This window comes from Amycolatopsis sp. NPDC102522 (assembly GCF_055584485.1).
In genome coordinates, this window is record NZ_JBVJLY010000001.1 from 814,074 (window position 1) to 929,416 (window position 115,343).

Genomic DNA, 115,343 nt, shown 5'->3' on the forward strand with positions numbered 1-115,343 from the left:
CCCCGACTGCGGGCACCCGTCGTCAGGTATGCGCCTTTGCCAGACCTGCCGCAACGAACACGGCAGCGTGCAGGCGATTCTTCGCACGATGGGCGTACTCGGCGACAAGCACATCCCGGTGGACTACCTGCGTGCGTCCGTCGAACAACGCCGCGCGTTGCTGGCCGGGCTGCTCGACACGGACGGCACCGTCAACCATTCCGGCGCGGTCCAGTTCGCCGTGACGAGCAAGGTGCTCGCCGAACAGACCCGGGAACTGATCATCAGCCTCGGCTACCGCTGCGCTCTCACGACCAAGAAGGTCAAGGGGCACAGCGAGGAGACCTCGACGGCGTACATCCTCGGCTTCACCACCCAGGATCGGGTGTTCTGGCTGCAGCGCAAGCACTTGCTGCAGAAGGAACGGCTCACCAACGTCCGTGTCCGCCCCCACCTTCGCTACATCGTGGACGTCCGCCCCGTGCCGTCCGTTCCGGTGCGCTGCGTGGAAGTCGACGCGTCGGACCATCTGTATCTGGCCGGACGGTCGATGGTCCCGACCCACAATTCGACGCTCGGGCTGGACTTCGCCCGTTCGGCGTCCATCAAACACGGTCTGACCAGCGTAATCTTCTCGCTGGAAATGAGCAGGACCGAGATCGTCATGCGCATGCTCTCGGCCGAGGCTCGGATCCGGCTGGCGGACATGCGCGGTGGCAAGATGTCCGACGACGACTGGACGCGGCTCGCGCGGCGGATGAGCGAGGTCTCCGAAGCGCCGCTGTTCGTCGACGACTCGCCGAACATGACGATGATGGAGATCCGCGCGAAGGCCCGGCGGCTCAAGCAGCGCAACGACCTCAAGCTCGTCGTCCTCGACTATCTGCAGCTGATGAGCTCGGGCAAGCGTGTCGAGTCGCGGCAGCAGGAAGTCTCGGAGTTCTCGCGGCAGATGAAGCTGCTGGCGAAGGAGATCGAGGTCCCGGTGATCGCGATCAGCCAGCTGAACCGTGGTCCCGAACAACGGACCGACAAGCGCCCGATGCTGTCCGACCTCCGTGAGTCCGGCTCGCTGGAGCAGGACGCCGACCTCGTCATCCTGGTCAACCGACCCGACGCCTGGGAGCGGGACGACCCGCGGGCGGGCGAGGCGGACCTGATCATCGCGAAGCACCGTGCCGGGCCGACGGCGACGATCACCGTCGCGCACCAGCTGCACTACAGCCGCTTCGTCGACCTGACGCACGACTAGGGCGTGTTCAAGCGCCGCGGCCACGGCGCTGCTCATGCACTTGGTGCTGAGGCTCCGGGGAATGGTCTGCGGATCGCGAATGCGGTCGCGGCCAGCGCCATCGCCATGCACAGCCAGGCGAACCAGTCGCCCAGCCGGCTGTAGGACGTGGGGCTGACGCCGCTGGGCACGTCCGCGATCGCTACGGCGAACGGCCTGCTGCCGGTGCGGTCCTCGGCGAGCACTCTGCCCCACGCGTCGGCGACGATGGTTCTGCCGTCGGTGGCGGCCCAGGCGACGGCCACGCCGTTCTCCACGCCGCGCAACACCGCGGTCCTGCTGTGCTGCCAGCCGTCGACGTCTTCGTCGTCGGCGGGGACGGCCACCAAGGACGTGCCGGCCAGCGCGTAATCCCGGCTTGGCGCGGGGAAGTTGACGTCCATGCAGTTCAGCAGGCCTACGCCGGTGGGTAGCTGCGCCAGCTTGTCGCCCGGTAGCGTGTTGGGAGAGCCGCCCACGTGCCACTTGCGGAATACCGCGGGAGGCCCGCCGCCAGCCGGAATGCCCAACACGGTGTTGTACTTGCCACCCTGCGCCGACCTCACGATCGCGCCGACCACGACATCAGCGCCCTTAGCCTCGGCGGCCTGCCGGAACGGCGCCAGCACAGCGTCCATAGCTGCCTCGTCAACCGCGAACACCGCCTCCGGCAACACCACCAGCCGGACACCGGCGGGCAGCGCCGCGATCTGATCCACATAGGACTGGATGACTTCCTTTCCGGCAGGGCCAATGATGTCGGTCGCCCATTTGTTGGCTGTTTGGGCTATGGCGGCGACACGCCACCTGGACACCGTCGAGTCCGGCTGCCGCGCCGCTCCGAACCCCAAGGCGGCCACCAGCAACAGCGCCACCACGACGCCGGTGCGCAGCCGCGCCGCAGTGGCGATCCCGGGTGCGAGCACCGCCGCGGCCGCGGAGGGCACAAGCAGTACCAGGAATTCCACCCCCCACCACCCTGTCACGGCGGCGGCCTGGATCACGATCGGCAGATCAGCCTGTGTCGTGGCAAGCGTTCCCACGACACCTACCGGGCTGGTCAACGACAACAGATACAGCCCACCTACCCAAACAGCCGGCGCGGCGCACGCCGCCGTCAGCGGACGGCCGCGCACCACCAACGCCCGGAACAGCGCAACGGCAAGCATCAGCAGCAAGGAGAAGCCAAAGACGATCACGGGCACCATCGGCAGCGGGATCGAGTCCGACCTGAGGAAATACGACCAACTGTTGGCGGTGCCCAGCACGGCGGCGGTGAACGCGACGACCAGCGCCACCCGGCCGCTGACCCGCGACGCCAGCAACAGCACCGGCAGCGGCGCCAACCACGTCAACGCGGGAATCGGCGCCGGCCCGGTACCCAGATAGAGCATTACCGCCGAGCACACCAACGCGCCCACAGCCACCACCGCGCCGTGCCGCCGCCCGCCGTCCACCGCCATGCCAGTCTCCCGGACTCGAGTTCTCCTTACCCAGGACGAGCCTGACGACCCGCCAGCGACAACACACTGGCGCCGGCCACCGGACCCACCCTGGGGCAGGCCCTACCGAAGGAACGACACGACAATGAGACTGATCTTGGGTGCCACCTCATGAGACAGATCTGAAACCCGCAGGTCAAAAAGATCGACATGTCATCGGCGGCGAGACCCTACAGTTTCACAAGTCTGTTCGATGGGCTTCGTGATCCAGGTGGTTCCTGACGGTGCGGGCGGATCGGCCTCGTACCGGGTCGTACTCGGCCGCGTCCGCCCGTGCCGTCAGGGACCACCTGGGCGCGAAGACCGCGAACATGACTTGTGAAACACGCCCTAGCCCAGGAAGTTTGCAGGGGCGTCGGCGTTGCCTGTCGTCGGGCTGACAGCGTGGCAGGGCCTCGTCGACCTCGGCGGCGTGACCGAGGGCGACCGCGTCCTGGTCCACGGTGGTGGTGGCGGGGTCGGCCACGTCGCGATCCAGATCGCGAAATCGCTCGGCGCGCATGTGGTCGCGACCGCCGGCGGGAGCAAGCGGGAGTTCGTCGAGGGAACTCGGCGCCGACGAGGTGATCGACTACACGACGGTCGACTTCACGGAATCGGTCCGCGACATCGACGTGGTGCTCGACACGCTCGGCGGCGACACCGCCGAGCGTTCACTCGACGTGCTCCGCCCCGGAGGTCATCTGGTGACAGCGGTCGCCGAGGAGGATCGGGGGCTCGCCGCCAAGTTCGAGGCGGCCGGCCTGCGCTTGAGCGGCATCGCGGTAGATCCCGATCCGATCGCCCTGAGCCGTCTCGTCGAACTCGTCGAGCAGGGCAGGCTGCGGGTCCACGTGCAGGAGACGTTCCCGTTCGAACGGGTCGCCGACGCGCACCGGCTGCTCGACGGCGGTCACCTCCAGGGCAAACTCGTCCTCACCATGTGATCCCGGTGTGTTCGGGCCCGCACTGGTCCGACCGACGCGGCTATGCGGAACGTCAGTCCGGCTGGAAGAACGCGAGCATCTTCCGGGCGGCGTCCGGCGACATCAGCATTTCCTGCACGCGCGCGGACATGCGGGCGGCGGCGCCGGTGCGCTCGAACATCTCGCGTTCGTACTCCTTGACGGCGGTGGGGAAGTCGTCCGGGTGCGCGGCCAGCGCCAGAGCGAGCCGGGCGCCGTCGAGCAGGGCCATGTTGGCCCCCTCGCCCACCGGCGGCATCAGGTGCGCGGCGTCACCGAGCAGCGTGACGTCCGGCGCCGGATCCCAGGTCAGGCCGAGCGGCAGGGTGAAGAGAGACCGCGGCACGACCGTGTCGTCGCAGGCCTCGATCAGCGCGATGAACTTCGAGTCCCAGCCCGAGAGCAGTTCGATCAGCCGCGCCTTGGCGGCGGCCGGGTCGTCGAACGGGATCCCGCTGGTCGCGAGCCAGTCCTCACCGGTGTTGTAGAAGCCGATGCCGATGCGGACGCGGCCGTCGCCGTTGCGCTGCGCCCCCATGGACAGCCCGTCGCCGAACACCCAGTAGTTGCCGCGGCCGACCATCGCCGCGAGGCCGGGGTGCGTGCGGTCGATGTCGGGGATGCCGATCTCGACGACGTTCTGGCCGAGATGCGCCGGACGGACGTCGGTGAGCAGCGCCCGGACCCGGGAGTTCGCGCCGTCGGCGCCGACCAGCAGGTCGTACGTCGCACTGCTGCCGTCGCCGAAGCGCACCACGCCGTTTTCCGCGGATTCGTACGCGTGCCCCCAGCGCACCGTGCCCTCGGGGAGGGCGTCCAGCAGCAGGTCACGCAGGTCGGCGCGGTCGACTTCGGGCCGGGCCAGTGGAGCGTCGTCGGGCGTGTCCTCCTGTAGCAGCAAGGTGCCGTCCGATTCGAGAAGCTTCATGTCCTGGCCCTCGCCGCGAGCGATCGCGAAGAACTGGTCGATCAGGCCTGCCTCGCGCAGGGCCGGCTGGCCGGAGTGGATGTCGAGCATGCCGCCCTGGCCGCGTGCTTCGCGCGACGCTTCACGTTCGTAGACGACGGACTCGATGCCGTTGACGTGCAGAACCCTGGCGAGAGCCAGGCCGCCGAGGCCCGCTCCGATGATGGCGATGGTCATGGTTACCACTCTCTCGATACACCGTATTGATCAATACACTGTATCGCGCGATGCGTTGTATTGTCATCGGCATGTTGGTGTGGGAAAGGCCGGAGCCGCCGAGTCGACCGGCGCTGGCCCCGCTGAGCCGGGAGCTGATCGTGGGGACGGCGATCCGGCTGGCCGACGCGGACGGCCTGGACGCGGTGTCGCTGCGCAAGATCGCGACCGCGCTGGACGTCGGCCCGATGCGGCTCTACGGCTACATCGACAGCAAGGACGAGCTCCTCGACCTGATGGTCGACGCCGCCCACGCCGGGATCCGGCCCACCGGGGAAGGCTGGCGGGAGACGCTGCGGTCCTTCGCCGAAGCCATGCGGCACGCCGTTCAGGAGCACGAATGGCTCGCCGACCTCCTGGGCGGCCGTCCGCGGCTCGGACCTCAGACCATGGCCGGTTCGGAGGCCGTGATGGCCGAGCTGAACGACCTCGGCGTCGACGCGATCATGCCGGTGGTCGCCGCTGTCAACGCTTACACGATCGGCGCGGTGCGGCGGGAGATCGCCGAACGGCGGGCCGAGCGGGCCACCGGGATGGACGAGAAGCGCTGGCAGGCCGAATTCGGGCCCTATCTGACGCGGGCCTTCGCCTCCGGCGAGTTTCCGACGCTGGCCACGGTGGTGCGCGACGCCGTCCACCTCGACACGGACGAGACCTTCCGGATCGGGCTCGACTGCCTGCTCGACGGCATCGAAGCCCGCCTCTCACGCTGACGCGCGCCCGAGCGCGGCCCGGCCCGCCGGTTCCCAGGTCGGCTTGCCCCCGGGGAGCCCGAGCCTGCCGTTGCGCCCGATGGCGATCAGGTTCAGCGCGCGCAGGACGGCCCAGCCACGGGCCCGCGCGATCGTCGCGTCGTCCGCGACCTCGTAGGCGTCGAAGAACCGGCTCGCCGCGCCCTCGGGCAGCAGGATCCAGGCCGCGGACAGGTCTGTCGCGGGGTCGCCCGAGCACATGTCGCCGAAATCGATCACCCCGACGAGCGTCCCTTGCCGCACGATCACGTTCGCGGGGTGCAGGTCGCCGTGCAGCCAGAGCGGCGCCCCGTCCCACGCGGGCGCGGCGACGGCCTTCTCCCAGATCTCCCTGGCGCGATCGGCGCCCGCCTCGCCGGCGATGACCTCCAGCGAACCGGTGAACCCGTCCAGCAGCGAAGCCAGGGGAAGGCCGCGTGTCGCGCTGACCGGCGCGTCCGCGGGCGCCTGCCGGTGCAGTGCCCTGAGGAAACCCGCGAGCGTCTCGGCCGCGTCGGCGTGGGTGATCGGCGCGCGGTCCGCCGGATCGCCGTCGACCCAGCGCGTGATCGTCCAGGTGTGCTCGAACAGGGCCGAAGGTTCGCCGACGCGCACCGGGACCGGCGTCGGCAACGGCAGGCGGCGAGCCAGCACGGGCAGCCATTTCTGCTCGCTGCGCAGCAGACCCGGAGCGCGCTCGGAACGCGGCAGGCGGACGGCCAGCTCCGATCCGAGCCGCCACTGCCGGCTGTCCCAGCCGCCTTCGACGTCGCGGAGCTCCAGCTCCGCCAGATCCGGATGCTGTTCCCGCAGCAACGCGCGTACCAAACCCTGCTCGAACCTGACCTCGTCCATGATCGAGGCTCCCATGTCAGCGCCATGGCCGTCCCGTGTCAGCGCGACCCGCGAACGTAGTCGCCATGACCAAGTCACTGAAGACCTTCCGCCGGACCGGCGTCACCGTGCTGGCGGCCGCACTGCTGACAGGCGTGGCCGTCCCGGCGGCCTCCGCCGGACAGGACCGCCCGGAACTGCGGCAGGCCGTCCAGGAGTTCGTCGACAACGGGTACGCCGGGATGCAGCTGCGCGTCCGCGACGAGCGGGGCGAATGGACCGGCAGTGCCGGGGTGCGCGAGCTGGGCGGGACCGCGAAGCCGTCGACCGACGGGCACTTCCGGGTCGGCAGCACCTCGAAGAACTTCACCGCGACCCTGGTGCTGCAGCTGGTGGCCGAGGGCAGGATCGGCCTCGACACCCCGGTGGCGGGTGTCCTGCCCCGTTTCGGCTTCGACCGGCGGATCACCGTGCGCATGCTGCTGCAGCACACGAGCGGGCTGTTCAACCACACCGGCGAGCTCTTCCCGGACGGGTCGATCAAGCCGGGGATCCCCTGGAGCGGCCAGGAATGGGTGGACAAGCGCTTCCACACCTACCAGCCGGAGGAGCTGGTCCGGCTGTCGCTGTCCAAGCCGCCGCGGTTCGAGCCGGGCGCGAGCTGGAACTACTCCAACACCAACTACGTCGTGGCCAGGCTGCTGGTCGAAGCGCTCACCGGCCACTCCTTCGCCGACGAACTGGACCGGCGGATCCTGCGGCCGCTGAGGCTGCGGGACACCTTGTCGCCGGGCAGCTGGTCGGGCATGCCCAAGCCGTACGCCCACGCCTACTACACCTATGACGACGCCGGTCAGCAGAAGACGCTCGACGTCACCCACCAGAACCCGTCGTGGATCTCCAGCGCCGGGGACATGATCTCGACGACCAAGGATCTCCAGACGTACTTCTCGGCGCTGCAGAGCGGCAAGCTCCTCCCCGCCTGGCTGATGGCCGAGATGCGCAAAACGCACCCGAAGAGCGAAAGCCTCTTCGGCCGCTACGGTCTCGGACAGTTCGTGCAGGACCTGGGGCCGGGCTGCGTGGGCACCGTCATCAGCCACAACGGCAGCAACAACGGCTACGCCGCACTGATGTACAGCACGCCCGACGGCAGCAAGACGATGACCGCCTCGGTCACCTCGGGGGCCACCGCCGCCGACGCGAAATTCCCGGAGGCGCTGAACAAGCTCCTCAAGACGGTGTTCTGCGGCAAGTGACCGTGACGGCCGGCGGTCATCCGCCGGCCGTTTCGTCGTCGAGGTGCGCCAGCCGTGAGGTGAGGTCGTCGACGAAGCGATCGAGGAGGCGGCCGAAGGTCTTGCGGTCTTCCGGCGGCCAGTCGGTCATCGCGTCGCCGAACCAGCCGAGGATCGTCCGCAAGTACTTGTCGGGGATCGCTTTCCCCTCCGGCGTCAGCTCGATCAGGCGCGCGCGCTGGTCATCCGGGTCCGCGACCCGGATGACCAGCCCTTGCCGTTCAAGGGCGTTGAGATGCCGGGTGACATGCGGCCCGACGACCTTCATGCGGTCGGCGATCTCCCCGACCCGCAGCGGCCGGTCGGCCATGTGCAGCGTGACCAGCACTGTCATCGCGGGCCGGTCGAGGGTGATCTCGGCCCGTTCCATCGCCCGTTCGACCAGCTGACTGCGGTTGAGCACGGTGCCGAGCTGCGTGAGCCGGGGGAGTACCGCCATCAGGTCGAGCTCCGGGGATCCTGTGTCGTCCATCACACCTCATAAAGATACCTAAGTTAGGTATATAGTTGCTCTGAGCCCATAAGGATACCTAAGTTACCTATCCAAGGAGAACTCATGAGCACCGTCCTGATCTCCGGCGCCAGCATCGCGGGCCCGGCACTCGCCTACTGGCTGCACCGCTACGGCTTCGACGTCACCGTCGTCGAGAAGTCGGACGCGGTACGCGGGGGCGGCTATCCCATCGACATCCGCGGCACCGCCGTGGACGCCGTCCGAGGGATGGGCGTCCTTCCCCAGCTCCAGGCCGCCCACATCAACACGCGAGAACTCACCTTCCTCGACGCCGACGGCGAGCGGATCACCTCGCTCCGGCCCGACGCGATCAACGGCGGAGTCGTGGGCCACGACCTGGAGGTACCCCGCGGCGACCTCACCTCCGTCCTCTACGACGCGATCCGCGACGACGTCGAATTCCTCTTCAACGACTCCATCACGAGCCTCGACCAGCACGCCGACCACGTGGACGTGCGCTTCCGCAGCGGGACCGAGCGCACCTTCGACCTCGTCGTGGGCGCCGACGGCCTGCACTCGAACACCCGCGCGCTGGCCTTCGGCCCGGAGGAACAGTTCCACCACTACATCGGCTACTGCTTCGCGGGCTTCACCATGCGAAACGACTTCGGGCTCTCACACGAGGGCGTCCTCTGGAACACCCCCGGCCGGGCGGCGGCTCTTTACGCCGTCGGGGACGGCGACACGGTGCACGGCTTCCTGAACTTCGCCCGCCCCGAAGCACCCATCGACGCCTTCCGGGACCCGGCCGCGCAGCGTGACCTGGTCGCCTCGGTCTTCGCCGGGGACGGCTGGCACCTCCCGCTCATGGTCGAAACCATGCGCACCGCGGACGACCTCTTCTTCGACGTCGTCAGCCAGATCCGGATGCCGCGGTGGTCCAGCGGCCGGGTCGTCCTGGTCGGCGACGCGGCGCACGCGCCGTCGTTCCTCACCGGGCAGGGGTCGAGCCTCGCCCTGGTCGGCGCCTACCTGCTGGCCCGCGAGCTGGCCATGACGACCGACCACACAGAGGCGTTCGCCGCCTACGAACAGAGCCTCCGGGGGTTCGTCGAGCTGAACCAGGCGCTGGTCACGGCGGGGAACTCGACCATGTTCCCGAGCACGCCCGAAGCGCTGGAGCAGCGCAACACCGCGTTGCGCAGGCTGTCGGCCCTGCCCGAAGACGCGAAGGAGCCGGCGCATTCGGCGCTCACCCTTCCCGAGCCCGCTCCGTCAGCCGCGCTGCCAGTGCGCTGACCAGGTCGCGGAGCTCGCCGGGCCGCTCGATCACGAACGGCCGGTCGAGCGCGGCGAGCAGTGGCGGGATCCAGTCCAGCCGCTGGGCCCGGATCCGGGCACGCACCCGATCGCCGTCCACTTCCAAGACGGCAACGGACGGTGGGAAGACGGCGCGGACCTGCTCGGGCGTCGCCTGGATCCGCACGGAGACGTCGTGCCGGTGCGGCGTCTCGGCCAGGGCTGTCAGCACTCGCTCGGCCGGGTCGAACCCGTCGGGCGCCTCGAAGGTCCCGGACCGCGCCTCGGCCGAGGAAATCCTGTCGACGCGGAAGGTGCGCACCTCACCGCCGGCCTCGTCGAAACCGGTCAGGTACCACCGTCCGGAGTGCGCCACGACGCCATACGGATGGACGACGCGTTCGCTGGCACCGCCGTGCCCGGCGAGGTACGCGATCTCGACCGGGTGCCGGTCCCGCGCCGCTTCCGCGACGGTGAGCAGGACCTCGGCCTCGGCCGAAAGGGTCTGCCGGGCGGGCGCGGTGAAGTCGGCGGTCTCCAGCAACGCGTCCAGACGACGGCCGAGCGCTTCGGGCAGCACCCGGCGGACTTTCGCCACCGCGCTCTCGGCGGCCACGACCGACGTGGTGATCAGCCCGGCCCGCCGTCCCGCGACCAGGCCGAGCAGGACGGCGAGCGCTTCTTCGTCGGTAAACATCAGCGGCGGCATCCGGTAGCCGGGGGCCAGGCGGTAGCCGCCGTAGCGGCCGCGCACCGAACGGACCGGGATGTCCAGGTCGAGGAGGTGCTCGACGTAGCGGCGGATGGTGCGTTCGTCGACGTCGAGCTGTCTCGCCAGCTCGGCGACGGTGCGGGTGCCGCCGCTCTGGAGGATTTCCAGCAACGCGAGCACCCGGGCGATGGGCCTGGTCACAGCACCGAGAATACCGGGCGGATCCTGCCCGGTATTGCTCCTAGCGTGGCCGGTGTCCCGCTTTCCGGTACCGAAAGGACCCGCCATGCAGTTCGTTTCCGTCCGCGTGATCACCCACGACGTCGCCCGTCTCGCCGGGTTCTACGAGAAGGCGACCGGCCTCGCCGCGCAGTGGCGCGCCGAGCAGTTCGCCGAACTCGTCGGCCCGTCGTGCACCTTGGCGATCGGCAGCGCCGAGACGATGACCCTGTTCGGCGGCGCCGCCGCGGTGCCCGAGTCGAACCGGACCGCGATCCTCGAGTTCCGGGTCGACGACGTCGACAAGGAGTACGCGCGGCTGGCGGACCTGGCCGAGATCGTCCAGGAGCCGACCACGATGCCGTGGGGGAACCGGTCCCTGCTGTTCCGCGACCCCGACGGCAACCTGGTCAACTACTTCGCGCCGAGCGCGCCGTAGTTCCGGACGAAGGCGGTCAGCAGCCGGGCGAACTCGCGGCGGTCTTCGTCCGGCCAGTCCGCCATCGCCTCGGCGAACACCGAACGACGGAACTCGTGCATCCGCGTCACTTCGGCGTGCCCGGTTTCGGTGAGCACGAGGACGGCGCGACGGCCGTCGCGCTGGTCGGCCTCGCGCCGGAGGAAACCGCCCTCGACGGCCCGCGCGACCAGACGGCTCGCGCGCGGCTGGTCGATGGTCAGCGCCGCCGCGAGGCTGGTCACCGTGCCCGGTTCGCCGCTTTCCCCGGCCGCTTCGACGGCGTCGAGGAGCCCCTGAACCGCCTGGTCCGGCATCGATTCGGCGCGGTCGCGGGCGAGTTTCGACAGCGATCGCCTCGCCTGGCTCCGCCGGATGGCGATCATCGCGCGTTCCACGTCGGCCACGGCGTCCGTCATTGCCCATCCTCACCAAGTGCATGTACTTTTACATGTAGTTGCCGTCTACATGAGGAGTATCCATGAAGCCCATCGGATTCTGGTTCGCCCACCTTCACCAGGCCCTCGAATCTTCCTTGGAGAAGGTTCTCGCCGACGAGGCGCTGACCCGTCGCCACTGGCAGGTGCTGAACACGATCGACAACGAAGGCGCGCTCGACGAGGCGTTGTCGCCGTTCGGGGAGCTGACGGAGGTCGTCGCGGACCTGCGGACTCGCGGCTGGGTCGACACCGAAAGCCACCTGACCCCGTCGGGCCGGGAGATGCATCTTCGCCTGAAGACCAAGGTCGGCGAGTTCCGCATACGCGCGACCGAGGGCATCAGCGACGACGACTACCGGACGACGGTCGGCGTACTGGAGCGGATGGCGGCGAACCTCGCCCGGGAATAAGGCGGAGCCCGACGGCGTCGTCTATCCTAGTAGTTGAAAGTTCAAACACTTGGAGCTGACATGACGCCGGTGCTCTACCTCAGCCACGGCGCGCCGCCGCTCGCCGACGACGCCACCTGGACCCGCCAGCTCGCCGGCTGGTCGGCGGACCTCGAAAAGCCGAAGGCGATCCTCGTCGTCTCCGCGCACTGGGAAGAGGCGCCGCTGACCCTCGGCGCCACCACCACGGTGCCGCTGGTCTACGACTTCTGGGGCTTCCCCGAGCACTACTACCAGGTGGAATACGCCGCGCCCGGCGCTCCCGAGCTGGCGGGCAAGGTGCGGAAACTGCTCCGCTCGAACCAGACGCCGGTGCACGACGCGCCCGATCGCGGCCTCGACCACGGCGCGTACGTCCCGCTCGTGGAGATGTACCCGGACGCCGACATCCCGGTGCTCCAGGTGTCCATGCCGTCGCTGGACCCGCGGGAGCTGTTCGACCTGGGCCGGAAGCTCGCGCCGCTGCGCGACGAAGGCGTGCTGATCATCGGCAGCGGCTTCTTCACCCACAACCTGAGCGCGCTCGGCCAGACCGACGGCACCGACGGGGCCCCGCCCGCGTGGTCGAGCGAATTCGACCACTGGGGTGCGGAAACCCTGCGCCAAGGCGATCTCGACGCGCTGCTGGACTTCCAGCACAAGGCGCCTGCCGCGGCCCTCGCGCACCCCAGGATCGAACACTTCGCACCACTGTTCGTCTCGCTCGGCGCGAGCTCTTCGGAAGGAAAAGGCGAGACCGTCATCGACGGCTACTGGCACGGCCTCGCCAAGCGCTCCCTCCAGTTCGGCTAGCGAGACCGGAGCACACCTGCGCCCGCCACGAGGCCGAGCGCCAGCAGCGTGACCAGCCCGAAGGACACCGTCAACGACGTCAGGTCGGCGATCCCGCCGATCAGCGACGGCGCGACGAGCCCGGAGGAGTAGGTGATGGTCGCGACGCCCGCGATCGACTGGCTCGGTGTCGGCCCGCTGCGTCCGGCCGCCGCGAAGGCGAGCGGCACGACGACGGAGACGCCGAGCCCGATCAAGGCGAACCCGGCCATCGCCATCACCGGATGCGCGGCCAGTACGACCATCAGGCCGCCGGCCGTCGCGAGAACGCCGCCCGCGCGGACCGTGTTGACCGAGCCGAATCGTCGCACCAGCGCGTCGCCGGAGAGGCGGGCCACCGCCATCGTGCAGGTGAACGCGGTGGTCGACGCCGCCGCGATGCCGGGCGAAGTACCGAGGACGTCGCGCAGGTAGACGGCGGACCAGTCGAGGCTCGCCCCCTCGGCGAAGACGGCGCAGAACGCCACGGCACCGATGATGACGGCCGACTTCGGCGGCAGCGCGAACCTCGGCGGCGGATGCTCGTCAGGCGCGCTGCGGACGTCGAAAACGCCCTGGGAGATGAGCAAACCGGCGACGGTGAGCACGGCGGACGCGATCGCCAGGTGCACCCGGGCGTCCAGCGCGGCATGCGCGGCGAGCGCTCCGGCGGCGGATCCGACGAGCGCGCCCGTGGTCCACATGCCGTGCAGCCCCGACATGACCGACTTGCCCATCCGCTCCTCGATGTCGACGCCGAGGGCGTTCATCAGCACGTCCGAGGTACCGGCCGCGGTACCCATGACGAACAGCGCGAGGCACAGGGTGAAGAGGTTCCCCGCCAGCGACGGGAGGATCAGCGCCAGCGTCCAGTACGCCAGCAGCAACCGAAGCCCCAGCCTGCCGCCGAGCCGGTGCCCGATCCGCGCGGCGAGCGGCATGGTCAGCGAGGCACCGATGGCGGGGAAGGCGAGCGCGAGACCGAGCTGGCCCGCGCTGATCCCCGCGTGTTCCTGGATCCACGGGATCCGGGTGGCGAAACTGCCGGTCACCGCGCCGTGCACGGCGAAGACGGCGGCGATGGCGACCCGCGCCTGCCGCACCCGCCGCGTCGGCCCGCCGACGGTTTCCACTGCATTACTCACTGGGCCCCCAAGGTCCATGAGACAACTCGACGGCGTCAGCGTAAACTATCAGGAAGGGAACCTGATAATTAATTCTGGGAGGATCTACCGGTGAGTGTCATCCGGATGCCGTCCGCCTCCCCGAGCACCGCGCGGGCCATCAACGACCGCCTGGCCCTCGACCTGCTCCAACGCGAGGGCCCGCTGACGGCCACCCAGCTCAAGACGTTGACCGGACTCTCCCGGCCGACCGTCGCCGACCTCGTCGAACGCCTGGGGGACGCCGGGCTGATCGAGGTCGTCGGCGAAGCGGGCGCGGAACGCCGCGGGCCGAACGCGAAGCTGTACGGCATCGTCGCCGAACGCGCGTACCTCGCCGGCCTCGACGTCCGCACCCACGGCATGGCCGTTTCGGTCGCGGACCTGCTGGGACGGACCCGCGCGGAGGCCTCGATCCCGTTCGCTCTGGACGTCGACACCGACGTGGCCGTCGAGCGGGCGATCGCCCTGCTGGACGCCACCACCGCCGAAGCGGGCGCGAGCGCGCTGCACACGATCGCCGTCGGCGCGCCCGGTCTCGTCGACCCGGCGACCGGTGGCCTGCGGCCCGCCGGGGGATTGCCCGCGTGGCACGGGAAACTCGTCGACGAACTCCGGCGACGGCGAGGGATCCCGGTATTGCTGGAGAACGAGGTCAACCTCGCGGCCGCCGCCGAACAGCGGCTCGGCGCCGCCCGTGACCGGGACACGTTCGTGCTGCTGTGGCTCGGTTTCGGGGTCGGCGCGGCCGTCGTCCTCGACGGTTCGCTGCGGCGGGGCGCGTCGGGCGGCGCGGGCGAGATCGGGTTCCTGCCGATGCTGGGCCCCGGACGGCTCCCGACCGCGACCGACTGCGACGGCGGCTTCCACACTTTGGCGGGCAGCGCCGCGATCTGCGAACTGGCCCGCGCGCACGGCATCCCGGCTTCGTCCGCCGACAACGCCGAAGCGGCCGAAGCGGCCGTGGGGTACGCGATCGACGCGGACGCCGAGGAGTTCCTGGAGATCGTCGCGGAACGGATCGCGATCGGCGCGGCCGCGGTCACGGCGGTGCTCGACCCCGGCTGTCTCGTGCTCGGCGGCGAGATCGGCCGCGCGGGCGGCGAAGCTCTGGCGGCCCGGGTCAGCCGTCGGCTCGCGGAGATCTCGCCACTGCGGACCGAGGTGCGGGCGGGCACCGTCGGCGGGAGCGGGGTACTGGAGGGCGCGGTGCTGACCGCGATGGGCGCGGCCCAGGACGCGCTGTTCACCCCGGGGTTCGACTGAGCGGGCGTGACCTGAAGGGGCCCTTCACGACACCGGCCCACCGACCCCGGATGTCCCCAATGTGGCGTTGGGGACACTCGACGTCTCCAATGCCACATTGGGCGTACAGGCACCGGCACCGTGCCCGGACGCGAAACAAAGCGGGCCCGGGAGTGACTCCCGGGCCCGCTTCGGTTCATTCAGTGGCGCTAGCCGACTGGCAGGTTCACATGGTGTGGAACTTCTTGCCGGTCAGGGTGCCGATGAAACGCTGGAACATGCTCAGCGGCGACGAGTCGACGTTCGCCAGAGCCGGGACCTGCGCGGTCGGCATCGCCGGGGTGTTGTTCACGACGGGCAGGGTGCCCGCGGTGGGCAGCTGCACCGGCAGCGAACCGGCGGTCGGGAGCGCACCCGCGGTCGGCAGGGTGCCGGCCGTCGGGAGGGCCACCGGCAGGGTGCCGGCCGTGGGCAGCGCCACGGGCAGCGAACCGGCGGTCGGCAGCGTCGGCAGGGCACCGGCGGTCGGCAGACCACCGGCGACCGGCAGCGCGGTCAGGGCCGGGAGCTGCGCGAGCTTCGGAGCGTCCGCACGAGCGGCGTCACCGGACAGGGCCGGGGTCTTCGGCAGGGCCGGGACACCGGGCAGCGCCGGGGTGACGGGCAGCTCGGGCAGGTCCGCCTTCGGCATCTGCGTCGGGAGAGCCGTCAGCCCCTTCAGGGCGGACAGGCCGGCCTGAAGGCCACCCAGCTGCGGGCCGTCGGAGCGGGCGCCACCGATCGCCGGGGTGGTCGGCAGGGCGCCGGCACCGTTCAGCGAAGGCACCGCGGGAGCACCGAAGGGCAGCGCGGGGATGGCGTCGATCGGCATCTCCGAGCCCACCGAGTCGGTGAACGCGCGGGTGTACTCCTCGTCGTTGATCTCGGTGGAGTCCGTCGAGTTCTCGTCCGCGATGGCCAGCACCGGGATCTCGAGCTCGTTCAGCGGGATCACGAAGGTGAGCGGGTGGTGGAAGTTGAAGCCCGAGAGGGCCTCTCCGCTGCCATCGGTGATGCTGTCGCCACCGGCCTGGCCGGTGATCATGCTGTCCGCGTTGGTCTCGGACACGCCGCCGGCGGCCGCGATGGCGTCGCCGAACACCTCGGGGTCGGCCGCGGCCGGGATGTCGAGGATGTTGCCCGAGAGCGATCCGTCGAGGCCGGAGGTCTCGACGTCTCCACCCGAAGCGGCGTCGACGGTGTCGGAGCCTTCGGCGGTGGCGATGCCCGCGGCCGCGATCGCGTCGTGCGTGACCGGAACCGTCGGCAGCGCCTGGGCGCCGATGATGTTGCCCGCGACCGCGCCGTTGTCACCGGTGGTGGTGGCGTCGCCGCCGGCCGCCGACATGACGTCGTTCAGGCTGTTGCCCTTGGCGATGCCCGCACCGGCCACGCCGAGCCCGGTCACCGGGACCGTGCCGCCGACCGGCGTCTGGACGATGTTGCCCGCCAGGGCGCCTTCGTCACCGTTGGCGGTGGCGTCGCCACCGGCCGACGAGTCGGTCAGGTTCGAGCCCTCGCCCGACGCGATTCCGCCGAGCACCGCGGCGAAGTTGTGCGCCTGGACCGGCAGGGAGACCGGGCCGTAGACCAGGTTGCCCGAGCCGGCGCCGTTGTCACCGGTCGCGTGGACGTCGCCGCCCGCGTTCGAGGTGGTGTCGCCGTCCGCGCCGCCGTGGCCCTGACCGATGAACGCGCCACCGATCCCGAAGGCCTGCACCGGCAGCGAAACCGGCACGGTGCCCAGGTTGGAGCTGAGGAAGCCGTTGTCGTCGGCGGTGTTCCCGCCGCCGCCACCGGAGACGACCTTGGTCTCGTCGGCCGAGCCGGTGCCCTGACCGATGAACGAGCCGCCCACGCCGAAGACCTCGGCCGGAACCGCGGCCGGGACCTGGACGATGTTGCCCGAGCCCGACGAGTCGTTGCCCGTGCTGCCGTCGTACCCGCCGGCGGTCACGGTCTTGGTCTCGGTCGCCTCGGCGACGGCCTGGCCGATGTGCGAGCCACCGACGCCGTAGACCTCGGGGGCCAGCGCGGCCTGGGTGTTGACGATGTTGCCCGCGAGGGTGGAGTCGTCACCCGTGGTGTGGCTGCCGTTGCCGGCGTTCGCGTCGACGGTGTTCTCGCACGAGGTGGAGGACACGTTGCCGATGTAGGTGCCCGCGATGCAGGTCACCTCGACCGGGGCCGCCACGGCCGGGTCGACGATGTTGCCGCCGCCCGCGGAGCCTTCGCCCTCGGAGCTGACGAAGCCACCGGCGTCGACGACGCTGGAGTGGCTGGTGCCGCCGTCCTTGCCGGTGTTGGCGAGGCCGATCCAGCTGGCGGCCACGCCGCCGACGTTCGCCACGTCCGCGGTCTGCGGCACGATCGCGTTACCCGCGACGGCCGAGTCCTCGCCCGAGGTCTGCACGTAGCTGGGGACGTTGCTCCAGCCGGGCGTGGTGTCGCCGGCCTGCGCGTCCGCCGAGGAGCTGCTGTTCGAGTTCGCGAGCGAACCCCACGCGGCAGCCGCGTTGTCGTTCACCTTCACGGGGAGGGCGATCGGCACCGCGCCGACGTTGCCGCCGAGGGCGGAGTCGTCACCGTCGGTCTGGACCCAGCCACCGGAGGTGGCGTCGGTCTCGGCCTCGTAGCCGGAGCTGTTGGCGTTGCCGATGATCCAGGACACGGCGTTGCCGGTGACCTGGACCGGGGTGGCGAACTGACCGGCGACCACGTTGCCGGAAAGGGCGGAGCCCTCGCCGTCGGTGGTGACGTTGCCGGTCTCGGTGGTGCTCTGGCTGGCGGAACCGCCGACCACGCGACCGGTGCCGCCGGCGAGCCCGCCGCCGTTGCCGGCGATCTGCACGGGCAGCGCCCAGTCGAGGGACACGACGTTACCGGCGAGGCTGGAGTCCGCACCGGTGGTCTCGACGTCCTGGTTGTGCGACCAGGTCTGGTCGTGGCTGCCGCCCTCGACCTCGGCGTCGCCGATCACGCCGATGGCGTTGTCGACGATCTGGATCGGGACGACGACGTCGCCGACGACCTTGTTGCCCTTGAGGATGTCGTCCGTGGTGGTGAACCCACCACCGGTCAGCCCACCGCTGACCTGACGGGCCGAGTCCTTGGCGGCCAGCGGCGCGGGGACGGCGCCCTTGTTGGAGAGGCTGGGGAGCCCTCCGCCGATGCCGTCGGTGCTGCCGCCGGGGGAGGAAGCCGAGTCCAGCGCGTCCGAGACGGGCTTGGTGACGGCCTTGGTGCTGACCTCACCCTTGTAACCGGGGACGTCGACCTGACCGAGGGGCGTGCCAACGGCGTTGTTGTCGATCTCGATGGGAACGGTGACGTTCGCGTCGAGCGGGGAGGCAGGGGTGTCAGGGTTGACCTGTTCGTCAGCCGAGGCGATGCCGGTGCCCAGCATCAACAACCCACCCGTGACCAACGCGGTCTGGAGTCCGCGCTTTGCCCAGGATTGCATGGGGTAGTTCTCCTTCATTTCGGGTTCCCTTTCGGGTTCAGAGAGGTGCCTTCGAAGCGGCACCAGAGGGGGGTGGTGGAACTGGCTGCGGGCGCACAAAAGCGCACCGCCGTTTCGCGGGGGATCAGGAGCGGACGCGAAGCCAAGCCCGGAATCGGGAGGCGTGAGGCGCGTCAGCTACCCCGCGGAGGGAGGTGTTCAGTCAGGAGTGACACCGGGCTGCGAGCCCGGGGTGAGCGGCATGTACCGCGTGCCTGCCAGCGAGTAGCCGGTCAGGGAACGCTCGACGGCGGTGACGAGCCAGGCGGGAACGCCGTGGGTCAGGCCGTCGAGGTGACCACCGGGAGCGTTGCCGCCACCGGGGACAGTCGGGATGGAAGGCGCGACGGGAAGCGGCGCCGGGGTGAGCGGACGCGGGAAGTCGCCGCGGTGTCCGTCACGGGAAGGAGAGTCCTCGTCCTGAGCGAAGGCGTCGTGCTGCTGCACGAAGGCCGGCATCGGGAGGACGGTCTCGGAAGAAGCGGGGAACTGCGTCGTCGCCAGCTGGGCGAAGTCGGTGACCTGGTCGCCGGCGCCGATGGTGTCCAGCGGGGACTTCGGGTCGACCGGAGCGCCGCCGACCGGAAGGCCCGGGACGAGGTCGCCGTGGCCGTGCGGGTCGAGGAGGTCCCAGACCTTGCGGCCGAATTCGGGCGACGGGGCGAAGGTCTCGTCCAGCACCTGGCGGGTGTCCTGCGGCTTGCGCACGATGTGCTCGACGGCACCGAGGGTCCGCTTGACCGGGGTGACCACCGAGTTGTCCGCGAAGTCGGTGACCGCGTCGCTGACCCGGGTGGAGACCTCGTGCTCGTCGGCGCGGATGTCGCCGCCGCAGTGGCGCTTCGCCGGGGACGTCTGGGTCTCGTCCGGCATCGACCACGTGGTGGCGTCCTGGTGGCTGTCGCCGCACACCGCGCCGGCGACGTCGCCGGTGAACTTCGAAGCGCCACGGGAGACGTCGGAAAGACCGGCCGTGGTGGCGTCGGTGACCGGGGTGACGCTCGTGTCGGGAGCGGAGACCACCGGGACGACGTCCGCGGAAGCGGAGGCGCCGGAAACGATCCACGCGGCGGCGGAACCGGCGACGGTGCCGCCGAGGACGAACAGCGCACGCGAAGCGAGACGGCCGAAGCGCGCTGCGCCTCGCCTCTCGTTCTTCGCCGCGTTCGTCACTCGGTCTCCTGTCGCGTCGGTGTGCCGTTCGTGGTTGACGAGACCGAGGTAAGCAAAGTGCGGAAGGCCAAAGCGAGCCAGGAGCGCCTTGATGGCACGATCGTGTGAAGAACACACGGTGTAGCCCGAAATTACGATCGGTGATCGACGCTGGCGAGGCCGGGTTACTCGGGAGTCGACCGGCTGGCGGTGTGTCAAGCGTCGCATCGGGCGAATTCGACTCGTGCGCGTTGCCCGGAATGTTCAAGAAACGTCGCCTCGGACCGATACGGTGAGCGCGTGAGCGAGCCCCAGCGCAAACAGCCGGAATTCGACCAGTCGAACCCGTTCCTTTCCGAATCCACGGAAGACGTCACCAACCTCGTGCCTCGCGGCCTGCGGATCGGCGCCGCGTTGTCGTGGCGCTTCATCGTGGTGATCGCCGCGCTCTACGTGATCGTGTTCCTGATCGGTTACCTGTCGGTGGTCGTGATCCCGCTGTCGATCGCGCTGCTGCTCGCCGCGTTGCTCGCGCCCGCGGTCTCCAAGCTGCAGACACTGAGATTCCCGCGCGGGCTGGCGGCCGGGATAGTGCTGATCGCCGGGCTCGCGGTGCTGGGCGGGCTGCTGACGTTCGTCGTCGCGCAGTTCTCCTCCGGCCTGCCGGAGCTGCAGAAGCAGCTGACGGAGAGCCTCAACCAGATCAAGACCTGGCTCATCGACGGGCCGCTGCACCTGCGCCAGGAACAGATCCAGGAGTTCATCAACCAGGCGATCGGCTTCCTGCAGAACAACCAGGCGTCGATCACCACCACCGCGCTCACCACGGCGGGCACGGTCGGCGAGATCGTCACCGGTTTCATCCTGACGCTGTTCATCCTCATCTTCTTTCTCTCCGGCGGAGACCAGATCTGGAAGTTCCTCGTCCTCGGCGTGCCCGGCGGGGTGCGCAACCGGGTCGACGTCGCCGGTCGGCGGGGATTCGCCTCGCTGGTCAGTTACGTGCGCGCGACGGCGGCGGTGGCCGTGGTCGACGCGGTCGGCATCGGCATCGGGCTGGCGATCGTCGGGGTGCCGCTGGTGATCCCGCTGGCGACGCTGGTCTTCCTCGGCGCCTTCATCCCGATCATCGGCGCCGTGATCGCGGGCGCGGTCGCGGTGCTGATCGCCCTGGTGACGAAGGGGGTCGTCGGCGCGCTGGTCGTGCTGGCCATCGTCATCGGCGTCATGCAGCTGGAAAGCCACGTGCTGCAGCCGATCCTGCTCGGCCGCGCGGTCAAGCTGCACCCGCTCGCCGTGGTGCTCGCGATCACCGCCGGTCTCGTCGCCGCCGGGATCGCCGGCGCGCTGCTGTCGGTGCCGCTGCTCGCGGTGCTCAACGCGGGCATCCGGTCGCTGCTGCACGAACACGATCCCGATCCGGCGGAGATCGACGTCCTGCGGGATCAGGCGGCGACGCCGAACGATTCCGGGAAAGAGTCCGAAGCCAAGTCATGACGGGCACCCCGCTCTGGCGGGCGGTCTCGGCGCTCGGCACACGGGACCCCGCCACTCCGCTCTGGCGCGGAGTGATCGTGCTTCGCGTGACGACGCTGCTCTTCGCGCTGGGCTCGTTCATCGTCCACTACGACGGCTACACGAATAAGTGGCTCGCGTGGACGTCGTTCGGGGCGATGACGGTGTGGACCGTGCTCAGCAGCGCGTTGTACGCGCGGCCGACGAGCCGCTGGCCGTGGCTGGTCGGTGTCGATCTCTTGCTGACCGTCGCCCTCATGTTCACCTCGGCGTGGATCCTGACCACCGCGCAGTTCGACGCCAACACCCCGCTCATCACGACGGTGTGGGCGGCGGTCCCGCCCGCGGCCGCCGGGACCCGGTTCGGCGCGCTCGGCGGGGTGCTCGCCGGGCTGGTGGTCTCGGTGGTCACCGGGCTGGTGCGCTGGCGGTTCGACGTCGACGTCGCGCGGGACGGTTTCCTGCTGACGGCGAGCGGGTTCGTGATCGGCCAAGCCGCGACCATGGCCCGCCGGTCCGCGGACGCGCTGACCAGGGCGTTGCGTATGGAGGCCGCGACGGCCGAACGCGAACGGCTCGCCCGGTCCATCCACGACAGCGTCCTCCAGGTGCTCGCACGGGTGCGCAAACGCGGCGCCGAATTCGGCGGGGAGGCCGCCGAGCTGGCGAAACTGGCCGGTGAGCAGGAGATCGCGCTGCGGGCGCTGGTCACCACCGAGCCGACGCATCCGAGCGAAAACGGGACCACCGACCTCCGGGCCGCGCTGCAGCTGCTCGCGACGCCGTCGGTGCAGGTCTCGACGCCCGCGGGCGAGGTCCAGCTGCCCGAGCACGTGACCGCGGAACTGGTGGCCGTGGCACGCGAGGCACTGCTGAACGTCGAGAAGCACGCGGGCGACGAAGCACATGCCTGGGTGCTGCTGGAGGACCTCGGCACCGAGGTCGTGGTCAGCGTCCGCGACGACGGCCCGGGAATCGGGCAGGGTGTGTTGGAACGCGCGGCGGCCGGGGGACATCTAGGTATCGCGGAGTCCATCAAGGGGCGCGTGCGGGATCTGGGCGGAAGCGTCGCCCTGGACACCGCGCCGGGCCAGGGCACCGAATGGGAAGTCAAGGTTCCAGTGGCGGCGAGGGGAAAGCGATGACCGACGCGCCCGGTGTTTCGGTGATGGTGGTCGACGACCATCCGATGTGGCGGGACGGCGTCGCCCGCGACCTGGCCGAACACGGTTTCGACGTGCGGGCCACCGCGCCGGACGCGCCCGCCGCGGTGCGGATCGCGCGCACGGTCAAACCGGACGTCGTGCTGATGGACCTCAACCTCGGTGAGACATCGGGCGTCGACGCCACCCGCGAGATCACCGCGGAGCTGCCGTCGACCAGGGTCCTGGTGCTGTCCGCGAGCGGCGAGCACAGCGACGTCCTCGAAGCGGTCAAGGCCGGGGCGTCCGGTTATCTGGTCAAATCGGCTTCGGCCAGCGAGCTGGTGGACGCGGTCAAGCGGACGGCCGCGGGGGATCCGGTGTTCACCGCCGGACTCGCCGGGCTCGTCCTCGGCGAGTACCGCCGCATGGCCGACGCCCCGGACGACGGGCCCGCGCCGCCGCGGTTGACCGAACGCGAGACCGACGTCCTGCGCCTGGTCGCGAAGGGGATGACGGCGCGGCAGATCGCCGAGAAGCTCGTGCTCTCGCACCGGACGGTGGAGAACCACGTCCAATCGACGCTGCGGAAACTCCAGCTGCACAACCGGGTCGAGCTGGCCCGCTACGCCATCGAGCACGGTCTCGACGCCGAGTAGCTCACCCCTGGGCGATGGTCACCACCGAACGGTTCCGTTCGGCGGGCAGCGGTGTCTTGACGATCGTCCAGCTCGGCCTGTCGAGCCGCCAGCCGGCGACCACGTCGGTGACGAGCACCAGGTCGTTGTCCTCGGACCATTCGAGAGCGACCCGCTCGATCGCCGTCACGATCGGCATCGAGGGCGCCCGCGTCCAGGTCAGCGAGTCGAGCGCGAGCACCCAGACGTCGGCGGTCTGTGTACTGGTCCCTTGCCAGGCGGGATCGCTGAACGCGACAGCGACCTTGTACCCGTCGCGGCTGGGGACCACCGGGCCCGGCGAACCGTTGACCACCGGTCGTTTGACCGGCGTGCGCTGCCCGTTGCGCAGGTCCAGCACGGAGAACTCGGTCAGCTCGGCGAGCAGCATCCGGTCCTTGGTGATCGCGAGGATGCGGGGGAACTGGTGCACCGCCCTGCCGGTGAGGGGATCGATCAGCACGTCCTCGGCGGTCGCCGTCCCGGCGTTCACCGTGATCAGCAGGCCTTGCGGCACCTCCTGGCGCACCGCCGTCGTGCAGCTCGCCGGCCGTCCGCGATCGCGTTCGGCGCCGAGCAGCGAGACGAACTGGAGACGGCAGAGGTCGTTGCCGTCGTCACGGACCAGCCAAACGCCGGTCTCGTCGGCAGACGGGGCGACGCTACGGGCCTTGCCCAGCTTCCACGGCTGGTTCTTGGAGTCCCCGTAGACGAGCACCTCGGACGGCTCCAGGCACGACGGCCCGCAACGGGCGGCCGACAGCACGACCGGGAACTTGCCGACCCGGACGACATCGTTGACGCGATCGCCGGGCGGGGCGCCGGGAAGCGGGGTGGTGGCGCCGGTGGCGGGATCGAGGACCGACGGCGGTGACGTCGCCATGACGAGCCGGAAACCGATGTGGTCGACCGGGGTGCCCGCGAGTTTCGACGGCGACGGCGGCGGGACGTACGGCGTCTCCGGCACACCGCCGTACCCGGTGCATCCGGTCAGCAGGAGGACAGCCGCCAGCAGGGCGGCACTGGGGAGAAATGCGGGTCTGTTCAGGGTATTTCCCCGATCTCGCGCGTGAGATCCGGTTCTACCATTCCAGGCATGGGCGAGGAAGAGCAGCCGACGACCGAAACCAAGCCGTTGACCGGGCGGGACATCCGGGTCTCCGACGCGGAGCGCGAACACGTCGTCGAAGTGCTGCAGAAGGCGATCGGTCTCGGGATGCTGAACCTCGACGAGTTCACCGAGCGGACCGACCGCGCCCTCGCCTCGAAGAACCGCGGCGAGCTGAACGCGGTGCTCACGGATCTGCCCGGCCTGGTGCATCCCGCGGCGGGAATGGTGCCGCGTCAGCAGCAGAACCCGTGGGCGCCGCCGGGGCCGCACGCCCACGCGCATCCGTCCGGGCAGGTCATGGAGCTCACGGGCAAGTACTCGGCGTTGCAGCGCAACGGGAACTGGCTGGTCCCGGAGTCGATGGTGATCCGGAACAAGTACGGGGCCACGAAACTGGACTTCTCCCAGGCCGAGATCCGGCACCCGGTGGTGCACATCGAACTGCAGGCCAAATGGGGTCCGGTGGAGATCACCATCCCCGAGAACGCCGCCGTCGACACGAACTCGATCACCGACATCAAGTTCGGCAACCTCGACGACCGGACCCAGTCGAACGGCCGCCCCGGCACGCCCCGGTTCGTCATCACCGGGCGCGTGCACGGGGGAGCGCTGATCATCAAGTACCCGCGGCGGGGCTTCTTCGGTTAAGCACCGACAGGGCGCACGTGCCGGAGGTGCCGGATCACGAAGAACGCGATCCCGGCCAGCACCAGCGCGGCCAGCCCGGACACCGCGTGCATCCCGCTGGCGAAGGCGTCGTGCGCGGGGACGGCGTCGGCGAGCCGGGCGCGGGTGACGGCGTTGCCCAGCGTCCCGACGGTCGCGATGCCCAACGCGTAGCCGAACTCGTTACCGGTCTGCGAAAGCGAGGCCGCCGACCCGGCCTTTTCCGGCGGCACGGAGCCGACGACCAGGTCCGTGCCCAGGGTGACCAGCGGCCCGCCGCACAGGCAGGTGATGGCGAAGGCGATCGACGGGACCACCGGACCGGCTCCGGCCTCGACCTGCGTCAGCAGCAGGAAACCAGCGATCGCCCCGGCCAGCCCGCCGGCGATCAGGGTGGCCGGGCGGAAGCGGCGGGCGAGGATCGGCGCGGACAGGAAGCTGACGGTCGAGGCGAGCATGCCCGGCACCAGCGCCAGCGCGGCGCCGACCGGTGAGAGCTCCAGGACGATCTGGAAGAACTGCGCGACGAAGAGCATGGTCGTGCCGCCCAGCATGGTGAACGCGCACATCCCGCCGAGCGCGGTGGAGAAGGCGCGGCTGCGGAACAGCTTCAGGTCGATCAGCGGGTCCTTGAGGACGCGCTGGCGGCGCACGAACACCGCGCCGAAGCCGAGACCGATCAGGAGCGACGCCGCCGGGACCAAGTGAACGCCTTCGCGGGCGAGTTCCTTGATGCCGTAGACCGCGGGCAGGATCGTGACCAGCGACAACGCGACGCTCGCCAGGTCGAGACGGCCGGCGTTCTCGTTGCGGTACTCGGGCAGGAGCTTCGGGCCGACGACGAGCAGCAGGACCATCGCGGGAACGCCGAGCAGGAACACCGAACCCCACCAGAAGTGCTCCAGGAGCACGCCGCCGACCATCGGGCCGACGATCGCGCCGACGGTGAAGCAGCCCGCCCAGATCCCGATCGCGAGCGAGCGCTGACGGCTGTCGGGGAACAGGTTGCTGATCAGGGCGAGCGTCGACGGCGCCAGCGTCGCACCGGCGATCCCGAGGATCGCGCGGGCGGCGATGAGCATCGGCGCACTGGTCGAGAACGCCGCCAGCACCGAGGCCGCGCCGAACGCCGTGGCGCCGATGAGCAGCAGTTTCCGGCGGCCGATGCGGTCGCCGAGGGTGCCCATGGTGACCATGAACCCGGCGATCATGAAGCCGTAGACGTCCATGATCCACAGCTGCTGGGTGCTGTCGGCGCCGAGGCTCTGGGTGAGTTTCGGCAGCGCGAGGATCAGCACGAACACGTCGAGGGAGACCAGGAAGGTGGGGAGGGCCAGTACGGCCAGCCCGACCCACTCCCGGCGTCCCGCCCGTGTCGGGGTCATGGTGGTCGTCATGGTCCGGTTCCTTTCGTCGCGTTGGCTGTCTTCACCAAGGCGTCGAAGCGGTGGACCGGATTTCGACATCAGGCGTGCAGGAGAATCAGCAAACCGATACCGCGCACACGACGAGCCCGCCGGTGCCGGTGTTGGCGAACACGGGGATGTAGACGCCGATGTTGTCGCCGTCGTTGGCGAAGGTCACCCCGGCCACGGGGAGAACGCCGGGGCCGACAGCGGGCTCGTCGTCTTCCGTGTCGCGCTCACGCCACACGCGCCGCCCCGGCGAACCCGAGGTACTGCCCGGCCACCACCCTCGCCGCGCCACCGCGGCGGCCTGGCCGATCTGCCCGAGGTTCACCACCGGGAGAGCAGGGGACCTTTGCTATCGCTGTGCGGCGGCCTGCCTCGCGGAAACCGGGTCTGACGTGGCCAAAGCCGCCTCGGCCAGCGCCTCGCATTCGGCCAGCGTCGTGGCGGCCAGGCTCGCGCCGACCGCGCGCACCGCGGGCGCGTTCATCGAGAGACTGGTCAGGCCGAGTCCTGCCAGGACCAACGCGAGCCTCGGGTCGGCGGCGGCCTCACCGCAGACGCCGGCGGGCTTGCCGGTGTCCTTCGCGGCCTGGCCGATGACCTTGAGCAGGCGCAGCAATCCGGGCTGCCACGGGTCGTTGAGCTTGGCGACCGCGCCGAGCTGGCGATCCGCGGCGAAGGTGTACTGCGCGAGGTCGTTGGTGCCGACGGAGACGAAGTCGACCGCTTCGAGGATCTCGCGGGCTGTCAGCGCGGCGGCCGGGATCTCGATCATCACCCCCGCGCGGGCGATTCCGGCGGCACGGGCGCGCTCGGCGAACCAGGCGGCCTCGGCCACGGTGGCGACCATCGGCGCCATCACCGAAACCTCGGCGCCGGAGTCCTGCGCGGCACCCGCGATGGCTTCGAGCTGGCGGTCGAGGATCTCGGGGCGGTCGAAGGCGACCCGAAGCCCGCGTACGCCGAGGGCCGGGTTGGGCTCGTCCTCGGGCTCCAGGAAGGCGAGAGGCTTGTCGGCGCCCGCGTCGAGGGTGCGGACGATGACCGGCTTGCCGCGGAACGGCGTGAGCACGGCGGTGTAGGCCTTGCGCTGCTCTTCGACGCTCGGCTCCGAGGAGGCGTCGAGGTAGCAGAACTCGGTGCGGAAGAGGCCGATCCCTTCGGCGCCGGCTTCGGCCGCGGCCTGGGCGTCCGTGGCGGAACCGACGTTGCCGAGCACCTTCACGCGGTGGCCGTCGGCGGTCGCGCCGCTGCCGTCCCACTCGATCGCGCCGGTCTTGGCGGCCGTGACGATCTCGGCACTCGGGTCCGCGACCCCGACCACGCCGGTGTCACCGTCCACCGCAAGCGCTTGCGCGTCGAGGGCGAGGATCCCGCGGACCGCGACGACGGCGGGGATGCCGAGCGCGCGGGCGAGGATCGCGGTGTGGCTGGTGGGGCCGCCCTCTTCGGTGACGAGCGCGAGCACCTTGTCCGGGTCGAGCCCGGCGGTGTCGGCGGGCGCGAGGTCACGCGCGACGAGCACACTCGGCGAGTCCAGGTCGGGAACGCCAGGAGGCGCGATGCCGAGCAGCTCGGCGACGAGCCTGTCACGGACGTCGAGGACGTCGCGGGCCCTCTCGGCCATGTAGCCGCCGGCGGCCGCGAGCGCGTCGGCGAACTTCCCCGCCGCCTGGTGCACCGCGCGGGGGGCTGGCAGGTTCTGGTTCTTGACCAGCTGCTCCGCGGAGGAGACCAGCGCCGGGTCGGCCGCCATCGCCGCGGTGGTGATGAGGATCGTCGCGGCCTCACCCGTCGCGGTCTCGGCCAGCTTCTCGAGCCGGGCCGCCACGATCTGCGCGGCCGGGTCGATCCGGGCGGCCTCGGCGGCGGGATCGGCCGGTGCCGGTGTGCTCGCGGGTTCACCGAGAGATTCGGCGACTCGGACGACAGGACCGCTCGCGCGGCCGGGACTGACGGCGACCCCGGTCAGTGACTCAGACGGCATGGTCTAGACCATATCTCATAGGGGGCGTGACCTGGCTCATAGCCAACAGCACAACACAGAAGAAGACATCATTCCAGTTCGGATGCTGTGGGATACGACGGCTGCGCGCCCTGACGGGTCACGGTGATCGCCGCCACCTTCACCGCCTTACGTGCCGCGTCGGCCAGCTCGTCGCCCTTCGCGAGCGCCGTGGCGAGCGCACCCGCGAAAGCGTCACCGGCGCCCGTGGTGTCGACGGCGTCGACCTTCGGCGACGGCACCTCCGTCACCCCGGCCGCGGTCACCACCGCTGCGCCCTTCGCGCCGAGCGTCACGACAGCGGCCTTCGGACCGAGGTCGAGCAGCTTCGGGAAGTCGGCCTCGCCGCCGAGAAGGAAAGCCGCCTCGTGCTCATTGACCAAAAGGACGTCGAGGTTCTGAAGCGTCTTCGCGGAAAGTTCGGCCGCAGGCGAAAGGTTCAACAGCGTTCGAACCCCGGCCTCGGCCGCCTTCGCCACGGCGTGCTCGACGGTTTCGAGCGGAATCTCCAGCGACAGCACCACGATCTCGGCGCCGTCGAGATCGACGTCCTCGGGCCGCAAAGCGGAATTGGCGCCGGGCGAGACGAGAATCGAATTCTCACCGTCGGGCGTGACCGTGATGTACGCGATCCCGGTCGGACGCTCACTCGTGCGCAACGGGTCTGTGTCCACCCCGGACTCGGCCAGCGAGCGCTTGAGCAGCTCACCGTACGGATCGTCACCGACCGCTCCGAGCAACGCGACGTCCGCGCCGAGCCTGGCCGCGGCGACCGCCGTGTTGGCGCCTTTGCCACCCGGCGACAAGATCGTGTCGCCACCGAGTACGGTTTCGCCACCACCGGGTCGCCGATCGACCGGGACGACGAGATCGGCATTGGCGGACCCGATGACCAGTACCTGAGAAGTCATGGAGGAGACCATGCCATGACCAGGAGTTGTCCGGTCATGACCCTTCTTCGGGCAAAGATGTGAAGAACTTTGTAACTTTCTCGGCGCGTAGTGCGACAATCAGGCGAGCAGCGGAACGCCGTCACTCTTTCGGGGGATAACCTCCCCCGGGGCGTCACTTCGGCGATCACGCCCGCTCTTGAGATGCGTTGCCGCGTCTACGCGGTGACGTTGCCCAGGTCCCCACTGAGTACGGGACCAGGGCATCGGGTCGCCGGCGTCGATCACGTAGCCCCCCGAGTGATCGGCGTCGGCGGCGCCCCGTTCAGGCCCGCCTCGCTCAAGGCTTCAACAAGGTGAGGCGATGGATTGGTTCGCCTTACCCGGCCCGTCTTCGTACCGACCGGACGAAGCGGCCGGTGCGGCCGAAAAGCTGGCAACGCGAACATCCGACGACGGCGCCGCCAAGGCGGTCGGCCGCCTGGCCGGCGCGGTGAGCAACGATCACCAGGGGACGCTGTATCCGGCCGTGGTTCCGGCGGTGGGCGTCCTGCTCGAAGTCATCCGGGATCGGCCGGGGAAACCGCGTGCCGAGGCTTTTACGTTGTTGCTGGACTGGTGGGGCTGTTTCGTGCCCGAAGCCGGTTACGCGATCTATCAGGACGAGAACGACCGGCCGGTGGACTTGCTCGAGGCGGTCGAGCATCAGATCCGCGACATGGCGGTTGTGTTGCGGACCCTCGCCGACGACTGGTCGGACGGCAGTCCCACCAGGAAGATGGCCAAGGATCTGTTGTCCCTGTTGGACGCGGGCAACTGGTCGAAGTCGATGAACTAGCTGCCGACCGCGGCCGTTTCGCGGAACTCCACTCGTTCGGATTTCCGCATGCTGCTCTCGAACTCGCGTCGCGCGTTCACCGAGAACGGTCGCGCCAACCGATACGACCCGCCTTCGAGACTTTCGGACTCGTCGTCATACGGGTCGCTCTTGGTCAACTCGGCCAGTCGAGGATGACGGACCGCGAACATGTCCGAGCTCGGCAGGAAGTCCAGGTACCTGGAGCCGTGGTCGACTCCCCAGCGAACCGCGTCGGTCTCGTGCCACTACACCCCGACGAAGGTGCCGTACGTCCGGAAGCAGAAGCCGCGAGGCCCAAGCTAAAGGACGATCATCAGAGAGGCGAACCGAAAGCCCCACATCTTGCGCTTGTCCCAGCCGTTCACATGGATCTTCACCACGTCTTCCACGACGTCGAGATCTTCCTCGCGAGCCGTGCTCACCACCGGCTCATCAGGCACAGTAGGCACTGCGGTGTTGTCATCCTCGATCGCGACGTCGACGTGCTTCACGAGAAAGGGCAGCACCAGCTCGGCATCGCGAGGCCAGAGGCCGATATCCGCTACCTGGAGATCACCGTCGGGTTCCCGGGTGAAGCCTGCGGCCTGAGCATCGAAATCCGGACCTGGACGAATGACCAACGTGAACTGATCAGAGCCGCTGTTGTATTGCGTGTACTCACGGAAGTTGAGGCTCAGGAAAACCTTTTCGATATCCGCCCACTGAGCCATCCACGCCACCTTTGTGCGGTAGTTACGGCCAAGGTGCCGAACAGAACGACCAGCATCAGATGAACGATGCCCTCCGACGTTCGCGAGATCACCAACCGCTCGTCGGTCATCTGCCGTTCCTTCCGGGTCCTGAAGCTTGATCCCCGAGGTAATGGGGGTCCTCGATCCCCGGGGTGTCGAAAGCGACTTCTGTGTTCCCTTTGAGAACCGGCCAGATCAGCTTGACGTCCTCCGACGTCAGTTCGGTTTCCGCGACCAGGATGTCGCCGTTGTTCTCGCGCTTCAGTCCCAGTGGTAGCGCCAAGCGCTCGCGCGGGTAGTACGCGTCGACGCGTTTCGACGGGCGAAGAACCACGTGGAACGCATCGGTGCCGGCGGTTCGGCGCAGCACGACTTTCTCGACGTCACTCCAGCGCACGGACCAGTTCCAGGTCCGGGACGTCAGGGTCGCCACCGTGATCCACCGTGACTTGAGCGCCACTTCCCTGATGACCTGACTCTGGTCGCGCCGCCGCGAACCGACCGCCATCCAGAACATCAACAGGCCCAGCAAACCGGCGACGATACGGACCGCCACCCCGGTTTCCGAGATGACCCCGAAGCCGAGAACCACCGCAGTGACAAGGGCGGCGAAGCCCGCGCGTCGTTGTTTGGCCGCGTCGGCGACCTTCGAGATCACCAGCCCATCTTGTGGCGCCGGGCGCGGGGTTGTGCCGTCCTTCCAGCGCAAGATGGTGCGCCGCACCGCACCGACGACACCGAAGCCGCCCCGGGTGATCTCCCGGACAGGCCGACGCACCAGGCCGGGTCGACGGGATTCGACCAAGGCCGCAAACCGTTCCGCTTCGGCTGCCGTCATGGTCGGCGTCAGCTGATGCCCGAACCTCGACTTCTTCCGGAGTTCGCGATGGAGAAGGACCTCTGCTTCCACGTCCACCAGGACGACGTGAGCGGAGAAGTGCCCACCGGCGATGTGTTCGTCCAGGACCAGTTCCTTGATTTCATCCCATGACAGGACAAGGTTTCGGTCTCCGGCGACCGGTTGCTCCAACCCGTCTTCGGTCACGGACACACGCAGCGACTTCGTGGTCTCGCGGTGGCGAAACGCGAGGGATCCCAGGAAGAAGAGTCCGATCGCGAAGACCACCGACCCGAGAACCGTCGACGAGCGATCGGTGATCCGAGCCTCATCGGCGGCGACGACCAAGCCGCCGCCGAAGATGATCCACCCGACGCCGTTGAGACCGGAGAACAAGATCCGGGTGACGAACTTGGCGGTATCGGGAATCCCGAACCCGACCGCCTCCTCGGGGAGCGGCTGTGGCGCACTGATCTCGCACCGCCGGAACGCGAACCGGCTCATCACCGCGCGCCGACCGTTCACGGCTCCCGACAAGACTCCGGCCAGGGCTGCCGCGATCCCGGCGACGACGAGAAACCGAAGGCTGTCGGCCAGCGCGTCGGCGTGCCGGATCACCGTCAGCAGGGTCAGGACGAAAACCGCGGCCACCGACCACGCGGCGATCCCTTTGACGATCGCCGCGACGCGAGATTCTCGGGTGACGATCGTCGGCTCCTCCTGCGTAGCCGTCACCGGATCGTTCAAACGCTTGCTCCAGCGCACAACTCCGTCACCGCCCCACTTCTCGAGTCCGAACCCGCCACGACGAACTCGCTGGCCCAGGCCGGAATCGCTCGATGGCTGCTTCCGCCCGTTCGGCTTCGGAAGGGGTCCATCGCGCTGGTCATCAGGAATCCATACGCGGATTCGTTGCCGAATTCCGGCAACAGCTGGCGCCGTCCTCGCTCGTCCGAGATCGCGACGTGCGCGTCCACCCGGCGACCGCCTCGGTGACGATCGAAGACGAAACCGGTAATGCTCGGCCACGCGACGGTCTTCTGTCCGTCGCCGACAGGCTGGCTCATCCCGACGGGCGTGAAGGTGATCTCGATCGGCCAGGTGCGACCGCTGTCTCGCACCCGTCTGATGGCCATCGGATGAGGGGATAGACCGCCAACCCGGCGACGAGGAACGTGCCCGACGACAGCGCGGTGAAACCGCCTCCGTCGAGCATCGCCCAGCCCGCCGCGCCGCCGGCCAACAACAGACCGAGACCGATCAGGAAGAGCTGACCAGCGACGATGTTCGCCGCCAGACGGCTGTCTTCGTCGGTCTCGGGTACGTCGAACGTGATCGCCGCCGTTTCCGCGGCGGGCTTCTCAGGCTTGATCGCGCCGAAGGTGAGAGCTTGGACGACGCTCACGAAGCCGATCTTCTTGACCCCGAGCAACGCGACGATGAACGTCACGAACAAGACCAGCCTGACGAAACCGTCGACCGGCGTGTGGCCAGGGTGTTCCGGATCTCGTTGGATCTGGACCAGGGTGTCGGCTCCGACCAGCACGAACCAGCCCGTCAGGCCTCTCGACACCGTTTTCAACGCGCTCCTCGGAGCCCTATATCGAAGGCTGCGCCGAATTCAGAAAGCACGCGCACTCTGTGGTGTACCTCGATACTCGCTCAGTTTGTCCGGCCGGATCATGCTCATCGCGGCCCGGATTTCGGCGAACGCGGCGTCACTGAACGCCTCAGGAATCCGGTATCCGTTCACGACCGGCGGAAGTGGACGGCCGTCGAGGTTCGCCCCGATCCCCCATAGCCCTTTCAGTGTTCGATGATGCTTCGCGAAATCCTCGTCAAGAGGGAAGAAGTCGATCATCCGCAAAGTGCGGCCATCGGTGACAGTGGTCAACCGAAGCTCCCGAAGCTCGTCCCAGCTCACCTCGAAGGTTGCCTTGTCACGGCGAAACCAGCGAATTCCTTCGACCGACACTGTGAACGTGGTGCACCAGGTCGCCTTTTTCCATCGCGCTGGGGTGCAGAACCAGAGCCATCCAGGTGAGAGGAGCCCGATCGCCGCGAGCGTCAGGGTCGCTTCGCGGAGCTCCGTTCCGCTCCCTGCGGTGAGACCCACGATCCCGGAGATGACGGCGAGAACGAAGATCACCCCGCAAATGCGCCAGAACTTCGCTGACGACCAGTCGTTGGGCGTGACCGTTCTCGATGCCATCAGGGGAAGGCCAGCAGGAGCCGCGACGCCCCCTAGCGGGCGAACTGACGAGAGAGAAAGCGAGGTAGCCATGGGTGCCTCGGTGACAGGTTTGCGGAAACGCTTGTTTCGTTGCCAGTGGGCGAACAGCCCCAACCCCACGAACCCACCGATGCCAGGTGCGATGCTCCACCACGGAACATCGTTCTCGAAGTCCCTGGCGTAGTACCTGCCGAACTCTTTGACTCGGACGGGCTTACCGATGTCGGCCGGTGTCAACTCGTCCGGGAACGAGCGCGCCGTCACGACTTCCTGCCTGGATCCCGACGAATAGGGGCGAACCTCGATGTCGCAGACCCAGTAGTAGCCGATCCCGGCGATGCTCAGCGGGCCTATCTCCTCGCAAGTCTTCGCCGTCGCCATGTCGACGAGATTGCTTGTCCCCTCCTCGCCGTGGGCCACCATCCCGCGGCCGAGCAGAGTCCAGCAGATCAGCGCATAGAGGAGCACGCCGACGGTGACGCCCGCCACCTTCCAAGGGGATCTGCGCGTAACTGTAGGAACTGCTTCGTATCCGGTCATCAAAAGACTGTTGCTCACTGGATCGACCCGGATATCCGTTGTGTTCCAGGTTGCTCGAAAATCGGCTCCTGCTCGGCAGGACGCCTGACGCCGACAGCTCCGTCAGCCTTTCCCGACGGCTTCGGGTCGCCAGTGGCGTTGATGGTCGTCTCTCGCCGGTCGTTCGCCTTGTCTTCCGACGCGCTCTTGACCACCTCTTTGACCGCCGTCTTTCCTGCTTCCTTCGCCACCTCCCAGAACGCCCCCATTCCGGCACCCTCGAACACATCGCCCTTCTTGAGGAGGTCGCCGACGTTCTTGTAAAAGTCCATCAACATGGACTTCGCGCGCAGGAGGACGCGCATCAGCTTCTCAGCCCACGTCATGGCCTCGGTGCTTTTTTCGATCGCGAAGGGAACGCCCTCCGCCGCCAAAGCGGCAGGATAGGCAGGAGGCGGATACCTGGCGATGATCATGACGATCTTGGCCAGGGTGTCGGTGATCAGGTCGCGGATGATCGTTCGAACCACCGAAAGCACCGTCTTGCAGATGTTGATGATGTTCCCGGCGAGTTCGGCGAGCCGTACTATCTCCCGGTACCCATTGAGTTGCTTTTGAACGTAGGCGCGATACGCGTCAGCCGCAGCGCCTGACCAATCCATGCAGTTCTTTTGGACCTCATCGGTCAGCGTCTCGGCCGTCGTCTTGACGTATTTGCCGACCTCCAGCCATTTCTGCACTTCGAGATCGAGGGCGTCTTGGTCACCGGAGACCCAGTTAAGCGGTTCCTTCAAGAAGTCAACGTGTTCGATGATCCATCCAAAACCCCAGCTCATCAGGGTTTCCAGAGGGTTCTTGATGACCTCGACGATATCCGGCACGGCTCCCGCGAGGCTGAGGAGTCCCTCCGTCCAATCACCGTTCAAGAGCTTTTCGGCACCGCCGAACACATCCTGGACGGCGCCCGCACCTTCCAGGGCGCTGTCCACCTTGTATTTCTCGGCGTCCGTTTCGCCCTTGGCACTCTTGAGGACGTCGTTCTCAGCCACGTTCCACCTGCTCTGCCCGCTTCAGGAGGTCTATCGCGTCCTGCTCGGTGACCCGACGCACCTCGGCCCACTTCCGTACCGCTGCGACGTGGTGTTCGCCTGCCGAGATCGCGGACTGCAGAGCCTCTCGCACATTCTCCGAAAGGTTGTTGCAGATCAACGGCATCCCACACATGTTGCCGATCAGTCCGAAGGCCAACATGTCCACACGATCTCTGTCCGCGTCGAGCGCGACCCGCAGATGTTCGTGCGTCTCTTCCACTTGCTTGGCGTGTTCGTCGATCTGCACCGGATCGACATTGAAACCTTGATCGCCTTGTGGTTGCCCCATGTTTCCCCTCCCTCAAGAACCCGCTCAGCGCAGGAAGTCGCCGCCGGCGAAGTAGTCGTCCTCGTGATCCGGCTGCTGCCTGCGCGCGGCACGCGGCGGCGCGGGTGGGGCCGGAGGAGCGGGCGGCTTCGGAGCGGGCGGGGGCGGCGGAGCGTCGAGTTCGTCTTCGGACACGAAGCGGTCGTCTTCGTCCGCCGCTTGGTGGCCGCCCTCGACGTAGCCCGTCGGTTCGGGTTCCGGGTACTCGTTGTGCAGCTGGTTGACCAGCTCGTTCATGGTCTCGCTGCCCGCGATCGACGGAACGCCGGTCTGCATCGCGTCCGCCAGTTTGCTCTGGGCGCTCTGGACGACGCGGAGGATCTCCTGTGCGAGGGCCGGGTTGTCCCGTACCGACGGGCCGATCTCCAAGCCCACGAGGTTCCCCGCGTGGTTGACCTTGACGGAGATCTGGCCGTCCTTGCTGCGTTCGGACACCGAGACACCTTCGATCTCGGTGCGCATCTGATTCGCCTTCCGCTGGGCGTCGGCCAGCTTGGCCTCGTAATCAGCGAAGAGCTGCTCAGGGTTCGACACGCGAACCTCCCCTGTTCACGTCGTAGCCATTCGGCGACCGAGTGTGGCATACCCGCCTGACATCGGTGAACGTTTCACGCGCATCCACACCCCGGTCGTGTGGATCACCACAGGACCGGGTTTTCCCTACCGGACACGGCGGCCTGCCCGGTGTTCGCCCAGGTCAGCAGCCCATAGCGTGCTCGATATGACGATTTCGGACTGGAAACGGGCGATCTACGCGCTTCTCGTACTTCCGGGGTACCTCGGTGGCGCGAAGGGCCAGCGCGGGCTCGCGCGGCGGTGGCTCGGCGGCGAGAGCCGCGAGGGCGGAGGACGGCCGCGGTTCGCGGCGGCCTTCGGGCCGAGCGCGGTCGCGTTCCTGCTCGCGCTTCTTCTCCTGTATCTCGTCGGGCGCATCGCGACCTACGGGCTTTTCTGGTCCGGGAGCGACCCCGAAGGCACGTGGGGCGGGCCGACGCTGGTGGGGGCATGGATCGTGCATTTCTTCGTCGCGCTCGGGATGGCCGTACCGATTTTCCTGGCGCTCCGGCCACTCACCAGGCTCCAGGCTCGCCTTCTGGGCTGTTCCCCGGTAAGGGGGCATTGACCACCTAGAATGCCCGGATGAACAACACCGGCCGCAGGGGTCGCGAGCGGGCCGCGACCGATCAGGACATCCGGCGGACGGCGCGGGCGCTTCTGGTCGAGCAGGGGCCGGAGGCCGTGACCCTGCGGGCGATCGCGCGCGAGCTCGGCATCACGGCGCCGGCGTTGTACCGCTACTACGGCTCGCGTGACGACTTGGTCGAGCACCTTCGGGCGGACGTCGTCGCGGATCTCGCGGCCGGGCTGGCCGAGGACATCGCGCAGCTGCCGGACGAGGGCGCGCTGCAGCTTTTCGCCATCTGCAAGGGATTCCGGCGCTGGGCGTTGACCCACACCAAGGAGTTCACGCTGGTCTTCGCCTCACCCGCGGGCGACGACACGTTGAGCAGGCTGGGCGAGCCGTTCGGGCGGATCTTCCTCGCGGCGGCGGGCCGGGTGCTCGCGATGCACGATCTGGTGACGCCGTCGAACGATGTGGTCCCCGCCGAGTTGCGCGACGATCTCACGTCGTTCCAAGGGGAATTGCTGGCCGTGCTGGGGGAGTCCGACGAGACCTTCCCGCTGGAGAAGCTCGACCTCGGCGTGACGTACCTGATGATCCAGTTCTGGGCCCGGCTCTACGGGCACGTCACGCTCGAGGTCTTCGGCAACTATCCGATCCCGTTCTCGAAACCGGACGTCCTCTTCGACGCGATGCTGGCCGATCTCGCGCGCGAGATCGGCCTGTCCACCGACTAGGCCGTGTCCTGCAAGTCATGTTCGCGGTCTTCGCGCCCAGGCGCTCCCTGACGGCACGGGCGGACCCGGCCGAGTACAACCCGGTACGAGGCCGATCCGCCCGCACCGCCAGGAACCACCTGGATCACGAAGCCCATCGAACAGACTCACAGGACGCGGCCTAGGCCGCGTGCCCGCCGTCGACAGAAACGGTCGTCGCGGTCACGTACTTGCTTTCCGGCCGTGCCAGGAACGACACGGTCGCGGCGACCTCCGACGGCGAGCCGTAGCGGTCGAACACCGTCATGCTCCGCTGGTCGGCGGCGTACGGGCCGTCGGCCGGGTTCAGGTCGGTGTCGGTCGGGCCGGGGTGGACGATGTTCACGGTGATGCCACGCGGCCCGAGTTCCCTGGCGAGGCCCTTGGTCAGGCCCAGCAGCGCGGTCTTGCTCACCGCGTACAGCGACATCCCGGGACCGGGCACGCGGTCCGAAACGCAGCTGCCGATGCTGATCACGCGCCCGCCTTCGCCGAGGTGCCGGGCCGCGGCCTGGGTGGCCACGTAGACACCGCGGACGTTGATCGCGAGCACGCGGTCGATGTCTTCCAGGCTCGTCTGGTCGAGCGGGCCGACGAAGCCGACGCCCGCGTTGTTGACCAGCACGTCGAGCCTGCCGAACTCGGCGACCGTCGTTTCGACGGCCGAAGAGATCGCGGCCGCGTCGGCGCTGTCGGCCTGGACAGCCAGTGCCCGGCGGCCGAGCGCCTTGATCTTGTCCACGACACCGGCCGCGAGTCCGGCGTTGTTCTGGTAGGTGAGAGCGACGTCGGCGCCGTCCTCGGCGAGCCGGATCGCCGTGGCGGCACCGATCCCGCGGCTGCCGCCGGTCACCAAAGCCACCTTGCCGTCGAGGGTCATGCGGTGTTCTCCATTCGATTTCGTTGTCCTTGAACAACTCCATCGAATCGCCTCATGACCCTCGACGCTGGCGCCTTTCGGCCACCTAGCTACAGCACGATGTTGACCAAGCGCCCCGGCACCACGATCACCTTGCGCGGGGTGCCGTCGCCGACCAGCGCGGCGACCTTCTCGTCGGCCAGCGCGGCCGCCTGCACGGCGTCCTTGTCCGCGTCGGCGGGCACGGTGATCCGCGAACGCACCTTGCCGTTGACCTGGATCGGGTACTCCACGGAGTCCTCGACCAGGTACTTCTCGTCGACGACCGGGAACGGCCCGTGCACCAGGGAATCCGCGTGGCCCAGGCGCTTCCACAGCTCCTCGGTCAGGTGCGGGGCCAGTGGCGCCAGCATCAGCACCAGCCCTTCCACCAGTTCGCGCGGGGTCGCCTCGGTGCCGCCGTAGGTCTTGGTGACGTAGTTGTTCAGCTCGATCAGCTTCGCGCCCGCCGTGTTGAACCGCAGTTCCGCGTAGTCCTCGCGGACCCCGGCGATCGCCTTGTGCAGCTGCTTGCGGTCGGCATCTGTCGCGTCCACAGTGGACACACGCAGCTCGCCGGACTCCTCGTCGACGACCAGGCGCCACAGTCGCTGCAAGAACCGCTGCGCGCCGACGACGTCCTTGGTCGCCCACGGCCGCGAGACGTCCAGCGGACCCATCGACATCTCGTAGAAGCGGAAGGTGTCGGCGCCGTAGTCGGCGGCCATCTGGTCAGGCGTCACGACATTCTTCAGGCTCTTGCCCATTTTGCCGTATTCCTGCTTGACCTCTTCTTCGCCGAAGAAGAACTTGCCGTCCCGCTCCTCGACCTGATCGGCCTGGACGTAGACACCGCGGGCGTCCGTGTAGGCGTAGGCCTGGACATAACCCTGGTTGAACAGCTTCCGGTACGGCTCCGCGGACGTGACGTGGCCCAGGTCGAACAGCACCTTGTGCCAGAACCGCGAGTACAGCAGGTGCAGCACGGCGTGCTCGACACCGCCGACGTACAGGTCCGTGCCGCCAGGGTCGTCGACGCCGTGCTCGGCGGGACGCGGACCGACCCAGTAGGCCTCGTTCTCCGGCGCCACGAACACGTCGGGGTTGGTCGGGTCCAGGTACCGCAGCTGATACCAGCAGGAACCCGCCCAGTTCGGCATCGTGTTGATGTCGCGGCGATAGGTCTTCTCGCCGTCGCCCAGATCCAGCTCGACCTCGACCCAGTCGGTGGCGCGGGCCAGCGGCGAGGACGGCGTGCTGTCCTTGTCCTCCGGGTCGAAGGTCACCGGCGAGTAGTCGGCGACCTCGGGCAGCTCGACCGGCAGCATGCTGTCCGGCAGCGGGTGGATCTGCCCGTCCTCGTCGTAGACGACCGGGAACGGTTCGCCCCAGTAACGCTGACGTGAGAACAGCCAGTCGCGCAGCTTGTACTGGACGGTGCCGCGGCCATGGCCGTGCTCTTCCAGCCAGCCGATGGTCGTCTTCTTGGCCTCGTCGACGACCATGCCATCCAAGAAGCCCGAATTGATCGCGGGCCCGTCGCCGGTGAACGCCTTGCCGTCGAAGCCTTCCGACGGCTGGACGGTGCGGATGATCTCCAGGCCGAACTTCTCGGCGAACTCCCAGTCACGAGTGTCTTGGCCGGGTACTGCCATGATCGCGCCGGTGCCGTAGCCCATCAGCACGTAGTCGGCGACGAAGATCGGGATTTCCTTGCCATTGGCCGGGTTCACCGCGTAGGAGCCGGTGAAGACGCCGGTCTTCTCCTTGTTCTCCTGACGGTCCAATTCGGACTTCCGCGCCGCGGCGGCGCGGTAGGCGGCGATGGCTTCGGCCGGGGTGGCGGCTTCGCCGGTCCACCTGGCGTCGACGCCTTCCGGCCAGGTGGCGGCGGTCAGCTCGTCGACCAGGGTGTGCTCGGGCGCGACCACCAGATAGGTGGCGCCGAACAGGGTGTCCGGACGGGTGGTGAAGACCTCGATCTTCTGCTCACCGGACACGAAAGAGACGCGCGCGCCGTGCGAACGGCCGATCCAGTGCCGCTGCATGGATTTGACCTTTTCCGGCCAGTCCAGCAGGTCCAGGTCGTCGACCAGGCGATCGGCGTAGGCGGTGATGCGCATCATCCACTGGCGCAGATTGCGCCGGAACACCGGGAAGTTGCCGCGCTCGCTGCGGCCGTCGGAGGTGACCTCCTCGTTCGACAGCACCGTGCCCAGACCCGGGCACCAGTTCACCGGCGCTTCGGACAGATAGACCAGGCGATGCGTATCGATGATCTTCAGCTGCTCGGCACGAGTCAGCTCACACCAGTCGCGGCCGTCCGGAGTGGCGCGCTTGTCCTGCGCGTACTCGGTTTCCAGCTCGACGATCGGGCGGGCCTTCCCCGCCTTCTCGTCGTACCAGGAGTTGAAGATCTGCAGGAAGATCCACTGGGTCCACTTGTAGTAGTCCGGGTCGATGGTGGAAATCCGGCGACGCTCGTCGTGCCCCAGGCCCAGGCGCCGGATCTGGCGCAGATAGGTCTGCATGTTCTCTTCGGTGGTCTTGCGCGGGTGCTGCCCGGTCTGGACCGCGTACTGCTCCGCGGGCAGGCCGAAGGCGTCGAAGCCCATCGTGTGCAGCACGTTCCGGCCGATCATGCGGTGGTACCGCGCGAAGACGTCGGTCGCGATGAAGCCCAGCGGGTGCCCGACGTGCAGGCCGGCGCCCGACGGGTACGGGAACATGTCCTGGACGAACAGCTTGTCGGACGGGACAGACGAACCACTGTCGCTCTCGTCCGCGAGCGGGCCGACCGGGTTCGGTGCGTGGTAGGTGCCGTGGTCGGACCAGTAGTCCTGCCAGTGCTGCTCGATCTGGCCCGCCAGCTCCGCGGTGTAGCGGTGCTGAGGGGCCGAGTCGGCGCCTTCGCTCGCCTGGTTCATCGCCGAAATCCTCCGTGCTCATCCACGTCAAGCCACTCCAGAAACAACTCGACCCCTCAGCCCGGAGGGCATGAGGGGTCGCCGCGCTGGTCCCGGCCGATCGGCCGAGTTCAGCGCGGCAGGCTAAGGAGCAGCCGAGCCGTGTCCATGAGTCCAGTTTAACCCGCTGGTCAAAGCCGTTCCGAGGGGACCGCCAGAGCGATGAACTGGGTCACCTGGGTCGCGGAGAAGTTGTTGTCGCTGACCAGCACCAGACTGCGCTCGCCGCCGGGCAGGCGCGGGCCCCAGGTCATCCCCTCGACGTTGTCCACAGTGGACAACTTGAAGTCCGCCAGGTCCGCGAGCAGGCGCTTCTTGACCGGTTTGACCTTCTCGGCCCCGCCGAGTGAAGGGATCTTCGCGACGTTCGTGGCGCCCTTGGTGTCGATCTCGTAGATGCGGATCTTGTTGCCGACGCCGGTGACGAACGCGCGCTCCATCACCAGGTAGCGGGTCGGATCGGCCTGGTCGACGGCCAGCAGCGACGAGACGCCGGTGGTCGCGAAACCGCCGGGCGGGTTCGGGGCCGCGAAGACCTTCTCCTGCGGGTACGCGTACTGCGCGAGGATCGGCCCGAAACGCGACTGCAGGGTGATGCGCGAGAGGCCACCGGACGTGGTGGTCGGCTCAGGGCCGTCCTGCAGCAGCGGGCCTTCGACCGAACTGGCGATCAGAGAGCCGAAACCGGCGAAGGTGATGCCTTCGAGGGCGAGATTCTGCCGCGGTCCCGCCTTCTCGGTCATCTTCTCGTTGGCGGGGATCGGCAGGTCGCGGACGTAGGAGCCGTCGCGCTTCGCCTCGCGGATCGACGGGTCGATCCGGGCCGCAGCCGATCGCTCGCCCTCCTGCGACCAGAGGTACTGGCCGGTCCAGGGGTCGACGCGCAGCTCTTCGGGGTCGATGGTCTGCATGTTCGGCGGCTGCGCCGGGTCGTTCTTCGCGAGCGGCGGGTACGGCGTGCCGTCGGGACGCAGGAGCGGCTTGGTGCCGGTGAAGGTGACCGGGCCGAGTCCCTTGGCGTCGAGGGTGAACTTCGCCGTGTAGAACCGCGCCGGGTTGATGGCGGACCGGTCGTCGCAGATCAGCGCGTACTCACCGGTGCGGTGGTCGTAGTCGATGCTGGACAGGCCGCCGACGATCGTGCCCTCGTAGGGCAGGAAGTTCGGGACGAGCTGTTCCCCGATGAGGCGAAGCGGACGGTGACCCGCTTCGGCGGCTGGTGCCGCCATCAGGGTGAGCGGAAGGGCCCCGATCAGGGCGACAGTGAGAGCGCGGCGTGACATGGCCTGTAGCACAGTCCATCAGGGTATCCGGCAGGTTGCCGGGACGTCACGCTTATCCTCGTGGAGTGTTCGTCATAGCGCTGGTCCCGATCGTGCTGGGTGTCCTCGTCGGCTGGGGTGGCTTCCTCGGTCTACGCGAGAAGCTGCCGCGTGACCGCGGTGCGGGCGTGCGCACCACCGCGACCATGCGCAGCGAGGACGCCTTCCGCCTCGGCAACAAGGTCGCGGGGCTCCCGACGCTGGCAGGCGGCGTGATCGCCGTGCTCGCGGGTGCCGCCGGACTGCTCATGCCGACGACGGCCGGGCTCGTCCTGGCCTCGGTCGTGGGCGTGGTCGGGATGATCGCGCTGGTCGCGGCCGGGGGAGTCCTCGGCAACCGCGCCGCCGCGACGGTCCCCGAGCCCGAACCGGAGCGGCCCGCCGGCTGCAGTGGCTGCGCCTGCGGCACCTGCGGCGTCTTCAAGAAGGCCGACACCGCCACCGCCTAATTGCGCTGGAGGTCTCCCGGGTGGGTGGCCAGCAGCGCCAGCGGGATGCCCTGACGGCGCAGCACCTGACCCCAGAGGTCGTGCTGCGGCGAAGCGAGGACATCGCTGGGCAGCGCCGGGACGATCAGCCAGTCGTCGCGTTCGATCTCGTTCGCCAGCTGGCCCGAGTCCCAGCCCGCGTACCCGGCGAAGACCCGCACACCGCGGACCTTCGGCACCAGGGCCTCGGGATCGGTGTCGAGGTCGACCAGCGCGACCGGACCGCGGACGGCGATCACGCCGGGCACGCTCGACGCCGTCTCGCCGGTCCGCAGCGCGGCCAGGCACAACGCCGTCTTCTTCTCCACCGGACCGCCGACGAACACCGACTGCGGTTCGGCGACGTGCCCGCCCCAGTTCGGGAGCACGTCGTACACCGGGACGTCACTCGGCCGGTTGAGCACGACGCCGAGCGTTCCCTCGTCCCGGTGATCGATGACGAACACGACGGTCCGCCGGAAGTTGGGATCGAACATCGTGGGGGCGGCGACCAGGAGCGTTCCCGGTTCGACCTCGGCGTCCGCTGGCACGTCCGCCATGATCCCACTTCGAGTGGAGACAAATCGTCCGGCCAGGGAACAACAGCATCACGAGCACCGTTGGACACATCGGGTCGGTGCGCTTTCCGTGTCCCCCGGGCTCACTGAAGAACCGCCTTTGTGGAATACCGTCCGGCTGGAGCCACACTGCGCATAGCCGCCGAGAGGCGACCCTAAAGCGCACCGACCTCCTTCTTTAGGCTTCGGCTGTGACCACCAGGGCGTTCGTCCGCGATCGTGACTTCCGCCGTCTGCTGTTCACGCGGTTCTCCGCGCACTGGGGCAACGGCATGTACCAGGCCGGACTGGCCGGAGCCGTCCTCTTCAACCCCGAACGCGCCGCCGACGCGCTCGCCATGGCGGGCGGATTCGCGGCGCTGCTGCTGCCTTATTCGGTCGTCGGGCCGTTCGCGGGCGCGCTGCTCGACCGCTGGGACCGCCGGAAAGTCCTGATCTTCGCGAGCCTCCTGCGCTCCCTCACCATCCTCGCGACGGCCGTCGCCGTGGGCACGGGAGCGGCGGGGATCGGGCTGTTCTCCCTGGCACTGGCGTCCGAAGGCATCTCCCGGTTCATCGGCTCCGGCCTGTCCGCGTCGCTGCCGCACGTCGTCGAGGAAAAGTCCGTGGTCGCCGCGAACGCCTTCGCGGCGACGTGGGGTTCGGTGCTCGCTGTCGTCGGCGGCGGCTGCGCGATCGGTCTCCGGGAACTGACCGGCGCCGACGACGCCGGTTCCGCGTGGGTCACCGCCGTCGCCGCGCTGGGCGGGATCGGCGCCGCGGCGCTCGCTTCGGGGTTCAAGCGCGGGCTGCTCGGGCCGTCGACGGTCGACGAGCCGTCGAACGCCGTCCTCGCCGTCGCCCGCGGCCTGTCCGACGGTGCGAAGGCGGCCTGGCGCACGCCCAGTGTCACGGCCGGGTTCGTCGCGCTGTTCGCCCATCGTGCGTCGTTCGGGATCTCGCTGCTGGTGACCGTGCTGCTGATGCGCAATCACTTCACCGACGCGGGGATCTTCCGCGCCGGGATGGCGGGACTGGGCCGGATGGCGGCGTTCGCCGGAGCCGGGATCCTGGTCGCCGGGCTGCTGACCGCCCGGCTGATCCGGCTGTTCGGCCGGCTCCGTGTCGTGCTGGGCGCGCTGGTGCTGGCGGCGGTCGCGCAGTCCGCGCTCGGGCTGCCGATGGTGGTCCCGACGGCGTTGCTCGCGGCGTTCCTGGTGACCGGCGCCGGACAGGTGCTGAAGCTCTGTGTCGATTCGTCTGTGCAGCTCGACGTCGCCGACGAGGTGCGAGGACGGGTCTTCTCGCTCTACGACACGCTGTTCAACATCACCCAGGTCGCCGCGGTCTCGCTGGCGGCGACGGTGATCCCGGACGACGGCCGTTCGCCGGGATTGCTGATCGCGGCCACCGTCCTCTACCTGGCGGGCGCCGCCGGTCACCTCCTCGCGGTGCGAAAACGAAGAACCGGTGATACGGCGCAGGCGTTGGCATTAGGGTGACGCCTACCGACACCGGGTGGCGTATGCCCGGGATCCAGCACTCGCGGGGGCTCAAGTGACGACGGCCGGCGACGACAGCGCACGCCTCGAAGCGCGCAATGCCGCCATGAAGGACCAGGTCGACACGCTGCTCGAACAGTTCGAGCGCCAGACGGCCCAGCTCCGCGACGCGCAGGAAGCCGCTTCGCAGACGTCCGCGACAGTGGTCTCGCAGGACGGTCTCGTCCGCGCCACCATCGACGCGACAGGCACCCTCGCGAAACTCGAGATCCAGCCGAACGCCTTCGAGCGCACCAATCCCGCGCAGCTGGCCAACACCGTGCTGACCCTGGTGCGCCAGGGATCACTGCAGGTCAAGCAGCAGGTCGCCGAGCTGATGGCCCCGATCACCGAAGGCCTGCCGGACCTTTCGGACCTCCTCGAAGGCGCTCCTTCGCTGCAGGGTCTGATGCCGGCGATCCCCGACTTCCTCGCCGAAGAGGAGGAGCCGGACGCGCCGAAGAAGTCCGACGAAGACTTCGAAGACCCGCTGCTGCGCAAGGACGACGCCCCGCCGCCTCCTCCCGCCGCTGCCCCGCCCGCGCCGAAACCGATTCCCAAACGGGTGCGTCAGACGCAGGACGACGATGAGGAAGAGCCGCCTTCGAGCTGGCTGACCAGGGGGGTCTGATGCCGAACGGTGGGGGCGGAGGCGGTTTCACCGCTGATCCGGACGCGGTCAAGACGGCCGCGGCCAAGCTGGGGCTCGCCGCGGATCAACTGGACGACGCGGGCAAGGAACTGATGGCCGCGATCAACTCGCTCGGCCAGTGCTGGGGCGGTGACGACGCCGGCAAGGAGTTCGCGAAGGACTACGAGCCGGGCGCGAAGGGTTCGTCCGAGGGGTTCGCGAACATCGTCGAGGCGCTGCGCGGCATGCAGCACAACGTCGAACGGTCCATGACCGCGTTCACGAACGCCGAGGAAGAGATCAAGACGACGCTGGACAAGAAGGTCTAGCGCCGTGGGTATGGAGATGCCCGACGCGGTCAAGTGGCTCTTGCCGATCGTCGTCGGGGAAAGCTGGCCCGAAGGCGACGAGGACAAGCTCCGCGAACTGCGCGACGCCTGGCACAACGCCTCGAAGGCCGTGCAGCCGATCGCCGACACCGCGACCAAGGGCGCCACCGAGGTCCTCGGCGGCTGGACCGGCGAGGGCGCGGAGAAGTTCGCCGAAGCCTGGAAGAAGTTCGTCGAGGGCGACGAGGCGTACTTCAAGTCGCTCGCCGATTCTTCGAAGGCGCTCGGCGACTCGTGCAACGCGACCGCGCTGGACGTCGAGTACACGAAGTACATGATCATCATCTCGCTGGTGATCCTCGCCGCGCAGATCGTCGCGATGATCGCGGCCGCCGCGGTGACGTTCGGCGGTTCGACGGCCGGGATCGCGCCGGCGCAGATCGCCACCCGCATGACCGTCCAGATGATCTTCCGGCAGCTGATGCAGAAGCTCGCGCAGGAAGGCTTCAAGAAGGTCGCGAAGGAACTCCTCGAGAAACTCCTCAAAGAGGGCCTGAAGAAGATCGGCAAGGAGGTCCTGCAGAACACGGCGATGAACCTCGCCATGGACGCGGGCATCCAGGGCCTCCAGATGGCCAAGGGCGACCGCGACAGCTGGGACCTCGGCAAGACCAAGGATTCCGCGATCAGCGGCGCCGTCGACGGGGTCGTCGGCGCGGGCAGCAGCAGTATCGGCAAGGGCGCCACCAAGGGACTTTCCGACAGCGTGGGCGGCCAGATCGTCGACAGCGCGGCACGGGGTGCCGTGCGCGGCGCGGCCGAGGGCGTCGCCAGCACTGTCGGACAGGCCGCCGTCACCGGTGACCTGGACAAGCTTTCGGCCAAGGACGTCCTGATGGGCGCTTCCGGCGGGGCCGTCGGCGGCGGGGTCGACGGGGCGAAGAGCCAGATCGGCGACATCCGCACCGCGAACACGCCGAGCGCCACGCCGGACGTCGATGGTCCCCCGACGCCGGATGGGGACTCCGGGGATTCCGGGACGCCTTCGCGCTCTTCTGGTTCTTCGGATTCTTCTTCGGACTCGGGTTCTTCTTCGAGTCCCGACTCTTCTTCCAGCCGCGATTCGTCCTCTGATGGCGATTCCTCGGCGCGGGGTTCGTCCGAGCCTTCGGCCGGGTCGCAGCCGCGCTCGGAGGGTGGGGGCCAGGCTCCTCAACAGGCTTCACAGCAGCACACGCCGAGCTCTGACGACGGCCCGCCGCAGCGGGCGGCGGACAGTGACCGGGTCAGCCAGTCTTCGGCGCAGGCTCCGGAACGTCCGGCGGACGCCCCGGCGAACACCGGCGACGGTCAGCGCGCGGCGCAGACGCCCCACAACGCTCCGGCTGCGGCCGCGGACAACGGCGCCGGTCAGCAACAGCAGGCCAATCAGCAGGCACCCGCGGCGGCCAATCAGCAGCAGGCACCCGCCGCGGCGGCACAGGCACCGGCGCAGACACCCGCGGCGAGCTCCGCCCAGGCACCTGCGGCGAGCCCTGCCCAGGCACCTGCGGCGAGCCCTGCCCAGACACCGGCGTCGAGTCCGTCGCAGGGACCCTCGTCGAGCCCGTCGCAGGGGTCGAGCCCGGCGCCTGGTCCGTCGCAGTCCAGCGGGATGCCGCCCGCCGCCTCCTCCGGCGCGCCTTCCTCGTCGGGTGGCGCGCCTGCCTCGACCGGTTCGGGCGGGTACGGCATGGCGCCGAACTCGGGTTCGGGCACGCCCGGCTCGTCGGGCGGCTATGGCATGGGGCCCGGCGGCAATCCGTCGGGCAACGGGCCCGCACCTGGCGGTTTCCCCCCGGGCGGGCACGATCCGTCTCGGCCGGGACGGCCGAATGACAGCGTCCAGGCCGCCGGTCTGTCCGGCAACGGCGGACCGCAGCAGCCGCGTTTCGACCAGCAGCCCGCCCAGATGCCGTTCCAGGGCCAGCCGATGCAGCAGGGCCCGCAGGGTGGTTTCGCGCCTCCTCCGCCGCCGCCCAGTGGCGGCGGTGGCCCGATGTCGCCCCGGGGACCGCAGGGTCCGATGGGCCCGCGTCCCACCGGACCGCAAGCGCCCCCGCCCCAGCACCCGGGCCAGGGCGGATATCCGCAGGACCGCGGGCCGCGTCAGCGTCCCCAGCAGCCGCCGCAGGGCCCGCCGCCCCAAGGTCCGCCGCCGCAGGGGCCGCACGGCCAGCCGCGGCCTCAGCAGGGACCGCCCCAGGGTTATCAGGGAAGGCCGCCGCAGGGTCCCGGTCCGAACGGTGGTGTCCCGCCGCGTCCGCAGACACCTCCGCCGCCTGGGCAGCACCCTGGCCAGCAGCGGGGCCCAGCGGGCTATCCGCAGCGTCCTCAGCATCCGGGCAACGGCCCGTTCCCCGGCAACCGCGGTCCCGTGCCGCCGCCTCCGCCCGGCCACCACCCCGGTCAGCAGGGTCAGCCTCGGCACCCGGGTCAGCAGCCCGGCCGTCCGATGCCGCCCGGTGCCGAGCCGCCGCGCTTCGGTGGCCCGCAGCCGCAACGTCCGCCGCAGGTCCCCGCGCCGCGTCCTGGCCAGGACGGGCACGCGGGCCCGCAGGACCGCACCCCTCAGGACCGGACGCAGCAGCCGCAGCGTCCGCCGCAGCAGCCTGCCCCGGTGCGGCCCGCGGAGCAGGCACCGCAGCAGACACCCCAGGACCACGGCGGCAGCCTGCCCAAGGACACCGAGCTGCCCAAGGACGTCGAGGCCCCCAAGGACACCGACGCCCCGCACGACACCGAGGCGCCCCAGGACGTCACGCCCGACGACAAGACCACCGACGACATCGATTCGAGGGTCGACGAGCCGTACCTGACGGATCCGGACTTCCACACGGACGATCCCGCGGCTTACCGCGCGCTCGCCGAAACGCAGATCGACAAGCGTGGTTTCGACGCCTCGACCGGGGAGTCCCGGAGCGAACAGGTCCGTCGCGAAGGTCTGGCCAAGCGTGACGCGCACGAAGACCAGCGCGTCAAGGACATGTCGGATCAGGGCGCGTACGCGGTGCACAGCTACACGCGGACCGACATGGCCGAGCGGATCACCCACGCCCAGCGTCACGGCGGCCCGGAGCTGGAGGCGCTCCGGCCGCATATCGAGGCGATCACCTCCGGCCTCAACGAGATCCCCGCGTACGAGGGCGTCGTCTCGCGGCGGGTGAACTTCCACGGCAACGAGAGCGCGCTCCAGGGCTTCCTCGCGGCGCACGCCGAGGGGCGGGTCATCGTCGACCCGCAGATGCTGAGCGCGTCGCGGGTCACCGCCGATCATCCGCGCAGCACCTTCGCCGGTGAAGTCGAGATGCGCATCCAGTCGAAGACCGGACGCCACATTGAAGACCTCGCTTCCCGGAAAGACGAGCGCGAAGTGCTGATGAAGTCGGCGACGCAGCTTCGCGTCACCGGCGTCGACAAGGGGCCGGGACATCCCGATCACCCCGAGTACGCGGCGCGGGTCGCGGACGGCTCGGCGAGCAGCCTGCCGAAGTGGGTCGTCGAATGCGAAGAGGTCGTCGCCGGCGACGACGGCCACCTGACCTCGGAGCAGGTCCAGGAGAAGGTCGCCGAGCGGCGCGAACACAACAACGCCGAGCGGGACAGGCTGGCCCAGGAAGAGGCCGACCGCGACGCCCAGCTGCGCCGCGACCACCCGGAACTGTTCCAGAACAAGGGCCTCGACGGCTTCGGCACCAAGATCTCCGACGGCAAGGGCGGCTGGATCGACGCCGCCGACGTCCCGGTCCGGGAAGTCGTCAAGCCAAGGGAACACACTCCCGACGGCGGCTGGTCCGAGCTGGCGAAGCCGCTCGACGAAGGCGGGCCGCCGGTCATCCACGCCGGTTCGGCCGAGACGCCGCATCAGCAGGTCCGGCTGGTCATGGACGAGCTTCCCGCGATCGGCGAGGCCAACACCCGCAACTACTACGCGCCCGAATCGTGGAAGGACGGCTTCCAGACCAACTCGGCCGAGGCCCTGGTCGCTTTCGAGAACCGGATGGACGGTGGCGACGCCGTCGCCGGGCCGTCGACCAGCGGCTCTCCGCTGCAGCACGTCAGCGACCGGCTCGGCGGGCAGTGGTCTGATCGCAACGGCTTCGGCGACATCGCCCGTGAGCTGGGCGAACGTCCGGTCGGCGCGCGGACCGCGGTGGCGTTCGAGCATCACGCCGCCGCCGAACCGAACGCGCCGACGGGCTCGCCGCGATCCATGGACCGGATCGAGACCCGGATCGTCGCCGCGGTGAACACGCCGCACGGCGTGGTGTTCGCCGACCCGATGACCGGGCGGCTCGCGACGCTGCCCGACAATCCGACGTCGATCAAGGCGATGCCGATGGGCGGCGGCGACGCACCGCACGCCCACACCCCGGAAGCGCCGGAAGCACCTCAACGGGCGCACACCGAAACCCAAACCGAGACAACACACACCGAAACGCCGCCCGAGACCCACGCCGAGGCACCGCCCCGGTCGGCGGCCGACCGACTGCGCGGCGACGATGAGCCGCCACCGGTGGACCGGCCCGACGAGCAGCAGGCGCCCAAGACCGAAGCCGACATCAGCGAGCGGCTCAAGGGCACCGAAGAGGCACCCGCGCGGCACGACGAAAGTTACGTCGACGACGAGAACTTCCGTGGTACGCCGGAGGATCACAAGAGCCTTCGTGACCGTTACGACAACGCCGATCAGGCCGAGCAGGCCCGCGACAAGGCGCAAAGGCGGCTCGAAGCCAGCCCGCTGAAGGACCGCGTCTCGCCCGAAGCCGCGGAAGCGATCTACTCGTACTCGCGCGAACACGCCTTCGCGATCAACGAGGCGAACCGCCGAGGCGAGGCGCACCCCGACTTCGAGAACGCCCAGCGCAGCACCCGGGCGATCGTCGGCGCGCTGAACGAGCTGCCGGACTTCCACGGCGAGGCCATCCGCGGCATCGACACCAAGGGCGACATGCGCGCCGCCGGGATGATGGCCGCGCACTACGAACCCGGCCAGACCGTCCCCGAACCGACGATGACCAGCTCCACCATCAAGACGTCGCCGGACACGAAGTCGAAGTTCGGCGAAGACGTCGAGATCCACATCGTCTCGAAGACGGGCAAGGACGTTTCGTCGCTCGCCGAGAACCCGGGCGAGAACGAAGCGATCAACAAGCCGAAGACCCAGCTTTACGTCCACAGCAAGGAGTTCAAGACTCCGCCGCTGGTCGACCGTCCGAAGTGGGTCATCCACGCCGAAGAGGTCACCCCCGGCGACCCGCGCTACCTCGACCCCGAGGCCGCCAAGCAGAAGATGGACGAGCGGAGGGCCCGGCACGCCGCGGAGGCGCCCGAACTCGCCCGTCTCGCCCAGGAACGGTCGATGGCGCGCCTCGGCGGCTTCGACGAGCCGCAGACCCCGCACCTCACCACGGAGAACCCGGCCGACCACGGGGTCGCGGACGCCGACAAGGGACCGGAGTACGGCGAGCAGCCCGCTCAGGACCACAGCGCCACCGACGACACGGCGGAGCTGCCGGCCCCCGAACGGGACTACTCGTCGATGGCGGTCGCGACGAACCCGCCGAGCGAACCGGCCATCCACGCCGGTTCGGCGAGCCCCGCGCAGCAGGCCGCGTACCTCGCCGACAGGCATCCGCGGCTCGGCGAGGTCAACCCGCACTTCAACGACCCCGACGCGCTGGCGAACGGCTACCGGTCCAACTGCACCCGCACCCCGGGCGCCTACATGGACCGGATGAACGGCATCGATTCGACGGCCGACCCGCTGCTCGTGCACGAGATGGACAGCCGGGGCACGCTGGAGCACGTCGAGGAGCGGTTCGGCGGCCAGTTCTCCGACCGCGCCGACTACGACGCCGTCATCCGCGAGATGCGGGACATGCCGACCGATCACCACGCGGTCGTGGCGGTGAAGTACCTCGACGAGAACGGCGTCGAACGCGGCCACGTCGCGATGGTGGCGAACACGCGGGACGGCGTCGCGTTCATCGACCCGCAGTCGGGTGCGCTGATGAACCTGCCGCATCCGCCGCTGGGGGTGAGGCTGATGCACGTCGGTGTCCCGGAGGGCCCGGCCGCGCAGCACACCGACGGGCACACGACGCAGACGGAAGCGGCCGCGACGCGGCCTGCCGACCCGAGGATCGCGTTCGCGCGGCCGGATCAGCCGGTGGACCCGCGCATCGCGTTCGCCAGGGAAGACGCGCCCGAGGTGCAGCCGTCGCGGATCGGCCCGGACGGCCGTCCGATCGTTTCGCCGCCGCGCGACGCGGGCTACGGCATGGCGCACGACGAGCCGTCTCACCACGGGGACCGGGCCGAGGCCGAACGGTTCCTGAACGATCCCGAGGTCGCGGCCGCGGTGGACGGGCTGGACCCGGACCTCAAGCGAGCCGTTCACGAGGACGAAAACGGGGTCAAGCACGACGTCGGGCCGATGCGGGACTTCATCCGCGAGCATCTGCCGGCGCATCCGGAACTCGTCCGGCTGATGGAGCACCCGGACAACGCGTACCTGCGGGCCTCGCTGCTGAACAACCCGATGACCATCGGCAGCCTGCTGCTGCATCCGGAAGCCATCCCGATCCTCGAAGACGCTCTGCGTGACGTCGAGGAACGCGGCTACCAGCTGATCGACGACGTCCACCAGGAAGGACCCGGCGACACTCCGCTGACGCAGGAGCAGCGGGACATCGCGAACGAGGCGGCGGCCATCGCCGCCGAGGTGGAACCAGGCGATCGGTACCACGCCGGATTCGATCGCGAGGACAAGGGCGATCCCGTGAAGATCCAGGAGTTCCTGGACGCCGAGCGGCAGGCGTGGCCGCGGAACCAGGGCGACCTCAACCGGATCGCCGAACGGATCGCGGCGGAGAACAACGGTGACTCGTCGGGCCGCCCGGGCCCGAAGGACGACGACCGCGCGAAGGCGAAGATCGCGGGCTACGAAGGCGACGCGTCGAAACTCACCGACCTGGCGGGGGTGAAGATCCAGTTCGACACGCTGGCCGACGTCTACAACGCGCTGAACGCGGTGATGGCCGATCCGGATCTCGAGATCGTCAGCTTCGACGACCGGTTCGCGAATCCGCAGGACAGCGGGTACCGCGATCTGCAGATGAACGTCCGGCTGCCGAACGGGCACGTCGCCGAACTGCGGCTGCACCTGAGGCACATCGACACCGTCTCGGCCTACGAACACGCTCTTTACGAGGTCCGCCGCGACTTCCCGACCTACAACCGGACACTGGACGAGAACAACAAGAAGAAGTTGTCCCCGGAACAGGCTCTGCTGGAAGCCGCCTTGATGGACCGGGTCCGGGAGAAGTTCATGGCCGGTCTCCGCAAGGGCCTGCCGCCTGAGGAGAACACGTGATCCAGACACCGTCCTTCTACACCTACTTCGGGAAGACCTACCGCATCGAGTCGACTCCCGACGGAGGCTTGACCGGCTACCTCCTCAACCCGCGCACCGGCGAGTTCGACGAGAAGCCGGAACACGTGCGCGAGGTCATGTGGGCGATGGCGAGTTCGGACATCAGCAAGGTGACCGAAGAGAAGTTCGTCCAGGAGACCGAGCGTGCCCGTGCGTACGAACTCAAAGGTGCCGGGCCGATCTTCGCGCTTTACGAGACCATCGACGGCCTGTACGCGCAGGCCAAGCGCGAAAACCGCCGCCTGCGGCCGGAGGAATCCGCCTTGATGCGGTCGCTGCGCAAGCGCACCTTCAAGATGTGGGAGGACGAGCTGGCCCGCCGCGCCGCCGGTGAGCCGCCGTCGTTCCGGGCGGAGCCGCGTTTCCCGGGATACGAACCACCGGAGGAAGGGGTCTCGGAATGAGCCCGCTCAGCCGGCCGGACCGGACGCGATGATTCACGTGGAACAACTCACTCCCGAAGAACAGCGCGGGCTGCTGGTCCAGATCGGCAGGCTCATCCTGGCGGGGATCACCGACCCCGCCCACGCCGCGGCCGCCGATTTCCGGCAGGCCGGGGAGCACTCCGAACTCGAGGGCCACAACCTCACGCCCGCTCCTGAGCTGAACGAGCTCTTCGGCAGGCTTCGCACCGGCATGTACACCGTCGGCCGGGGGACCTGGCTGCAGTCGCGGTTCACGCTCAGATCCGACGGCACCTTCGACTTCGACTTCACCCTGGACGACGAGCCGTCGTGGACCGGGGCGCCGGCGGCTTCGGCGTACCCGGACGAGCTGGCCGCGTTCCCGCGCGAGGACGAGCACATCCCTGACTGGTGGCGGCTGCGCGCGCAGCTGCCGTTGCGGGTCGAGTTCCGGCACGCCCGGATCGTCGACGCCTACACCGAGGGCAAGCCACCGGTGGTGGACAGACCGGAGCTCGACGAGTCCGAAGCGCCGCTGGTCGCGCAGTACCTGGAGCGCGAACCGGCGATCCTCTCCGGCAGCGGTCTCGGCAAGGACATCTTCTCCCCGGAGGCCGACGGAGACGTCCCGGAGAGCTACCACACCGACGGCACCTGGATCTGGCACGCGTCCGTCCCGCACTACCTGCGGAAGTACGGGATCCCGCCGGAGCCGGAGCTGGTCGAGCACATCCGCGGCCAGCGGTTCCAGCCGCCGTACGTCGAGCACCTCGTGCGGCGGACCGCGGAAGCGGATCTGCTCGGCAAGCCGCGGCCGAAGCCTGGCCGCTCCGACGTCAAGAAGACCGAAGGCGACATCGCCGCGGACCTGGAGACGTCGCCGAATCCGTCGTTGACCGACGAAGAGCTCCTGGTCGTGCTGGTCAGCAGGCTCGGCGAGCACGCCGTCTGGCCGGAGGCGTACCGCATCGGGGACCGCTCGGACGGCGCCTGGTGCCTCAACTTCACCGAGAAGGGCTGGGAGGTCGCGGCCTACTCGGGCGGTGCCCCGGCGTCACCGAAGTACTTCGACAAGCTCGAAGACGCCGCGCATCAGCTTCTCGGCGCCCTCCTACTGCATCCGGCGAGGATGACCGCCGGACACGAGACGCCGCTGGAGACCGCGAAGGAACTCGCCGACTGGCCGGTGCGGTCGGCGCCGGGTGAGCCTCCCCTCACCTTGCTCCGCAACAAGCGCGTCAGCCGGATGGTCGCCGGTACGGTCGTACTGCGGTTCGGCGAGGAAACCGGCAATCTGGTTCACCACGGAGGGGTACGGTTCGCCACGACGTCCCTGCCGCTGGAACGGGAGCGTGTCGGTGGGACCTACCGGCTGCGACGCCCGCTCCACGTGATCATCGGTGTCACCGTCCCTTGGGCGAACATGCCCGGCGGGGCGGTGGCCTACGTGCTCCCGAGGACCATCGCCGAGCACGTGTCCGACGGCAGCCTGGAGAGGATCGAGTAGGTGGAATCGGCGGAAGCGGTAGCCAAGGTCGAAGAGTGGCTGCGCGCGGTCCACGGTCCGGACGTGTCCGAACCGGGCGGCGCCGGCCTGCGCGTCGACCACGAAAAGGTCCTGCGCATCCCCGAGGGCTGGTCGGTCCCGTACAACACGATCGCCTACCTCGACGAGGGTCATGCCGAGAAGGAGATCTTCCCGCCGCCGTCGGTGATCGTCCGCGAACCGGACGGCGAACTGCGCCAGGCGCATCCGCAGCCCGGCGGGCTCAGCGTCCCTGTCGCGTTCCCCGGCCAGGAGGCGTGGCGCGAGGTCGTCGACCCCGAGTACGCGAAGGCCGGGCTCGGTGACCTCGGTGTCCCTCCGCCGGTCGTCGCGGGCTGGGTCAAGGTCAACGCGGAAGGCGTGCAGACCGGGGAAGAGCGCGAGAACCCCGAGTACCGGGCCGGTCCGGTCCGCCGTGGCTACCCGAAGCCGGAGAACAAGCTCGAAACGCTGCTGTCGTTCGCCAGCGTCGGCTGGCTGACCAGGGAACAGCTGCTCATCGGGCTGCTGCGCTGCGAGGTCCACGTCCCGCTCGACCTGGCGTCGGGCAAGACGGAGCGGTTCTACTTCAACGAGGAACGCGCCGAGCTGCGGGTGTTCAGCTCGACCAGGAACCTCCCGTCCCGCGAGCACGGGTACTGGAAGGTCGACATCGCGACCCTGGCCGGGTATGAGAGCCCGCCGAACCTCGTGATCAACGGCGGGCCCGCGACGTTCGAGGACGTCAGCGGCGCCGAACTCGCCAAGACCGCGGCGAAGTTCCCTCGCCGGGACGTCTCCGTCGACGTCAACGAACGCTGCCCCGAGGCGGATCCGGAACTGGAGACCCTCGCCGCCGACACCGCCGCGAAGATGGGCCTGTCCGATCCGGTGAAGGCGCCGCTGGCCGCCGCCGAACGGGCCCGCCGCCGCGGCTTCGAACTGACCGCCGAGGAATGCCAGAAGACCGTCCTCGGCCAGTCGTGGCTGGCCCGGCTCAAGCGGCCGGAGCCGCCGCGAAGCCGTCCGAACGACCTTCGGGCGAACGGGCTGGCTCCGGGATACGACGACGAAGGACAGATCGAGCCGCGCCTCGACACCTTCGGCAAGTACTTCGACCGGGACCGCTCCAGCTCGCGCTACGGCTGGCAGCGCGTCACGGGCGCCTTCGTGGGCTTCGCGCTCGGCGAGGCGCTCGGGGCGGCCGTCGACCGGATGCGGCTCGACGAGATCCACAACACCTACGGCCCGGACGGGGTCACCGACCTGCCGGTCGCGTTCGACCTGCCCGGCCGGATCGGGCCGCTCACCCAGCGGCTGCTGTTCTACACCGAGGCCGTGATCCGCAGCCCGCATCGCGAACAGCCGGAGAACCGCGACGCCGAAAAGGCGCTCGGCACGGTCGCCCGCAACTCGCTGATGCGCTGGCTGCACACCCAGGGCGCACCGCTGGACAACGCCGACGGCTGGCTCGTGAAGGTGCCGGAACTCCGCGTCCGCCGCACCCCCGACGACGCCGAACTGAACGCCTTCCACGCGCTGGCCACAGTCTCGCCGACGGCGATGCCGATGAGCGGGCCCGACGCGCTGGTCGCGGCGCTGCCGGCGGCGATGACCGCGGCAGGACCGGGGACAGCGATGAGCGGCGGCGTCCGCCAGGCGGTGCGCGACCTCGTCTCGGTCACCCATCCCGGGGAAATCGACGTCGAAGCGGCGACCTATCTGACCTGGCTGTTCGAACCCGCGCTGACCTCGGAGGCGTTCAGCTACCCGGTCTGGAACATCTCCCGGGAGATCTTCAGCGAGCAGAACCCGCACCAGCGCGGACCGGTCTGGGCCGATCTCAAGGCGATGGTCGCGGAATCGGTGCCGTTCTTCGGCAAGCACGGCCTGCCGGATCTGCGGGTGCCGGAGCTGATCGGCGACGGCAAGGGCACGCTTTCGGTGCTGGGCCGCGCGTTCGCGGCGCTGTCCGGCTTCGAGAACTACCCGGAGCAGGCGCTGCTGCGGGCGGTCAACCACTCGGGCCGCAGCGCGATCACCGGCGCCGTCGCCGGTGCCCTGCTCGGCGCCCGCACCGGCATCCCCGGTCTGCCGCAGAAGTGGGTCGACCAGCTGGAACTGCGCTACCTGGTGGAGAACATCGCCACCGACGCCTTCTGGCACTTCGACCGCCATTCGGCGCTGCACGAGGTCGACGGCTGGGACCGGCGGTATCCCCGCTGGTGACTGGAATGGGGACGATGAACGAAGAGGAAGCCGTCAGCCGCGTCGAGGAATGGCTGGCGGACAAGGGCGGGGAGGGGACCGGCGCGCTGCGGGTCCGCCGCGAGTACGTCGCGCGCGCGACCGACGGCTGGAACGTCACCTACAACACCGTCGGCTGGCTCGACGGGACCGATCCCGGCGCGGGCCTGTTCCCCAGCCCGGTCGCCTTCGTCCCGGACGACGGCGGTGAGATCCGGCTCGACCTGGAGCTGATGGCGGTCTCGGCGGCCGGCGGGGACAACGACGACGCGTTCACCCGGTGGACCGAGGTCGCCGATCCCGAATTCGACCCGGCCGCGGTCCCCGGACTGCCCGTGCCGAAGGCGGCGATCCTGCGCTGGGAGCAGCACACGCTCTACGGCGAGCCGACCGGTGCGGTCCGCGTGAACCCGGATCACCGGCCGGGGCCGCGGTTCTCCGGCCGCCCGGCGCCGGAAAGCGCGGTCGAGACGCTTCTGGGCTACCTCCGCGTCGAGTGGATCACGCCGGAGGAGTTCGTCCACTGGATGCTGGACCTCGACGTCCTGGCCCCGGCGAAGGACGGCCACCTGCAGGTGCGTCTCCTCGGCGACGCGGGCGCGCGGTTCGTCGTCTACACGTCCGAAGCGCAGATCCCGTCCGAGTACACGATGTGGCTGCGGATCCAGCCCCGGGTGCTCCTGCGACGGCCCGAGGACAACCGCGGCGTCGGCCTGCTGGTCAACCCCGGCCGTCCGGAGACCTTCAACGTCTACCCGGAGACGCTGCGGCAGGTCGCCGACCTCGACCTCCCCGCGGGTACCGAACGCCCCGAGTCCGTCGAGCGTCCCGCGTACCTCGACGAGGCCTACGCGGAGGCGTTCAAAGCCCTTCAGGAGGAGTACGGCCCGGATCTCGGCTCGGCCGTCGCGAACCTGTCGGATCTCGTCGGCCAGGCCAGGGACAACGGCTACCCCCTGAGCACCGACGAGCTCGTCCGCTACACCCGGAGCGCGACGCTGGCGTTCAAACGCTCCCGGGCGAAGTACAGCGGCCGTCCGCTGCCGGAAATGCCCGAAGACCTCTTCGCCACCGGCCTGGTGACGCACTTCTACGACGACGGCGAACCGCGCCCGGCCGCCTGGACCTTCGGGAAGTTCCACAACCCGACGATCCCTGTCGGCAGCTTCGCGTACCCGCGGCTTCTCGGCGCATACGTCGGCTTCGCGCTCGGAGACGCGCTCGGCTCGGGCGCGGATCCCGCCGACGGCCTGCCGATGGGCGGGCTGACCCGGCAGCTGCTGTTCCACACCGAGTCGGTGATCCGCGGGCTGGACGCGGCTCCGGACAAGCCCGAGATCCCCGCGTCGCTGCCCGCGGGCGGACGGCCGGACGGCTGGGTCGCCAAGGCCACCGCGTCCGCCGGGCCGGCACCGGCGGAGTTCTCGGCCATGCTGGCGACGGCGCTCGCCGCGACGGTGACCGGCGGGGCACAAGGGCTTGCCGACAGCACCTTCTACGCGATGAAGGTGGTCCGGGAGCTGGTCGGTTCCGCTGCGGGCCACGAGGTCGTCCACGGCGCCGAACTGCTGGTGAACCTGTTCCGCGCGCAGCTGGCGGCCCGGAACGGCGAACCGGCGGTCGCGAACTTCCTCGAAGGCTTCGCCGAGTACAGCGGCGAGGTCGGCGACCTGGTCAAGACCGTGCTCGACCTCCGGAACGACATCGACGGGAACGACGTCGAACAGTTCGACAGCATCGGGGACGGCCGGACGCCGCTTTCGGTACTGGGCAGGGCGCTGTTCGCCGCCGCCAAACGGGGCCACGACGCCGAGGCCGCGCTGGCGCTGGCCGCTCGCGGCGGCTCGGTGACGGCGGCGCTGACCGGGGCGATGGTGGGCGCCAGGCTCACCGTGCCCGGTCTGCCGGAGTCCTGGCTCGCCGCGTACCCCGGCCTCGGTGCCGTCGACGCCATGGCGGGCGACGCCTATTACTACTTCAACCGGTTCGGCCTGACCCGCGAGCCCGAGGAGCGGCGGCGCTGGGACGCGGAACGGTATCCACGAGGAGATCAGTAGAGAAATGCGCGAATGGCTTCAGGAACCGGCGACCAGGTCGCGGCTGCGCGGCAGCCTGTTCGCCGGGGCGATCGGTGACGCGCTCGGCGCGAAGACCGAGTTCGACTCGATCGCCCGCATCCGAGAGATCGCCGGACCCGACGGCATCACCGACCTCATCCCCGCGTACGGCGGGGTCGGGCGGATCACCGACGACACCCAGATGACGCTGTTCACCCTGGAAGGCCTGATCAGGGCCCATGCCACCACCCAGCGGGAGCAAGGGACCTTTGCTACCGCCGCTACCGTGCCCGTCGAGCAGTCGCTCCAGCTGGCCTACCAGCGCTGGCTGCACACCCAGGGCGTCTCGTGGGAGCGGGCACGCGGCCCGGAGAACACGAGCGTGGAGCCCGACGGCTGGCTGATCACGAACCGCGAGCTGTTCAGCCGTCGCGCGCCCGGTCTCACCTGTTTCAGCGAGCTGGAGGCGTACGGCAAGACCGGCGTACGGGCCGGCATGGACAAGCCGGTGAACAACTCGAAGGGCTGCGGCGGGGTCATGCGCGCGGCGCCGGTCGCGCTGTGGTCGGACGACCTCGCCGAGGTGTTCCGGCTCGGCGCCGAGAGCGCGGCGCTGACCCATGGTCACCCGAGCGGGTATCTCTCGTCGGGTGCTTTCGCGGTGATCGTGCGCGAACTGCTGACCGGGAAACCGCTGCTCGACGCCGTCGCGACCGCCCGTGCCGAACTGGAGAAGTACCAGGGGCACGAAGAGCAGAGCGTCGCGCTGGACCAGGCGCTCGCGCTGGCCCGCGAAGGTGCCCCGACGCCGGAGAAGCTCGAAACGCTCGGCCAGGGGAACATCGGCGAAACCGCGCTCTCCATGTCGGTTTACGTCGCCCTGACCACCACGGACGTGAACGCCGCGCTGCTCGCGTCGGTGAACCACAGCGGTGACAGCGACTCGACGGGCTCGGTCTGCGGGAACCTCGTCGGCGCGATGTACGGCGAGGAAGAGCTCAACACGGACTGGCTCGTGAAGCTGGAACTGGCCGAGGTCATCGGAGGGCTGGCGGACGACGCGCTCGCGGAGTTCGGCGGGAACGCCCCGGGTGACGACCGGTGGTACGTCCGGTATCCGGCCCACTAGATTGACCCCCGGCTTGGGGAACTTGGGGAGGGGACACAAAGTGCGTTACCGGGTTCAAGCGGCGGAGCGGCCGGATGGCCTGTACGCCGTATGGGGGGAAACCGTCTTCGCGGCCCAGCGGTCGACCGAAGACGGCACGCTGCTGCTCATCGCGCCGCCGGGGGAAGCGGCGCCCGAGGGGTTCGACCGCGACTGGAACGGGCGGCCTGCCCGCGTGGTGCTGAACGGCGAGGTCGGCGCGACCTTCAGCCTGCAGTCACACGGCCGGTTCGACGACGAGCACTTCCAGATCGCGCCGCACACCGGCGGCGGCGAACTGACCTTGCGCTGGGCGGGTGAGGACGCGGCCCGCGCGGCCGAGCTGGGTCTGACGGACTTCTCGACCACGGCCTCGCCGTCGCGGCTGACGGCGTTGTGGCAGACCAGGCACGACTTCGTCGAGACGCCGGAAGCCCGGCCGGAGATCGGCACGGGTGATCAGCCCCCGCTGCTGCGCGCCATCGGCCGGACGCTGCTGCGCGTGCTGCCGGAGGGCTGGCAGCGGGTCGGCGCGCAGTTCCGGCAGGTCGGCGACTACGCCGAGCTCGAAGTCCGCTCGGTCGGCGACGAGGGCAACGGCCCGGTGTCGGTGTCCATCGCGGCCCCGCCGGAGCTCGGGTCGCTCTTCGCGCGGCTGCGCGCGGCGATGCACCAGCCCGAGACAGGCACCTGGTTCCAGGGCACCTTCACGCTGGACGCGGAATCGCATTTCGACTTCGACTTCGACGCCGATCAGGAACCGACCTGGCGGATCGCGCCGAACGAGGGCGGCAAGCCGTCGCCGCGCGCGTACGCGACCGAACTCGCGATCTTCCCGCGCGACCAGAAGCACGTCCCTGCCTGGCTCTCGGCCAAGGCGGGCCTGCCGCTGGACGTGGCTTTCCGGCACGCGAAGGTCACCGACGCGCACAACGAGGGCGAACGACCGGTCGTCAACCGGCCGCAGGTGCCACCGGACCAGGTCCGCGGCGTGCTGGACTACCTCTTCCGCTCGCCGGTGGTGCTGTCCCGGCCGGGTCCGCAGCCCGACATCTTCACCCCGAACGGCCCGCCGGACGTGCCGAACGCCTTCCACACCGACGGCGTCTGGATCTGGCCCGCGGCCGTCCCGCACTACCTGCGGAAGTACGGGGTGCCGCCGGAGCCGGAACTGGTCGAGCACATCCGGGCCGCCGGATTCCGCCCGCCGCTGGTCGGCGAGCTGGTGCGGGCGACCGCCGAGGCGGAGATCACCGGCAAACCGCGGCCGACGCAGACCGCCGCGGACCTGCCGGACGAAAGCGCCCGCACCCGCGTCGAACGCGACGGCGAGCCGGCCCGCGACATCCGCGCCTCCGAGGTGCTGGAGGTCCTGTACCAGCGGCTGGCCGAGCACGGGGTGGCGCCGTCGGCGTACCGGATCGGCGCGAACGCGGTGCCGGAACCGGGCCTCTGGACGTTGCGCCGCGCCGAAAACGGCTGGGAAGTGTCGCGTCCGCCGACGGACGAGCCGGTGGCGTTCGCCAAACTCGAAGAGGCGGCGCGGTTCTTCCTCGGCACCCTGCTGCTGTACCCGGCACGGGCCGCGGTGGGCGCGAGCGAGGAGGCCGACAACCCGGCCGACTGGCCGATCCTGCCGCTGCGCGGCGAGCCGCCGCTGAACTTCTTCCGCCGCAAACGCATCGTCGTGCTGCCGGCGGGCACCACGGTGCAGCGGTTCGGGAACGAGACCGGCAACCTCGTGCACGCCGAACCGGCGCGGTTCGTCGAGACGTCGCTCGCCGCGGACCGCGAACGGGAACGCCGCCTGTACCGCGTCCTGCGGCCGCTGCGCGTGGTCACCGGCGTCACCACGCCGTGGAACGGGACGCCGGGCGGGGCCGTGGCCTACGTGCTGCCCCGGCCGATCGCTCAGCATCTCGAATCCGGCGCGCTCTCCCGCGTCCAGTAATCCGCGTTTCGTCCTCTGGATGCGGTCCTTGCACACGCGACTACCGCATCCAGAGGACGAAATGCCGGGCGCGGGAACTCAGGACGCCGTGATGAGCACGGCCGGAGACCACCAGTAGTCCGCCAGCGGCTCGATCCGGATGCCGGTGAAACCCGCCTCCTTCAGCTGCGAGGCCCAGTCTGTCGCGGGCTGCTCCCAGTTCGTCCGGTCCGCGCCCGGTTTGACCAGGCCCAGCAGGATCGGCAGCAGGAATCCCTGCGCCACCAGCGACGCCCCCTTGCCGTACTCCGAGATCCCGCGTTCGTAGCGCGTGACCAGGGAGAGCAGGTACTCGTCGGAGTCTTCGTCGTACTCGGGCACGTCGAATTCGGCGATCACCAGGCAGGACGTGCGGGGTCGGAGCGCCCGCAGCACCTCGGTGCGCTCGGCGGTCGGGATGGACTGGAGCGCGAAGGTCGACTGCGTCAGCTGCCACTGCCTGTCGTCTTCGCGGGCGAGGAACTCCTGCGCGGTGGCGTCCCAGGTGTGCAGGCCGTGAGTGCCGTCGAGGTGCTTACGCGTCTCCGCGAGCAGCGCGCTCGACGGCTCGACCAGGTCGATCCGGCCGGGCTGCCGGTCTGCCTGTTCGAGGGCGGGGACGACGGCGAGCCCGTCGCCGCAGCCGAGGTCGAGCAGGGAACCGACGCTGCCGTAGCGCCGGGCGAGCATGACGCTGAGCTGCCGGTAGAGCTTGACGTTCCCGCCGCCGCGGATGAACGCGGTGAACGCGGCGGGCTGGTCGTAGACATCTCCGCCACCGCCTTCGGTCAGGTATCGGTGAAGTTCGATGCCGAGCGTGGATCCGGCACGCTCGGCGAGGTCCGCTGCCTTGGCCTGGTCACCGTCGCGGTACGCGATGAGCGCTTTGGCCAGGACGTCCGTTTTCTTCATGTTCTCCTGTTTACCGTCAGAAGGGCACCCAGAGGGTGACTCTGGTGCCATTGCCCGGAGCCGACTCCACCCTGGCCGTCCCGCCGACCTCGTTCAGCCGGGCGGTGATGGACTCGCTGATCCCGAAACCGGCGGGCCGGGTGTCGAGGCTGAACCCGGCGCCGTGATCGCGGGTGATCACCGCGACGCCGCCTTCCTGCTCCTCGACGCGCACGACGACCTTGTCCGTCCCGGCGTGTTTGAGGGTGTTGCGCAGGGACTCGCGGACGGCGTCGCGGATGGCGATCTGCCGGACCTCCGAGAGGGTGTCGTCGTCGAGTTCGGCGATCACGAGCTGGGCGCGCAGGCCGTCACGGGCCATCTCGGCCGCCAGCGACGCGAGCTTCTCGCCCAGCGGCCGAGACCCGGCCTCGGACCGATCCGATGCCTCGTTCTCGATCGTCTGCCGCAGTTCCATCGATTGCGCCCGCGCCAGCCGCTGCACCTCGGCCAGCCGCGTGGCCGGGTCGCCCTTGTTGGCCAGGGCGATCGCTTCGAGGGTCTGCAGCACGGAGTCGTGCAGCATCCGGTGCTGGCGGGCGCGTTCGGCGATCCGGCCGTTGCGGATGCCGTACGCGAGGGCCAGCCGGGTGCCGAGCCCGATCAGGACGAGGGCGCCGCTCGCGGTGAAGAGGACGCCGAGGATCGAGGGGAAGGTGGCCATCGCGTCGCCGGGCGCGGCGTGGCCGGTGCCGAACAGGGACGCGAGCATCCGCACCGGGAAGCTGACGACAGCCAGCGCCGCGGCGGCGGGCATGCCCAGCGCCAGTGCCAGCAGCGCGACCTCGCCGAGCAGATGTTTGCCGGGCACCGCCATCGCCTCGGTGAACACCGAAGCGGGCACGAGCGCGCCGATGGCCAGCGGCGCGAGCAGGGTGAACGCGAGGTCGAGGGCCAGCAGCCGGACGGCGTGCTGCGGGCGGAACGGCGCCGAGCGCAGCATCCACCGGATCCCGTACAGCGAGAGCGAGACCGACCCGAGGGCCACCAGCCCGACCGGCCCGATCCCGACCATGCCGTGCGTGGAGACGTAGACGCCGAACACGCCGGGCACCGCGAAGAGCCGGTAGACCAACGGGACGAGCGCGACATAACGGGCGGCTCTGAGCAGCAGATTGTCGCGATGGGCCGTGTCGATGGGACCCGACATCTGCTGGATGCGCCGCAACGCCCGCATCGGGGTCGGGTCGCCGACCTCGTCGGACAACTCGCTCGTCGCCGTCGCCAGCGCGGGCGCGCCACGACGCAGCAACGTCACCAGAAAACTGGGCGGCCGCTTCGCCATGGATTTTCCCCCTGCCCGGAGCACCGGCAGGAGTATCTCCGGTTACGCCACATGGATCCAGAGACCAACGGTGTTTATCTCAGCTGATGACGTGAAAATCCGTGACGAAACGGGCGACTTGGCCGTTCGCCGCGTAGCCGATCCAGGTCGGATAGCTACCGTCACCCCAGCCGGAGCCGAAGGCGGCCACGTTCAGGCCGCTGACCGGATCGCGCACGAGCGCCGCCTCCGGGCCGTCGAGCGCCTTGATCAGCGGGCCCTCCAGATCCTCGCCGACGAGACGGCACAGCGCCGGGACAGCGTCCGCGTCGACGAACGCGCCGAGCCCGGCGTCGACGCCGTACCCGTAGAACTCGTTCGGCCCCAGTTTCGCGGGATCTTCGTCTTTGACCAGCGCGAGTTCCCACCGGAGCACCGGCTCCGGCCGAATCGTCAGCCGGGCCGCGGCGACCCGTCGATGCTCGGAACCCGCGAACCGGACCTTCGCCACGGAAACCGGGTACTCGCCCGGCGGCACCCGGACGAGAAAAGGCACCGGCGGCCGGGAGAGGTCGTTGATGGTGGTCGGATCGGCGGCGCGTCGCACGAGGCCTTCTCGGGCGCCGGCGCCGCGACCGGGCGACCGGAGAACACGGCGATCCCGGCGCAGATCGCGACCAAGGCCGCCACCACCAGCGCGATGGCGATTTTCGCTCTTGCCCCCATGAGCGGAACGCTAGCCGCCGATGCCGTTCTCGGCGGCCCATTTCTTCAACTCGGCCACCGCGTCGTCGTGCTCCAGCGGACCGCGGTCGAGCCGCAGTTCCTTCAGGTGCTTCCACGCCTTGCCGACGTCCGGCCCCGGCTTGAGCCCGAGGATCCGCATGATCTCTTCGCCGTTGAGGTCCGGCCGGACCCGGTCGAGGTCCTCCTGCGCCTGCAGCGCTTCGATCCGCCGCTCGAGGTCGTCGTAGGTCGCCTGCAGCGCGGCCGCCTTCTTGCGGTTGCGCGTGGTGCAGTCGGCGCGCACAAGCTTGTGCAGCCGGGGCAGCAGGTCGCCGGCGTCGGTGATGTAGCGCCGCACCGCCGAATCCGTCCACTCGCCCTTGCCGTACCCGTGGAACCGCAGGTGCAGGAACACGAGCTGGCTGACGTCCTGGATGATCTCCTTCGAGAACTTCAGGGCGCGCAAACGTTTGCGGGCCATCTTCGCGCCGACGACCTCGTGGTGGTGGAAGCTCACGCCGCCACCGGACTGGAACTCGCGCGTCGCGGGCTTGCCGACGTCGTGCAGGAGCGCCGCGAGCCGCAGGATCAGATCCGGCTCGGAGGTCGGTTCGTGCGAGGACTCCAGGTCGATCGCCTGCGCGAGCACGGTCAGCGAGTGCTGGTAGACGTCCTTGTGCTGGTGGTGCTCGTCGATCGCCAGCCGCATGCCGGGCACCTCGGGCAGCACGCGGTCGGCGAGGCGGGTGTCCACCAGCAGCTCGATACCGGGCCGGGGGTCGTCCGCCAGCAGCAGCTTCGACAGCTCGGCCTGGACGCGCTCGGCGGTGATCCGGTCGATCTCCTCGGCCATCGACGTCATCGCGTCGATCACCCGCGGCGCCGCGATGAACCCGAGCTGCGCGGAGAACCGCGCGGCCCGCAGCATGCGCAGCGGGTCGTCGGCGAAGGACTCCTGCGGGGTCGCGGGCGTGTCGAGCACCTGGTCCCGCAGCGCCTGGAGTCCGTCGTACGGGTCGACGAAGGTCTGGTTCGCCAGGTCGATCGCCATCGCGTTGACCGTGAAGTCGCGGCGGAGCAGATCGCCCTCGATGCTGTCGCCGAAGGTGACCTCGGGATTGCGGCCGACGCGGTCGTAGCTGTCGGCGCGGAACGTGGTGATCTCCAGGGTCATGCCCTGCTTCGTCACACCGACCGTGCCGAACGCGATGCCGACGTCCCACACCGCGTCGCCCCAGGCGCTGACGATCTTGAGCACCTGGTCCGGCCGCGCGTCCGTGGTGAAGTCGAGATCGCTCGACAACCTGTCGAGCATCATGTCGCGGACGCTTCCGCCGACCAGGTACAGGCTGTACCCCGCCTTCGCGAAGAGCTTCGCGAGCTCGTCCGCCAGCGGGGAGATGCGCATCAGCTCCGTCACAGCGTTCTGCATCGCAGTGCTCTTCCCCGCAATCGCCTGCCCGGCGACCACCTTGTTCACGACAATCCCACCACGATTTGGATGTACTTACCGAGACACTTACTACGACCCGGCCCAACACGGGCACGGAGAGCCAGCGTACCCGTACCGCCGTTTGCTCTAGCATCGCAGCATGTCTGGATCAGCCGGCGCCTCGAAGCCGGGCCGCCGGCGCAGGCGAAGGCGGGGAAGGCGGCTGACCACGGTCGACGAAACCTCGGCCGGTGGTCTCGTCGTCGACGTGGAACGGGCGAACGCCGCGCTGATCGGGCGGCTCGACCGGCACGGCAGACTGTTGTGGTCGCTGCCCAAGGGCCACATCGAGGACGGTGAGACGGTGGAGCAGACCGCGATGCGCGAGGTGAAAGAGGAGACCGGCATCTCCGCGCGGGTCCTCGAGCCCCTCGGCACCATCGACTACTGGTTCGTGGCCGAACGACGGCGAGTGCACAAGACGGTGCACCATTTCATCCTGGAAGCCACCGGCGGCGAACTCTCGGACGAAGATGTCGAGGTGACCGAAGTCGCCTGGGTGCCGCTCGCCGATCTTGAGACCACCCTCGCCTACTCCGACGAGCGCAAGCTGGTCCGGAAGGCCAAAGAACTCTTCGCGCAACAGCACACCGCCGAGGGAGCACCTGAGTGAAGCGGCTTGCCGCCACTGTCCTGTCGATCCTGTTCCTGGCCCTGCCCGCGTTGTTCGGCGCGGTCGCGCAAGCGCAGGAACAGCCCCGGCTGCGCGTGGACCTCGACCCGCTGAACCCCCGCGTGGTCACCACGACCTCGACTTCGCTCACCGTCACCGGCCGCGTCACCAACATCGGTGACCGGCCGATCCGCAAGCTGAGCGTCCGGCTGCAACAGGGCACCCGGCTGCAGAGCGAGCAGCAGATCGGCGACGTGCTCGCCGGCGGCAAGTTCAAGGACCAGTCGGCGACCGAGTTCGTCGACCTCGAACCGGACGCACTGGAAGCGGGCCAGAGCGCGACGCTGAACCTGGTCGTCCCGCTCGGCCAGCCCTCGAAGCTCCAGTTCTCGAAGCCCGGCGTGTACCCGCTGCTGGTCAACGTCAACGGCACCCCGGAGTCCGGCGGCCCGGAACGGCTCGCGGCGGTCAGCCTGCTGATGCCGGTGCTCGGCCTCCCCGGCAGGGCACCCGCGTCGCGTCCGACGTCGCCGCCGTCGGCGAGCCTGCTGTGGCCGATCTCGAACAGCACCGTGCACGTCGTGTCGTCGCCGCTCGGCGGCCCGCTGACACTGGCGGACGAGCGGCTGGCGGGTGAGCTGGCCGCGGGCGGGCGGCTGGACTCGCTGGTCGCGGCGGCCCGCGCGGCCGAAGCCGACACGAAGGTCTCGTCGTCGTTGTGCCTGGCCATCGACCCCGACCTGATCGCGACCGTGGACGGGATGACCCGCGGCTACCAGGTCGTCACCGGCGGCGGGCCGGTGCCCGGCACGGGTGTCGAGACCGCGAAAAGCTGGCTCGGCCAGCTGAAGGCGCTGGTCGCGGGCCGGTGCGTGGTCACCCTCCCGTTCGCCGACGCCGACCTCTCCGCGCTGACGAAGGTCCGCGCGGGCGACGCCACCGACACCGCGCTCCTGGCCGGCGCGCTCGGCGGCGCGTCGACGATCAAGAACCTGCTCGGCATCCAGCCCCAGGACGGCGTGCTCTGGCCCGGCGGCATCCTCGACTCGCAGACCCTCGAAGCGATCGGCAAGGCGGGCGTCAAGACCGTGCTGACCGATTCGGGCGGGCTCCAGTCCGAATCCCCGATTTCGGGCGGGGTCTCGCTCGAAGGGACGGGCATCCGCGCGCAGCCGGTCGACACGCTGATCTCGTCCGCGCTGAACGGCTCGGGATCCACCCAGAACGGGCTCGGCGCGATCGCCTTCCGGGCCGGGCTCGGGCAGACCGAGGGGCAGGGGCGCTCGCGGCTGCTGATCGCGCCGCCGCGGCACTGGACCGCGACAGGCCCCGAACTCACCACGTTCCTGCAGCGGATGGGCGACTTCTACGCCGCCGGTCTCGCCAAGTCGGCACCGTTGCCCGACCTGCTCGGCGAAAGCCCGTCCGGGACGGCGTCGATCGGCTACGACCCGCAGGACCTGACGGCCGCGACCAGCGGCGACGTCACCGCGAAGATGTCCCAGATCGACAACGAGACGCTGGGCCTGTCGTCGGCGATGACGATGGACTCCACCAAACGAGTGAACCCGGCCGACGTGATCGCCCCCGTCCGGCTCGCCCTCATCCGGGCCGCCTCGACCTCGTGGCGCGGCGCGGACGCCTCGATCGCCACCGGCAACGCCCGCGGCGACCTCGAAGCGATCCGCAGCCAGGTCACCGTGGAGCGGCCGAAGCAGACGATCGCGCTGGCGTCCGGCGCGTCGCCGCTGCCCGCGTACATCACCAACGGCCTGCCGGTCGGCATCAACGTCCGCACCGTGCTGAAGAACAACGTGGGCCTGCGCCCCACCGGCGCGGTCCCGGAGCGGACCGTCCCGGCCAACGGCGCCGTCAACCAGCTGCTGCCGGTAGAGGCGCTTCGAGCAGGCCGGTTCAGCGTCGACGTGTCCTTGACCACGCCCGACGGGACGAAACTCGGCACCGACGCGCGGTTCGAGCTGACCTCGACGGAGTACGGCGCGATCACCATCATCATCACCGTGACCGCGGCGGGCGCGCTGCTGCTGCTCTCCTCCCGCCGGATCTACCGGAGAATCAAGGATTCACGGGCCGATCGGGGATGCGAAACCACCCCGCGTGTGACCGAGGACGCACAGGTTTAAGTGTTTCCGGCCTTCGCCGATTACCCTGGGTCGAACGATGCCGCCGGGCATCACGTAGTCGAGCACCGAGGATTGGGCGCACGTTGGAAAGAGAGCCGGGTGTACCGCCCGAGCGTGCAGGCCGTCCCCGGCGCGAAGGTACTCCTCCACCGCCCCGTCGCACCGACGGTCCGGCGCGCCGTCCGGAGCGTTCGGGACGCCCGGAACGCCGTCAGCCGCCCCCGCAGCAGCCCCCGCCCGAACGCGGTGAGCGCCCACGGCGGGCGGTGCCGCCGCCGCCTCAGCAGCCTGCCGACGGCCGTCGGCAGCGGGCCGCGGGCCGTCCCGACGACGAGACACGGCGGCTGAGGGCACCCCAGAAACCGCCACCCGGCCAGGTGCCGCCCCGGCAGGGTCCGTCTCCGACGCCGCCTCCGCCGACCCGGCGTCAGCAGGTTCCGCCGCCGCAGGGCCAGCCGCTGCCGCAGCCGTCGCAGAATCCGCCGCCGAACGCGCCGCCACGCCGTCCGACGGCGCCGCAGGCGCCGACAGCGCTCAATCAGACGCCGCCCCCGCCGCATCGCGGGCGCCGCCAGCCGCCACCGGTCCGCCCGTGGCAGGTCGACCGGCCCGACGAAGCCGACGCGACGCGGTTCATCCCGCGCACCCCCGGCGTCCCGATGGGCTCCCGCTGGCCGGTCGCCGACCCCGACGTCCTCCGCCCGTACGACCAGCTCGCCACGCAGGTCATGCCTGCGATCAAGGACGCGCCGCTGGTCAAACCGCGGCCGGGGGAGACAGGCGAACAAGACGTCGCCGCCCCGGCGCAGGCGCCGTCCATCGCGAAGTCCAGCGGCCGGATGGCGATCGCCTCGCTGATCAGCCGCATCACCGGCTTCGCGTGGAAGCTGCTGCTGGTCGCGGCCATCGGCGCCAAGGTCGAAAACGACTCGTTCAACGTCGCCAACACGATGCCGAACATCATCTTCGAACTGCTGATGGGCGGCGTGCTGTCCAGTCTCGTAGTCCCGCTGCTCGTGCGGTCGCAGGACGACAAGGACGGCGGCGAGGCCTACACCCAGCGGCTGGTGACGGTGGCGGGCACGCTGCTCATCGCCGGAACGGCGCTCGCGGTCTTCGCCGCGCCGCTGATCACCAAGCTCTACGTCGACGACAAGGGGCAGGCGAACCCCGACCTGGTCACCGCGTTCGCGTACCTGCTGCTGCCGCAGATCTTCTTCTACGGCGTGTTCGCCCTGCTCTCGGCGATCCTGAACGCGAAGCACATCTTCGGCCCGACGGCCTGGGCGCCGGTGATCAACAACCTGGTCGTCATCTTCACGATCCTCGTCGTGTGGATCATGCCGGGGGACATCGCCACGAACCCCGTGTCGATCACCGACCCGAAGGTGCTGACGCTGGGCCTCGGCGTGACGGCGGGCATCGTGGCGCAGTCGATCCTGCTGATCCCGCCGCTGCTGCGGTCGGGGTTCAAGTTCAAATGGCGCTGGGGCATCGACAAGCGCATGAAGGAGTTCGGCGGACTCGCGCTGTGGACCGTCGGCTACGTCGCGGTCAGCCAGGTGGGCTACACGATCACGACCCGAGTCCTGACCAGCGGTTCGGAAGGCGGCGTCACCGCGTACAGCAACGCGTGGCTGCTCTTCCAGCTGCCGTACGGCGTCATCGGCGTGTCGCTGCTGACCGCGATCATGCCGAGGATGAGCCGCGCGGCCGCGGACGGCGACCACAAGAAGCTGATCGGCGACCTCTCGTACGCCTCCCGGATCTCGACGGTGACACTCCTGCCGATCTCCGCGGTGATGACCGTGGTGGGCAGTTCGGTCGGGATCGCCCTGTTCACCTTGGGCAAGGGCAAGCCCGAGGACGCGGCCCGGCTGGGCGAGGCGCTGGCCATCTCCGCGTTCGCGCTGCTGCCGTACGCGCTGGTCATGCTGCAGATGCGGGTGTTCTACGCGATGAAGGACGCGCGGACGCCGGTGCTGATCATGATCGTGATGACCGTGGTCAAGGTGCCGCTGCTGTACCTGTGCCCCGCGCTGCTGTCGCCGGACAACATCGTGCTCGGCGTGATGATGGTCAACGGCCTCACCTTCGTCGTCGGCGCGATCCTCGGTCAGGTCTGGCTGTGGGTGACCCTCGGCAACCTCCGGAGCAAGCGGATTCTCGGAGTGATCCTCTTCACGGTCGTCGCGAGCGTGCTCGGGGTCGGCGCGGCGTGGCTCGCCGGGCAGGTCGTCCCTGACTCGTTCGGGCCTACTTTCCATGCCTGGGTGAAACTTCTGCTGCAGACGATGGTCGGGATCGTGGTCTCGTTCGGCGTGCTCATGGCCCTGAAGGTCGAGGAATTGAAGCCCGCCACGACGAGGATCACCCGGTTGATCAAGCGCCGATAACGATTCACGCACGGATGGCCCGCGTTCACGCGTCGTATTCTGGGTACCCTCGGGGCGGGAGCTACGCGGGAGAGTGCGGTGGATACGAGACGGAGCGAACAGGCAGGGGAGGCGAGCCAGGTGGGCGTTCGTGCCCAAGGCGGGTCGCTGGCCCCTGGCCGGGTCGTCGGTGACGGCCGGTATCGCCTGCTCGCACAGTTCGGGGTGGACGAGCGGGCGGCGGCGCATCTTTGGCGCGCCCGCGACGGGCAGCTGAAGCGGGATGTGGCGCTGACGCTGCTGGTCGGCGACCCGGCGGACGCGGAAGCCGCGAGGCTCGCGCGCCGGACGCTGGAGCGTGCCGCGCACGCCTCGAAGTTCGGCCACGGCGGGGTCGCGCGCGTCCTCGACGTGCTGAGCCTCGGCAGCGGCGTCACCTCGAGCGAAGGTCTGCTCGGTGTGGTCGTGGCGGAATGGACCAAGGGCAGCGACCTGGTAGACCTGGTGGCGCAGCGCCCGGTGGCGCCCGCTGCGGCGGCCCGGATGGTGCAGGCGCTGGCGGAAGCCGTCGACCACGCGCACCAGAACGGCCTCGTCCTCGGCCTCGATCATCCGCAGCGTCTGCGGCTCACCCCGGACGGCGCACTGAAGCTCGCCTTCCCGGGCCCGCTTCCCGAAGCGACCCTCCGCGATGACGTCAAGGCTCTCGGCGCGGTCCTGTACCTGCTGCTGACCGGCCGCTGGGCCCTTCCCGGCGGTCCGGCCGCGATCCCGGCGGCGCCGCACGCGCCGACCGGACGCGTCATCCCGCCGCGCTCGCTGGTCCCGACCGTCCCGGTCGAACTTTCGTCGCTCGCCGTCCGCACCATCGAGGACGGCGGCCACGGCGGCATCCGCACCAGCGCGGCCATCCTGCGCGTGCTGGACCAGGCCGCCGAAGCCGAGGAACGCACCCAGCTGATCAAGGCCGTCGGCGAGGAAGAAGCGCCCGCCGAGGCGGACGGCACCGTGTGGACGACGAAGAAGCCAGTCAAGGACGTCGCGCGGCGCAAGAAGCTGGCGTTCGGCGTGACCGTGCTGGTCGTCGCGACCGTGGTCATCCTCGCCTGGGGCGGAATGATGATGATCAACCTGTTCCAGGGCGAATCGAAGTCCAGCGGGCCGAACATGAACGTCGCGGCGTCGTCGTCTTCGGTCGCTCCGCCGCCCCCGGGCGAGCAGCAGCCGCCGCCTCAGCCACCGCCGGGTCCCACCGTGGGCGCCGCGGTGAAGCCGTCGGCCGTCGCCGTGTTCAACCCGGGCAGCAAGGGCGACAGCCCCGGCCGCGCCAAGAACGCGACGGACGGCGACGCGGGCACGGCGTGGAAGACCGACGAGTACGACAAGCAGTTCCCCGTGCTCAAGGACGGTGTCGGACTGGTCGTGACCTTCAAGGACCCGATCAATCTCAGCCAGATCAAGATCGACGCGGGAAGCGCCGGCTCGAAGGTCGAGATCCGCTCCGCCGACAAGAAGAACCCGAAGCTCGACGAGACGAAGGTCGTCGGCGCCGGGGACCTCGCGGCGGGCGAATCGACCATCGCGTTGCAGCAGCCTCAGCAGGGTCAGTACTTCATCATCTGGATCACTCAGCTGGGTGAAGACGACGAAGGCAAGTTCGTCACCGAACTCAAGGAGCTGACCTTCCTGCCTGCGGGGTGACCTCGAACACCGAGTCAGTAGGCTCTCCCGGGTGACAGCTGCAGCTCCAACGGACGCGGATCTCATAGCGGCGCATGCCGCCGGTGACCCGCACGCGTTCAGTGAACTGGTCCAGCGACATCGAGACCGCATGTGGGCGGTTGCCCTGCGCACCTTGCGGGATCCGGAAGAAGCCGCGGACGCCCTGCAGGACGCCTTCATCTCCGCGTTCCGAGCAGCGGGCAACTTCAGAGCCGAATCACAGGTCACGACGTGGTTGCACCGCATCGTCGTGAACGCGTGCCTCGACCGCATCCGGCGGGGCAAGGCCCGGCCGACCGTTCCGCTGCCCGAGACAGGGCAGTTCAACGAGCCCGCCTCGCCGCGCGACTCGATGTCCGAACGCGAGACGAGCCTGGTGGTCAAGGAAGCCCTCGACCACCTTCCCGAAGACCAACGTGCCCCGATCGTGTTGGTCGACGTCGAGGGATACTCCGTCGCTGAGACGGCGAAAATGCTCGGCATCGCCGAGGGCACGGTCAAGAGCAGGTGCGCTCGAGGTCGAGGAAAGCTCGCGAAGGTTCTCGGACATCTGCGGAACCCCGATGCGATTGCGAACGTCCCAACTCACGAAAGCAAACGCGCCACCCCGGAACGGGGTGCCAGGCGTCCTCAGGGCACGCCGGGTGACGGGGAGGGAAGATGACAGACGAGAGCAGGGGGATCGGCGGGACCGTCGGTCCGCCGTGGTCTGTCGATGTGCTCGCCGACCTGCACGCAGGTGTACTGGACGAGCGGGAGGCGGCCGAACTGTGGCCGCTGGTGAACGCCGACCCCGAAGCACTGGCGATCATCGAGGCACTCGAAGCGACCACGGCCGACCTCGCGGGACTCGCGAACGCGCCTGTCGCACCGATGCCGGCGGAGTTCGCGGCACGGATCGACGCGGCGCTGGCCGCCGAGATGCGGACGTCGCCTGCCTTTCAGGGCGCACCTGAAGGGCAGCAGGCGCAGGTCGCCCCGGTGGTGGACCTCGCGGCCGCACGGCGGAAGCGGAACCAGCGGATCGGCTGGGGCGCCGGGATAGCGACCGTGGCCGCGGCGGCCATCGCCGCCGTCGCGATCGTCGTGCCCACCACGCAGCAGCCGAGCACGGGCGACGTCGCACAGCCTCCGCCCGCCCCTGTCGGACCCTCGGTCGGCGGAGACGGCCACGGCGCCGAAGCCCTCGTCGGCAAGGCGATCGGCGTCCGGGACTTCGGCACGCTGAAGACCGAAGAGCGCCTCGACGTGTGCGTCGAAGCAGCCGGACTCGACCCGGACGTGCGGCCGGAAGGCATCCGGCCGGTGAACGTCGCGGGCAAGGAGGGTGTGATGGTGATCTACACCACAGGCAAGCTCGCCCAGTTCCGCATCGTCGCCTTCGGCGCCGACTGTGGCCCGGGCAAACCGGCGATCCTCTTCGACAAGATCATCGGCCAGAAGTAGCTGTAGAGCGATAGCAAAGGTCCCTTGCTCCCCTGACCGGGAGCAAGGGACCTTTGCTATCGCCGCCGCAAGCCAGGAGAAGTAGCGCCGGTCACCCCGGGAACACCGGCCCTTACGATCGTGTTGAGCCTGGTGAACAGGTCACTACGAGCGGAGGTCACGGGTGGCTGCCGAGGAGATCAGGAACCTGATCGTTGTTGGGTCGGGTCCTGCGGGGTACACCGCCGCTGTCTACGCGGCACGAGCGCAGCTCGAACCACTGGTGTTCGAGGGCACTCAGTTCGGCGGTGCGCTGATGACGACGACGGAGGTCGAGAACTTCCCCGGCTTCCGCGAAGGCATCCAGGGTCCCGACCTCATGGAAGAGATGCGCGAGCAGGCCAAGCGTTTCGGCGCCGACCTGCGCCAGGAGGACGTCGAGTCCGTCGAGCTGACCGGTGACGTCAAGTACGTCGTCGCGAACGGCAAGCGCTACGCGGCCCGCGCGGTCGTGCTCTCGATGGGTGCCGCGGCGCGCTACCTGAACGTCCCGGGTGAGCAGGAACTGCTCGGCCGCGGTGTTTCGGCCTGCGCCACCTGCGACGGCTTCTTCTTCCGCGACCACGACATCGTGGTCGCCGGCGGCGGCGACTCCGCGATGGAGGAGGCGACCTTCCTGACGAAGTTCGCCAAGTCCGTCACGATCGTCCACCGTCGCGAGGAGTTCCGCGCCTCCCGGATCATGCTGGAGCGCGCCCGCGAGAACGAGAAGATCAAGTGGGCGCTCAACAAGCAGATCACCGGCGTCGAGGGCGAGGGCAAGGTCGAAGGCCTGAAGCTCAAGGACACGGTGACCGGCGAGGAATCGCAGCTGGACGTGACCGGGTTCTTCGTCGCGATCGGTCACGACCCGCGCAGCGAACTGGTGCGCGGTCAGGTGGACCTCGACGAGGACGGCTACGTGCTCACGCAGGGCCGCACCTCGTACACCAACCTTCCCGGTGTCTTCGCGGCGGGCGACCTGGTCGACCGCACCTACCGGCAGGCGATCACGGCCGCGGGTTCGGGCTGCGCCGCGGCGATCGACGCGGAACGATGGCTGGCGGAGCACGCCGGTGTCGAGACCGCCCACGAGACACCCGAGCTGGTCGGCGGCGGCTACGGCGCCACCACCAACTGACTTCCCAGCACCCGTTCACCACCCAGGAGGAGACACCATGGCCAACACCGTGACGGTGACCGACAAGACCTTCGTCGATGACGTCCTGACGAGCGACAAGCCCGTCCTGGTCGACTTCTGGGCGACCTGGTGCGGTCCGTGCAAGATGGTCGCCCCGGTGCTCGAAGAGATCGCGGCGGAGAACGGCGAGAAGCTGACCGTCGCGAAGCTCGACATCGACGCGAACCCGAACACTGCGCGTGACTACCAGGTGATGTCGATCCCGACGCTGATCCTGTTCCAGGGCGGCAAGCCGGTGAAGCAGATCGTCGGCGCCAAGCCGAAGGCCGCGCTGCTGTCGGACCTCGCCGACGTCCTCTGATCTCGCGTTTCACCTGCCGAAACCCGGGGCCTGCCCAGGCTCCGGGTTTCGTCGTTCTACGGAACGGGTAGATCTCACCGTTACGGGAACGCCTGAAGGAGTTCCACGAACGGGGACTTGACGCACCGACCGGGCCTCCGCGCTCACCGAGAGTTCACAGGGCACAATAGAGCACCGGGGTTCGCCCCGCAGGGTTTTCAAAGTCGTGCATCGAGCTCGATCGGTGCCCCAAAGGAAGAGCGAGGAGTGCATGCGGGTACTCCGCCGCGGTGACGCCGGACCGGACGTCGCCGAGATCAGGTCCACGCTGACGGCGATGGAGCTGCTCCCGCCGGTGACCGAATCCGGGGAGTACGAGGTCTACGACACGGCGCTGGAACATGCCGTGCGCGCGTTCCAGCAGGGTCGTGGGCTCATCACCGACGGTCTGGTGGGTCCTGCGACCTACCAGGCGCTTCGTGGCGCGGGCTTCCACCTGGGCAGCCGCCCGCTGACCTACATGTTCTCCGCGCCCATGCAGGGTGACGACGTCTTCGCGCTCCAGGAGCGGCTGACCGAGCTCGGTTTCGACGCCGGCCGTCCGGACGGGCACTTCGGCGCCCAGACCGAACGAGCACTCAAGACCTTCCAGCGCGACATGCGCCTGGTCGCCGACGGTATGTGCGGTCCGGCCACGATCCGCGAGCTGCACCGGCTCTCCTCGCCGCGTGCGCGCGGCGGCCGCCCTGTCTTCCTGCGTGAGCAGGAGCAGGTGCGCCAGGCGGGCCCGCGGCTGCGCGGCAAGCGCATCGTGATCGACCCTGGCCACGGCGGCGAAGACCTCGGTGTCGTCGCGGGTGAGCTGCGGGAAGCGGACATCGCCTGGGATCTGGCGCGTCGGCTCGAAGGCCGGATGCAGGCCACGGGCATGGAAGCGCTGATCTCGCGCGGCCCGAACCAGAGCCCGAGCGAGGGCGACCGGGCGAAGTTCGCGAACGAGGCGGGCGCCGACCTGTTCCTTTCGCTGCACAACGACAAGAACCCCTCGCCCAAGGCGCAGGGTGTCGCGAGCTTCCACTTCGGCACCGGCAACGGCACCACGTCGACCGTCGGTGAGCTGCTGGCGGGCTTCATCCAGCGTGAGCTGGCCGCCCGCACCGGCATGCTCGACTGCCGCACGCACTACAAGACCTGGGAGATCTTCACCCGCACCCGCTGCCCGGCGGTGCGGATCGAGATCGGGTACCTGACCAACCCGGAAGACAGCGGCAAACTGGCCGACCCGGCTTTCCGCGACGTCGTCGCCGAAGGCATCCTTGTCGCCGTGAAGCGCCTGTACCTCCTCGGCGAAGGGGACCAGCCGACCGGCACGTTCACCTTCGCGGACGTCCTGGCCCACGAACTCGCCAAAGCGGAGTAGCCACTCCTCCACACCCGCACGCGGGCGCACATCCCTCTGCCGAGCCCCTCGGCACAACCGGTTGTGTGCCCCCTCGCCCAAGGGCGCCACACCTAGATCCACGCGACGCGCAGCCCCCACCCTTCCCGGGGGGCGTCCCCAGGTCCAGCCTACCCATCCACAGATTTTCCACCGCTCCTATCAGCGATCTGTGGATAACTCGGCGGGTTACCCACAGCTGTCCCCAAGCCGGGGGATGGCCGCTGCGCGCACCCGGAAACTCTGCTACGACGCCTCACCCAAACGCTATGAAAGGCCCGTTCCTTGCGAAATTTGCAAGGAACGGGCCTTTCATAGCAACCGGAAGGTGGTCGTCCGGAAAAGATCAGGCGCGGCCCAGGCTCGGTTCGGCGGTCGTGATGGAGACCTGGCCGAGCAGCCGCTCGAGGGCCGCCTCCACGTCTTCCTTCCACGAGATCGCCGACCGCAGTTCCAGTCGCAACCGCGGCCACCGCGGATGCGGCCGCACGGTCTTGAACCCGACGCTCTGCAGGAACGCGGCGGGCAGCACACAGCTGTGCCCGCCGTCCGGATCGGTCTCGTCGGGCTTTGCGTCCCCGAAGGCCTCGATCGCGCGGACCCCGCGTTTGGTCAGATCCTTCGCGACGGCCTGCACCAGCATCCGGCCGAGCCCGCCGCCCTGGAATTCGGGAAGGATCTGGAAGGCGGTCAGCAGCACCGCGTCCGGGCCGGGCGGCGAAGTCGGGAAGGCCAGCGAACGCGGCACGGCGTTCGGCGGCGCGTAGAGCACGAAGCCGACGGGCAAGGTGTCGCTGTAGACGATCCGGCCACAGGAACCCCATTCCAGCAGCACGCTGGAGACCCAGGCTTCCTTTTCGACCTCTGTCGCGCCGTACTCCTCGGCCTGTGCCTTCATATGCGGCGCCAGCTCCCAGTACACGCAGCGGCGGCAGCTCTTGGGCAGATGCTCGAGGTTGTCCAGGGTTACGCCCACGACGCGACGCGACACAGACAAACCTCCCTGAACGACGACACCCGACGCAGCCTTGTCCCGAGCAGGGCTCGCTGAAGGGGTCCTGTCCGAGGATAGGCGGATGTGATGAACACCGGAAGGCCAGGGCCCCTCAAGGGAGGGTGGTTACACTCGATGGAACTACCAGTCGGTAGCGACTATGTCCACTTCGAAGCACGGGTGAAGCGCCTGATGACCGAGAATCGCCCTGTCCGGCCGGAGCCCGGCCGCCACAACCTCGACCCTCATCTCGACCGCTACGCCGCGCGTACGGCCGGAATGACTGCTTCCGAGATCAGGGCATTGTTCGCGGTGGCCAGTCGCCCCGAAGTGGTCTCGCTCGCCGGCGGGATGCCGAACCTCGCCGCACTCCCGCTGGACACGTTGTCCGCGCAGGTCGGCGAGCTCATCGCCGAAGAAGGCCTGGTCGCGCTCCAGTACGGCTCCGCGCACGGCGTCCCGGCGCTGCGCGAGCAGATCTGCGAGATCATGGCCCTCGAGGGCATCAAGGCCCACCCGGACGACGTCGTCGTGACGGTCGGCTCGCAGATGGGCCTCGACATGGTCACCCGGCTGTTCTGCGACCCGGGCGACGTCATCATCGCCGAAGGCCCGTCGTACGTCGGCGCGCTCGGCTCTTTCGCCGCGTACCAGGCGGACGTCGTGCACGTGGCGATGGACGACCACGGTCTGGTCCCCGAGGGGCTGCGCGCCGCGCTCGCCCAAACGCGGAAAGCGGGCCGCCGGGTCAAGTTCCTCTACACGATCCCCAACTTCCACAACCCCGGCGGCGTCACGATGGCCGTCGAGCGGCGCGCGGAGATCGTGGAGATCTGCCGGGAGAACGACATCCTCATCGTCGAGGACAACCCGTACGGCCTGCTCGGCTTCAGCGGGCAGACGTACCCGGCACTCCGCTCGATCGACCCCGGCAACGTCGTTTACCTGGGCTCTTTCTCGAAGACCTTCGCCTCCGGACTGCGGGTCGGCTGGGTGCTCGCGCCGCACGCCGTCCGGGAGAAACTCGTGCTCGCGGCCGAGTCCGCGACGCTGTGTCCGCCCACGCTTAACCAGTTGATCGTGTCGCGATACCTCTCGACTCACGACTGGATGGGTCAGATCAAGACCTTCCGCGAGAACTACCGGGAGCGCCGGGACGCGATCCTGTCCTCGCTCGAACAACATATGCCCGTCGGCTGCAGCTGGACCAAACCCGACGGCGGTTTCTACGTCTGGATGACAGTCCCCGAAGGCGTGGACACGAAGGCGATGCTGCCGAGGGCCGTCACGGCCCGGGTCGCGTACGCCTCCGGAACCGGTTTCTACGCCGACGGTTTCGGAAGCAGACAGCTGCGTCTTTCCTACTGCTACCCGACGCCCGAACGGATCCGCGAAGGCGTCCGGCGGCTCGCCGCGGTGCTCGAGTCCGAAATGGACTTGGCGCGTACCTTCGGTAACGTGAGCCCACGCTCGATCTCGGGGCCGCAGAACCCCTCTCCGGACACGGTCTGATCGGCCGGACGTCCCCAAAGAACAAAAGGAGTCCTCGGTGGTCGACCGCACCGTCGCCGTACTCGCAGGCGGACTTTCCCACGAACGCGATGTCTCCCTCCGCTCCGGGCGCCGGCTTTCGGTCGCGTTGCGTGCGGAAGGCCTGATCGTCGAGGAGTGGGACACCGACGCCGGTCTGCTCGAACGCCTTCGCACCCAGCGCCCCGACGCGGCCATCGTCGCCCTTCACGGTGGCGAGGGGGAGAACGGGGCGGTGCAGACGGTGCTGGAGATGCTCGACGTGCCCTACGTCGGCACCAGTTCGCAGGGCTGCCGCCGCGCGTGGGACAAGCCGACGGCCAAGGCGCTCGTCGCCGATGCGGGCTTCACGACGCCGGACTGGGTCGTGCTGCCGCACAGCACCTTCCGCGAACTCGGCGCGCAGGCCGTGCTGGACGCGATGGTCGAGACACTGGGCCTGCCCCTGATCCTCAAGCCCGACCAGGGCGGTTCGGCGCTGGGCGCGCAGGTCGTCAAGGAGGCGTCGGAGATGCCCGGCGCGATGGTCGGCTGCTTCGCTTACGGCGACACCGTTCTCGCCGAGAAGCTCGTCTCTGGCGTTGAAGTGGCCGTGACAGTCATCGAAGGCGAAGAAGGCCCCGAAGCCCTGCCCGCGGTCGAGATCGTGCCGGAGAGCGGCGTGTACGACTACAAGGCCCGCTACACCGCCGGTCTGACCGACTTCTTCACGCCCGCGCGGATCAGCGACGACGCCGCCAAGTCGGTCGGCGAGCTGGCCGTCGCCGTGCACCGGCAACTCGGGCTTCGCGACATCTCGCGCACCGACGCCGTGGTCGCCGAAGACGGCACGGTCTACTTCCTCGCGGTGAACCTGTCGCCGGGCCTCACCGAGACGTCGATCGTGCCCATGGCGATGGAAGCCGCCGGTGCCACCCTCGGCTCGGTCTTCGCCGATCTCGTCGGACGGGCGATTTCCCGAAAGAGCTGAGCCGAACCCGTCGAAGGGGACTTGCCCGTCAAGGGCGAGTCCCCTTTTTCATGCCTTGGCCACGACGACGACCTGGTACTCGTCCTCGTAGATGATCCGCCCTGGGTTCGCCGACCAGACGGTCACGCAGGGAACTTCGAGCGTCTCCAGGATCGCCAGGTAGCCGTCGACCCTGTCGATGAAGAGCCGGGCGGTCGCCTTGAACCACGCCGCTGCGTCGGGATTCACCGCGGCGTCGTAGACGCTCGGATCGGTGTGCACCGGGTTGATGAAGTTCGCGTCGTACCAGTCGTTGTTCGCCCGGCGGAAGGCCTCTTGTTCGACGGAGAGGTGCCCGGCCCGCGCGAGGTTGTTGACGAGACCGAAGACGCCGGTGAAGGTTCCTCGCTCGTTGCGAGTCGGACTCTGGAAGCGGACGAAGGTCGGCTCGCTCATCGCCGGGACCATCCGCGCACCCACGCCAGCAGCTCCTCATCGAGCAGGGAATCGAGCACGACATCGGCGGGGAAGTCCTGCTGCTTCAGCGTGGGCACCCCGATGACGGGAACCCCTGCCGCCCGCGCCGACCGGAGCCCGGTCATCGAGTCCTCGAACGCCAGCGCGTCGGCAGGCTCGACCTTCAAGAGGGCACAGGCGGTCAGGTACATCTCCGGATCCGGCTTCGGCGCGGCCACCTCGTCTGCGGCCAGTTTCACGGGAAACATCGCCGAAAGCCCGCCGCGAGCGAGCGCGGCGTCCAGGAGAGCTCGGGGCGAGTTGCTCGCGACGGCGACCGGAACGGCGGCGGCGGTCAGTTCGACCAACTCACGCGCGCCGGGCATCGCCTCCGCTTTCGCGGTGACGACCTCGGTCACCAACCTCAGCAACTCGTCCGTGATCCCGGCGCCGCCGCCGGGCTCTCCGAACGCTTCCGCCATCGCGTCGGCGGCGGCCGGAAGCGACTTGCCGATCACCAACGCCTTCTCGTCCGGGCCGAACGGCAGACCTCGCCGCGCGAACAGTTCGGTCTCGGCCACCGACCAACACGGCTCGGTGTCCATGAGCAATCCGTCGCAGTCGAAGACCACCGCGCGCGGATTTCGGCCGTCGAAGAACTCCTTCACACTTGCCCCCAGTTCAAGCACTCAGCGTTACTTCGTCCTCATCACACAGCTATCGTCACCGTGACAAAACGACCCGGTGTGATCCCTAATCGATTTCAGGTGTCTGTTTTGCCCGATTTTCGTCCATCAGTGCCACGATGCGTTCAAGATCGTCTACCGAGCCGAATTCGAGAGTGATCCGGCCCTTTCGACGGCCCAAGTCGACCTTCACGCGAGTATCGAAGCGGTCCGAAAGCCGGTTCGCCAGTTCCTGGAGACCGGGAGCCTGGATCGGCTTGCGGGGAGCGGGCTTCGGCTTGGCCGGCTTTTCGCTCTTCTTGAGCGTGACGGCTTCCTCGGTCGCGCGGACCGACATGCCCTCCGCGACGATCCGTGCGGCCAGCTCTTCCTGACTGTCGGCGTCCTCGAGAGAGAGCAGCGCCCGCGCGTGGCCCGCCGAAAGCACCCCGGCGGCGACCCGCCGCTGGACCGCGATGGGGAGTTTGAGCAAGCGGATCGTGTTCGTGATGACCGGGCGGCTGCGCCCGATCCGGCCCGCCAGCTCCTCGTGCGTGACCGCGAACTCGTCGAGCAGCTGCTGATACGCGGCCGCCTCTTCGAGCGGGTTGAGCTGAACGCGGTGGATGTTCTCGAGCAGCGCGTCGCGCAGCATCGCCTCGTCGGCGGTCTGACGGACGATCGCCGGGATCGCCTTCAGCTCCGCCAGCTGAGACGCGCGCAGCCGCCGCTCACCCATGACGAGTTCGTATTCGTCATCGCCGAGCTCCCGGACCACGATGGGCTGCATGAGCCCGAACTCGCGGATCGAGTGCTCCAGCTCGCTGAGCGCGTCCTCGTCGAAGACCTGCCGCGGCTGCTTCGGGTTCGGCTTGATCTGGTTGACCGGCACCTCGCGGTAGACCGCGCCGGCCACCGTGCCGCCCTGCGAACCGGCCGCGCCGTTGGCCGCGAACCAGCCCTTGTCGTCCGGCCCCGCCGGACCGGCCGGGGGAGCGGGGACCGCGGCCGAACCGTTCTCGACCGGTGCTGCGGAACCCGGCGGGGGGCCGGTGGGAATCAGGGCGGCGAGCCCGCGCCCGAGCCCCCCTCTGCGCTCGCTCATGCCGTACCGCTCCTTTCCTTCATCTCCGCCCCACGCTGGGCGATCTCCTTCGCCGCGTCCACGTAGCTCATCGCGCCCCGGGAACCGGGGTCGTACGCGAGGACCGTCTGCCCGTATCCAGGCGCCTCGGAGACCTTCACACTGCGCGGGATCACCGTCTTGAGGACAGTGTCCCCGAAGTGGTTCCGCACCTCGTTCGTCACCTGATCGGCCAGCTTCGTCCGGCCGTCGTACATGGTGAGGAGAATCGTGGAGACGCTGAGTTCGCGGTTCAGGTGCGCCTGGACGAGCTCGATGTTGCTCAGCAGCTGACCCAGACCTTCGAGCGCGTAGTACTCGCACTGGATCGGGATCAGCACCTCCTGCGCGGCCACCATCGCGTTGACGGTCAGCAGACCGAGCGACGGCGGGCAGTCGATGAAGACGTAGTCGACGCCGATCTCGTCGAGGATCTCGGACGAGAGCGCCTCCTTGAGCCGCATCTCGCGGGACGCCATGGACACGAGTTCGATCTCGGCGCCGGCGAGGTCGATGGTCGCGGGCACGCAGTAGAGGTTCTCCGACTGCTCGCTCCGCGCCGCCGCCTCGGCGAGCGTGACCTCGCCGAGGAGCACTTCGTAGATCGACGGTGTGCCGGAGCGGTGGTCGATGTCGAGTGCGGTACTCGCGTTGCCCTGGGGGTCGAGGTCGATCACGAGCGTCTTGAGCCCGTGGACGGCCAGGGCCGCGGCGAGGTTCACCGTGCTCGTGGTCTTGCCGACGCCACCCTTCTGGTTGGCGACCGTCAGCACGCGCCGACGGCTCGGCCGGGGGAGCGCCCCCTTCTTGGGGTGCAGGACGCTGGCGGCGCGGACGGCCTCTTCAGCGATCGGCGTCCAGCCGAGTTCGTGGCCGGTGCTCGCAGGGTCGGACGGTGGGGGAGTCACCGGTCTCGAGCCTCCTCTGTATTAGACGTGGGAGTCGTTCTGCGTTGTTTCACGTGGAACTGGCCTGGCTGCGCCTGCCACGCGGCGTCGGGCGCAACCGACTGATCACGACGACCGTGCTGGGGACTTCAAGTACCTTCGTGCCGCACTCGAAGACTTCCGGCTCGCCGCCACCGGCCTTCCGGACGGCGACGCGATCGCGTTCGATTTCTTCTCCGGCGCTCGCTCCTTTGAGGGCGACCAGAGTGCCTTGCGGACGCACGAGCGGGAGGCACCAGTTCGCGAGCCGGGCCAAGGGAGCGACCGCCCGGGCGGTGACGACATCCGCGCCACCGAGATCCTCGCGTACCTGCCGCTCTTCCGCGCGCCCGCGGACAACGGTGATGGGGAGTTCCAGCTTCTCGGCAACCTCGGCCAGCCAGTCGACCCGGCGGGCCATCGGTTCGAGCAGAACGATATCGAGGTCCGGTCGGCTGATCGCGAGCGGCACACCCGGAAGCCCCGCGCCCGACCCGACGTCGACCACGCGGGCGCCGTCGGGGATCCGCTCGCCGATCACGGCGGAGTTCAGGACGTGCCGCTCCCAGAGGCGGTCGACCTCACGAGGACCGATCAGCCCGCGCTCCACGCCGTGGCGCTCCAGGAGTTCGACGTAGCCGGCGGCTTGCTCGACGCGGTCTCCGAATACTTCCGACGCCGCACTCCGTACCGATGCGGCGACCCCGTCCAAGCCCACTCTCGCTCCTCAACCTCGACGCCGTTTCACGTGAAACGCGCTCCACTGATTGTCCATGACGCCGACCGCAATGCGGGGAGACAGACCGAAGTTGTGGACAACTCCACTCGCCTCGCGCGTTTCACGTGAAACGCCACGCGTGTAATTCGTGCCGGGAGCCGTCCGCGGGCGACCCCTATATATAAGGAAGCGGCCCGCCGGATGACCGGCGGGCCGCTTCACTCGAGAAATCCGTCAGGCGGGGAAGATGACGACCCGACGCTTCGGGTCCTCTCCTTCACTCTCGCTCTTGACGCCGTCGACGGCGGCGACCGCGTCGTGCACGACCTTCCGCTCGAACGGGCTCATCGGCTGCAGCCGGACACGCTCGCCGGAGGAGACCACGGTCTCGGCGGTCGAGCGGCCGAGCTCGCGAAGCTCCTCGCGACGGTCCGCGCGCCAGCCCGCGATGTCCAGCATCAGCCGGCTCCGCGAACCGGTCTCCTGCTGGACCGCCAACCGGGTCAGCTCCTGCAGCGCCTCGAGGATGGTGCCGCGCGGGCCGACGAGCTTCTCCAGGTCCTCGCCACCGTCGATGCTGACGATCGCGCGGCCCGCTTCGACATCGAGGTCGATGTCGCCGTCGTAGTCCAAAAGATCGAGCAGCCGCTCGAGGTAGTCGCCGGCGATGTCGCCCTCCTTCACGAGGACGTCGTCGTCGACACCTCCCTTGCGACCGGTCTCTTCAGCGGCGCCTTCGACCTCGGCCGCGCTGTTCTCCTCGGCGTCGATCGTGTCGATCGTCTCCGCCATTGTTGGTCTCCTCTCCAGCCCGGATCGGCGTCAGCGACGCTTCCGGCCCGATTTCTTAGTCGAGTCCGAGATGAGACCGGGCGTGTCCGCGCCGTTCTCCTTCGAGCCGTTCGTCGACGGCTCGGCTGCTGCGTTCGTGGTGTCCGTCGTCTCCGCGGCGTCGGAAGCGGCCTGGGCGGAACCGGTCTGGGCGAAGCCGTGGGGCGAGCCCGCCTTCTTGACCTGACCACCGGAGGACGACTTGTTCTTCTTCTGCTGGACCGGCTTCTGGCCGGGGCGCGGCGCGGTCGGCTTCTGACCCGGCTTCGGGCCGAGGTTCGCGCGCTTCTCCTTCTCGGCTTCCTTGCGGGCTTCTTCTTCCTTGTCGATCTTCGTGTAGACGAGGCGCTGCTGCATCAGGGTCCAGCCGTTGTTCGCCAACCAGTAGAAGAGGAGGCCGAGCGGGAACAGCGCACCGAAGACGAGGACACCGAGCGGGAAGATGTACATCGTCAGCTTGTTCATCATCGCGGTCTGCGGGGTGGCCGACTCGGGGTTCTGGCGCTGGACCGAGTGACGCGCGGTGAGGTGCGTGGCGATGCTGGCGACGATCATCAGCGGGATCGCGACCGGTGCCACGTGCCAGTGGAAGCCCGCCGGGGCGTTGCCACCGCTGACCACGTTGACGCCGGTGTAGATGGCGTCACCGAGGTTGGTTCCGAAGAGCTTCGCGTTGACGTAGGAGTCGACGCCGGCCTTGTCGAAGAAGTAGTTCTCGGTCTTCGCCTCGAACGGTCCGTACGGGTTGATGGTGAACATCCGCAGGACGTGGTTCAGACCGATGAAGACCGGGATCTGCAGCAGCATCGGCAGGCAGCTGCCGAGCGGGTTGACGCCGTGCTCCTTCTGGAGCTTCTGCATCTCCATCGCCTGGCGCTGCCGGTCGTTGGCGTACTTCTTCTGGACCTTCTTCATCTCCGGCGCGAAGTCCTGCATCTTCTTCATCGACCGGACCTGGTTCACGAACGGCTTGAACATGATGCCGCGGACCGTGAACGTCAAAAAGATGATCGCGAGGATCCACGAGACCGCGTTCGCCTCACCGAACACGAGCCCGAAGACCTTGTGCCAACACCACAAGATGAAGGACACGGGGTAGTAGATGAAGTCGAGCACTGAGCTACTCCTCGATCGGTGTTTCAGGTCGGCGGCGGCGCCACGAGAACGTCTCGGGTACCGGATCGCGGCCGGGCATGGTCCACGGGCCGCAGCGCAGCAGTCGCCGAACCGCGAGATAGGTGCCGCGGCCGGCGCCGTGCCGGGTCAGTGCCTCTACGGCGTACGCGCTACAGCTCGGGTAGAACCGGCACGCCGGAGGAAGAAAGGGAGAGATCGCCTTGCGATACAGCTTGATGGGCAGGAGCAGCACCCATGCCACCGGGCCGGGGCGGGCGTCTTCGGTGGTCTCGTTCTCGGTGGCTCGCATGCCGTTACACCGCTGATCCGTTGTCGGGGGGTCGCGCCTGGCGGGACTTCCCGGTGACGACGGTCTGCCCGGACAGCCCGAGGCGCCGCAACGACGCGTCGAGGTCCGAGCCGAGTTCCGCGCTGGACGCGTCCGCGGCCGGAGGTAGTGCCCGTACCACCAACGAGCTCCCCGGCGGCAGTGTTCCGATCCTGGCGGAAATGAGATGCCTCAACCGGCGGCTCACCCGGTGGCGCACCACCGAATTGCCGACGGCCTTGCTCACCACAAAACCCGCCCGCGCCGCTTCCGCGGCATCGGACGGGTCCGTGGTCAACGCATGGACGACGAGGCGGCGCCTGCCTGCCTTGGCCCCACGCCGCATCACGGCACGGAAATCCTCACTGCGCCGCAAACGCGCGGCGGCCGGCAGCACGACGTCCCTCGACGGCGACCGGATCAGGCGGACAGCGCGCCGCGGCCCTTGCGACGGCGAGCCGCCAGGATGGCCCGGCCGGCGCGGGTCCGCATCCGAAGCCGGAACCCGTGGACCCGGGCGCGTCGGCGGTTGTTCGGCTGGAAGGTGCGCTTACCCTTGCTCACGACTAACTTCTCCTGTTTCTCGGCCGCCGGGAACGGTTCGACCCGTTCCTGGCGTGTCGTGCTGACGCACGGCAGTCTCTGGTGTCTCCTACCAACGTGTGGCCTCGTCACGTCGAGCGACGACAACGTGGGCACGCGAAACGCCCCCGCTGTATACGGGAGACCTTACGAGGGTACGCACCCACCACCCGGGACCGGCAGGCACCCCCTCGACCACACACCGCGACGGTACGGGGAGAGTGATCACCGGCGACGCGAGGGCATCGAATGGCCACGCGCCGGACGCCGTGAAATGCTTGCACACGAGGATGCCTTGTGGCATCGGGCGGGGCTTGTTAGCGTGCCTCTCCCGGGTTTCGCCAAGGTGGAACGGTGCAGGCGCCCGGGCGTCCTCGGGATCTGGAGGCTTCCCGCCCGCATACGTCGAGCCCGCAGGCGACGTCGCCGCGGGCCGCCGTACATTAGTGCACAGCTGTGGACAACTATGTGGATATTTGCTGTGCGCATGAACTGATCGGGCCATGATGACGCTCGACCCGACGCTTCGGGGCGGGGACTGTTTCCGGGCGTTCGCTCCAGTGTCTCGCCGCACGCACCGATGAGGGGAGGGGAGTCAGGCAGGTGTCCGATCACCAGCACAATCTTGGCGTCATCTGGGAACAGGTCGTACGCGAGCTGTCCGATGGCACCCTCTCCCCGCAGCAGCGCGCTTGGATGCGGGTGACCCGGCCGATCGGCCTGCTGGACGGCACGGCATTGCTCGCCGCGCCCAGTGACTTCGCCAAAGAAGCGATCGAACGCGCCCTTCGCGGCGCGATCACCGAAGCCCTTTCGCGCCGCCTCGGCCGCGCGGTCTCCCTCGCGGTGAAGGTCGACAGCACCGAGACGCACACCTCGATGCCTCCCCCCGCGCCAGGCCCCCGCTATGACGCTTCACCCGGTCGGGTGGAAAACGGTTCCGGCCCGGTGCCGGGTCCTCCGCCGCTGCCCGACGGTGACGGAATGCTGTCCCCCACGAGGCCCCGGCCCGAGCCCCCGAAGCCTCGGCCGCCCAGGCAGCAGAGGCAGCAGCCGGTGGACAACAGCCTGAACGACGGCGACGACAGTGACGAAGAGGTCGACGAAGAGGGCGAGGCCCTCGCCGCCGTGACCGAGATCTGGCCGACGTTCTCCGGCCAGCCGATCGCGGGCCAGCCCTACACCGCGCCGGCGCAGCCGCAGACGTCGAAGACGAAGCTCAACGAGAAGTACACGTTCGACACCTTCGTCATCGGTGCGTCGAACCGCTTCGCGCACGCGGCCGCGGTCGCCGTCGCCGAAGCACCGGCTCGCGCGTACAACCCGTTGTTCATCTGGGGAGAGTCCGGGCTCGGGAAGACCCACCTGCTGCACGCCGTCGGGCACTACGCCCAGCGGCTGTTCCCCGGCATGCGCGTGCGGTACGTGTCGACCGAAGAGTTCACCAACGACTTCATCAACTCGCTGCGAGACGACCGCAAGGTCGCGTTCCAGCGCCGCTACCGCGACATCGACATCCTGCTCGTCGACGACATCCAGTTCCTGGAAGGCAAAGAAGGTACGCAGGAAGAGTTCTTCCACACCTTCAACACCCTCCACAACGCGAACAAGCAGATCGTCGTCTCCTCCGACCGCCCGCCGAAGCGCCTCGAAACGCTGGAAGACCGGCTGCGCACGCGGTTCGAGTGGGGCCTCATCACCGACATCCAGCCGCCCGAGCTCGAAACGCGTATCGCGATCCTTCGCAAGAAGGCCGCTCAGGACAGGCTCGCGGTCCCCAACGAAGTACTGGAGTTCATCGCTTCGCGCGTCGAGGCGAACATCCGGGAACTCGAAGGCGCGCTCATCCGCGTCACCGCCTTCGCGTCGCTGAACCAGCAGCCGGTCGACGTCGCTCTCGCCGAGATCGTGCTCCGGGACCTCATCCCGGACTCGCACGCGCCGGAGATCACCGCGCCGACCATCATGGGGGTCACGTCGGAGTTCTTCGACGTGACACTCGACGAGCTCTGCGGCCCCGGCAAGACGAAGGCGCTCGCGACGGCGCGCCAGATCGCGATGTACCTCTGCCGCGAGCTGACCGACATGTCGCTGCCGAAGATCGGGCAGACCTTCGGCGGCCGCGACCACACGACGGTCATGCACGCGGACAAGAAGATCCGCAAGGAGATGGCCGAACGACGGCGCATCTACGACCAGGTCCAGGAGCTCACCTCCAGGATCAAGCAACGCGCCAGGCAGTAGTTTTTTTATCTCGCGCTGACGTAAACGTGCCGAAGGGGCGTCGTTCCGCTTTCAACTCAGGTTGAGCGGAGAGGCGCCCCTTCATCACGTTTACGTGGGCCTTCGGCCCGAAAGAGGGCGCTCGACGGGTGAAGTCTCCGTCGGGCGCGGGGCGCCCTTGGGGAGACCGTAGTGGTCACCAGGCATCGATCCCTTGGCTTGTAACGGTTTCAGGGGCTCTCGCCGTTCGGGTGGGGGCCCTTCTTCATGCCCTTTTCCGGCTTGGGACGCCGTCCAAAGTGGTCTGAAGGGGCGTTAAGAGCGCGAAGGGCGGGTGCCTGAGGAGAAGCACCGACGGGTGCGGAGGGGTCGAGAAGTGCATGAGTGCATTTCAGGTTTTCCCTTGTGTACAAAGGAAATCCACATGCTGTGGGTACTTTGTGCACAACTCCGGCGAGGGCGGGACCAGCGGGGATCGGGTTTCCGTCCACATCGCACTCACAGGTAATCCACAGCATTTCCACACCATGATCCACACGCTGTCCCCAGGTTGCCCACATCTTGTGCACAAGGGTGAACGAACCTGCTCGGGTCACTCTCCCGAGCGATTCCGGTCACGGCCCGGGCCCACAGCCCCTGGGTACAAATCGCCTCACAGCTGGGGATAACTGTGGGGACAACTGTGGATGACTGTGGACAGATCGAGGGTCGCCCGAAACCATCCACCGACGGCCCGAGCTGTCCACAGTTCACACACAGGGGAAGTCCACAGCCTCCGAGCCGTCCGGACCTGCGCGAACGAGGCTTGTCCACACAATCCACAACGCCTATTACTACTGCTGTTCTTAGTTCTTCTTAAGAAGGGAATAAAACAAAAACAGGCAAACGACGAATCTGGGGACAGCCGGTGAACCGTGTCGTCTTGTCGACAAAAGCAAGGGGAGGCCGAGGTGACGCGGACCCCGGGGACGGCCTAACGTGGGTCCCTGCACCTGGTCTGCGTGTCGACGTGCGTTCGCGTCCTCGCACGGACCGGACCTCCCTGCGAGGCACCTGGCCATCGCGCTCTCCGGCCGCGGTGACCCGTTGAGCTTTCGAGCCGTCAGGGGCTCGGCTGTCGAAAGGAAGCGCGCATGAAGATCCGCGTCGAGCGTGACGGGCTGGCCGACGCCGTCGCGTGGGTGGCGAGAAGCCTCCCGTCGCGGCCTCCGGTCCCGGTTCTGGGCGGTGTCCTGCTCGATGCGGGATCCGACGGGACGAGTGACGCACTCACCGTCTCCGGATTCGACTACGAGGTCTCCGCCACGGTCGGCGTCCCGGCCACCATCGCCGACGGCGGCCGCCTCCTGGTCTCCGGTCGCCTGCTGGCCGACATCACCAAATCCCTGCCCGCGCAGCCGGTGGAGATCTCCGTCGACGGCGCCCGCGCGACCATCACCTGCGGCTCCGCGCGCTTCTCCCTGCCGACCATGCCGGTCGAGGACTACCCGCAGCTCCCGTCCCAGCCCGCCTTCGCCGGCGAACTCACCGGCGACGCGTTCGGCCAGGCCGTCACCCAGGTCGTCGTCGCCGCGGGCAAGGACGACACCCTCCCGATGCTGACCGGCATGCGGCTGGAGATCTCCGGCTCCTCGCTGACCCTGGTCGCCACCGACCGCTTCCGGCTCGCGATGCGCGAGTTCACCTGGGAGCCGGCCGAGGGCCTGTCCGACGCCGCCGTGCTCGTCCCGGCGCGCACGCTCGCCGAGGCCGCGAAGACGCTCGGTGCCAGCGGCGCCAAGATCCGCCTCGCGCTCGCCAGCGGTGAGGGCCTCCTCGGCCTCTCCGGCTCCGGTCGCTACACCACGACCCGCCTCCTCGACGCGGAGTTCCCGCCGTACCGGCAGCTGCTGCCCGCGCAGCACTCGTCGCGCGCGGTCATCGAGGTCTCCGCGCTCGCCGAGTCGATCAAGCGTGTTTCGCTGGTCGCCGAGCGTGGCACCCAGGTGCGGCTGGAGTTCAGCGACGGTTCGCTGCGGCTTTCCGCCGGCGGCGACGACGAGGGTTCGGCCGAAGAAGAGCTTCAGGTCCACTACGAGGGTGAGCCGGTGACCATCGCGTTCAACCCGGGTTACCTCGTCGACGGGCTCGGCGCGCTGAACGCGAACCGCGCGGAACTGACGTTCACCACTCCGAACCGGCCGGCGCTGATCAAGCCCGCCGACGAAGAGGGCAACGTCGTCCCCGGCTACCTGTACCTGCTGATGCCGGTCCGCCTCCCGGGCTGACCGGTCGTTAGTTTTCTTTCGCACCAAAGGGGATCTTCATGGCTCAGCTGGGACTCATCGGGCTCGGTAAAATGGGGTTCAACATGCGTGAGCGGCTGCGCGCGGCCGGTCACGAGGTGATCGGTTACGACCGCAACCCCGACGTCACCGACTCCACCTCACTCGAAGACATGGTGTCCAAACTGGACGGTCCCCGGATCGTCTGGATCATGGTGCCCGCCGGTGAGCCCACCCGGCAGACCGTCGCGGAACTCGGGAACCTGCTGTCCGAGGGCGACCTCGTGATCGACGGCGGCAACTCGAAGTACACCGACGACAAGATCAACGGCGACCTGCTCGCGGCGAAGAAGATCGGCTACCTCGACTGCGGGGTTTCCGGTGGCGTGTGGGGCAAGGACAACGGCTACGGCCTGATGGTCGGCGGAGCGGCTTCGGACGTCGAGAAGGCCATGCCGATCTTCGACGCGCTTCGCCCCGAAGGCCCGCGCGAAGAGGGCTTCTCGCACGCCGGCGCCGTGGGCTCCGGTCACTACGCGAAGATGATCCACAACGGCATCGAGTACGGCATGATGCAGGCCTTCGCCGAAGGTTTCGAGCTGCTCGAAGCCGCGAAGGTCGTCGAGAACGTGCCCGCGGTGATCAAGGGCTGGCAGCGGGGGACCGTCGTCCGCTCGTGGCTGCTCGACCTCCTCGTCCGCGCGCTCGACGAAGACCCGGAGCTGGACGACCTCGAGGGCTACGTCGAGGATTCCGGCGAAGGCCGGTGGACCCTCGAAGAGGCGATCAACAACGCCGTCCCGGCGCCGGTCATCTCGGCCGCGCTGTTCGCGCGGTTCGCCTCGCGCCAGGAGGACTCCGCCGCCATGCGGGCCGTCGCCGCGCTGCGCAACCAGTTCGGCGGCCATTCGGTCAAAAAGGTCGGCGGCTAGGTAGCGGGTTGCATCTCAGACATCTCCAGGTCACCGACTTCCGGTCCTGGCCACAAGCCGATCTCGCGCTCGAACCCGGTCCGACCGTCCTCGTCGGGCAGAACGGCCGCGGCAAGACGAACCTCCTCGAGGCGATCGGCTACATCGCGACCCTGGGCTCGCACCGCGTCGCGACCGACGCGCCGTTGGTGCGGCACGGGTGCGAACGCGCGCTGATCAGGGTCGCGGTGGTCAACGACGACCGCGAGCTGACGGTCGAGCTGGAGATCACCCCCGGCAAGGCGAACCGCGCGCGGGTCAACCGCGGCGCCGTCGGCAAGCCGCGTGACGTGCTCGGGATCCTGCGCACGGTGCTGTTCTCCCCGGAGGACCTGGCACTCGTGCGCGGCGATCCCGGGGAACGCCGCCGGTTCATGGACGAGCTCCTGGTGCTGCGCGCGCCCCGGTACGCCGGGGTCCGCGCCGACTACGAGAAGGTCCTGAAGCAGCGGAACGCGCTTCTCAAGACGGCGGGCAAGCGGCGTACGGGGCGCGAAGACCCGTACGCGTTGTCGACGCTCGACGTCTGGGACGACCACTTGGCGGTGGCGGGCGCCGCGTTGCTGGCCGCCCGGCTCAACCTGATCGCGGACCTCGCGCCGTACGCGGCCGCCGCGTACATGGGCGTCGCTCCGGATTCGAGACCGGCGAAGATCGCGTACAAGTCGAGCCTGGGCGAAGCGATGCCGGAGGGCTACGGCACCTCGGACGGACCTCGCGCCGACGAAGCTGTCCTCAAGGAAGTGCTGGTCGAGGCGCTGAAACGGTCGCGGAACCTGGAGCTGGAGCGCGGGGTGAGCATGGTCGGCCCGCATCGCGACGAGCTCGACCTCATCCTCGGCGAAGCGCCTGCGAAGGGCTACGCGAGCCATGGGGAGTCCTGGTCGTTCGCCCTCGCACTGCGTCTGGGAAGCTACGAGCTCCTGCGTGGCGAGGCCGGGGAACCGGTGCTTCTGCTGGATGATGTGTTCGCCGAGCTGGACCGGCGTCGCCGGGCCCGGCTGGCGGAGGTGGCGGCAGGCGCCGAGCAGGTGCTGGTGACCGCCGCCGTGGACGAGGACGTACCCGCCGAGCTGGCGGGGCACCGATTCCTCGTGGCAGATGGTGAGATCAACCGAGGGTGATCCGCGCGGCGGACACCCCGGGTGATCGGCGCCACAGCAGTTGCCCACCGATCTGGGGACAAACCTGTGGACAGTGTGGATAACACCGGGAACGCGTTATCGCCCCGCGTGACCAAAGGGCCTGATAAGCGGCTTGACACCCCCCGCTCGGGCGGTAACCCGAGTGAGGGAGCCTTGTTCGACACGCAGAGTGAACGGCCCCGAGTACCGAACGGCCCAACCGATACCGAAGGCAACGGGACGACTACCGGTCGTGACCTCGCTCGTGCAGCTCTGGACGCCGCGAAGGCCAAAGCGAAGGCCCGCGGAGTTGAACCGGGCGTCCGCCGCGGCCGTATCACCGGAGGAGGGGCCGGTGCGAACGGTCAGAGCTCGCGGCGTCGTCGCTGGTCAGGGCCGGGTGCCGATGTCCGCGACCCGCAACCGCTCGGCAGGCTCGCCTCCAGGATCGCGGTCGACCGCGGCTGGAACACGCGGCTGGCCAACGGTCAGGTCTTCGGCCACTGGGCCCGCCTCGTGGGTGACGAGGTCGCCGAACACGCCCAGCCGGTGGCCTTGAAGGACGGCGAACTGACAGTCCGCGCCAGCTCGACGGCGTGGGCGACGCAGCTTCGCCTGCTTCAGAGTCAGCTGCTGGCGAAGATCGCGAAAGGCGTCGGGCACGGCGTGGTCAAGAAGATGCGGATCCAGGGTCCGACGGCGCCGAGCTGGCGGAAAGGGCCGCGGCACGTCCCAGGACGTGGCCCGCGTGACACGTACGGCTGATCCGAGTTGCGCGTCGCCGCAACTGTGCTTCGAAGACCGTGCCATCAAAGCCCCGAGAAGCCGTCCAGAGTGCTTCGCGAACGTCAAGACTCTTCTTCGAACGAATTAGCGCGCCTGTGAGCAAATCAGGGGTGTCCTTGCCGCATGTCAGCGGACACGGCCAAGTACACTGGAGACGAGCGAGCTTCCGCTCGGGGTAGACGAGGAGAATCAACGCCTGTGACCGAGAACAAGAGCGAGTACAACGCGTCGTCGATCACGGTGCTCGAAGGCCTCGAAGCAGTCCGCAAGCGTCCCGGTATGTACATCGGTTCCACCGGTGAACGCGGTCTCCACCACCTCGTTCAGGAGGTGGTCGACAACTCCGTCGACGAGGCGATGGCCGGCTACGCCACCAAGGTCGAGGTTACCCTGCTGGCCGACGGCGGGGTGCGGGTCGTCGACGACGGCCGTGGCATCCCGGTCGACATGCACCCCAAGGAGAAGAAGCCGACCCTCGAGGTCGTGCTCACCGTGCTCCACGCGGGCGGCAAGTTCGACAGCGACTCGTACGCGGTCTCCGGTGGCCTGCACGGCGTCGGTGTCTCCGTGGTGAACGCGCTCTCGACCAAGCTGCTCGCCGAGGTCAAACGCGGCGGGCACAGCTGGCGCCAGGAGTACATCGACCAGATCCCCGGTGAGCTGCAGGACCTCGGCCCGGCCGAGGACACCGGCACCGTCATCACCTTCTGGGCCGACAGCGGCATCTTCGAGACCACGACGTACAACTTCGAGACGATCTCCCGGCGTCTCCAGGAGATGGCCTTCCTCAACAAGGGCCTGACCCTTTCGCTGCGCGACGAGCGCGTCGCCGACGAAGAGACCGAAGAAGACGCTTCCGGCCAAGCGGCCAGGGTCAAGGAAAAGACCTACTGCTACCCGGGCGGACTCGAAGACTTCGTCAAGCACATCAACGGCAGCAAGGACCCGATCCACACCAGCGTGATCTCCTTCGAGGCCAAGGGCACCGGCCTCGAGGTCGAGGTCGCCATGCAGTGGAACAACGGCTTCACGCCGTCGGTGTACACCTTCGCCAACACGATCAACACGCACGAGGGCGGCACGCACGAAGAGGGCTTCCGCGCCGCGCTCACCCGCGTCGTCAACGCGTACGCGCGCGAGAAGAAGCTCCTCAAGGAGAAGGACGCCAACCTGACCGGTGACGACGTGCGCGAGGGTCTCGCCGCGATCGTCTCGATCAAGCTGGCCGAGCCGCAGTTCGAGGGCCAGACCAAGACCAAGCTGGGCAACAGCGAGGCGAAGACGTTCGTGCAGCAGACGTCGAACGAGTGGCTGGCCGACTGGTTCGAGCGCAACCCCACCGAGGCGAAGACGGTCATCAACAAGTCGATCTCCTCGTCGCAGGCGCGAATGGCCGCCCGCAAGGCGCGCGACCTGGTCCGCCGCAAGGGCGCGCTGGAGATCGGCGGGCTGCCCGGCAAGCTCAAGGACTGCCGCTCGACGAACCCGTCGGAATGCGAGCTCTACATCGTCGAGGGTGACTCGGCCGGCGGTTCGGCCAAGGAAGGCCGCGACTCGATGTACCAGGCGATCCTGCCGATCCGGGGCAAGATCATCAACGTCGAGAAGGCCCGTATCGACCGCGTCCTCAAGAACACCGAGGTCCAGTCGCTGATCACCGCGCTCGGCACCGGTATCCACGAAGAGTTCGACATCGAGAAGCTGCGCTACCACAAGGTCGTGCTGATGGCCGACGCCGACGTCGACGGCCAGCACATCACCACGCTGCTGCTCACCTTCCTGTTCCGCTTCATGACCCCGCTGATCGAGCACGGACACGTGTTCCTCTCGCGGCCGCCGCTGTACAAGATCAAGTGGCCGCGGGCCGAGGCGGAGTACGCCTACTCCGACAGGGAACGCGACGCCGTCATCCAGGCCGGCGTCGAGGGCGGCAAGCGCCTCCCCAAGGACGACGCGATCCAGCGCTACAAGGGTCTCGGCGAGATGAACGCCGAAGAGCTGTGGGAGACCACGATGGACCCGGCGAACCGGCTGCTCGGCCAGGTCACCCTGGACGACGCCGCGCAGGCCGACGACCTGTTCTCCGTCTTGATGGGCGAAGACGTCGAAGCGCGCCGCTCCTTCATCACGCGCAATGCCAAGGACGTTCGCTTCCTCGACGTTTAAGCGTCCCCGTTCTTTTGTCCCTTTAGGACTGCTCCCACGAGAAGGACCTCATGACGGAAACCTTGCCGCCCGCTCCGGGCCACGACCGGATCGAACCGGTCGACATCCAGCAGGAGATGCAGCGCTCCTACATCGACTACGCGATGAGCGTCATCGTGTCGCGGGCGCTGCCGGACGTGCGGGACGGCCTCAAGCCGGTGCACCGCCGAGTGCTGTATTCGATGTTCGACTCCGGCTTCCGCCCCGAGCGCGGGTACAACAAGTGCTCCCGCGTCGTCGGCGACGTGATGGGCAACTACCACCCGCACGGTGACTCCGCGATCTACGACGCGCTGGTGCGGCTCGCCCAGCCGTGGTCGCTGCGGTACCCGCTGATCGACGGGCAGGGCAACTTCGGCTCGCCGGGCAACGACCCCGCGGCCGCCATGCGATACACCGAGTCCCGGCTCGCGCATCTCGCGATGCACATGCTGCAGGACATCGAAGAAGACACCGTCGACTTCTCCGACAACTACGACGGACGCACCCAGGAGCCCGACGTCCTGCCGTCGCGCTTCCCGAACCTGCTGGTCAACGGCGGTTCCGGGATCGCGGTCGGGATGGCGACGAACATCCCGCCGCACAACCTGCGCGAGGTCGCCGAGGGCGTCAAGTGGGCGCTGGAGAACTTCGAGGCGACCGACGACGAACTGCTCGCCGCGCTGCTGGTCCGGATCAAGGGCCCGGACTTCCCGACCAAGGCGATGATCCTCGGCACCTCCGGCATCGAGGACGCGTACCGCACCGGCCGCGGCTCCGTGCGCATGCGCGCGGTCGTCGAGGTCGAAGAGGACGCCAAGGGCCGCACGATCCTGGTCGTCTCCGAGCTGCCGTTCCAGGTCAACCCGGACAACCTGGTCGAGAACATCGCGAACCTCGTCCGCGACGGCAAGCTCACCGGCATCTCCGACATCGCCGACGAGTCCAACAGCCGCAGCGGCATGCGGATCGTCGTCACGATCAAACGTGACGCGGTCGCGAAGGTCGTGCTGAACAACCTGTTCAAGCACACCCAGCTGCAGCAGAACTTCGGTGTCAACATGCTGGCCCTGGTCGACGGCGTGCCCCGCACGCTGCGCCTGGACCAGATGATCCGGCACTACGTGAAGCACCAGATCGAGGTCATCGTCCGCCGGACCCGCTTCCGGCTGCGCAAGGCCGAAGAGCGCGCCCACATCCTGCGCGGTCTGGTCAAGGCACTGGACATGCTCGACGAGGTCATCGCCCTGATCCGGCGCTCGCCCTCGGCCGAAGAGGCCAGGCCCGCCCTGATGAGCCTGCTCGACGTCGACGAGATCCAGGCGACAGCGATCCTCGACATGCAGCTCCGCCGCCTCGCGGCACTGGAGCGGCAGCGGATCGTCGACACCCTGGCCGAGATCGAACTCGAGATCGCCGACCTCAAGGACATCCTCGAGAAGCCCGAGCGGCAGCGCACGATCATCGCCGAGGAACTGCAGGAGATCGTCGACAAGTACGGCGACGACCGGCGCACCAAGATCATCCCGTTCGACGGCGAGGTTTCGGTCGAAGACCTCATCGCCGTCGAGGACGTCGTCGTCACCATCACCCGCACGGGTTACGCCAAGCGAACGAAAACCGACCTCTACCGCTCGCAGAAACGCGGCGGCAAGGGCGTCCAGGGCGCGACCCTCAAACAGGACGACATCGTCCAGCACTTCTTCGTCTGCTCGACCCACGACTGGATCCTGTTCTTCACGAACAAGGGCCGCGTCTACCGCGCCAAGGCCTACGACCTGCCCGAGGCCAACCGCAACGCGCGCGGCCAGCACGTCGCGAACCTCCTCGCGTTCCAGCCGGACGAGAAGATCGCCCAGGTCATCGAGATCCCGAACTACGAGGTCTCGCCGTACCTGGTGCTCGCGACCAGGCGCGGCCTGGTGAAGAAGACCAAGCTCACCGACTTCGACTCCAACCGCGCCGGCGGCCTCATCGCCGTCAACCTGCGCGAAGGCGACGAACTGGTCGGTGCGGTCCTCGCGGCCGCCGAGGACGACCTGCTCCTCGTGTCCGCGGAAGGCCAGTCGATCCGCTTCCACGCCACCGACGAAGCCCTCCGCCCCATGGGCCGCGCGACGTCCGGTGTGCTCGGCATGCGGTTCAACGACGGAGACGAACTGCTCGGCATCAACGTCGTCCAGCCGGACAGGTTCCTCCTCGTCGCCACCGGCGGCGGCTACGCCAAGCGCACCCCGACCGACGACTACCCGGTCCAGGGCCGCGGCGGCAAGGGTGTGCTCACCATTCAGTACGACCAGAAACGTGGCAGGCTGGTGGGCGCGGTCATCGTCGACGCCGAAGACGAGCTCTACGCGATCACCTCCAGCGGCGGGGTGATCCGGACTTCGGCCGGACAGGTGCGCAAGGCAGGCAGGCAGACGAAGGGGGTGCGGCTCATGAATCTCGACGAAGGAACCACTCTTCTCGCGGTCGCACGCAACGCGGACGAGCCCTCAGACGTCGCCACTGCAGATAGTTCTGAAGGAGAAGAAACCCCGGCGTCGGAGCAGTAGGCGACGCCCCAGGTATTGGGTAAGGACTGACACCTCGTGACACCATCCGAGAAGCCCGAAGCAGGCGGCGCGCAAGCGGGTTCGTCGAGCCCGCCCTGGCAGCGTGACAGCGGTGCCGGGGAACCCGAAGGCTCCAGTGAGCAGACGGTCTCGGTGTCTTCGGTCGCGACCGAAGACGTGGCCAACTCGGAACCGAAGCAGGACGCGACAACCGTGACCGACTACCACGGGGTAAGCGGCACCGCCGCGAGAAGGCTGTTCGGCGACAGCGGAGAGGGCGACCAACCCGCCCCCTCCGCCATCCCGTCCGCCTCCCGCACCCGTGCCACCCCCACCGCGCTCCGCCGCCCCGGCCGCGGACCGCGTCGCGCCAGCCTGCAGATCAAACGCTTCGACCCCTGGTCGGTGCTGAAACTGTCCCTCGTCCTCGGCGTCGCACTCTTCTTCGTGTGGCTCGTCGCCGTCGGCGTCCTCTACACCGTCCTCGACGGCATGGGCGTCTGGGACAAACTCAACGGAACCTATTCGTCTCTCGTCGGCGGAGAAGGAGCCGACGCACCGGCCGACCCGTTGATCAGCGCCGGCCGCGTCTTCGGGATCGCGGCCATCCTCGGCGCCATCAACATCGTGCTGATCTCGGCCCTCGCCACCGTCAGCGCGTTCATCTACAACGTCTCCGCCGACCTCGCCGGAGGCCTCGAAGTAACCCTTTCCGAACGAGAGTGAACCCGGTTGCAGGACGTCGAAAGACGTCCTGTAATCTTCTCCTCGTTCGGGCCCATAGCTCAGGCGGTTAGAGCGCTTCGCTGATAACGAAGAGGTCCCAGGTTCAAGTCCTGGTGGGCCCACCCGATTCGCCCGGTCATGTTTGCGGATAGCGCAAACCGTGATCGGGTGTTTTTCGTTTGGGGGTCGAACCCCCAAACCCCCGCCAGGGAGGGCTTCGCTCCCCTGGACCCCCCCCCAGGGCGTTTGGTCGCGTGGTCGTTGTGGCTCCTGACGTTGTTGGTTGCGTGGCCGTTGTAGGGCATGGACGGCGTTGGGTGGTTCCACGTGGAACGTGGGGGTGGAGGGGGCGGGGAGCCGCGTGCAGTAGCATCGGTGGGTAAGCGGAGCAACTCGGCAGGAAGAGGGGGCTTCTGATGAAGAAGCTGTTGGCACTCGCGGTCATCGCGGGCGGCGTGCTGTTCGTGATCAAGCGCAACAAGGCCGCCAAGGCCGAGGCCGACCTCTGGCGGGAGGCCACCGCGCCGACCGAGCGCCCGCTCGGCTCCGTTTCCACGAACGGAAGCGCCCCGACCAAGGCCGCGGACGCGTCCCGCAACAACTGATTTCGGCGCGGGCGGTTACCATGATCGCCTGCGACCCGGGGCTGTAGCTCAATTGGTAGAGCACCGCCTTTGCAAGGCGGGGGTCAGGGGTTCGATTCCCCTCAGCTCCACTCATTCTCGGAGAGCCCTGTTCGTGTGAAAACGCGAACAGGGCTCTTTTGCGTTCGCGCGACGGCATGGTGACGTTCGTCACCGGACGCGGATCGTCAAGTCGAGCTCTCAGCCAAGTCAACGCTGCTTACATGGGGGTGGAATTCCGGACAGCGAGGTGAAATCATGATCGATTTCGAAACAGACCTCGACGATCTCAGGGCGTCGAGCAAAGAACTGATGAAGGCCGCCGACCTGGTCGGCACGGTCCATACCGGGGTGAGAGGGCAGGACGTGCCCGCTCCCGATCCGGCCATGGGCGGCTTGCTTCCTGGGATGTTCGCGCCGGACACCGTGTTCGGGAAATCTTTGGGCATGCGCGGGTTTTCGGCGGCCTACGAGGAACACCGCCAAGCCGTCGAGAAGATGCTCGCGAAGCTGCAAATCAGCACACGGGACGCAAGCCAGGCCTTGGCGCGGGTGGCCGAGTTGTACGAATCCGTCAACGAGGAGAACCGGCAGCGAGTGAACCGCGCCGCGCACGTGGAACAGGGGTAGCGGCGAGCATGGACGGGTACTTCAACGCACTGGACACGGAAACCGCCGCTGAAGGTGGCGACAACAGTGAACTGCTCGAGGGAATCTCCGAGGACCTCAGAGAGGGCGCCGAAAACGCTTTCGCGGCGCTGGACTTCCTTGCCCCGCCGATCTTCGGCATCGGCGTCGATTTCAGCGGCCCGCGGCGGGAGGAGGTCCGCGATTTCTTCCTCGAGTTTTCCGAGGCGGAGCTCATCGGCGACAACAGTCTGCAGGCCATGATCAACGCTTACCAAGGCTTGTGGACTACCTTCGCGGAGACGAAGACGTCGCTGGACCGGTCTCTTGTGCTGCTGATCAAATGGCGCGGCGAAGGAGCCGAGAGCGCCAAGACCTACATTCAGGATCTGGTGAACACCTACACCAGGGTAGGCACCGCGCTCACCGTGCTGGAAGCCGACGTCGTGGCCGCGCGGGAAGCCATCGCGGGCGCGCGGGAAGACTTGACGGAACTTTCCAAGGCCCTTCTCGCCGCAGCGAAAAAGTACCGGGACGACCAGGAACGTCAGGATGAGTCCGCCGGGTTCAAGGCTCTGGCAGCGGGTTTCGCCGGCGCTATCGCGGGCATGCTCGCAGTGGCGGCCGCCCCCGCGACAGGTGGTCTAACCGCGGCGGTGTTCTTCACCACCGCGAACGCGGTCAGGATCGCCGCGTCCACCGCCGGGGCCGGGATCTCCACCCTGATCAGCGAGCAGTCCGCGATTGTCGGGGACAGCCCCGAAACCATCTACGACAGCTTTCACGATTCCGCGGTCAGCATCAGGGAAAAACTCTTCCGAGTGACGGATTCGCTGATCGCGCAGATCGGCGGGGAGATCAACGGCCTGCCGAAGATCCCCGATCCGCCGGACGTCAGCCCCGGTGACACCTTCGACCCCGGCAACTTCGAAACGGAGAAGACCGACAAGGGGACCGAGAAGCGGGTCCGGGACAAGAACGTCGACATCTCGAACGACGGCAAGATCGAGCAGCCGCCGATGGAGCTGTCACCGCTGCCGACCGACTGACGGAGGATCGTGGCCGACAAACCGGCGCCCAAGAAACCGCCCGCCGACCGGCAAGCGATGCTGGAGGCACTGGCCACCCTGTCGGTGGACGCCTCCTCGCCGGACGGTGCCGTTTCCGTTTCGGTCAACACCGACGGCGTGATGACGCGGCTCAGAGTCGGTGACGTCGCGTCGCGGATGTCGCCCGCCGAGATCGCGGACGCCGTCATGCGGACCTACCAGGAAGCGCAGCTTGGATCCGCGAAACGCAGTGCGGAGCTGATGGCGCCGATCGGCAACGCCGGGTACATCACCGACAGGCTCCGCTGGCGGCTCGGGTTCACCCCGTCGTTCCAGGGCACGGGCGAAACGGCTTCCCCCGTGCCGCCCGTGTCACGCCGGACACCGGCGGGAACGGAGAACGTCGTGCTCAAGGACCGTTCGGAAGAACCGGCCGGTCCCGACCTCGACGAGCGGCCAGCACCGGCGGAATCCGACGACCAGTACTACGAGCAAGGCCTGCGGTACAACCCTTCCTGGTAGTACGGCCTCGCGCTCGACCGCGCTTCGGGTTCGCACCCTGGTCCCGGCGGCGTCAGATCGGCGCCGCCGGAACCAAGGGCAGTTCGATGATCTTGGTCAGGCTCAGCCCGCCGATCCGCCGCCAGTCCTTACCCCAACTTTCGAGCGAGCCAGGCGAACGTCCACCGGTAGAAACTCTGCGCCGCGAGGCTGGTGTTGATCGAGTGGCCGCTGCCGCGCACGATCTTGTCGGCGCCGCAGTCGCCGTTCCCGCAGACCAGCGTGTCGTGCTCGCCGAGCACGTACGCCGTCGGGACCTTCGGTGCCGATCGTTTCGCCGCGCCGGGTCCGACGGAGCGGAGTTCGGCGGAAGCCAACGTGTCTTTCAGTGCTTCTTCGACGGGAAGGATCGCCGGGTCGTACGTGCCAGGGTGATGGAAGGTTTGCGCGCGAGTACCCGGACGGGTCGTGAGGTAGCCGGCGGCCCACGGCTTCCCGGCGAACTTCGGGTCCAGCTCGGCGGGATAGAACGGTGAAGCGGCTTTGGCCTGCCCGCCCGGCCGGTCGCGAGGAATGCCGCTGATGATCACGGCGTCGACGCCGCCTCGCTCGGCGGCACGCTCCGCGACGAGCCCGCCCATCGAGTGTCCATTGAGGACGATCGTGCGGAACCGCGGCCGCAGCTGCGTGACCACCTGGTGGACGGCCTCGCCGCCGGCGGCGAAGTCGAGCGTCTCCGGGTCCGGGCGGCTGCTGCGGCCGTAGCCGAGCCTGTCGAGGTTCAAGGTCGCGTAGCCCGCCCGCGTCGCACTGTCCACATAGGAGTATCGGCGCGACTGGAACGGCCAGTCCCAGTAGGCGCGGTCGTAGGTGCCGCCGTGCAGCAGTACCTGCAGCGGAGTTCTGGTGGTGAGGCGGCCGCGGACGCAGAGTTCGCCCGCGACCGTCTGGCGTTCGCCGTTCACCTGGACCGAAAAGCGCTGTTCGGCGCAGTGGGCCGGGCGTTCCGTGGCGACCGCTGTCGTGGTTCCCAGCAGGGAAAGAGTCGCGGCCAGCAAGGCCGCTTTCGCAGTGAATTTCATGGGGAAAGCGTCGTTCGCGGGCCGGGGTCGCGTCGTCGTGCCGCCGTGGAGATCGGCGGCTACGTCAGACGCGCACCATCCCGCTCCGGTAGGCGAACACCACCAGCTGCGCGCGATCGCGGGCGTGCACCTTCGCCATCGCGCGGCTGACGTGCGTCCGGACCGTCGCCGCGCTGATCACGAACTCCCGCGCGATCTCGTCGTTCGACATCCCCTGCGCGACCCGCTGGACGACCTCGTGTTCCCGGTCGGTGAACGCCGAACCGTCCGCACGGGGCATCGGATGCGACGGCCGCGCGGTGAACTCCGCGATCAGCCGCCGCGTCACGCTCGGCGAGAGAAGCGCGTCCCCCGCGGCGACCACCCGGACGGCTTCGAGGAGATCCGCGGGCCTGGTGTGCTTCAGCAGGAACCCGCTGGCGCCCGCGCGCAAGGCGTCGAAAACGTATTCGTCCAGGTCGAACGTGGTCAGCATGAGGACACGGACGCCGGAAAGCCGTTCGTCCGCCACGATCCGGCGGGTCGCTTCGATCCCGTCGAGGACGGGCATCCGGACGTCCATCAGCACCACGTCCGGCACGGTTTCCGCGACCACGGCCACCGCCGCCTCGCCGTCGTCCGCTTCCCCCACCACGGTGATCCCGGCTTCCACACGGAGCAACGCCGCGAACCCGGACCGGACGAGCAGCTGGTCGTCGGCGAGCACCACCCTGATCACGGCCATCGCGCGCTCACCCGGAACCTCCCGTCCTCACGACTCGTGGTCAGTGTGCCGCCGGTCGCCCTGGCACGTTCACCCATTCCCCTGATCCCGGCACCGGGCACGTCCGGACCAGGCGCGCGTACTTCGTTGAGCACGTCGAGCCGCAGGCCGTCTTCGGTCGCCCGCACCGTCACACCGGCGGCGGACGCGCCGTGTTTCGCGGCGTTCGTGAGCGATTCCTGGACGATCCGGTACACCGCGCCGCCGACCGGCTGCCCGATTCCGGGAGCGTCGAGGTCCAGCGTGACGGCCAAACCCGCCTGGTTCGCCGAAGCGACCAGCGCGGGAACGTCCGCCATACCCGACGCAGGCTGGAGCGGGGCGGCGTCTTCGCGGAGCAGCCGCACCATCGCGTTCAGCTCGTCGAGGATCGTGCCGCTGACCGTGCGGACGACTTCGAGCGCTTCCTTGGCCACCTCGGGGTGATCGTCGAGCACGTGCCGGGCCATGCCCGACTGGACGTTGATGACCGCCATCGCGTGGCCGACGCTGTCGTGCAGATCCTGCGCGATGCGCAGCCGCTCGCCGAGTACGCGATCGCGTTCCGCCTGCTCCGCCGCCGAAGCCCGCTCCCGACGTCCTCGAAGCGCGTCGGCGGCGAAGACCGCTACGCCGGCCCAGCCGACGAAGACCAGATCGAGGACGCCCGCCCCGCCGGTGGCCAGGTTCGCGCCGACGACTATCGCCGCCATACCGCCCGCGACGGCGTACGCGAGCCGTCGCGGGCGCAGGGTGCCCAGCGCGAACAACGGCACGAGACCGGCGAACAACACCGGACCGTCGGGATAGCCGAACCCCAGGTAGAGCAGGAGCGCAAACGCTTCCGTCCCCGCCGCCACAGTCGGCAGGCGCCCGACGACGACCAGCGCGAGACAAGCGAGTGCGACGACGGCGAACCCGAGGACGTCGACAGGGTGTTCCCCGAGTTCGGGCTCCAGGTTCGCCGTGCCGACGACGAGCAACGCGCTCACCACGAGCCAGGCGGCGACGGCTCCGCCACGGATCAGCCACTTCACCTGCCCAGTCTGCCGAAACCGGCCCGCGGGCACGTCCGCGTTCCGTGGATCTCGCCTACGTCAGATGTGCAGCAACCGCTCGTCGAGCTTCGCCAGATAGTCGCGGCCGAACTCGCCGTTCTCCAGATCGCGCCACAGCACCGGCGGCAGATCCTGCGCCACCTCGGGCGACCGGGACGCGGCGGCCAGCGCGATGGTCGCCGCGGTGTCGACGTCACCGGTGAACGCGACACAGGTGTGGAGCATCCGGGCGAGCCCGCCGCCTCCGGCGAGCACGGTCAGCGCGGCGCGGACGCTCATCCAGCCCTGCGGGCCGATCTTGCCCGTCCACGGCCGCGCCCAGCCGCCGTGCCCGACGTCTTCGGGAAGGATCCCGTCGATCCACCGCGCCACCTCGGCCACCGGACCGAGCCGCTGGTGGCAGTAGTGGACGGCGAGCGCCGCCGCCTGCGCCGCGGCGATCCCTGCCGGGGTGTCGTGCGTGATCCTGGCCTGCAGTTTCGCGTGGTAGAGGACGTCGTCGACGGTCGGCAGGACCCCGATCGGCCCGGCGCGCATGGCCGCCCCGCTCTTGTCGCTCTGCGGTTGGAGCCGTCGCAGCAGCTCTTCACCGTCGCGGACCTCGCTGAGCAGCTGATGGAAACGCGGCGCGTAGCCGTCGTGCGGATCGCGGTGATACCCCCGGACGAACTGCTCGGCGAGCAACGACGGTGTCCATCGTTGTCCCGACACGAGCAGTTCGGCGATCGCGATCGTCATCTGCGTGTCGTCGGTGTAGCGACCGGACGGGACGGCGAGGTGGCCGGGATGCGGCACGTAGCCCGCCAGCGTGTTGTGCTCGGCGACGAAGCTCGGGTACGCGTGCTCGAAGGAGCCCCCGTACGCGTCGCCGATGGCCAGTTCGACCAGCATCCGGGCTCCTTCAGGCGGTGAGTCGTGCCGTTTCCGAAGGGAGTCTGCCGTAGGTGTCGCGGTAAAGACCGGAAAACCGGCCGAGATGCGTGAAGCCCCATCGCAGCGCGACGTCGGTGACGGTGCCTTCGGCGCGCCCCTGGGCGATCGCGAGCAGGTCCTGGTGCACGTGGTCGAGCCGGACGCGGCGCAGGTACTCCATCGGCGTCAGCCCGAGTTCGGTCCGGAACGCCAGCTGCAGCGAGCGCACGCTGATCCGCGCGGCCATCGCCAGCTCGCCGATCGACACCGGTTCGGCGGCGTGCTCCTCGCAGTAGGTCATCGCGCGGCGCACCGCCGTCGACTTCGGCCTCGGCCGTTCTTCGGCCAGTTCGCCGGACAGCGAATGCGGCTGCGTGTCGAGCAGCCCGTGCAGCAGCAGCTTCTCGAAATGCGAAGCGGCCAGCGGCGACCGGTCGAACAGGCCGGACGCGGCGGTCTCGCTGAAGGTGTGGAGCAGGGTGAGCCACTGGTCCATCCCCGACGTCGTGACGATCATCGGCTCGAACCGCAGGGGCGACGTCGGCAGCTCGCCGAGCCGTTCGCGCATCGTGTCCGCCACCAGCAGCTTGCCGACGCGGAGCAGCAGGATGTCGGGATGGTCGTAGGCGGTCTGGAACCGCGTACCCGGACCGGTCACGACGTGCCGCGACGGGACGACCTCGCCACCGATCGTGGCCCGGCTCCGGCCGGTGAGGGTCACGACCACGGTGTACGCGTCCGGAGTCTCTTCGCCCTGCAGCACGACGTCGGAGTCCAGCGTCAGCTCGTAGACCGAGAGGCCGCCCGGGTCGATCCCGGGGACTCGGAGGCCGCTGAGCTGGGAGATGTCGAAGGATCCGGTGGGCGTGGCGGTGTGCAGCTTGACCGTTTCCGGCGCGAGGAACGCCTGGAAGGTGTTCTCGAGTTCGTCGAAGTCATCGCCGGTGACCACCGTCGACGCGATCGGTGACCCGTCCGAGAACCGTTTGCGCACCTGTCGATCGTGCCAGGCTGCGGGGTGTCACCGAATGCCCATACCGTGGAGACATGGCGACCGACAAGCTGCGCGCGTGGTGGGCACATCGGCAAGGTCTCGACGGATCGCTGCACGGGGCGACGGCGGCCGCCGTGCTGGAGCGGACCGGCTGGATGCGTTCGGTCGGCGGTTCGGCGCCCTATTTGGGGCTTTTCGCCAGGGCCCGGCTCGATCGCGAGACGGTCGACGCGGACGTCGCCCGGCTCGCCATCCACGAGCTGCCTTCGGCCCGCGGCTGCACCTACGTCCTGCCGTCGGCGGATTTCGAACTCGGCCTGACCGTCGGAGCCGGGGCACCGGCCGGTGAACTCGCGGCCGCGGAGAAGTACCTCGGCGTCACGCAGGCCGAAATCGAGCAGTTGTGCGTGACCGTCGCCGACCTGCTCGACGCGTCCACCGAACCGCTCGGCCCGGCCGCGATCAAGGAAGCCGCCGGGGCCGCGGTGCGCAACCTCGGGGAGGCGGGCCGCAAACGCGGCACCACCACGACGTTGCCGCTCGCGCTCGGCCTGCTCCAGGTCCGCGGCGACATCCGCCGGGTCCCGGTCAACGGACGGCTGGACCACCAGCGCTACGGCTACGTCCGCTGGACGCCGTCCCCGCGCGGCGGGCTGACCGACATGGACACCGCGCGGACCGAACTGGCCCGGCGGTACTTCTCGTGGGCCGCCCCGGCGTCACTCAAGCATTTCCGCTGGTTCTCCGGTTTCACCGCGGCGAGCGCCAAGAAAGCCGTGGAACAGCTGGACCTCGTGCCGCTCGACGGCACCGACCTGCTGATGCCCAAGGAACTCGCGGACGAGTTCGCCGGGTTCACCGTCCCGTCGAAGCCGTCGTACGCGCTGCTCGCCGGGATCGACGGCATCCACCTTCTGCACCGCGAGATGTCGCGGCTGCTCGACGACGCCGATGTCGAACGTCCGGTGCCTGGTGGCCGCGCGGGGGAGATCCTGGGCGGGCAGGCGGATCCGCCGACCCACCTGATCGTCGACCGAGGCCGCTTCGCCGGCTTGTGGGAATTCGACACCGAGACGAACAAGATCGTCTACGAGTTCTTCGGCGACGAGGACGCCGCGTTGCGCGAGACGGTCGCGGAGACACAGGAGTTCGTCCGCGACCGGCTGGGCGACGCCCGGAGCTTCAGCTTGGATTCGCCGAAGAGCCGGGCGTCGCGAGTAGCCGATCTCAGGAACTGAGCCGGGTCAGGCCTTCGCCTCGTTGATCAGGATGTCGACGGCTTTGTCGTTGCGGGCCGTCTGCTCCGGGATCACCGAAGCGGGCGGGTAGAAGCCGTCGATCCCGCCGTCCTTCGGGTACATCTCGAAGGTGTAGCTGAGGATCTTGTGCTTGCCCCACGCCCAGTCGTTGATGTCGCCATCGGTGACGTAGAGGTCGCTGGACTGCTCGGGCGTGTAACCGTTGGTGGCGGCCATCTGCTTGCCGACGTCGGCGAAGCGCTTCGCCTCCTCCTCGCTCAGGCCCGTGTCGGTCTCGGCCTTCGTGTAGCCGTACGGCCAGAGCACCAGTTCCGAGAAGGTGTGGAAGTCGATGTGCGCCTTGATCTGCTGCGCGCCGCCGACCACCCGGGAGTTCATGAACTCCGCGACAGCCTTGGTCTCGGACTCGGAGAACGCCGAAGGACCGTGGTAGTCCTCGGCGGACGGGCTGTTGCTCGACCCGCCGCAGCAGTTCCACTTGTAGTCCCAGTTGCGGTTCGGGTCGGTGCCGACCGCGCTGCTGCCCGGCACGGGCTTCCGCGTCTTGCGCCAGCCCTGGTACTCGCCGCCGGTGATGTCGTACTCGGAGCCGTCCGGGTTGACGTTCGGGATCACGTAGATCTCGTGCTCGTCGACCATCTTCTTGATGGCCGGGTCGGTCGCGTACCCGCTGGTGAACCGGTCCACGATCCGCAGGCACATCTCGGTGGTGAGGTGCTCGCGCGCGTGCTGGTTGCAGGTGAACAGGACCTCGGGCTCGTCTTCGTCCTTGGCCGCGTTGTCGCTGATCTTCAGCACGTTGAGCTCGCGGCCCTCGTAGGACTTGCCGACGCTCGAAAGGGTCGCGATGTCGCCGTGGTCCTTCGCGGCCTTCTGCAGCTCAGCGCTCGTTTCGGCGTAGGTGTGGTACGCCTCGTCGCCCGGCGGGAAGTCACCCGCGACCGCCGAGGTGCCCGCGCGCCCGCTGCGCTGCTTGAGCATGCTGTCGAAGTCGCCGAGCGACTTCAGGCCGAACCCGTTCGCGCGCAGGTTCGCGGCCTGATCGGGCGTGGCGACGACGGTCAGCGCGCCACCGCGTGAGCCCGCGATGTCGACACCGGTGCGGGCGACGGCGGTGCGCTTGGCGGAGTCGTTCGCGCCCTCCACCGAATACAGCCCTCTCGCCGGGTCGCCGGTCTGGGCGTTCGCGACGGGCGTCGTGACGGCCAGCAGGGCGAGCCCTGTGGCGGCCAAGGCGCCCCAAATGCGACGGCGTGTGGACATTTCGCCTCCGAACGATCAGGGGACAAGGTGGCGTTCACCGTCGCCGAAGTGAATCGTCCACGACAACCCGACGATCGTCGTTCCCAGTTACCGTTTACGGCCAGAGGTGCTCTTTGAGCCAGGTCCCGCGCTCGCTCCGGTAGCGGAGCCGCTTGTGCCGCCGATCGTGGCTGGCCTGCCAAAACTCCACTTCGGACGGCGTCACCAGATAGCGGGTCCAGGTTTCCGGTGCCACGCCGGGATTCTCCTCGACCCACCGGTGCGCTTCCTCGGCCGCGCGGTCCAGATCGGCCGGATCTTCGAGCACCTGCGACTGCCTGCCGATGAACGCCTCCACCCGTGACGCCGGCGGCCGGGCGGTGAAATCGGCCGCGGACACCTCGGGATCGGCGGGCGAGACCGGGCCGCGCAGCCGGATCTGACGGCCTCGTCCCGGCCAGAAGAACGTCAGCGCGGCGAACGGATTCTTCGCCAGCTGGACACCTTTCGGGCTTTCGGAACTCGTCGCGACCGCCCAGGTGTCCCCGTCGACGTCCTTGAGGATCACGACCCGCGCGTCCGGCATCCCCTCGGCGTCCACTGTGGACAGTGTGACGGCGTGCGGCGCCAGGACGTGTTCTCCCGCTTCTTCGAGCCATTCCAGGAAAAGCTCACGCGGGGTCGCCGGGGCGGCCTCGGTGTCGAACACCGGCAGGTCTTCGGGGAACGACGACCAGCCACGCAAAGTGCGGCTCATCAGTACCCCGGCGGGCGCTGGCCGTGCTGCGGATAACCGGGCGCCGGCGGTGGATAGTGCGGCGGATGCTGCCCCGGCGGCGGGCCCTGCGCGGGCGGCGGGCCGACCGGGTACTGCGGCGGCGGTTGCTGCGGCTGCCAGCCGGGAGGCGGCTGCTGACCGGGCGGCGGCATCGGCGGCTGCTGGCCCTGCGCCTGCTGCCACTGCACCTGCTGATAGACCTCGGCGGGCTGCGGGAAACAGAACGTCAGCTTCGCGTTGACGGAACCCTGAACCGCGGCGCCCCAGAGCTTCCCGCCGACGAACGCGTACATCTGCGCCGCCGAAACATCGACGGCCACCATGCGCGTCTCGCCGCCGAACTGGTTGCCGGACTTCGCCGACGCGGCCTGCGCGGCATCCGGGTACACCCGGTCACCGATCAGACCGGCGATCACCACCGAAGCGGCCGTCCAGCCGACAGTGCCCATCACGTTCGCGCGCGCGTGCTGCGTCGCCAGCCCGGTGAAGTCGTACAACGCGGGCGCGGACACCTCCGGGATCGCCGCCGCGACCACGCAGTAGTTCATCGTCGACATCATCACGGATTCGGTGAACAGCCCCACGACGGCCGTGCTCGGACCGATCTGAACGGTGTTCAGCCTGCCGCCGCTGCGCTGGATACGCTCTGCCACCGCACCCAGGTACTGCTCCTTGGTGAGCACTGATGCCTCCTGAAGACCCGTCACGCACCGCCATCGTCGCATGAACAGGGCGGATGGTCGCACCGGCGCGGTAATGATCCGCTCTGCTTCACTGGACGCCGCTCTGCTTCACTGGACCATCATGCGACGTCTTCTGATCCTGCCGCTCGTCGTGCCACTGCTGGCGGCCTGCGGGCCGACGGAACAGCCGCCGCCTGCGGCGAGCCCCGCGCCGTCGAACACCCCGGCACCCCAGATCCCGGCCGCGCCGGAACCCACCGGCAAAGGCCCGTGCCCGTATCTGAGCACCGAGTTCATCTCGGATGCCAACGGGCAGAAGGTCTCCAAGGTCAAGACCTCGGCCGACCAGCCGCATCCGACCTGCTTCTTCTACGCGCTCAGCGGGAAACTGCAGCTCACCGTGCGCGTCTACGTCGGAGAACCGGGCGTGGCCAAGGCACTTGTCGATCAAGCCGCCCCCATCGACACCTCCAACCCGGCCGACGAACCGACGGGCTGGAAAGGCGGCTACCAACCCTCCGGGGACGGCGCCGTCTACGCCGTCGCGAAGGGCGGGAACGCGGTAGTCGTGACCACAAACCAGAAGCAGAGCATCAAGGCACGTACGGTGGCGAAGGAGGCTATCGGTGAGCTGAAGCTCTAGGTAGTGGTATCCACACGTCAGAGTGAAGTTGATCTTGTACTACCCTGTGCCGCACGCGCGAGGTTTCGCGGGACCAGCGCGACGCCAGATCCGGCGGCGGCCGCCTTGCGGTGTGGCTCGGCGGCACACAAGATCATTTCTCCCCAAAAGACAAAAGGACAGGTTTCGTGGCTGACACCCTCAAGGAAATCTTGCTCGACTCCAGCCGTCGCCCGGCGGTCGTGAGCGACTTCGAAGGTCTCGTCGACGCCGAGGTCTCCGACAAGGGCGGCGTTTCGGGTGCCGTCGTGAAGACCGGCTTCGCCGCCGTCAAGAAGATCAAGCCGGGCATCATCCCCTCCGCCGTCGACGCCCTGCTCGACGACTTCACCGGTGCCCTCGAGCCGTTCTACGGTGACTACAAGGCCAAGGGCGGCAACGACTTCGGCGCCTACCTGGTCGGCCGCGGCGACGAGGCCTCCGACGCGCTCCTGTCGGTCACCGACGCGCGCGCCGACAAGAGCAGCCGTGACAGCATCAAGAAGGTCTACGGCAAGCTGCGCCCGAACGGCAAGAAGAACGTCGAGGAGGCCCTTCCCCGCCTCGGCCAGCTGATCGACAAGCACGCTAGCGCTGTCTAATCGCGCGGAGCGCGATTAGACAGCGCTGTGTTGATTTGATCGCGCGCTGACGTAAAAGCGCCGAAGGGGCGTCGACCCGCTTTCCACTCACGTGGGCGGGGAGGCGCCCCTTCATCGCGTTTACGTGGGCCTTCGGCCCGAAAGAGGGCGCGCGACTGGTGAAGTCTCGCCGTCGCGCTGGCGCGCTTTCGGCGAGACGAGTCCGCCGGTGCTGTTGTCGGGCGCGTTGATCTTCGGCACCGAGACGTGAAGAACCCGCCTAGTGACCTGAAGGGGTCACTAGGCGGGCCCTAGCGACAAGCAGAAAGACGAAGGTTAGGCGTCAGTTCTTTTTGTCGGCGGAGCTGGCGCTTGAGGCCTGGTGCCCGTTCTTCGGGGCGCCGGGCTTCGGAGCCGCGGGCTTGGCCGCACCCGAACCCCCAGCCGGACCGGAAGCGGCGGGCTTCGCGGCAGCGGGCTTCGGAGCGGCCGCGGCCGGAGCGGCGGGCTTCGCGGGGGGAGCGGGCGGAGCCTTCGGCGGCGCGGGCGCGACCGGCGGCTCCTGCTTGGAACGCAGGGCGTATGCGGCACCGGCACCGACGACGGCGATACCGATGACCCACGGCCAGCGACGACGCTTGCGCGTCCCCTTGGCAGCGGTCTTCGCCTCGACGAGCGCGGACCTGAAGTCCTTCTTCGCCGCCTTGAAGTCCTTC

General features: G+C 68.8%; 102 protein-coding genes, 2 tRNA genes and 1 pseudogene (2 of these 105 cut by a window edge). 55 read left to right on the forward strand and 50 right to left on the reverse strand.

Going from position 1 to position 115,343, the window contains the following annotated elements; genetic code table 11:
• A protein-coding gene (gene dnaB, locus ACZ6YV_RS03655; protein WP_465508529.1) for a replicative DNA helicase crosses the window boundary here: on the forward strand, positions 1–1,231 show its 3' end. 1,382 nt of this gene lie to the left of the window's left edge; 1,231 of the gene's 2,613 nt are visible here — the last part of the coding sequence; its start codon lies beyond the left edge, outside the window; it ends in the stop codon at positions 1,229–1,231.
• Between the two features lie 32 nt (positions 1,232–1,263).
• On the opposite strand, the gene ACZ6YV_RS03660 is transcribed toward dnaB, so the two are convergent.
• Positions 1,264–2,712 carry a nitrilase-related carbon-nitrogen hydrolase gene (locus ACZ6YV_RS03660; RefSeq protein ID WP_465508141.1) on the reverse strand — a complete coding sequence of 483 codons (1,449 nt, stop codon included), beginning with the start codon at positions 2,710–2,712 and terminating at the stop codon, positions 1,264–1,266.
• A gap of 391 nt (positions 2,713–3,103) precedes the next feature.
• Between ACZ6YV_RS03660 and ACZ6YV_RS03665 the strand changes: the two are divergent.
• A pseudogene (locus ACZ6YV_RS03665) lies at positions 3,104–3,677 on the forward strand (NADP-dependent oxidoreductase); the annotation flags it as partial.
• 52 nt (positions 3,678–3,729) lie between these two features.
• On the opposite strand, the gene ACZ6YV_RS03670 reads toward ACZ6YV_RS03665, so the two are convergent.
• Complete coding sequence (locus ACZ6YV_RS03670) at positions 3,730–4,839, reverse strand: FAD-dependent oxidoreductase (protein ID WP_465508142.1); 1,110 nt, start codon at positions 4,837–4,839, stop codon at positions 3,730–3,732.
• Positions 4,840–4,910: 71 nt separating this feature from the next.
• Here ACZ6YV_RS03670 and ACZ6YV_RS03675 point away from each other — a divergent pair, with 71 nt between their 5' ends.
• Positions 4,911–5,591, forward strand: a complete 681-nt coding sequence (locus tag ACZ6YV_RS03675; protein WP_465508143.1) for a TetR/AcrR family transcriptional regulator — start codon at positions 4,911–4,913, stop codon at positions 5,589–5,591.
• On the opposite strand, the gene ACZ6YV_RS03680 is transcribed toward ACZ6YV_RS03675, so the two are convergent.
• Positions 5,583–6,464 (reverse strand): aminoglycoside phosphotransferase family protein, encoded by an 882-nt coding sequence (locus tag ACZ6YV_RS03680; RefSeq protein ID WP_465508144.1) that lies wholly within the window; start codon positions 6,462–6,464, stop codon positions 5,583–5,585. The two genes, ACZ6YV_RS03675 and ACZ6YV_RS03680, sit on opposite strands and share 9 nt — an antisense overlap.
• A 65-nt stretch (positions 6,465–6,529) precedes the next feature.
• Between ACZ6YV_RS03680 and ACZ6YV_RS03685 the strand changes: the two genes are divergently transcribed.
• A complete protein-coding gene (locus tag ACZ6YV_RS03685) occupies positions 6,530–7,702 on the forward strand; it encodes a serine hydrolase domain-containing protein (RefSeq protein ID WP_465508145.1) in 1,173 nt (390 codons plus the stop codon).
• A 16-nt stretch (positions 7,703–7,718) separates the two neighbouring features.
• On the opposite strand, the gene ACZ6YV_RS03690 is transcribed toward ACZ6YV_RS03685, so the two are convergent.
• Complete coding sequence (locus ACZ6YV_RS03690) at positions 7,719–8,213, reverse strand: MarR family winged helix-turn-helix transcriptional regulator (protein WP_465508146.1); 495 nt, start codon at positions 8,211–8,213, stop codon at positions 7,719–7,721.
• A gap of 84 nt (positions 8,214–8,297) precedes the next feature.
• Between ACZ6YV_RS03690 and ACZ6YV_RS03695 the strand changes: the two genes are divergently transcribed.
• Positions 8,298–9,494 (forward strand): FAD-dependent monooxygenase, encoded by a 1,197-nt coding sequence (locus ACZ6YV_RS03695; RefSeq protein WP_465508147.1) that lies wholly within the window; start codon positions 8,298–8,300, stop codon positions 9,492–9,494.
• Here ACZ6YV_RS03695 and ACZ6YV_RS03700 read toward each other — a convergent pair.
• Positions 9,448–10,407, reverse strand: coding sequence for a helix-turn-helix transcriptional regulator (locus tag ACZ6YV_RS03700; protein ID WP_465508148.1), 960 nt, complete (start codon positions 10,405–10,407; stop codon positions 9,448–9,450). The genes ACZ6YV_RS03695 and ACZ6YV_RS03700 overlap by 47 nt on opposite strands.
• A gap of 85 nt (positions 10,408–10,492) precedes the next feature.
• Between ACZ6YV_RS03700 and ACZ6YV_RS03705 the strand changes: the two genes are divergently transcribed.
• Positions 10,493–10,864: a VOC family protein gene (locus ACZ6YV_RS03705; protein WP_465508149.1), complete on the forward strand. Its 372-nt coding sequence runs from the start codon at positions 10,493–10,495 to the stop codon at positions 10,862–10,864.
• Here ACZ6YV_RS03705 and ACZ6YV_RS03710 read toward each other — a convergent pair.
• Complete coding sequence (locus tag ACZ6YV_RS03710; protein WP_378239008.1) at positions 10,840–11,301, reverse strand: MarR family winged helix-turn-helix transcriptional regulator; 462 nt, start codon at positions 11,299–11,301, stop codon at positions 10,840–10,842. The genes ACZ6YV_RS03705 and ACZ6YV_RS03710 overlap by 25 nt on opposite strands.
• A 62-nt stretch (positions 11,302–11,363) precedes the next feature.
• On the opposite strand from ACZ6YV_RS03710, the gene ACZ6YV_RS03715 reads away from it, so the two are divergent.
• Positions 11,364–11,732: a MarR family winged helix-turn-helix transcriptional regulator gene (locus ACZ6YV_RS03715; protein ID WP_465508150.1), complete on the forward strand. Its 369-nt coding sequence runs from the start codon at positions 11,364–11,366 to the stop codon at positions 11,730–11,732.
• Positions 11,733–11,792: 60 nt separating this feature from the next.
• Positions 11,793–12,563 (forward strand): dioxygenase family protein, encoded by a 771-nt coding sequence (locus tag ACZ6YV_RS03720; protein WP_465508151.1) that lies wholly within the window; start codon positions 11,793–11,795, stop codon positions 12,561–12,563.
• On the opposite strand, the gene ACZ6YV_RS03725 is transcribed toward ACZ6YV_RS03720, so the two are convergent.
• Positions 12,560–13,726, reverse strand: coding sequence for an MFS transporter (locus ACZ6YV_RS03725; RefSeq protein ID WP_465508152.1), 1,167 nt, complete (start codon positions 13,724–13,726; stop codon positions 12,560–12,562). The two genes, ACZ6YV_RS03720 and ACZ6YV_RS03725, sit on opposite strands and share 4 nt — an antisense overlap.
• A 90-nt stretch (positions 13,727–13,816) precedes the next feature.
• On the opposite strand from ACZ6YV_RS03725, the gene ACZ6YV_RS03730 reads away from it, so the two are divergent.
• Entirely contained in the window at positions 13,817–15,010 is a 1,194-nt protein-coding gene (locus ACZ6YV_RS03730) for an ROK family transcriptional regulator (protein WP_465508153.1), read from the forward strand.
• 205 nt (positions 15,011–15,215) lie between these two features.
• Here ACZ6YV_RS03730 and ACZ6YV_RS03735 read toward each other — a convergent pair whose 3' ends face one another.
• Complete coding sequence (locus ACZ6YV_RS03735) at positions 15,216–18,491, reverse strand: beta strand repeat-containing protein (protein ID WP_465508154.1); 3,276 nt, start codon at positions 18,489–18,491, stop codon at positions 15,216–15,218.
• Positions 18,492–18,689: 198 nt separating this feature from the next.
• Positions 18,690–19,703 (reverse strand): hypothetical protein, encoded by a 1,014-nt coding sequence (locus ACZ6YV_RS03740; RefSeq protein ID WP_465508155.1) that lies wholly within the window; start codon positions 19,701–19,703, stop codon positions 18,690–18,692.
• Positions 19,704–19,982: 279 nt separating this feature from the next.
• Here ACZ6YV_RS03740 and ACZ6YV_RS03745 point away from each other — a divergent pair, with 279 nt between their 5' ends.
• From ACZ6YV_RS03745 to ACZ6YV_RS03755, 3 genes are read left to right on the forward strand one after another with little or no spacing between them, the layout of a single operon-like run.
• Positions 19,983–21,179 (forward strand): AI-2E family transporter, encoded by a 1,197-nt coding sequence (locus ACZ6YV_RS03745; RefSeq protein ID WP_465508156.1) that lies wholly within the window; start codon positions 19,983–19,985, stop codon positions 21,177–21,179.
• Positions 21,176–22,342: a MacS family sensor histidine kinase gene (gene macS, locus ACZ6YV_RS03750; protein WP_465508157.1), complete on the forward strand. Its 1,167-nt coding sequence runs from the start codon at positions 21,176–21,178 to the stop codon at positions 22,340–22,342. The genes ACZ6YV_RS03745 and macS overlap by 4 nt, the downstream gene beginning before the upstream one ends.
• The gene (locus ACZ6YV_RS03755; RefSeq protein WP_378239019.1) at positions 22,339–22,998 is read left to right on the forward strand and encodes a response regulator; all 660 of its coding nucleotides are present in this window, start codon (positions 22,339–22,341) and stop codon (positions 22,996–22,998) included. Before macS ends, ACZ6YV_RS03755 begins: the two co-directional genes overlap by 4 nt.
• Before the next feature lies 1 nt (position 22,999).
• Here ACZ6YV_RS03755 and ACZ6YV_RS03760 read toward each other — a convergent pair whose 3' ends face one another.
• Positions 23,000–23,983 (reverse strand): hypothetical protein, encoded by a 984-nt coding sequence (locus ACZ6YV_RS03760; RefSeq protein WP_465508158.1) that lies wholly within the window; start codon positions 23,981–23,983, stop codon positions 23,000–23,002.
• Positions 23,984–24,112: 129 nt separating this feature from the next.
• Here ACZ6YV_RS03760 and ACZ6YV_RS03765 point away from each other — a divergent pair, with 129 nt between their 5' ends.
• Positions 24,113–24,775 carry a DUF1707 SHOCT-like domain-containing protein gene (locus tag ACZ6YV_RS03765; RefSeq protein ID WP_465508159.1) on the forward strand — a complete coding sequence of 221 codons (663 nt, stop codon included), beginning with the start codon at positions 24,113–24,115 and terminating at the stop codon, positions 24,773–24,775.
• Here ACZ6YV_RS03765 and ACZ6YV_RS03770 read toward each other — a convergent pair.
• From ACZ6YV_RS03770 to ACZ6YV_RS03785, 4 genes are all read right to left on the reverse strand, one after another.
• Complete coding sequence (locus ACZ6YV_RS03770; protein ID WP_465508160.1) at positions 24,772–26,190, reverse strand: MFS transporter; 1,419 nt, start codon at positions 26,188–26,190, stop codon at positions 24,772–24,774. The two genes, ACZ6YV_RS03765 and ACZ6YV_RS03770, sit on opposite strands and share 4 nt — an antisense overlap.
• An 85-nt stretch (positions 26,191–26,275) precedes the next feature.
• A complete protein-coding gene (locus ACZ6YV_RS03775) occupies positions 26,276–26,533 on the reverse strand; it encodes a hypothetical protein (RefSeq protein ID WP_465508161.1) in 258 nt (85 codons plus the stop codon).
• A gap of 24 nt (positions 26,534–26,557) precedes the next feature.
• Positions 26,558–28,192, reverse strand: coding sequence for a phosphoenolpyruvate--protein phosphotransferase (gene ptsP, locus ACZ6YV_RS03780; protein WP_465508162.1), 1,635 nt, complete (start codon positions 28,190–28,192; stop codon positions 26,558–26,560).
• Positions 28,193–28,260: 68 nt separating this feature from the next.
• Positions 28,261–29,121 carry a ribokinase gene (locus ACZ6YV_RS03785; protein WP_465508163.1) on the reverse strand — a complete coding sequence of 287 codons (861 nt, stop codon included), beginning with the start codon at positions 29,119–29,121 and terminating at the stop codon, positions 28,261–28,263.
• Between the two features lie 343 nt (positions 29,122–29,464).
• Here ACZ6YV_RS03785 and ACZ6YV_RS03790 point away from each other — a divergent pair, with 343 nt between their 5' ends.
• Positions 29,465–29,938, forward strand: a complete 474-nt coding sequence (locus tag ACZ6YV_RS03790) for a hypothetical protein (protein WP_465508164.1) — start codon at positions 29,465–29,467, stop codon at positions 29,936–29,938.
• Here the strand turns inward: ACZ6YV_RS03790 and ACZ6YV_RS03795 are convergent.
• The 8 genes from ACZ6YV_RS03795 to ACZ6YV_RS03830 form a co-directional block, all read right to left on the reverse strand.
• A complete protein-coding gene (locus ACZ6YV_RS03795) occupies positions 29,935–30,096 on the reverse strand; it encodes a hypothetical protein (RefSeq protein ID WP_465508165.1) in 162 nt (53 codons plus the stop codon). The genes ACZ6YV_RS03790 and ACZ6YV_RS03795 overlap by 4 nt on opposite strands.
• Positions 30,097–30,258: 162 nt before the next feature.
• Entirely contained in the window at positions 30,259–30,669 is a 411-nt protein-coding gene (locus tag ACZ6YV_RS03800) for a hypothetical protein (protein ID WP_465508166.1), read from the reverse strand.
• A 106-nt stretch (positions 30,670–30,775) separates the two neighbouring features.
• A complete protein-coding gene (locus ACZ6YV_RS03805) occupies positions 30,776–32,557 on the reverse strand; it encodes a hypothetical protein (protein ID WP_465508167.1) in 1,782 nt (593 codons plus the stop codon).
• A gap of 34 nt (positions 32,558–32,591) precedes the next feature.
• The gene (locus ACZ6YV_RS03810; RefSeq protein WP_465508168.1) at positions 32,592–33,101 is read right to left on the reverse strand and encodes a hypothetical protein; all 510 of its coding nucleotides are present in this window, start codon (positions 33,099–33,101) and stop codon (positions 32,592–32,594) included.
• Positions 33,102–33,149: 48 nt separating this feature from the next.
• Positions 33,150–34,301: a DUF6346 domain-containing protein gene (locus ACZ6YV_RS03815; RefSeq protein WP_465508169.1), complete on the reverse strand. Its 1,152-nt coding sequence runs from the start codon at positions 34,299–34,301 to the stop codon at positions 33,150–33,152.
• Between the two features lie 14 nt (positions 34,302–34,315).
• Positions 34,316–35,329, reverse strand: a complete 1,014-nt coding sequence (locus ACZ6YV_RS03820; protein WP_465508170.1) for a hypothetical protein — start codon at positions 35,327–35,329, stop codon at positions 34,316–34,318.
• Positions 35,322–35,660: a hypothetical protein gene (locus ACZ6YV_RS03825; protein WP_191255755.1), complete on the reverse strand. Its 339-nt coding sequence runs from the start codon at positions 35,658–35,660 to the stop codon at positions 35,322–35,324. The genes ACZ6YV_RS03820 and ACZ6YV_RS03825 overlap by 8 nt, the downstream gene beginning before the upstream one ends.
• 24 nt (positions 35,661–35,684) lie before the next feature.
• Positions 35,685–36,233, reverse strand: a complete 549-nt coding sequence (locus ACZ6YV_RS03830; RefSeq protein WP_465508171.1) for a YbaB/EbfC family nucleoid-associated protein — start codon at positions 36,231–36,233, stop codon at positions 35,685–35,687.
• A 187-nt stretch (positions 36,234–36,420) separates the two neighbouring features.
• Here ACZ6YV_RS03830 and ACZ6YV_RS03835 point away from each other — a divergent pair, with 187 nt between their 5' ends.
• On the forward strand, positions 36,421–36,822 hold the full coding sequence (locus tag ACZ6YV_RS03835) for a hypothetical protein (RefSeq protein WP_465508172.1): 402 nt from the start codon (positions 36,421–36,423) through the stop codon (positions 36,820–36,822).
• A gap of 17 nt (positions 36,823–36,839) precedes the next feature.
• A complete protein-coding gene (locus ACZ6YV_RS03840; RefSeq protein WP_378239034.1) occupies positions 36,840–37,559 on the forward strand; it encodes a TetR/AcrR family transcriptional regulator in 720 nt (239 codons plus the stop codon).
• Between the two features lie 160 nt (positions 37,560–37,719).
• Here ACZ6YV_RS03840 and ACZ6YV_RS03845 read toward each other — a convergent pair whose 3' ends face one another.
• The 3 genes from ACZ6YV_RS03845 to ACZ6YV_RS03855 all read right to left on the reverse strand — a co-directional run bounded on the left by ACZ6YV_RS03845 (position 37,720) and on the right by ACZ6YV_RS03855 (position 42,724).
• Positions 37,720–38,457: a 3-oxoacyl-ACP reductase family protein gene (locus ACZ6YV_RS03845; protein ID WP_465508173.1), complete on the reverse strand. Its 738-nt coding sequence runs from the start codon at positions 38,455–38,457 to the stop codon at positions 37,720–37,722.
• A gap of 89 nt (positions 38,458–38,546) precedes the next feature.
• Complete coding sequence (gene leuS, locus ACZ6YV_RS03850) at positions 38,547–41,402, reverse strand: leucine--tRNA ligase (RefSeq protein WP_465508174.1); 2,856 nt, start codon at positions 41,400–41,402, stop codon at positions 38,547–38,549.
• A gap of 170 nt (positions 41,403–41,572) precedes the next feature.
• Positions 41,573–42,724 (reverse strand): esterase-like activity of phytase family protein, encoded by a 1,152-nt coding sequence (locus ACZ6YV_RS03855; RefSeq protein ID WP_465508175.1) that lies wholly within the window; start codon positions 42,722–42,724, stop codon positions 41,573–41,575.
• A 65-nt stretch (positions 42,725–42,789) separates the two neighbouring features.
• Between ACZ6YV_RS03855 and ACZ6YV_RS03860 the strand changes: the two genes are divergently transcribed.
• Positions 42,790–43,212, forward strand: a complete 423-nt coding sequence (locus ACZ6YV_RS03860; protein WP_465508176.1) for an SdpI family protein — start codon at positions 42,790–42,792, stop codon at positions 43,210–43,212.
• Here the strand turns inward: ACZ6YV_RS03860 and ACZ6YV_RS03865 are convergent.
• The gene (locus tag ACZ6YV_RS03865; RefSeq protein WP_378239039.1) at positions 43,209–43,790 is read right to left on the reverse strand and encodes a YqgE/AlgH family protein; all 582 of its coding nucleotides are present in this window, start codon (positions 43,788–43,790) and stop codon (positions 43,209–43,211) included. The two genes, ACZ6YV_RS03860 and ACZ6YV_RS03865, sit on opposite strands and share 4 nt — an antisense overlap.
• A gap of 209 nt (positions 43,791–43,999) precedes the next feature.
• Here ACZ6YV_RS03865 and ACZ6YV_RS03870 point away from each other — a divergent pair, with 209 nt between their 5' ends.
• The 10 genes from ACZ6YV_RS03870 to ACZ6YV_RS03915 are packed head-to-tail and all read left to right on the forward strand — an operon-like array spanning position 44,000 to position 63,096.
• The gene (locus ACZ6YV_RS03870) at positions 44,000–45,289 is read left to right on the forward strand and encodes an MFS transporter (RefSeq protein WP_465508177.1); all 1,290 of its coding nucleotides are present in this window, start codon (positions 44,000–44,002) and stop codon (positions 45,287–45,289) included.
• A gap of 55 nt (positions 45,290–45,344) precedes the next feature.
• Positions 45,345–45,959, forward strand: coding sequence for a YbaB/EbfC family nucleoid-associated protein (locus tag ACZ6YV_RS03875; RefSeq protein WP_465508178.1), 615 nt, complete (start codon positions 45,345–45,347; stop codon positions 45,957–45,959).
• Positions 45,959–46,288 (forward strand): WXG100 family type VII secretion target, encoded by a 330-nt coding sequence (locus ACZ6YV_RS03880; protein WP_465508179.1) that lies wholly within the window; start codon positions 45,959–45,961, stop codon positions 46,286–46,288. Before ACZ6YV_RS03875 ends, ACZ6YV_RS03880 begins: the two co-directional genes overlap by 1 nt.
• A gap of 10 nt (positions 46,289–46,298) precedes the next feature.
• Positions 46,299–53,705 (forward strand): WXG100-like domain-containing protein, encoded by a 7,407-nt coding sequence (locus tag ACZ6YV_RS03885; RefSeq protein WP_465508530.1) that lies wholly within the window; start codon positions 46,299–46,301, stop codon positions 53,703–53,705.
• On the forward strand, positions 53,702–54,169 hold the full coding sequence (locus ACZ6YV_RS03890; RefSeq protein ID WP_465508180.1) for a hypothetical protein: 468 nt from the start codon (positions 53,702–53,704) through the stop codon (positions 54,167–54,169). The genes ACZ6YV_RS03885 and ACZ6YV_RS03890 overlap by 4 nt, the downstream gene beginning before the upstream one ends.
• 37 nt (positions 54,170–54,206) lie before the next feature.
• Entirely contained in the window at positions 54,207–55,676 is a 1,470-nt protein-coding gene (locus tag ACZ6YV_RS03895) for a TNT domain-containing protein (protein ID WP_465508181.1), read from the forward strand.
• On the forward strand, positions 55,677–57,923 hold the full coding sequence (locus ACZ6YV_RS03900; protein WP_465508182.1) for an ADP-ribosylglycohydrolase family protein: 2,247 nt from the start codon (positions 55,677–55,679) through the stop codon (positions 57,921–57,923).
• Between the two features lie 14 nt (positions 57,924–57,937).
• Positions 57,938–59,998 (forward strand): YrhB domain-containing protein, encoded by a 2,061-nt coding sequence (locus ACZ6YV_RS03905; protein ID WP_465508183.1) that lies wholly within the window; start codon positions 57,938–57,940, stop codon positions 59,996–59,998.
• Between the two features lie 4 nt (positions 59,999–60,002).
• Positions 60,003–61,127, forward strand: coding sequence for an ADP-ribosylglycohydrolase family protein (locus ACZ6YV_RS03910; protein ID WP_465508184.1), 1,125 nt, complete (start codon positions 60,003–60,005; stop codon positions 61,125–61,127).
• Between the two features lie 40 nt (positions 61,128–61,167).
• The gene (locus ACZ6YV_RS03915; protein ID WP_465508185.1) at positions 61,168–63,096 is read left to right on the forward strand and encodes a TNT domain-containing protein; all 1,929 of its coding nucleotides are present in this window, start codon (positions 61,168–61,170) and stop codon (positions 63,094–63,096) included.
• Between the two features lie 78 nt (positions 63,097–63,174).
• On the opposite strand, the gene ACZ6YV_RS03920 is transcribed toward ACZ6YV_RS03915, so the two are convergent.
• The 4 genes from ACZ6YV_RS03920 to ACZ6YV_RS03935 all read right to left on the reverse strand — a co-directional run bounded on the left by ACZ6YV_RS03920 (position 63,175) and on the right by ACZ6YV_RS03935 (position 67,487).
• On the reverse strand, positions 63,175–64,026 hold the full coding sequence (locus ACZ6YV_RS03920; RefSeq protein ID WP_465508186.1) for a class I SAM-dependent methyltransferase: 852 nt from the start codon (positions 64,024–64,026) through the stop codon (positions 63,175–63,177).
• 16 nt (positions 64,027–64,042) lie between these two features.
• Entirely contained in the window at positions 64,043–65,350 is a 1,308-nt protein-coding gene (locus tag ACZ6YV_RS03925) for a sensor histidine kinase (RefSeq protein ID WP_465508187.1), read from the reverse strand.
• A gap of 79 nt (positions 65,351–65,429) precedes the next feature.
• Positions 65,430–65,936, reverse strand: coding sequence for a DUF4241 domain-containing protein (locus ACZ6YV_RS03930; RefSeq protein ID WP_465508188.1), 507 nt, complete (start codon positions 65,934–65,936; stop codon positions 65,430–65,432).
• Positions 65,937–66,065: 129 nt separating this feature from the next.
• Entirely contained in the window at positions 66,066–67,487 is a 1,422-nt protein-coding gene (locus ACZ6YV_RS03935) for a CCA tRNA nucleotidyltransferase (protein WP_465508189.1), read from the reverse strand.
• Between the two features lie 160 nt (positions 67,488–67,647).
• Here ACZ6YV_RS03935 and ACZ6YV_RS03940 point away from each other — a divergent pair, with 160 nt between their 5' ends.
• From ACZ6YV_RS03940 to ACZ6YV_RS03980, 9 genes are all read left to right on the forward strand, one after another.
• A complete protein-coding gene (locus ACZ6YV_RS03940) occupies positions 67,648–68,160 on the forward strand; it encodes an NUDIX hydrolase (protein ID WP_465508190.1) in 513 nt (170 codons plus the stop codon).
• Complete coding sequence (locus ACZ6YV_RS03945; protein WP_465508191.1) at positions 68,157–70,304, forward strand: DUF6049 family protein; 2,148 nt, start codon at positions 68,157–68,159, stop codon at positions 70,302–70,304. Before ACZ6YV_RS03940 ends, ACZ6YV_RS03945 begins: the two co-directional genes overlap by 4 nt.
• Positions 70,305–70,963: 659 nt before the next feature.
• Positions 70,964–72,700 (forward strand): murein biosynthesis integral membrane protein MurJ, encoded by a 1,737-nt coding sequence (gene murJ / locus ACZ6YV_RS03950; protein WP_465508531.1) that lies wholly within the window; start codon positions 70,964–70,966, stop codon positions 72,698–72,700.
• Between the two features lie 120 nt (positions 72,701–72,820).
• Positions 72,821–74,380, forward strand: a complete 1,560-nt coding sequence (locus ACZ6YV_RS03955; protein WP_465508532.1) for a protein kinase family protein — start codon at positions 72,821–72,823, stop codon at positions 74,378–74,380.
• Between the two features lie 31 nt (positions 74,381–74,411).
• The gene (gene sigM, locus ACZ6YV_RS03960) at positions 74,412–75,065 is read left to right on the forward strand and encodes an RNA polymerase sigma factor SigM (protein WP_378239055.1); all 654 of its coding nucleotides are present in this window, start codon (positions 74,412–74,414) and stop codon (positions 75,063–75,065) included.
• A complete protein-coding gene (locus ACZ6YV_RS03965; RefSeq protein ID WP_465508192.1) occupies positions 75,062–75,847 on the forward strand; it encodes a hypothetical protein in 786 nt (261 codons plus the stop codon). The genes sigM and ACZ6YV_RS03965 overlap by 4 nt, the downstream gene beginning before the upstream one ends.
• A 163-nt stretch (positions 75,848–76,010) precedes the next feature.
• Positions 76,011–77,006: a thioredoxin-disulfide reductase gene (trxB, locus tag ACZ6YV_RS03970; protein WP_465508193.1), complete on the forward strand. Its 996-nt coding sequence runs from the start codon at positions 76,011–76,013 to the stop codon at positions 77,004–77,006.
• Positions 77,007–77,043: 37 nt separating this feature from the next.
• Positions 77,044–77,367, forward strand: coding sequence for a thioredoxin (trxA, locus tag ACZ6YV_RS03975; protein ID WP_465508194.1), 324 nt, complete (start codon positions 77,044–77,046; stop codon positions 77,365–77,367).
• Between the two features lie 250 nt (positions 77,368–77,617).
• Positions 77,618–78,766 carry an N-acetylmuramoyl-L-alanine amidase gene (locus tag ACZ6YV_RS03980; protein ID WP_465508195.1) on the forward strand — a complete coding sequence of 383 codons (1,149 nt, stop codon included), beginning with the start codon at positions 77,618–77,620 and terminating at the stop codon, positions 78,764–78,766.
• A gap of 364 nt (positions 78,767–79,130) precedes the next feature.
• Here ACZ6YV_RS03980 and ACZ6YV_RS03985 read toward each other — a convergent pair whose 3' ends face one another.
• The gene (locus tag ACZ6YV_RS03985; protein WP_181775548.1) at positions 79,131–79,775 is read right to left on the reverse strand and encodes a GNAT family N-acetyltransferase; all 645 of its coding nucleotides are present in this window, start codon (positions 79,773–79,775) and stop codon (positions 79,131–79,133) included.
• 195 nt (positions 79,776–79,970) lie between these two features.
• Between ACZ6YV_RS03985 and ACZ6YV_RS03990 the strand changes: the two genes are divergently transcribed.
• Positions 79,971–81,290: an aminotransferase-like domain-containing protein gene (locus ACZ6YV_RS03990; protein WP_465508196.1), complete on the forward strand. Its 1,320-nt coding sequence runs from the start codon at positions 79,971–79,973 to the stop codon at positions 81,288–81,290.
• Between the two features lie 37 nt (positions 81,291–81,327).
• Positions 81,328–82,278, forward strand: a complete 951-nt coding sequence (locus ACZ6YV_RS03995; RefSeq protein ID WP_465508197.1) for a D-alanine--D-alanine ligase family protein — start codon at positions 81,328–81,330, stop codon at positions 82,276–82,278.
• Positions 82,279–82,326: 48 nt separating this feature from the next.
• Here ACZ6YV_RS03995 and ACZ6YV_RS04000 read toward each other — a convergent pair whose 3' ends face one another.
• The 10 genes from ACZ6YV_RS04000 to rpmH form a co-directional block, all read right to left on the reverse strand.
• Complete coding sequence (locus ACZ6YV_RS04000; RefSeq protein WP_465508198.1) at positions 82,327–82,713, reverse strand: hypothetical protein; 387 nt, start codon at positions 82,711–82,713, stop codon at positions 82,327–82,329.
• The gene (locus ACZ6YV_RS04005) at positions 82,710–83,381 is read right to left on the reverse strand and encodes an HAD family hydrolase (RefSeq protein WP_465508199.1); all 672 of its coding nucleotides are present in this window, start codon (positions 83,379–83,381) and stop codon (positions 82,710–82,712) included. The genes ACZ6YV_RS04000 and ACZ6YV_RS04005 overlap by 4 nt, the downstream gene beginning before the upstream one ends.
• Positions 83,382–83,466: 85 nt before the next feature.
• Entirely contained in the window at positions 83,467–84,483 is a 1,017-nt protein-coding gene (locus ACZ6YV_RS04010) for a ParB/RepB/Spo0J family partition protein (protein WP_465508200.1), read from the reverse strand.
• Positions 84,480–85,409 (reverse strand): ParA family protein, encoded by a 930-nt coding sequence (locus tag ACZ6YV_RS04015; protein ID WP_465508201.1) that lies wholly within the window; start codon positions 85,407–85,409, stop codon positions 84,480–84,482. Before ACZ6YV_RS04015 ends, ACZ6YV_RS04010 begins: the two co-directional genes overlap by 4 nt.
• A 49-nt stretch (positions 85,410–85,458) precedes the next feature.
• Positions 85,459–86,145: a 16S rRNA (guanine(527)-N(7))-methyltransferase RsmG gene (rsmG, locus tag ACZ6YV_RS04020; RefSeq protein ID WP_465508202.1), complete on the reverse strand. Its 687-nt coding sequence runs from the start codon at positions 86,143–86,145 to the stop codon at positions 85,459–85,461.
• Between the two features lie 234 nt (positions 86,146–86,379).
• The gene (locus tag ACZ6YV_RS04025) at positions 86,380–86,937 is read right to left on the reverse strand and encodes a Jag family protein (RefSeq protein ID WP_101611577.1); all 558 of its coding nucleotides are present in this window, start codon (positions 86,935–86,937) and stop codon (positions 86,380–86,382) included.
• A 30-nt stretch (positions 86,938–86,967) separates the two neighbouring features.
• Entirely contained in the window at positions 86,968–88,092 is a 1,125-nt protein-coding gene (gene yidC, locus ACZ6YV_RS04030) for a membrane protein insertase YidC (protein WP_465508203.1), read from the reverse strand.
• A gap of 4 nt (positions 88,093–88,096) precedes the next feature.
• Positions 88,097–88,402: a membrane protein insertion efficiency factor YidD gene (yidD, locus tag ACZ6YV_RS04035; protein ID WP_378239068.1), complete on the reverse strand. Its 306-nt coding sequence runs from the start codon at positions 88,400–88,402 to the stop codon at positions 88,097–88,099.
• A gap of 4 nt (positions 88,403–88,406) precedes the next feature.
• A complete protein-coding gene (gene rnpA, locus ACZ6YV_RS04040; protein ID WP_465508204.1) occupies positions 88,407–88,817 on the reverse strand; it encodes a ribonuclease P protein component in 411 nt (136 codons plus the stop codon).
• A gap of 23 nt (positions 88,818–88,840) precedes the next feature.
• Positions 88,841–88,984, reverse strand: coding sequence for a 50S ribosomal protein L34 (gene rpmH, locus ACZ6YV_RS04045; RefSeq protein ID WP_005154511.1), 144 nt, complete (start codon positions 88,982–88,984; stop codon positions 88,841–88,843).
• Positions 88,985–89,605: 621 nt separating this feature from the next.
• Here rpmH and dnaA point away from each other — a divergent pair.
• The 14 genes from dnaA to ACZ6YV_RS04115 all read left to right on the forward strand — a co-directional run bounded on the left by dnaA (position 89,606) and on the right by ACZ6YV_RS04115 (position 104,656).
• Complete coding sequence (gene dnaA, locus ACZ6YV_RS04050) at positions 89,606–91,246, forward strand: chromosomal replication initiator protein DnaA (RefSeq protein WP_465508205.1); 1,641 nt, start codon at positions 89,606–89,608, stop codon at positions 91,244–91,246.
• A gap of 1,112 nt (positions 91,247–92,358) precedes the next feature.
• Positions 92,359–93,492 carry a DNA polymerase III subunit beta gene (gene dnaN, locus ACZ6YV_RS04055; RefSeq protein WP_465508206.1) on the forward strand — a complete coding sequence of 378 codons (1,134 nt, stop codon included), beginning with the start codon at positions 92,359–92,361 and terminating at the stop codon, positions 93,490–93,492.
• A gap of 38 nt (positions 93,493–93,530) precedes the next feature.
• Positions 93,531–94,421, forward strand: coding sequence for a phosphogluconate dehydrogenase (NAD(+)-dependent, decarboxylating) (gnd, locus tag ACZ6YV_RS04060; RefSeq protein WP_378239074.1), 891 nt, complete (start codon positions 93,531–93,533; stop codon positions 94,419–94,421).
• 8 nt (positions 94,422–94,429) lie between these two features.
• On the forward strand, positions 94,430–95,584 hold the full coding sequence (recF, locus tag ACZ6YV_RS04065) for a DNA replication/repair protein RecF (protein ID WP_465508207.1): 1,155 nt from the start codon (positions 94,430–94,432) through the stop codon (positions 95,582–95,584).
• A 174-nt stretch (positions 95,585–95,758) separates the two neighbouring features.
• A complete protein-coding gene (locus tag ACZ6YV_RS04070; protein ID WP_465508208.1) occupies positions 95,759–96,349 on the forward strand; it encodes a DciA family protein in 591 nt (196 codons plus the stop codon).
• 219 nt (positions 96,350–96,568) lie between these two features.
• Complete coding sequence (gyrB, locus tag ACZ6YV_RS04075) at positions 96,569–98,536, forward strand: DNA topoisomerase (ATP-hydrolyzing) subunit B (protein ID WP_465508209.1); 1,968 nt, start codon at positions 96,569–96,571, stop codon at positions 98,534–98,536.
• A gap of 50 nt (positions 98,537–98,586) precedes the next feature.
• Positions 98,587–101,109, forward strand: a complete 2,523-nt coding sequence (gene gyrA, locus ACZ6YV_RS04080) for a DNA gyrase subunit A (protein WP_465508210.1) — start codon at positions 98,587–98,589, stop codon at positions 101,107–101,109.
• A gap of 36 nt (positions 101,110–101,145) precedes the next feature.
• Entirely contained in the window at positions 101,146–101,835 is a 690-nt protein-coding gene (locus ACZ6YV_RS04085) for a DUF3566 domain-containing protein (protein ID WP_465508211.1), read from the forward strand.
• 48 nt (positions 101,836–101,883) lie between these two features.
• Positions 101,884–101,957, forward strand: a tRNA-Ile gene (locus ACZ6YV_RS04090).
• A 294-nt stretch (positions 101,958–102,251) separates the two neighbouring features.
• Positions 102,252–102,440, forward strand: a complete 189-nt coding sequence (locus ACZ6YV_RS04095) for a DLW-39 family protein (protein WP_020632660.1) — start codon at positions 102,252–102,254, stop codon at positions 102,438–102,440.
• A gap of 37 nt (positions 102,441–102,477) precedes the next feature.
• Positions 102,478–102,550, forward strand: a tRNA-Ala gene (locus ACZ6YV_RS04100).
• A 166-nt stretch (positions 102,551–102,716) separates the two neighbouring features.
• On the forward strand, positions 102,717–103,088 hold the full coding sequence (locus tag ACZ6YV_RS04105) for a hypothetical protein (protein WP_465508212.1): 372 nt from the start codon (positions 102,717–102,719) through the stop codon (positions 103,086–103,088).
• An 8-nt stretch (positions 103,089–103,096) separates the two neighbouring features.
• A complete protein-coding gene (locus ACZ6YV_RS04110) occupies positions 103,097–104,134 on the forward strand; it encodes a hypothetical protein (RefSeq protein ID WP_465508213.1) in 1,038 nt (345 codons plus the stop codon).
• A gap of 9 nt (positions 104,135–104,143) precedes the next feature.
• Positions 104,144–104,656, forward strand: coding sequence for a YbaB/EbfC family nucleoid-associated protein (locus ACZ6YV_RS04115; protein WP_465508214.1), 513 nt, complete (start codon positions 104,144–104,146; stop codon positions 104,654–104,656).
• Between the two features lie 128 nt (positions 104,657–104,784).
• Here the strand turns inward: ACZ6YV_RS04115 and ACZ6YV_RS04120 are convergent, their stop codons facing one another.
• From ACZ6YV_RS04120 to ACZ6YV_RS04140, 5 genes are all read right to left on the reverse strand, one after another.
• Entirely contained in the window at positions 104,785–105,717 is a 933-nt protein-coding gene (locus ACZ6YV_RS04120; RefSeq protein WP_465508215.1) for an alpha/beta hydrolase, read from the reverse strand.
• 64 nt (positions 105,718–105,781) lie between these two features.
• Positions 105,782–106,441: a response regulator gene (locus ACZ6YV_RS04125; RefSeq protein WP_465508216.1), complete on the reverse strand. Its 660-nt coding sequence runs from the start codon at positions 106,439–106,441 to the stop codon at positions 105,782–105,784.
• Complete coding sequence (locus ACZ6YV_RS04130; protein WP_465508217.1) at positions 106,432–107,496, reverse strand: sensor histidine kinase; 1,065 nt, start codon at positions 107,494–107,496, stop codon at positions 106,432–106,434. Before ACZ6YV_RS04130 ends, ACZ6YV_RS04125 begins: the two co-directional genes overlap by 10 nt.
• A gap of 60 nt (positions 107,497–107,556) precedes the next feature.
• The gene (locus ACZ6YV_RS04135; protein ID WP_465508218.1) at positions 107,557–108,408 is read right to left on the reverse strand and encodes an ADP-ribosylglycohydrolase family protein; all 852 of its coding nucleotides are present in this window, start codon (positions 108,406–108,408) and stop codon (positions 107,557–107,559) included.
• Positions 108,409–108,418: 10 nt separating this feature from the next.
• Positions 108,419–109,423 carry an AraC family transcriptional regulator gene (locus ACZ6YV_RS04140; RefSeq protein ID WP_465508219.1) on the reverse strand — a complete coding sequence of 335 codons (1,005 nt, stop codon included), beginning with the start codon at positions 109,421–109,423 and terminating at the stop codon, positions 108,419–108,421.
• Positions 109,424–109,476: 53 nt separating this feature from the next.
• Between ACZ6YV_RS04140 and ACZ6YV_RS04145 the strand changes: the two genes are divergently transcribed.
• Entirely contained in the window at positions 109,477–110,661 is a 1,185-nt protein-coding gene (locus ACZ6YV_RS04145) for a DNA glycosylase AlkZ-like family protein (protein ID WP_465508220.1), read from the forward strand.
• 6 nt (positions 110,662–110,667) lie between these two features.
• On the opposite strand, the gene ACZ6YV_RS04150 is transcribed toward ACZ6YV_RS04145, so the two are convergent.
• The 3 genes from ACZ6YV_RS04150 to ACZ6YV_RS04160 form a co-directional block, all read right to left on the reverse strand.
• Positions 110,668–111,945, reverse strand: a complete 1,278-nt coding sequence (locus tag ACZ6YV_RS04150; protein ID WP_465508221.1) for a M14 family metallopeptidase — start codon at positions 111,943–111,945, stop codon at positions 110,668–110,670.
• 94 nt (positions 111,946–112,039) lie between these two features.
• Positions 112,040–112,681, reverse strand: a complete 642-nt coding sequence (locus tag ACZ6YV_RS04155; protein ID WP_465508222.1) for a pyridoxine/pyridoxamine 5'-phosphate oxidase — start codon at positions 112,679–112,681, stop codon at positions 112,040–112,042.
• Positions 112,681–113,385 carry a hypothetical protein gene (locus ACZ6YV_RS04160; RefSeq protein WP_465508533.1) on the reverse strand — a complete coding sequence of 235 codons (705 nt, stop codon included), beginning with the start codon at positions 113,383–113,385 and terminating at the stop codon, positions 112,681–112,683. Before ACZ6YV_RS04160 ends, ACZ6YV_RS04155 begins: the two co-directional genes overlap by 1 nt.
• Positions 113,386–113,506: 121 nt before the next feature.
• On the opposite strand from ACZ6YV_RS04160, the gene ACZ6YV_RS04165 reads away from it, so the two are divergent.
• Both ACZ6YV_RS04165 and ACZ6YV_RS04170 read left to right on the forward strand, forming a co-directional pair.
• Positions 113,507–114,028, forward strand: coding sequence for a DUF2020 domain-containing protein (locus tag ACZ6YV_RS04165; RefSeq protein ID WP_465508223.1), 522 nt, complete (start codon positions 113,507–113,509; stop codon positions 114,026–114,028).
• Between the two features lie 167 nt (positions 114,029–114,195).
• Positions 114,196–114,648, forward strand: coding sequence for a DUF6918 family protein (locus ACZ6YV_RS04170; protein ID WP_465508224.1), 453 nt, complete (start codon positions 114,196–114,198; stop codon positions 114,646–114,648).
• 322 nt (positions 114,649–114,970) lie between these two features.
• Here ACZ6YV_RS04170 and ACZ6YV_RS04175 read toward each other — a convergent pair whose 3' ends face one another.
• Positions 114,971–115,343: the 3' portion of a hypothetical protein gene (locus tag ACZ6YV_RS04175; RefSeq protein WP_465508225.1), read on the reverse strand. The gene runs 344 nt beyond the window's last position; 373 of the gene's 717 nt are visible here — the last part of the coding sequence; its start codon lies off the right edge, out of view — the gene reads right to left on this strand; it ends in the stop codon at positions 114,971–114,973.

Coding starts and splice junctions, on each gene's coding strand:
- ACZ6YV_RS03935 (WP_465508189.1), bottom strand. CDS start 67,487: ATGCAGAACGCTGTGACGGAGCTGATGCGCATCTCCCCGCTGGCGGAC.
- ACZ6YV_RS03965 (WP_465508192.1), top strand. CDS start 75,062: ATGACAGACGAGAGCAGGGGGATCGGCGGGACCGTCGGTCCGCCGTGG.
- ACZ6YV_RS03715 (WP_465508150.1), top strand. CDS start 11,364: ATGAAGCCCATCGGATTCTGGTTCGCCCACCTTCACCAGGCCCTCGAA.
- ACZ6YV_RS04095 (WP_020632660.1), top strand. CDS start 102,252: ATGAAGAAGCTGTTGGCACTCGCGGTCATCGCGGGCGGCGTGCTGTTC.
- ACZ6YV_RS03660 (WP_465508141.1), bottom strand. CDS start 2,712: ATGGCGGTGGACGGCGGGCGGCGGCACGGCGCGGTGGTGGCTGTGGGC.
- ACZ6YV_RS03815 (WP_465508169.1), bottom strand. CDS start 34,301: ATGACCGGATACGAAGCAGTTCCTACAGTTACGCGCAGATCCCCTTGG.
- gyrA (WP_465508210.1), top strand. CDS start 98,587: ATGACGGAAACCTTGCCGCCCGCTCCGGGCCACGACCGGATCGAACCG.
- ACZ6YV_RS03710 (WP_378239008.1), bottom strand. CDS start 11,301: ATGACGGACGCCGTGGCCGACGTGGAACGCGCGATGATCGCCATCCGG.
- ACZ6YV_RS03845 (WP_465508173.1), bottom strand. CDS start 38,457: ATGACCCTCGACGGCAAGGTGGCTTTGGTGACCGGCGGCAGCCGCGGG.
- ACZ6YV_RS04165 (WP_465508223.1), top strand. CDS start 113,507: ATGCGACGTCTTCTGATCCTGCCGCTCGTCGTGCCACTGCTGGCGGCC.
- ACZ6YV_RS04145 (WP_465508220.1), top strand. CDS start 109,477: ATGGCGACCGACAAGCTGCGCGCGTGGTGGGCACATCGGCAAGGTCTC.
- ACZ6YV_RS03840 (WP_378239034.1), top strand. CDS start 36,840: ATGAACAACACCGGCCGCAGGGGTCGCGAGCGGGCCGCGACCGATCAG.
- ACZ6YV_RS03990 (WP_465508196.1), top strand. CDS start 79,971: ATGACCGAGAATCGCCCTGTCCGGCCGGAGCCCGGCCGCCACAACCTC.
- ACZ6YV_RS04105 (WP_465508212.1), top strand. CDS start 102,717: ATGATCGATTTCGAAACAGACCTCGACGATCTCAGGGCGTCGAGCAAA.
- ACZ6YV_RS04125 (WP_465508216.1), bottom strand. CDS start 106,441: ATGGCCGTGATCAGGGTGGTGCTCGCCGACGACCAGCTGCTCGTCCGG.
- ACZ6YV_RS03685 (WP_465508145.1), top strand. CDS start 6,530: ATGACCAAGTCACTGAAGACCTTCCGCCGGACCGGCGTCACCGTGCTG.
- leuS (WP_465508174.1), bottom strand. CDS start 41,402: ATGAACCAGGCGAGCGAAGGCGCCGACTCGGCCCCTCAGCACCGCTAC.
- ACZ6YV_RS03755 (WP_378239019.1), top strand. CDS start 22,339: ATGACCGACGCGCCCGGTGTTTCGGTGATGGTGGTCGACGACCATCCG.
- murJ (WP_465508531.1), top strand. CDS start 70,964: ATGGGCTCCCGCTGGCCGGTCGCCGACCCCGACGTCCTCCGCCCGTAC.
- ACZ6YV_RS03885 (WP_465508530.1), top strand. CDS start 46,299: ATGGAGATGCCCGACGCGGTCAAGTGGCTCTTGCCGATCGTCGTCGGG.
- ptsP (WP_465508162.1), bottom strand. CDS start 28,192: ATGCCGTCTGAGTCACTGACCGGGGTCGCCGTCAGTCCCGGCCGCGCG.
- gnd (WP_378239074.1), top strand. CDS start 93,531: ATGGCTCAGCTGGGACTCATCGGGCTCGGTAAAATGGGGTTCAACATG.
- ACZ6YV_RS03680 (WP_465508144.1), bottom strand. CDS start 6,464: ATGGACGAGGTCAGGTTCGAGCAGGGTTTGGTACGCGCGTTGCTGCGG.
- ACZ6YV_RS03910 (WP_465508184.1), top strand. CDS start 60,003: ATGCGCGAATGGCTTCAGGAACCGGCGACCAGGTCGCGGCTGCGCGGC.
- ACZ6YV_RS03735 (WP_465508154.1), bottom strand. CDS start 18,491: ATGCAATCCTGGGCAAAGCGCGGACTCCAGACCGCGTTGGTCACGGGT.
- dnaN (WP_465508206.1), top strand. CDS start 92,359: ATGAAGATCCGCGTCGAGCGTGACGGGCTGGCCGACGCCGTCGCGTGG.
- ACZ6YV_RS03940 (WP_465508190.1), top strand. CDS start 67,648: ATGTCTGGATCAGCCGGCGCCTCGAAGCCGGGCCGCCGGCGCAGGCGA.
- ACZ6YV_RS03980 (WP_465508195.1), top strand. CDS start 77,618: ATGCGGGTACTCCGCCGCGGTGACGCCGGACCGGACGTCGCCGAGATC.
- ACZ6YV_RS03675 (WP_465508143.1), top strand. CDS start 4,911: ATGTTGGTGTGGGAAAGGCCGGAGCCGCCGAGTCGACCGGCGCTGGCC.
- ACZ6YV_RS03920 (WP_465508186.1), bottom strand. CDS start 64,026: ATGAAGAAAACGGACGTCCTGGCCAAAGCGCTCATCGCGTACCGCGAC.
- ACZ6YV_RS03865 (WP_378239039.1), bottom strand. CDS start 43,790: ATGGCGGACGTGCCAGCGGACGCCGAGGTCGAACCGGGAACGCTCCTG.
- ACZ6YV_RS04010 (WP_465508200.1), bottom strand. CDS start 84,483: ATGAGCGAGCGCAGAGGGGGGCTCGGGCGCGGGCTCGCCGCCCTGATT.
- ACZ6YV_RS03800 (WP_465508166.1), bottom strand. CDS start 30,669: ATGGCTCAGTGGGCGGATATCGAAAAGGTTTTCCTGAGCCTCAACTTC.
- ACZ6YV_RS04135 (WP_465508218.1), bottom strand. CDS start 108,408: ATGCTGGTCGAACTGGCCATCGGCGACGCGTACGGGGGCTCCTTCGAG.
- trxA (WP_465508194.1), top strand. CDS start 77,044: ATGGCCAACACCGTGACGGTGACCGACAAGACCTTCGTCGATGACGTC.
- ACZ6YV_RS04120 (WP_465508215.1), bottom strand. CDS start 105,717: ATGAAATTCACTGCGAAAGCGGCCTTGCTGGCCGCGACTCTTTCCCTG.
- ACZ6YV_RS03790 (WP_465508164.1), top strand. CDS start 29,465: ATGGATTGGTTCGCCTTACCCGGCCCGTCTTCGTACCGACCGGACGAA.
- ACZ6YV_RS04000 (WP_465508198.1), bottom strand. CDS start 82,713: ATGAGCGAGCCGACCTTCGTCCGCTTCCAGAGTCCGACTCGCAACGAG.
- ACZ6YV_RS03770 (WP_465508160.1), bottom strand. CDS start 26,190: ATGACGACCACCATGACCCCGACACGGGCGGGACGCCGGGAGTGGGTC.
- macS (WP_465508157.1), top strand. CDS start 21,176: ATGACGGGCACCCCGCTCTGGCGGGCGGTCTCGGCGCTCGGCACACGG.
- ACZ6YV_RS03785 (WP_465508163.1), bottom strand. CDS start 29,121: ATGACTTCTCAGGTACTGGTCATCGGGTCCGCCAATGCCGATCTCGTC.
- ACZ6YV_RS03670 (WP_465508142.1), bottom strand. CDS start 4,839: ATGACCATCGCCATCATCGGAGCGGGCCTCGGCGGCCTGGCTCTCGCC.
- ACZ6YV_RS03880 (WP_465508179.1), top strand. CDS start 45,959: ATGCCGAACGGTGGGGGCGGAGGCGGTTTCACCGCTGATCCGGACGCG.
- ACZ6YV_RS04025 (WP_101611577.1), bottom strand. CDS start 86,937: ATGGCGGAGACGATCGACACGATCGACGCCGAGGAGAACAGCGCGGCC.
- ACZ6YV_RS03925 (WP_465508187.1), bottom strand. CDS start 65,350: ATGGCGAAGCGGCCGCCCAGTTTTCTGGTGACGTTGCTGCGTCGTGGC.
- ACZ6YV_RS04155 (WP_465508222.1), bottom strand. CDS start 112,681: ATGAGCCGCACTTTGCGTGGCTGGTCGTCGTTCCCCGAAGACCTGCCG.
- ACZ6YV_RS03855 (WP_465508175.1), bottom strand. CDS start 42,724: ATGTCACGCCGCGCTCTCACTGTCGCCCTGATCGGGGCCCTTCCGCTC.
- ACZ6YV_RS03720 (WP_465508151.1), top strand. CDS start 11,793: ATGACGCCGGTGCTCTACCTCAGCCACGGCGCGCCGCCGCTCGCCGAC.
- ACZ6YV_RS03705 (WP_465508149.1), top strand. CDS start 10,493: ATGCAGTTCGTTTCCGTCCGCGTGATCACCCACGACGTCGCCCGTCTC.
- ACZ6YV_RS03690 (WP_465508146.1), bottom strand. CDS start 8,213: ATGGACGACACAGGATCCCCGGAGCTCGACCTGATGGCGGTACTCCCC.
- yidD (WP_378239068.1), bottom strand. CDS start 88,402: ATGCGAGCCACCGAGAACGAGACCACCGAAGACGCCCGCCCCGGCCCG.
- ACZ6YV_RS03835 (WP_465508172.1), top strand. CDS start 36,421: ATGACGATTTCGGACTGGAAACGGGCGATCTACGCGCTTCTCGTACTT.
- ACZ6YV_RS04110 (WP_465508213.1), top strand. CDS start 103,097: ATGGACGGGTACTTCAACGCACTGGACACGGAAACCGCCGCTGAAGGT.
- ACZ6YV_RS03765 (WP_465508159.1), top strand. CDS start 24,113: ATGGGCGAGGAAGAGCAGCCGACGACCGAAACCAAGCCGTTGACCGGG.
- ACZ6YV_RS03825 (WP_191255755.1), bottom strand. CDS start 35,660: ATGGGGCAACCACAAGGCGATCAAGGTTTCAATGTCGATCCGGTGCAG.
- ACZ6YV_RS03695 (WP_465508147.1), top strand. CDS start 8,298: ATGAGCACCGTCCTGATCTCCGGCGCCAGCATCGCGGGCCCGGCACTC.
- ACZ6YV_RS03905 (WP_465508183.1), top strand. CDS start 57,938: ATGAACGAAGAGGAAGCCGTCAGCCGCGTCGAGGAATGGCTGGCGGAC.
- ACZ6YV_RS04150 (WP_465508221.1), bottom strand. CDS start 111,945: ATGTCCACACGCCGTCGCATTTGGGGCGCCTTGGCCGCCACAGGGCTC.